71 protein-coding genes and 2 pseudogenes are annotated in these 86706 nt (G+C 73.1%); 28 read left to right on the top strand and 45 right to left on the bottom strand.

All coding sequences use genetic code 11. The features are described from left to right. Positions 1 to 1387: 1387 nt before the first annotated feature. Genes ABZ659_RS17420 through ABZ659_RS17405 form a run of 4 tightly spaced genes read right to left on the bottom strand, consistent with a single transcriptional unit; the run spans position 1388 to position 7964 of the window. Positions 1388 to 2146, bottom strand: coding sequence for a hypothetical protein (locus tag ABZ659_RS17420; protein ID WP_360220013.1), 759 nt, complete (start codon positions 2144 to 2146; stop codon positions 1388 to 1390). A gap of 7 nt (positions 2147 to 2153) precedes the next feature. Next, positions 2154 to 6920, bottom strand: coding sequence for a putative T7SS-secreted protein (locus tag ABZ659_RS17415; protein ID WP_360220010.1), 4767 nt, complete (start codon positions 6918 to 6920; stop codon positions 2154 to 2156). Between the two features lie 2 nt (positions 6921 to 6922). Next, positions 6923 to 7561, bottom strand: a complete 639-nt coding sequence (locus ABZ659_RS17410) for a hypothetical protein (protein ID WP_360220007.1) — start codon at positions 7559 to 7561, stop codon at positions 6923 to 6925. Beyond that, positions 7554 to 7964 (bottom strand): SseB family protein, encoded by a 411-nt coding sequence (locus ABZ659_RS17405; RefSeq protein ID WP_360220045.1) that lies wholly within the window; start codon positions 7962 to 7964, stop codon positions 7554 to 7556. Before ABZ659_RS17405 ends, ABZ659_RS17410 begins: the two co-directional genes overlap by 8 nt. A gap of 723 nt (positions 7965 to 8687) precedes the next feature. Between ABZ659_RS17405 and ABZ659_RS17400 the strand changes: the two genes are divergently transcribed. Further along, positions 8688 to 9314: a hypothetical protein gene (locus tag ABZ659_RS17400; protein ID WP_360220004.1), complete on the top strand. Its 627-nt coding sequence runs from the start codon at positions 8688 to 8690 to the stop codon at positions 9312 to 9314. Between the two features lie 162 nt (positions 9315 to 9476). Here ABZ659_RS17400 and ABZ659_RS17395 read toward each other — a convergent pair whose 3' ends face one another. The 6 genes and pseudogenes from ABZ659_RS17395 to xylB form a co-directional block, all read right to left on the bottom strand. Further along, positions 9477 to 11000, bottom strand: coding sequence for an aldehyde dehydrogenase family protein (locus tag ABZ659_RS17395; protein WP_360220001.1), 1524 nt, complete (start codon positions 10998 to 11000; stop codon positions 9477 to 9479). Between the two features lie 147 nt (positions 11001 to 11147). Continuing rightward, entirely contained in the window at positions 11148 to 12476 is a 1329-nt protein-coding gene (locus ABZ659_RS17390) for a GAF domain-containing protein (protein WP_360220043.1), read from the bottom strand. 216 nt (positions 12477 to 12692) lie between these two features. Then, positions 12693 to 13381: pseudogene (locus tag ABZ659_RS17385) on the bottom strand (transposase); the annotation flags it as partial. A gap of 58 nt (positions 13382 to 13439) precedes the next feature. Continuing rightward, positions 13440 to 14108 (bottom strand): N-acetylmuramoyl-L-alanine amidase, encoded by a 669-nt coding sequence (locus ABZ659_RS17380; RefSeq protein ID WP_360219998.1) that lies wholly within the window; start codon positions 14106 to 14108, stop codon positions 13440 to 13442. A gap of 207 nt (positions 14109 to 14315) precedes the next feature. After that, entirely contained in the window at positions 14316 to 15524 is a 1209-nt protein-coding gene (locus tag ABZ659_RS17375) for an ROK family transcriptional regulator (protein WP_360219995.1), read from the bottom strand. A 175-nt stretch (positions 15525 to 15699) separates the two neighbouring features. Further along, a complete protein-coding gene (gene xylB, locus ABZ659_RS17370) occupies positions 15700 to 17145 on the bottom strand; it encodes a xylulokinase (RefSeq protein ID WP_360219992.1) in 1446 nt (481 codons plus the stop codon). A 163-nt stretch (positions 17146 to 17308) separates the two neighbouring features. Here xylB and xylA point away from each other — a divergent pair, with 163 nt between their 5' ends. Further along, positions 17309 to 18475, top strand: coding sequence for a xylose isomerase (xylA, locus tag ABZ659_RS17365; RefSeq protein ID WP_360219989.1), 1167 nt, complete (start codon positions 17309 to 17311; stop codon positions 18473 to 18475). 146 nt (positions 18476 to 18621) lie between these two features. Beyond that, positions 18622 to 19020, top strand: a complete 399-nt coding sequence (locus ABZ659_RS17360; RefSeq protein ID WP_360219986.1) for a hypothetical protein — start codon at positions 18622 to 18624, stop codon at positions 19018 to 19020. 53 nt (positions 19021 to 19073) lie between these two features. On the opposite strand, the gene ABZ659_RS17355 is transcribed toward ABZ659_RS17360, so the two are convergent. Together ABZ659_RS17355 and ABZ659_RS17350 are read right to left on the bottom strand one after the other, a co-directional pair. Beyond that, positions 19074 to 20342: an SWF or SNF family helicase gene (locus ABZ659_RS17355; protein WP_360219983.1), complete on the bottom strand. Its 1269-nt coding sequence runs from the start codon at positions 20340 to 20342 to the stop codon at positions 19074 to 19076. Beyond that, positions 20339 to 23275 (bottom strand): DEAD/DEAH box helicase, encoded by a 2937-nt coding sequence (locus ABZ659_RS17350; protein WP_360219980.1) that lies wholly within the window; start codon positions 23273 to 23275, stop codon positions 20339 to 20341. The genes ABZ659_RS17355 and ABZ659_RS17350 overlap by 4 nt, the downstream gene beginning before the upstream one ends. Positions 23276 to 23510: 235 nt before the next feature. On the opposite strand from ABZ659_RS17350, the gene ABZ659_RS17345 reads away from it, so the two are divergent. After that, positions 23511 to 23693 carry a hypothetical protein gene (locus ABZ659_RS17345; RefSeq protein ID WP_086731275.1) on the top strand — a complete coding sequence of 61 codons (183 nt, stop codon included), beginning with the start codon at positions 23511 to 23513 and terminating at the stop codon, positions 23691 to 23693. 3 nt (positions 23694 to 23696) lie between these two features. On the opposite strand, the gene ABZ659_RS17340 is transcribed toward ABZ659_RS17345, so the two are convergent. Continuing rightward, the gene (locus ABZ659_RS17340) at positions 23697 to 25088 is read right to left on the bottom strand and encodes a tannase/feruloyl esterase family alpha/beta hydrolase (protein ID WP_360219976.1); all 1392 of its coding nucleotides are present in this window, start codon (positions 25086 to 25088) and stop codon (positions 23697 to 23699) included. A 411-nt stretch (positions 25089 to 25499) separates the two neighbouring features. On the opposite strand from ABZ659_RS17340, the gene ABZ659_RS17335 reads away from it, so the two are divergent. Next, positions 25500 to 28823 carry a hypothetical protein gene (locus tag ABZ659_RS17335; protein ID WP_360219973.1) on the top strand — a complete coding sequence of 1108 codons (3324 nt, stop codon included), beginning with the start codon at positions 25500 to 25502 and terminating at the stop codon, positions 28821 to 28823. Positions 28824 to 28846: 23 nt separating this feature from the next. Here ABZ659_RS17335 and ABZ659_RS17330 read toward each other — a convergent pair whose 3' ends face one another. The 3 genes from ABZ659_RS17330 to ABZ659_RS17320 all read right to left on the bottom strand — a co-directional run bounded on the left by ABZ659_RS17330 (position 28847) and on the right by ABZ659_RS17320 (position 30987). Next, positions 28847 to 29827, bottom strand: a complete 981-nt coding sequence (locus tag ABZ659_RS17330; RefSeq protein WP_360219970.1) for a hypothetical protein — start codon at positions 29825 to 29827, stop codon at positions 28847 to 28849. A gap of 136 nt (positions 29828 to 29963) precedes the next feature. Next, complete coding sequence (locus ABZ659_RS17325; RefSeq protein WP_360219967.1) at positions 29964 to 30260, bottom strand: hypothetical protein; 297 nt, start codon at positions 30258 to 30260, stop codon at positions 29964 to 29966. Between the two features lie 127 nt (positions 30261 to 30387). Further along, entirely contained in the window at positions 30388 to 30987 is a 600-nt protein-coding gene (locus ABZ659_RS17320) for a class I SAM-dependent methyltransferase (RefSeq protein WP_360219964.1), read from the bottom strand. 6 nt (positions 30988 to 30993) lie between these two features. Here ABZ659_RS17320 and ABZ659_RS17315 point away from each other — a divergent pair, with 6 nt between their 5' ends. After that, on the top strand, positions 30994 to 31671 hold the full coding sequence (locus ABZ659_RS17315; RefSeq protein WP_360219961.1) for an MHYT domain-containing protein: 678 nt from the start codon (positions 30994 to 30996) through the stop codon (positions 31669 to 31671). 452 nt (positions 31672 to 32123) lie between these two features. Continuing rightward, positions 32124 to 32684 carry an ATP/GTP-binding protein gene (locus ABZ659_RS17310; protein WP_360220040.1) on the top strand — a complete coding sequence of 187 codons (561 nt, stop codon included), beginning with the start codon at positions 32124 to 32126 and terminating at the stop codon, positions 32682 to 32684. Positions 32685 to 32712: 28 nt separating this feature from the next. Here ABZ659_RS17310 and ABZ659_RS17305 read toward each other — a convergent pair whose 3' ends face one another. Beyond that, complete coding sequence (locus tag ABZ659_RS17305; RefSeq protein ID WP_360219958.1) at positions 32713 to 33141, bottom strand: PPOX class F420-dependent oxidoreductase; 429 nt, start codon at positions 33139 to 33141, stop codon at positions 32713 to 32715. 106 nt (positions 33142 to 33247) lie between these two features. Between ABZ659_RS17305 and ABZ659_RS17300 the strand changes: the two genes are divergently transcribed. Continuing rightward, positions 33248 to 33661 carry a roadblock/LC7 domain-containing protein gene (locus tag ABZ659_RS17300; RefSeq protein WP_360219955.1) on the top strand — a complete coding sequence of 138 codons (414 nt, stop codon included), beginning with the start codon at positions 33248 to 33250 and terminating at the stop codon, positions 33659 to 33661. Between the two features lie 135 nt (positions 33662 to 33796). Further along, positions 33797 to 34762 carry a DUF6397 family protein gene (locus ABZ659_RS17295; RefSeq protein WP_360219952.1) on the top strand — a complete coding sequence of 322 codons (966 nt, stop codon included), beginning with the start codon at positions 33797 to 33799 and terminating at the stop codon, positions 34760 to 34762. A gap of 60 nt (positions 34763 to 34822) precedes the next feature. Here the strand turns inward: ABZ659_RS17295 and ABZ659_RS17290 are convergent, their stop codons facing one another. Both ABZ659_RS17290 and ABZ659_RS17285 read right to left on the bottom strand, forming a co-directional pair. Beyond that, entirely contained in the window at positions 34823 to 35689 is an 867-nt protein-coding gene (locus ABZ659_RS17290; protein ID WP_360219949.1) for an acyl-CoA thioesterase II, read from the bottom strand. A gap of 19 nt (positions 35690 to 35708) precedes the next feature. Continuing rightward, positions 35709 to 38222 carry a DUF3516 domain-containing protein gene (locus ABZ659_RS17285; RefSeq protein ID WP_360219946.1) on the bottom strand — a complete coding sequence of 838 codons (2514 nt, stop codon included), beginning with the start codon at positions 38220 to 38222 and terminating at the stop codon, positions 35709 to 35711. Between the two features lie 166 nt (positions 38223 to 38388). Here ABZ659_RS17285 and ABZ659_RS17280 point away from each other — a divergent pair, with 166 nt between their 5' ends. After that, on the top strand, positions 38389 to 39183 hold the full coding sequence (locus ABZ659_RS17280) for a metal-dependent hydrolase (RefSeq protein ID WP_360219943.1): 795 nt from the start codon (positions 38389 to 38391) through the stop codon (positions 39181 to 39183). 35 nt (positions 39184 to 39218) lie between these two features. Here the strand turns inward: ABZ659_RS17280 and ABZ659_RS17275 are convergent, their stop codons facing one another. The 5 genes from ABZ659_RS17275 to ABZ659_RS17255 all read right to left on the bottom strand — a co-directional run bounded on the left by ABZ659_RS17275 (position 39219) and on the right by ABZ659_RS17255 (position 44819). Then, a complete protein-coding gene (locus ABZ659_RS17275) occupies positions 39219 to 39491 on the bottom strand; it encodes a type B 50S ribosomal protein L31 (protein ID WP_360219940.1) in 273 nt (90 codons plus the stop codon). An 84-nt stretch (positions 39492 to 39575) separates the two neighbouring features. Continuing rightward, on the bottom strand, positions 39576 to 40046 hold the full coding sequence (locus tag ABZ659_RS17270; RefSeq protein ID WP_360219938.1) for a DUF5709 domain-containing protein: 471 nt from the start codon (positions 40044 to 40046) through the stop codon (positions 39576 to 39578). Between the two features lie 378 nt (positions 40047 to 40424). After that, the gene (locus tag ABZ659_RS17265) at positions 40425 to 42206 is read right to left on the bottom strand and encodes an ABC transporter ATP-binding protein (RefSeq protein WP_360219936.1); all 1782 of its coding nucleotides are present in this window, start codon (positions 42204 to 42206) and stop codon (positions 40425 to 40427) included. After that, positions 42203 to 44092, bottom strand: coding sequence for an ABC transporter ATP-binding protein (locus ABZ659_RS17260; RefSeq protein WP_360219933.1), 1890 nt, complete (start codon positions 44090 to 44092; stop codon positions 42203 to 42205). Before ABZ659_RS17260 ends, ABZ659_RS17265 begins: the two co-directional genes overlap by 4 nt. Positions 44093 to 44297: 205 nt before the next feature. Continuing rightward, positions 44298 to 44819, bottom strand: a complete 522-nt coding sequence (locus ABZ659_RS17255; protein ID WP_360219930.1) for a MarR family transcriptional regulator — start codon at positions 44817 to 44819, stop codon at positions 44298 to 44300. A gap of 101 nt (positions 44820 to 44920) precedes the next feature. Here ABZ659_RS17255 and ABZ659_RS17250 point away from each other — a divergent pair, with 101 nt between their 5' ends. Beyond that, on the top strand, positions 44921 to 46723 hold the full coding sequence (locus ABZ659_RS17250; RefSeq protein ID WP_360219927.1) for an ABC transporter ATP-binding protein: 1803 nt from the start codon (positions 44921 to 44923) through the stop codon (positions 46721 to 46723). Between the two features lie 100 nt (positions 46724 to 46823). After that, entirely contained in the window at positions 46824 to 47657 is an 834-nt protein-coding gene (gene mltG / locus ABZ659_RS17245; RefSeq protein ID WP_360219924.1) for an endolytic transglycosylase MltG, read from the top strand. Between the two features lie 12 nt (positions 47658 to 47669). On the opposite strand, the gene ABZ659_RS17240 is transcribed toward mltG, so the two are convergent. Beyond that, positions 47670 to 48797 carry an NAD(P)-binding domain-containing protein gene (locus ABZ659_RS17240; protein ID WP_360219921.1) on the bottom strand — a complete coding sequence of 376 codons (1128 nt, stop codon included), beginning with the start codon at positions 48795 to 48797 and terminating at the stop codon, positions 47670 to 47672. A 75-nt stretch (positions 48798 to 48872) separates the two neighbouring features. On the opposite strand from ABZ659_RS17240, the gene ABZ659_RS17235 reads away from it, so the two are divergent. After that, a complete protein-coding gene (locus ABZ659_RS17235; RefSeq protein WP_360219918.1) occupies positions 48873 to 49295 on the top strand; it encodes a secondary thiamine-phosphate synthase enzyme YjbQ in 423 nt (140 codons plus the stop codon). Positions 49296 to 49841: 546 nt separating this feature from the next. Continuing rightward, positions 49842 to 51203, top strand: a complete 1362-nt coding sequence (locus ABZ659_RS17230) for a DUF1254 domain-containing protein (protein ID WP_360220037.1) — start codon at positions 49842 to 49844, stop codon at positions 51201 to 51203. Between the two features lie 508 nt (positions 51204 to 51711). Here ABZ659_RS17230 and ABZ659_RS17225 read toward each other — a convergent pair. Continuing rightward, entirely contained in the window at positions 51712 to 52107 is a 396-nt protein-coding gene (locus ABZ659_RS17225) for a DUF5997 family protein (RefSeq protein WP_360219915.1), read from the bottom strand. Positions 52108 to 52198: 91 nt separating this feature from the next. On the opposite strand from ABZ659_RS17225, the gene ABZ659_RS17220 reads away from it, so the two are divergent. After that, the gene (locus ABZ659_RS17220) at positions 52199 to 52921 is read left to right on the top strand and encodes a LysR family substrate-binding domain-containing protein (protein WP_360219912.1); all 723 of its coding nucleotides are present in this window, start codon (positions 52199 to 52201) and stop codon (positions 52919 to 52921) included. A gap of 6 nt (positions 52922 to 52927) precedes the next feature. Here ABZ659_RS17220 and ABZ659_RS17215 read toward each other — a convergent pair. From ABZ659_RS17215 to ABZ659_RS17205, 3 genes and pseudogenes are all read right to left on the bottom strand, one after another. Continuing rightward, a pseudogene (locus ABZ659_RS17215) lies at positions 52928 to 53129 on the bottom strand (hypothetical protein); the annotation flags it as partial. A gap of 160 nt (positions 53130 to 53289) precedes the next feature. Further along, positions 53290 to 53985: an HAD family phosphatase gene (locus ABZ659_RS17210; RefSeq protein ID WP_360219910.1), complete on the bottom strand. Its 696-nt coding sequence runs from the start codon at positions 53983 to 53985 to the stop codon at positions 53290 to 53292. Between the two features lie 19 nt (positions 53986 to 54004). After that, the gene (locus ABZ659_RS17205) at positions 54005 to 54484 is read right to left on the bottom strand and encodes an Lrp/AsnC family transcriptional regulator (RefSeq protein WP_360219907.1); all 480 of its coding nucleotides are present in this window, start codon (positions 54482 to 54484) and stop codon (positions 54005 to 54007) included. A gap of 270 nt (positions 54485 to 54754) precedes the next feature. Here ABZ659_RS17205 and ABZ659_RS17200 point away from each other — a divergent pair, with 270 nt between their 5' ends. Both ABZ659_RS17200 and ABZ659_RS17195 read left to right on the top strand, forming a co-directional pair. Beyond that, positions 54755 to 56269 (top strand): FUSC family protein, encoded by a 1515-nt coding sequence (locus ABZ659_RS17200; protein ID WP_360219904.1) that lies wholly within the window; start codon positions 54755 to 54757, stop codon positions 56267 to 56269. A 107-nt stretch (positions 56270 to 56376) separates the two neighbouring features. After that, on the top strand, positions 56377 to 57441 hold the full coding sequence (locus tag ABZ659_RS17195) for a lactonase family protein (RefSeq protein ID WP_360219901.1): 1065 nt from the start codon (positions 56377 to 56379) through the stop codon (positions 57439 to 57441). A gap of 206 nt (positions 57442 to 57647) precedes the next feature. Here ABZ659_RS17195 and ABZ659_RS17190 read toward each other — a convergent pair whose 3' ends face one another. From ABZ659_RS17190 to ABZ659_RS17175, 4 genes are all read right to left on the bottom strand, one after another. Continuing rightward, positions 57648 to 58574, bottom strand: coding sequence for a hypothetical protein (locus tag ABZ659_RS17190; protein ID WP_360219898.1), 927 nt, complete (start codon positions 58572 to 58574; stop codon positions 57648 to 57650). A 171-nt stretch (positions 58575 to 58745) separates the two neighbouring features. Next, on the bottom strand, positions 58746 to 59735 hold the full coding sequence (locus ABZ659_RS17185; RefSeq protein ID WP_360219895.1) for a BadF/BadG/BcrA/BcrD ATPase family protein: 990 nt from the start codon (positions 59733 to 59735) through the stop codon (positions 58746 to 58748). Then, the gene (locus ABZ659_RS17180; protein ID WP_360219892.1) at positions 59732 to 60409 is read right to left on the bottom strand and encodes a uracil-DNA glycosylase; all 678 of its coding nucleotides are present in this window, start codon (positions 60407 to 60409) and stop codon (positions 59732 to 59734) included. The genes ABZ659_RS17185 and ABZ659_RS17180 overlap by 4 nt, the downstream gene beginning before the upstream one ends. Before the next feature lie 70 nt (positions 60410 to 60479). Beyond that, positions 60480 to 61574 (bottom strand): exo-alpha-sialidase, encoded by a 1095-nt coding sequence (locus tag ABZ659_RS17175; RefSeq protein WP_360219889.1) that lies wholly within the window; start codon positions 61572 to 61574, stop codon positions 60480 to 60482. A 273-nt stretch (positions 61575 to 61847) separates the two neighbouring features. On the opposite strand from ABZ659_RS17175, the gene ABZ659_RS17170 reads away from it, so the two are divergent. Further along, positions 61848 to 62450 carry a hypothetical protein gene (locus ABZ659_RS17170; RefSeq protein WP_360219886.1) on the top strand — a complete coding sequence of 201 codons (603 nt, stop codon included), beginning with the start codon at positions 61848 to 61850 and terminating at the stop codon, positions 62448 to 62450. A 127-nt stretch (positions 62451 to 62577) separates the two neighbouring features. Here the strand turns inward: ABZ659_RS17170 and ABZ659_RS17165 are convergent, their stop codons facing one another. Continuing rightward, the gene (locus tag ABZ659_RS17165) at positions 62578 to 64209 is read right to left on the bottom strand and encodes an acyl-CoA dehydrogenase family protein (protein WP_360219883.1); all 1632 of its coding nucleotides are present in this window, start codon (positions 64207 to 64209) and stop codon (positions 62578 to 62580) included. A 72-nt stretch (positions 64210 to 64281) separates the two neighbouring features. Here ABZ659_RS17165 and ABZ659_RS17160 point away from each other — a divergent pair, with 72 nt between their 5' ends. Continuing rightward, complete coding sequence (locus ABZ659_RS17160) at positions 64282 to 65076, top strand: PaaX family transcriptional regulator C-terminal domain-containing protein (protein ID WP_360219880.1); 795 nt, start codon at positions 64282 to 64284, stop codon at positions 65074 to 65076. Positions 65077 to 65136: 60 nt separating this feature from the next. Here the strand turns inward: ABZ659_RS17160 and ABZ659_RS17155 are convergent, their stop codons facing one another. After that, complete coding sequence (locus tag ABZ659_RS17155) at positions 65137 to 65922, bottom strand: pectate lyase (RefSeq protein ID WP_360219877.1); 786 nt, start codon at positions 65920 to 65922, stop codon at positions 65137 to 65139. Between the two features lie 348 nt (positions 65923 to 66270). Here ABZ659_RS17155 and ABZ659_RS17150 point away from each other — a divergent pair, with 348 nt between their 5' ends. The 3 genes from ABZ659_RS17150 to ABZ659_RS17140 all read left to right on the top strand — a co-directional run bounded on the left by ABZ659_RS17150 (position 66271) and on the right by ABZ659_RS17140 (position 72536). Then, positions 66271 to 67578, top strand: a complete 1308-nt coding sequence (locus ABZ659_RS17150; protein ID WP_360219874.1) for a PHB depolymerase family esterase — start codon at positions 66271 to 66273, stop codon at positions 67576 to 67578. A 173-nt stretch (positions 67579 to 67751) separates the two neighbouring features. Further along, the gene (locus ABZ659_RS17145; RefSeq protein WP_360219871.1) at positions 67752 to 68222 is read left to right on the top strand and encodes a hypothetical protein; all 471 of its coding nucleotides are present in this window, start codon (positions 67752 to 67754) and stop codon (positions 68220 to 68222) included. A gap of 9 nt (positions 68223 to 68231) precedes the next feature. Then, on the top strand, positions 68232 to 72536 hold the full coding sequence (locus ABZ659_RS17140; protein WP_360219868.1) for a cation-translocating P-type ATPase: 4305 nt from the start codon (positions 68232 to 68234) through the stop codon (positions 72534 to 72536). A 270-nt stretch (positions 72537 to 72806) separates the two neighbouring features. On the opposite strand, the gene ABZ659_RS17135 is transcribed toward ABZ659_RS17140, so the two are convergent. Beyond that, on the bottom strand, positions 72807 to 74144 hold the full coding sequence (locus ABZ659_RS17135; protein ID WP_360219865.1) for an FAD-dependent oxidoreductase: 1338 nt from the start codon (positions 74142 to 74144) through the stop codon (positions 72807 to 72809). A gap of 136 nt (positions 74145 to 74280) precedes the next feature. Between ABZ659_RS17135 and ABZ659_RS17130 the strand changes: the two genes are divergently transcribed. After that, a complete protein-coding gene (locus ABZ659_RS17130; protein WP_360219862.1) occupies positions 74281 to 74826 on the top strand; it encodes a DUF6214 family protein in 546 nt (181 codons plus the stop codon). Between the two features lie 27 nt (positions 74827 to 74853). Here the strand turns inward: ABZ659_RS17130 and ABZ659_RS17125 are convergent, their stop codons facing one another. Further along, positions 74854 to 75537, bottom strand: a complete 684-nt coding sequence (locus ABZ659_RS17125; protein WP_360220034.1) for a DUF305 domain-containing protein — start codon at positions 75535 to 75537, stop codon at positions 74854 to 74856. A gap of 411 nt (positions 75538 to 75948) precedes the next feature. On the opposite strand from ABZ659_RS17125, the gene ABZ659_RS17120 reads away from it, so the two are divergent. Beyond that, positions 75949 to 77451, top strand: a complete 1503-nt coding sequence (locus ABZ659_RS17120) for a hypothetical protein (protein ID WP_360219859.1) — start codon at positions 75949 to 75951, stop codon at positions 77449 to 77451. On the opposite strand, the gene ABZ659_RS17115 is transcribed toward ABZ659_RS17120, so the two are convergent. The 5 genes from ABZ659_RS17115 to ABZ659_RS17095 form a co-directional block, all read right to left on the bottom strand. Then, positions 77439 to 78152: a helix-turn-helix domain-containing protein gene (locus ABZ659_RS17115; RefSeq protein ID WP_360219856.1), complete on the bottom strand. Its 714-nt coding sequence runs from the start codon at positions 78150 to 78152 to the stop codon at positions 77439 to 77441. The two genes, ABZ659_RS17120 and ABZ659_RS17115, sit on opposite strands and share 13 nt — an antisense overlap. Positions 78153 to 78281: 129 nt before the next feature. Then, on the bottom strand, positions 78282 to 78995 hold the full coding sequence (locus ABZ659_RS17110) for an HAD-IA family hydrolase (RefSeq protein ID WP_360219854.1): 714 nt from the start codon (positions 78993 to 78995) through the stop codon (positions 78282 to 78284). A gap of 33 nt (positions 78996 to 79028) precedes the next feature. Further along, on the bottom strand, positions 79029 to 79727 hold the full coding sequence (locus tag ABZ659_RS17105; RefSeq protein WP_360219851.1) for a phosphatase PAP2 family protein: 699 nt from the start codon (positions 79725 to 79727) through the stop codon (positions 79029 to 79031). Between the two features lie 76 nt (positions 79728 to 79803). Further along, a complete protein-coding gene (locus ABZ659_RS17100; protein ID WP_360219848.1) occupies positions 79804 to 80739 on the bottom strand; it encodes a M56 family metallopeptidase in 936 nt (311 codons plus the stop codon). 90 nt (positions 80740 to 80829) lie between these two features. Then, positions 80830 to 81384, bottom strand: coding sequence for a DUF5134 domain-containing protein (locus tag ABZ659_RS17095; RefSeq protein ID WP_360219845.1), 555 nt, complete (start codon positions 81382 to 81384; stop codon positions 80830 to 80832). A 238-nt stretch (positions 81385 to 81622) separates the two neighbouring features. On the opposite strand from ABZ659_RS17095, the gene ABZ659_RS17090 reads away from it, so the two are divergent. Then, on the top strand, positions 81623 to 82183 hold the full coding sequence (locus ABZ659_RS17090) for a MarR family transcriptional regulator (RefSeq protein ID WP_360219842.1): 561 nt from the start codon (positions 81623 to 81625) through the stop codon (positions 82181 to 82183). A gap of 27 nt (positions 82184 to 82210) precedes the next feature. Here the strand turns inward: ABZ659_RS17090 and ABZ659_RS17085 are convergent, their stop codons facing one another. Beyond that, positions 82211 to 82975 carry a VOC family protein gene (locus ABZ659_RS17085; protein WP_360219839.1) on the bottom strand — a complete coding sequence of 255 codons (765 nt, stop codon included), beginning with the start codon at positions 82973 to 82975 and terminating at the stop codon, positions 82211 to 82213. Positions 82976 to 83107: 132 nt separating this feature from the next. Here ABZ659_RS17085 and ABZ659_RS17080 point away from each other — a divergent pair, with 132 nt between their 5' ends. Then, a complete protein-coding gene (locus ABZ659_RS17080) occupies positions 83108 to 83401 on the top strand; it encodes a GNAT family N-acetyltransferase (protein WP_360219836.1) in 294 nt (97 codons plus the stop codon). Here the strand turns inward: ABZ659_RS17080 and ABZ659_RS17075 are convergent. After that, positions 83383 to 83775, bottom strand: a complete 393-nt coding sequence (locus tag ABZ659_RS17075; RefSeq protein WP_360219833.1) for a VOC family protein — start codon at positions 83773 to 83775, stop codon at positions 83383 to 83385. The two genes, ABZ659_RS17080 and ABZ659_RS17075, sit on opposite strands and share 19 nt — an antisense overlap. Before the next feature lie 77 nt (positions 83776 to 83852). Between ABZ659_RS17075 and ABZ659_RS17070 the strand changes: the two genes are divergently transcribed. Continuing rightward, entirely contained in the window at positions 83853 to 84407 is a 555-nt protein-coding gene (locus tag ABZ659_RS17070) for a GNAT family N-acetyltransferase (protein WP_360219830.1), read from the top strand. On the opposite strand, the gene ABZ659_RS17065 is transcribed toward ABZ659_RS17070, so the two are convergent. Further along, positions 84391 to 85074, bottom strand: coding sequence for a glycerophosphodiester phosphodiesterase family protein (locus ABZ659_RS17065; protein WP_360219827.1), 684 nt, complete (start codon positions 85072 to 85074; stop codon positions 84391 to 84393). The two genes, ABZ659_RS17070 and ABZ659_RS17065, sit on opposite strands and share 17 nt — an antisense overlap. Before the next feature lie 198 nt (positions 85075 to 85272). Here ABZ659_RS17065 and ABZ659_RS17060 point away from each other — a divergent pair, with 198 nt between their 5' ends. Beyond that, entirely contained in the window at positions 85273 to 86670 is a 1398-nt protein-coding gene (locus tag ABZ659_RS17060; protein WP_360219824.1) for a DUF6421 family protein, read from the top strand. Positions 86671 to 86706: the final 36 nt, after the last annotated feature.

Raw genomic sequence — 86706 nt, 5'->3', positions numbered from 1 at the left:
CCTGAACGCCTTCCAGATCGCCTTCGAAGGCCGGCTCACCCCGGCCGCCAACTGACCACTACAGAAACTGGATCAGCCGTCTACTGGACACTCCCTGGCCCGGAAATGCCCCGGAACAGCTGTTCAGAGATGGGAGACGGGTGGGATAAATCAGGAGTTAAGTCAACATTCGCTCCACGACTCAAGGTGAGTGTGACAACGGCGCCTGACGAGGTAAGTCGCCTGGTCAGGCGCCCTTTCCTGGGTCTCTGGAAGAAGCCCAGCTTCTTCGGCGAGTACGACACCAGGAGGTTCTTCGTCTGCTGGCGGTACGCCCTACACGACGGTCTGACCAGGCAAAACGGGAGTGGGGCTGGCGGCCTGAGGAGTACTGGCCCGCGTATGGTCCGGATCTTGAAACGGAGTCGGCGGGGCAGCCTGGGGAGGTGATGCCATGGCGGCTGCTTGGTCCCGCTATCCGCCAGTCGGTTGGCCGTTTGCGGGTCGGAGCGAGCGTGTCCGAGGCAGTTTGGGAACCTGGGCATGGCTACGGTGTGGACAGGGCCGCCCGCCTCGCACGCAAGTCGGCCTTCCGATCCGGTACGTCCGAGATGCGGTCGCACCGCCTGAGCCGGGCGGCTAGGTTCTCGTCGGGATCACCTAGCACGGACGAAGGCGCCGATACACGGGGGAAGCACGTTCGTGGCGAAGCAAGAGTCGAGACGGTCGCGCTCGGCACAGCCGGCAACAGGCAGATCGCCAGCCGAACACGAGCGACATCGCCCGTCGGCGAGCGCGCCTCCGAGATCGAGGAGGCGATCGTCCAGGTATCTTCCAGCGCCCTGCACGGCCTTCGCGCCCTGGCCCTGAGTGAAAGCGTCGGCATCGAACTGGCCGACGGGAGCGGGCGCTGATGCACGTTTCCAGCGGCTCGTGGAGGACGTCGAGGTCGCGTCGGCAGGTGAACGCGGTGTCTCCGGGGGCGCGGCAGAGTTCTGTGGTCGCCTCCAGGCGGAAGTCCCGGGCCTCGTCCGCCCGAGGCCCGCCCGGGCGTACCGTCGGCGTGACGGGAACGCGGGCACGGCCGTCGGCGGAAGCGGACTCATAGGGCAACCGGAACCCGGCGCCGACCAGCTCCCGGCTGTCCGGGCGAACCGGAGCTCGTCGGGATCGTCCCACAGCCATTCCTGGCTGCCGAAAGTCTCCACGAGGAACCGCTGCCATTCATCTACGTCCGCGAACTCCGCGATGCGCACACACTGGCCCGGGAAGTCGAAGCGCGGGGTGCTGCGCAGTGGATCGTCCGTCACTGTCGCGGTCCAGTCGCCGGCGAGGGTGATCTTCGTGCCGAGCCGCATCATTTGATCTCCTCCGCCGGAGCCATGTCGCCGTGGCTGACCCTTGTCAGTCACCAGTCCCCGTAGTCCTCCACGTAGGTGGCGATGAGTGAGAGCAGGGCGTCGGCCCGGTGCCGGTCCTCGTGCTGGGTGCGCAGGGCCTCGTCAGCGGTCCGGAGCCGGGCCAGGGCGGCCGGGTCGCCATCCACCACGTCGTCGACCAACGGCGTGGTGATCAGGTCCAGGCATTCGGTGAGCAGGCGGCGGGTGGCGGGGGAGGGCGGGTTGGTGTCGGGGGCGGCGAAGCCGGTGGTCAGGTAGCGGGCGGGGTCGGTGAGGCTCCAGCCGACGACGGTGCCGTGCTGGACGAGGAGCGCCACGTCGGGGGCGATGCCGATGCGGGCCTCCAGCGGCTTGTCCAAGACGTCGAGGTCGCGCAGGCAGGTGAGCGCGGTGTCTCCGGGGGCGCGGCACAGCACCGTGCACATCTCATGCCGGAAGTCCTTGGCTTCGTCCGCGCGGAGCCCGCTCGGGTGTACTTCGGGTGTGACGGGAAGGCGGGCCGAGTCCTCGGCTGAGGCGGACTCTTCCGGAATTCGAAATTCAGCCCCGACCAGCCGTCGGCCGCTCGGGGTGAAGCGGAAAACGTCAGGGAGATCCCACAGGTAGTCCTGGCTGCCGAACGTGTCCGTGAGGAACTGCTCCCGTTCCACTCTGTCCGCATAGGGGGAAACGATCAGGAAGGTACCGAGGAGACGGGGCACGACGTCGAGCGGTTCGCCCGTCACCGTCGCGGACCAGCCGCCGTCGAACTTCAGTTTCGTCGTCATCACTGCCTCATCTGATCTGTACCGCCGGAGGCTGGAAGCGGCCGTCCTTGGCGGGAATCCTGCCGTTCACGATGTCCTCGTGCGTCACCGGGGCGCCGGGGTCCGTAGGTTTCCCGCCGAGCGCCGTGGCCCCGGACTCGCCCTTGATGCCCGACGGTCCGTATGCCGTGATGGCCTGGCCTTGGGTTTGGCCGGGGCCGTCGATCACCACGATGTCGTCACCCTGTCTGAAGGTGAACGTCCCGGCCGTGCCGGTCGAGTGGTACACGGCGTCCGGGTTCTTGAGGATTTCGACGACCCGTTCGTCGCTGAAGGCGTGCCGGGTGTCCCCGTGGTAGTCGTGGCGCTTCCTGAACCCGCCGCCCTGTGCCCTTTCGACGATGTCGTCCACGACCTTGTTGATCCGTTTCTGGGCCCGCTCCTCCTTCGTGTACTTGGGCATGAGGCCCAGCGGGTCGTACCCGCTGGACGGGTTGTCCACGTAGGCGACGGGGTTCGGGGCGGGGGCGAGGCCGAGGGGGTCGGGGGAGGTGTAGCGGCCGGTCTCGGGGTCGTAGTGGCGGAAGTAGTTGTAGTGGAGGCCGGTCTCGGGGTCGTAGTACTGGCCGGGGAAGCGGAGTGGGGTGTAGGCGCTGCTGTCGCGGGCCCAGGCGGTGGTGCCCCACAGGGTGGTGCGGGTGCGCCAGGCGATGTCGCCCGTCTCGTCGATGAGTTCGGTGGGGGTGCCGATGAGGTCGGTGGCGATGGCGAAGAACCGGCGGTCGATCTCCTTCTGCCGGTCGTCGGCGGTGAGGATGCGTTCGGTCTGGGCCAGGGGGGCGTCGGCACGGTGGTCCCAGGTGAGGGCGACCGTGTGCGGGTCGTGCGGCTGGTGGCTGGTCTGTTCGCACAGGGTGAGGCCGTCCCAGGTGAAGCGGACCTCCTCCACCACGCTCTCCCCATCCGCCGCCAGGCGCTGTTTCGCGGTGCGGCGGCCCAGGGGGTCGTAGCGGTACCGCCAGAGGGTTCCGTCGGGGGTGGTGACGGAGGTGAGGCGGTTGTCCGTGTCCCACTCGTAGCGCCAGGTGTCGGGTTTGCGGGAGAGGCGGGTCTCTTGGCGCATGGTGACCCGGCCGAGGGCGTCGTGCTCGAAGCGCACGGCTCCCGCGCGGGTGATCGCCGTGCCGGAGTAGGTCCGCGGTCCGGTGGCCTCGCTGCCGGGGTGGCGGGGTGGCCAGGACGCGGAGGTCTGGTTGCCTGCGTCGTCGTAGGCGTACCGCTCCGTCCAGCCCTGGGCGTGGACGGCGGTGACCCGGCCCGCCGAGTCGAGGTCGAAGGTGCGGGTGCCCGACAGCCGGTCCGTTACGGAGATCAGGTGGCCGTCGGCGCGGTAGGTGTAGGCGCGGTTGTTGACGGCACGTGCTCCGGTGGTGATGCGCTGCTCGGACAGTCGTCCGGTCTCGTCCCAGGCGGAGGTCATGGTGATCGTGTTGCCGAAGACGCGGGCGAGTTCGCGACCGGCGGCGTCGTGTGTGAAGTCGATCCGGTGACCGCCGGTGGTCAGGCGCTGGGGCTGTCCGTCGGCCCCGTAGGCGTAGGAGGTGACGTGACCGGTGGGTGTGGTGCGGCGCGTACGGCGGCCGAGGGCGTCGTAGGAGTAGGAGACGGGGCGGCCGTCCACCAGCTCGGTCTTGACCTTCCCGCGACGGTCGTACTGGTAGCGGAGTTCGCTGTCCGGTCCGGCTGCCTCCAGTAGGCGCCCGGCCCTGTCGTAGGCGTAGGTCGTCACGTTGCCGTCGACGTCCTTGCGGACCACCTGGCCGAGCTGGTCACGCTCGAACGAGATGGTTCCGCCGAGCGCGTTGACGCGGGCGGCGAGTCGGCCTGCGGCGTCCACCCGGTAGGTGAGGGTACGGCCGTCGAAGTCGGTCTCGGAGATGATGTTGCCCGCGGCGTCGTACTCGTAGGTCCAGGTCAGCTCTTGCGGGTTGATGACGCGGGTGAGGCGCAGCTCGGCGTCGTGCTCGAACTCGTAACGGGCGCCGTCGGGTCGGGTGCGGGCGACCGGCAGGTCGAAGTGGGTGTACTCGAAGCGGGAGACGCCGCCGGACGCGTCGGTGTGGGTGAGGCAGTTGCCCTCGCCGTCGTAGGTCCATGACTCGGTCGCCCCGTCGGGCCCGGTGCGCTGGGCGAGTTGCCCGTCGGCGTGCCACTGGAGGCGGGTGACGCCGCCCACCGGATCGGTGACGCGGACTAGCCTTCCGAGGCCGTTTCGCTCCGTGCGGGTGACGGCGCCGCCGGGATCGGTCACCTCGACGGGCAGTCCTGCCGCGTCGCACACCACGCGTGTCGTCGCCCCGAGGGCGTCGGTGACCGAGGTGAGTCGTCCAGCGGGGTCGTAGGTGTAGCGGGTGGTGGAGCCCGCCTGGTCGGTGACCGCCGTGCGGTTGCCGCGTTCGTCGTACTCGTGGACCATGCGGGTGCCGTCCGGCCCGATGACCTCCACCGGCAGACCGAACGGGCCGCGCACGGTGCGCAGTTCGCTCCTGTCGGGGCGGATGGCGCGGACGACCCGGCCGTCCTCGTCGTAGGAGAACGCGGTGGTGAGACCCAGCGGGTCGGTGCGGGTCAGGAGGTTGCCGCGCGCGTCGTAGGTGAACCGGGTGGTGTGGCCGAGCGGGTCGGTGACGGCCAGGAGACGGCAGCCGGGGCCGAACAGATGACGGGTCGCGTGCCCGTCCGCGGTGGTGAGGGTGGTGGTGCGGTGGCCGGTGTCGGGGGTGGGGTCGGTGTAGGTGAGGGTGATCTGGATGTGGCCCGCCTCGCCGCCTTCGGCGATGACGCGGTCCTGGTCGTCGTAGACGTAGTCGTAGCGGCTGTTGTTGGAGTCGGTCCAGGAGGTGACGCGGCGGCGGTCGTCGTAGGTGAAGTGAGTCGTGGCGCCGGAGGGTTTGGTGACGGTGGTGAGGTTGCCGTCCTCGTAGCCGTACGACATCAGGGGCAGGTCGGTGCCCGCCTCGCCCGCGTCGGCCAGGGCCAGGGCGGTGATCCGGCCGTCAGTGACGGACAGCTTCACCCGGTAGCCCGCCGAGTGGGCCAGGGTCAGCGGCAGACCATCCTCACCGCGGTCGACGGTGATCGTGTGGCCGTTGCGTTCGGTGATGCCCGACAGCCAGGCTGTACCGTCGCCTCCCGGCTCGCTGCCGGACGGGCCGGTGAAGTGGAAGACGAAGCCGCTGTCGGGGTCGGTGACCGTGTAGTCGCCGTCGGTGTCTCGGGCCAGCAGGGTGCGGGCCCTGCCCGATTCCGGCGTTGTGGACGCGCCGGGGACCGGGTGCGGATACGAGACCAGGAGCCCTTCGGCGGTGACGTGGATGACACCGATGGCGTCGATCTGGAGACGCTCGTCGACGGTGGAGGTCCAGGCGGGCCCGAGGAAGCGGCCGAACGTACAACCGGACTCGGTGCGGCGGGTGAAGACCAGCTGCAGGATGCCGGGGAGTTGGACGTCCGTCTGGGGCAGGTACATCCGGCCCGTGGCGAGGTCGACCGGGTCACCACCCTGCTTGCGGTCGCCGTCCGGGGTGTTGTGGGTGCCGTCGGGGGCGTCGTCGACCAGGCGGCGTAGGCGGGCCGCGTCGGCCGCCTCCTCCGCGATGCGGACGCCCTTGACCGCGGCGCCGCCTCCGCCCGTGGCCACCGTCAGTGCCACGTCGGGTAGCAGGCGGCCGAAGCCTTCCGAGGGGTCCTTCATGAAGTCGGTGACCATTTGTTTGCCGGTGCCGATGGGATCGTTGGCGGCGACGACCAGACCGGCGGCCAGGCTGTTCAGGGACGTGGCGTACTCGGCGGGGTGGGTGAGGTTGTAGGGGTCCATCGGGTTGACGCTGCGCACGAAGTTCAGCAGGCCCGCGGTGCCCTTGATGACGCCGCCGCCGACGTGGTCGCTCATGATCTGGGCCTCGCCCAGGCCGTCGCGGAGCTGGTCGGCGTACGACGGTTTCGCCGGGGCCTTGTCGCGGGCCGCGCGCACCGCCGACCGGGCCGTCTCCGCGGCGGTGTTCCGCTGTTTGCGGGCCTCGGCGAGGATGTCCTGCGCGTCCTGCATCAGCCTCTTGCCCGGATCGGAGAACGTCGCGGCCGGTTTCGGCGGCAGGGTGGCGGGGTCGCGTTTGTCGGCGGGTAGCGCGTTGTAGCGGTCGACGGCGCTGTTGTAGTCGTCGACCTTCTTGCGGTGGGCGTCGGCGGCGTCCTCGCTGGCTTTGACGCCTTCCTTCCACTTGCCGATCGCCAGCTGGGCCTGCCCCTGCGCCCAGGTGACGGTGTCCGCGAACGCCTCCAACGCACCCGCCGCCGCCTCGCAGGCATCCGCACCCGTGAACCACTTCGGGGGCTGCGTGCGTACGGCGGTGCGCAGGGCGTCGGCGGTCTCACCCTTCAGGCGGGAGGAGTCCATACCCTTCAGGCCCTCGCCCGCGCCGTCGAACGCCGTCTGGAAGGCGCGCAGACGGCTGGCGGTGGAACGGATCTTGGACGGGCTGCCGTAGATGAGCTTGGTCTTGTCCTCCGTCTGGTCGAGGTCCATCTCCTCGACCTCGGCGCCCATCCGGTTGGCGACCGAACGGGACTGCTCACGCACCCAGTCCGCGCCGGACTCCCAGCCGACGTCTTCGAGACGGTCGGCGGTCCAGTTCCCGGCGTCCTCGACGCGGTTGCCGACCCACTCCACCCCGTCCTCGACCGCGTCCTCCACCACATCGGGGGTGAGGTCGCTGACCAGATCACCGAAGCCCACGGTCAGTCACCTTCCTGCTGCCGGGCGCGTTCCTCCGGGGACGGGCCGAAGGTGTCGTCCAGGGCCTGGTTCCACTCGTCGTCACAGACACCGAGCGCGTTGTTGAGAAGGTCCGCCTGCCTGCCGCCCTGGCCCTCCGTCATGACCGTGCGGCCGGTGTCCTTCCACGTCTGCTCGATGTCCCGGCCCGCCTGCTCGAACGACTCCCGGCTGTAGTCGGGGCTGAGGTAGTCGGGCGTGAAGACGTCGCCCCAGTCCTGCTGGGCGATCTCCTCCTCCGAGGCGTGCGGGTTGCCGCCCATCACCGAGTTCACCCCGACCTTCAACGCGCCCGCCACGTACTGGTCGTGCTCCCACTGCATACCCGCCGCAAGCCCGAGGCGGTTGGAGAGCGCACTCGCGTCCGCGACCAACGCCCGAACCCCCCACTCCCAGCGCTCGCAGAAGTCCTCGAAGTCCACCGACAGGCCGTGGTGCCCGGCCTCCATCCCGGTCATGGACAGCTCCGAGAAGCCCTTGCCCATCACCGAACCCGTCGCGCCGCCCAGGTCCCCGAGCTGGTCGATGACCGCGCCCACACCCTGCGTGAACTTCGCCACCGCCTCCCGGCCGAGCTTCAGGTCCACCCCGTCCTCACCCACGACCCGTCACCTCCCCCGCGTCCACCGCCACCGCATCCGGCACGATCCCGGTCACCGGCGGGAAGAACATCGACCCGTCCTCCGTCGCGATGTCCACCGCCAGACCCGCCGGTTCACCCAGCGACGGCACGATCTCGTCCACGATCCGCGCCCCCCGCAACGCCGCGTACTCCATCGGCCGGTCACCGGGTCCGTGCCGCACCGCGAACCGGGCCAGCGCCGCCTCGTCCGTGAAGGCGCAGACCCAGCGCACCCCACCCTCGTGCGCCGACCACAACCCGCCCCCTACGACCGGCACCAGCAACACCGCCCGCCGCATCTCACCCACCAGAGCCCGAGGATCGCCCACCCCCGCCCTGCGCTCCGCGATCCGCTCGGCCAGAACCGTCCCCGCCCGCTCCACGGCCCCTCCCTCACCCTCGGTCACTGCTGGCACCGTAAGACAGACGCCCAGCGGCTCGTAGATGGTTCTCCTCGGATTCGCTGAAGCCCGTCGTGCCGCCACACGACCGCGAACAGACCGACCTGAAAGCTGCCCAGCAGACTCAGGCAGTGAGCACCGCCGTGAAGCTCGTCGCGCACGCACGGGGGACGGTATACCCCAAAAGCGTCTCCGAACTGGGCTCTTCCGAGACTCGCCCAGACCGACATTACGCCGATGACCCACCACGTGGAGTGTGTCGCCATCCTTGAACCGGCCGCAAAGGGCTCCTGACCTGCGGATTTGTGCGTGCACAATATGTGCGATGTGGGCGTTACGGGCGATATCTTGACGCTGAAATGACGCTCATTTGATGCTCGTTCTGATGGAATGTCAGGCGCCTTGTCGGCAGGTCAGACCCTGTCGAGACGGCGAGCATCGATGGGGCGCCGAGGGCAGGCGACGCTGAGCGCAGACCTACTGAGTCGTGCTGATCAGATGTCCCGGAAGAGACGAGCCAGCGCGGTGACCTGCCACGATGAGGAGGATTTTGTCGCTGACCTGCGCGAATCGTCTTTCAGTTGTTTCATGCTCGTGCCGGTTGATGAAGCCGGAAGTCCCAGAAAAGTCCCAGAGGACTCCCAAGGCTGACGTACGCCCTTTCGGTTCTGCTCGACGTGGGCAGCGCGCCGGGGCCGGGGCTGTGTGCTGGAGGTCGGCCATGTTCCTCCGCGGCCCGCCAGCAGCGTGTTCTCCGCTCGCGCGGGAAGCGCGCTGCTGGCCTACCTGGGTGTGCCGGTTCAGCTTCGCCGTGCCGCGTCCGCTTTCCGCACCATCTTCGCCGCATGGTCAGCCGAGTGGACTGACGACGGTGAGGTGCACGAGGTGCACTCGCTTAAGCGTCGTGCGGCAAGCGCGACGCGTCCGGTTCCCATCCCGCCGCAATTCGTACGCATGTTGCACGCCCATGTGAAACGGTTTGACGTGGCACCTGACGGGCGGCTCTTCCGGAATCAGGTCGGCAACTACGTGGATGCTGCCGCCTATGGCATCACGTGGGCGCGGGCCCGGGAGTACGCCCTGACTCGTTCTGAGCGCGCATCTCGCCTGGCCAAGCGACCTTACGATCTCCGGCACGCCGGGATCTCGTTCTGGCTGTACTCCGGAGTGGACCCGGCCGAGTGCGCCCGCCGCGCCGGCCAGAGCATCGAGGTCCTCTTTCGCCACTACGCCAAGTTCCTTGACGGCCTTCGAGAGCAGGCGAACCGCCTCATTGAGGAGTCCATGAACGAGTGGCAGCGCGTCAGCCAAGGTGAAGCACCTGAGGGCTGAACCGAGAATTTGGTCCGTGACTGGCCCGGAAGTACTGGCCAGGAGGGGTGTAGCGGTGGGAGGAACTGGGAGTTAGCGCGCATTTCGGTCTTGGTCGAGAGTGGGCCAGATGTCAGGCGCCTGACGGGTGAAAGCCCAGGTCAGGCGCCTGTTTTTATGCGTCTAGAAGAAGCCCAGCTTCTTCGGGGAGTACGACACCAGCAGATTCTTCGTCTGCTGGTAGTGCTCCAGCATCATCTTGTGCGTCTCGCGGCCGATGCCGGACTGCTTGTAGCCGCCGAACGCCGCGTGCGCCGGGTAGGCGTGGTAGCAGTTCGTCCAGACACGGCCCGCTTGGATGGCGCGTCCGGCGCGGTACGCCGTGTTGATGTCACGGGTCCAGACACCGGCCCCGAGCCCGTACGGCGTGTCGTTGGCGATCTTGATCGCGTCGGAGAAGTCACCGAAGGAGGTGACAGAGACGACCGGTCCGAAGATCTCCTCCTGGAAGACCCGCATACGGTTGTCGCCCTCGAAGATCGTCGGCTGGACGTAGTAGCCGCCCTTCAACTCGCCTTCGTGTTCGATCCGTTCCCCGCCGGTGAGAACCTTCGCGCCCTCCTGGCGGCCGATGTCCAGGTAGGAGAGGATCTTCGCCAGCTGCTCGCTGGACGCCTGCGCGCCGATCATGGTGTCGGTGTCCAGGGGATGGCCTGACGTGATCATCTCGGTGCGGGCGACGGCGGCGTCCAGGAAGTCGCCGTAGCGGCCGCGCTCGACCAGGGCCCGGGACGGGCAGGTGCACACCTCGCCCTGGTTCAGCGCGAACATGGTGAAGCCCTCAAGGGCCTTGTCACGCAGGTCGTCGTCGACCGCCCAGATGTCGTCGAAGAAGATGTTCGGTGACTTGCCGCCGAGTTCGAGGGTGACCGGCTTCAGGTTCTCGGCGGCGTACTGGAGGATCAGCCGCCCCGTCGACGTCTCACCGGTGAAGGCGACCTTCGCCACCCGCGGGCTGGATGCCAGCGGCTTGCCCGCCTCGGGACCGAAGCCGTTGACGATGTTCACCACGCCCGGCGGCAGCAGATCCTCGACCAGGCTCATCCAGTAGTGGATCGAGGCGGGGGTCTGCTCCGCCGGTTTGAGGACCACGGCGTTGCCCGCCGCGAGCGCGGGCGCCAGCTTCCATGCCGCCATGAGGATGGGGAAGTTCCACGGGATGATCTGCGCGACGACACCCAGTGGCTCGTGGAAGTGGTACGCCACCGTGTCGTCGTCGACCTGGCCAAGTGAGCCCTCCTGCGCCCGGATCGCGCCCGCGAAGTAGCGGAAGTGGTCGATGGCCAGCGGGATGTCCGCGGCCAGCGTCTCGCGCACGGGCTTGCCGTTCTCCCAGCTCTCGGCCACCGCCAGCCGCTCCAGGTTCGCCTCCATACGGTCGGCGATCTTCAGCAGGATGTCGGAGCGCTCGGTCGTGGACCTGCGGCCCCATGCCGGGGCGACCGCGTGCGCCGCGTCCAGCGCGCGCTCGACGTCCTCCGCCGTGCCGCGCGCCATCTCCGTGAACGGCTGTCCGTTCACCGGGCTCGGGTTCTCGAAGTACTGTCCGCGCGCGGGCGGCACGTACTCGCCGCCGATGTAGTGGTCGTAGCGCGACTGGTAGGAGACGATCGCGCCCTCGGTGCCGGGTGCCGCGTATCGGGTCATGGCGGTGTGCCTCCTTCAGCTGTGCTGCCCGCCGTTGGGCAACTCTCGGCGCGAGGCTAGGGACGGGGACGTTGCAACGACGTTGCGTGGCGACGGGCAGCGGAGGAGTCGGGGTGTGGGTGGCAGCGGGACAAGGGGCGTAGGCGTCTACCGCCCGCGTGGGGCCGTGGTGGGACGGTGGTGAACCGGGGCCGGACGGCTATGGTCCCGGCGCACGGTCACGGCAGTCGGTGCCGTCAGTTCCGACTCCAGCGCGGTGAGGCGGGCCCGCACCGCGGCGGTCGGCCGGGTGGCCGCCAGCGCCCGCCACACGTCGAGGTCGTCCTCGCCCCAGGGCGCGTGCGCCCAGTCCGCCAGCAGGTCGGGATCGCGGCGGGCGATCAGTGCCGTGCGCAACCCGTCGGCGACCTGCCGCCGGAGCCGCACCACCGCCGGGGCCTGCGAGGCGGGCAGCAGCGGCCCGGCGTACGCCGTCGCCGCGGCTGTCACCGCACCGGCCACCAGGCGCCGCTCGACGACCGCCACGTCCGACTCCACCGGCACCGTCAGCCGGTAGGGGCGCGAGGCCAGCAGTCCCGGGCCGAGCAGGCCCCGGAGCCGCGCGAGTTCGGCGCGCAGGGTCACCGGCGTCACCGACTCGTCCTCGTACAACGCGCACAGCAGCTCGTCACCGGTCAGGCCCTCCGGGTGGCGGGCCAGCAGCACCAGGATCTCGCTGTGCCGCCGGCTGAGCCGGATCCGGCGGCCCCCGGTGCGCAACTGCGCCTCGTCCCGGCCGAGCGCGGTCAGTTCCGCCGTGCCCTCGGCGGGCCGGTCCGGGGTGAGCAGCGACAGATGCGACTCGGCGGCCCGTGCGACCGCCTGGACGAAGCCCAGACTGTGCGGATGCGCCACCCCGTCACCCCCGGTGACGTCCACCGCACCGAGGACCCGCCCGGTGCGGGGGTCGTGCACCGGAGCCGCCGCGCACGTCCACGGCTGCACCCGCCGGGCGAAGTGCTCGGCCTGGAAGACCTGCACCGCCCGGTCCACGGCGACGGCGGTCCCCGGAGCGTTCGTCCCGACCGCCGACTCCGCCCAGCGGGCGCCCGGCACGAAGTTCATCCGCCCGGCGCGCCGCCGGGTCGCCGGATGCCCCTCGACCCACAGCAGCCTGCCGTGTGCGTCGCATACCGCGATCAGGTGTTCGCCGTCCAGGGCGAACGCGCTCATGAGTTCCCGGAACAGCGGCATGACCCGGGCCAGCGGGTGCTCGGCGCGGTAGGCGCCGAGATCACCGTCCGTCAACTCCACGCACGCGGTTCCGTCCGGTCCGACACCGGCGCGTGCCGAGCGCCGCCACGAGTCCGCGACCACGGGGCGGACCGGCCGCGGCACCGTACCCGCCTCGGTGAAGGTCGCGTGCGCGCGGCGCAGCGTCCGGGCACGTGCCACGGGGTCGGCCCCCGGCTCCAGGGCCACCCAGGAATCGGTCAACTCGGCCTCCCGGAGGGCGATACGGCTTGAGGGGACATCGTTACTCCGAGTACCTGCGCCGACAACCGTTTCGACGTCGGTTACTCGAACGAGACTCCTCCCGTGGGTCACCACCGGACCGGAGGGGGCGGTTGAGCCGCCGCTAAGATCATCTATCCCAAGGGGCCAGTGACCGTAAGCGGTCAGTGAGCGGTGGATGGGTTGTCCGGTCTGGTCGTTGTGCCAGATGGCGGTGGTGAGGGCGAGGATGCGTGCAGGATGCGGACCGTCACGCCTTCGGGAGTGCGGCCGTAGTAGTTCTTGTCGGCGAGCAGGCTCTGGCCCGGCCGGGAGCGCAGCAGCTTCGGTTCGGTGGCGAAGGTGTCGAGCAGGACCTCGCGCTCGACGGCTTTGGCTTCGGTCAGGGCGAGGGCGACCGGCAGGCCGTGCGGAGTGCAGATCAGGTGCAGACGCAGGCCCCGGAAGAACCGGCTGTGGCTGGCGCAGTAGCCGTACTCGGCCCATCCAGCCAGGTCGGAGCGTTTGGCCGTTTCCTTTTGAGCGGCCGCCACCGGGGTGGAGTCGACGATCCATACGGTGTCGCTCCCCAGCGTGGTGTCGCTGGCCAGGTGGACGATCCGGCGAATCAGCGAGGCCGCCGCTCCCAGGCGCCTGTTGTAGCCGGGCTGCTGGGGCAGGCAGGGGAACAGGTGGCGCAGGTGAGCATGGGCGTGGCGGAGCCAACGGGCCTTGCCGGTGAAGCCAGGCAGGGCCTGCATCACCGCCAGGGTGACCAGTTCCGCGTCGCTGGGTTTGGGCGCTGTGCCCACCGCCGGTCGCCGCGGGCCCAGGTGCGGAGCCGCTTTCAGCAGGTCGTCGGTTTCCACGTAGAGTGCGGTCGCGAGGGTGTCCAGGTTGTTCGTCACACAACGACCTTGGAGACCCTCGTTCACGTCTCTACGAGCACCCCTTGGAATAGATCATCTAGGCGGCGCCGACGAGCCGTATGTAACGCGTCCAGTCCCAGTGCGGGCCGGGATCGGTGTGGTCCGTGCCCGGAACCTCGTGGTGGCCGATGATGTGCGCCCGGTCCCTGGGGATGCCGTAGCGGGCGCAGATGCCCGCGGTCACTCGCGCCGACGCCTCGTACAGGGCGTCGGTGAGGTAGTGCGGCTCGTCCACCCAGCCCTCGTGCTCGATGCCGATGCTGCGGGTGTTGTAGCCCCAGTTCCCCGCATGCCAGGCGGTGTCCGACTCGCGTACGCACTGCGCCACGTACCCGTCGCCGGACCGCACCACGTAGTGAGCGGACACGTTCTTCCTCGGGTTCTGGAAGATCCCCAGGGTGCTGGAGTACGTCGCCTGGGTGACGTGGATGATCACCAGGGCGGGGCGGCGGCGTGCGGTACCGCGCTTCGCGGGCGTGTAGTTGGACCGGTGCGCGGGCTGCCACTCGGCGAGTGGATAGTCCGGCGCCTGCGCCACCGCACCGGCCTGTGGACCCGGCAGCAGCGCGTACGGCACGGCGGCGAGGGCGGCGCCCTTCAACAGCCGTCGCCTGCTCGTCGCAGCCGTCCCCGCTTCTTCCTCCCTCGGCAGCTCAGGGGTCGCTTCCTGCCCCGGTCCCTGTGCCGTCTCCCCGTTCACCGACATCGGTTTCCCCCTCGCTCACCAGCCCTTGCGTGAATCACGGTACGCGGGCCGCCGGTTGGTGGGCGGCACGACGCGCATTGCGTGGACGGTCGAGGAGTTGTGGACAAATGACCCACCCGTGTGGGTGACAAGGGGTGCTGATCAGGTGGTGGAGGGCAGCACCGATCAGGCGTTTGATGCACACCTCCCCGCGCCTCGGCCCGGGCTTCACCCCCGCGCCGCGACCGCCGCCGGGTCGTCGAGCACGGCCCGGACGACCGAATGCGCGGCACCCAGCAGCGGGCCCTCGGGGCCCAGCCGGGACACGGACACCGGGCAGGCGGGGCCCGCCGTGCGCCGGGCCAGTTCGGCGCGGAGCGACGGCAGCAGCCAGGGTGCGAGCCCGGCCAGCGCGCCGCCGAGCACCACTCCCTCGGGGTCCAGCAGGTTGACCGCCCCGGTCAGTGCGATGCCCAGCGCCTCTCCCGCGTCCCGCAGCGCCCTCCGTACGTCCGGGTCGCCCTCCGCGGCGCGCCCCGCGAGCAGTCCGACGCGGTCGCCGCCCGGGACCAGCCCCGCAGCGCGCAGCACCGCCTCCTCACCGGCGTACTGCTCCAGACAGCCCCGGCCGCCGCAGCCGCACTCCGGACCGTCCGGCCACACCGGCACATGTCCCAGTTCCCCGGCGAACCCACGCGTTCCGCGCAGCAGCCGCCCGTCCACGACGACCGCCCCACCGATGCCGATCTCGGCGGACACGTGCAGGAAGTCCCGCTGCGTGCCGTCCCCGAGCCACAGCTCCGCGAGCCCGCCGAAGTTGGCCTCGTTGTCCACCAGCAGCGGATACTCCTCCGGCAGCAGGGCGCTGAGGTCGACGTCCTGCCAGCCGAGGTTCGGGGCGCGTACGACCGTACGGGCGTCCCCCGCCACCAGACCGGGCACGGCCACCGCGAGGCCCGCGGGCGTGAGGCCCTCCCGTTCCGCGTCGGCGACGACCTGGCGGATCAGTTGGGTGAGGTCCTCGACGACCGGTCCGGGGGAGCGTCCCCGGTTGGTGCCGTGCCGTTCGGCCCGTGCCCGCACCTCCCCGCGCAGGTCGACCGCGCAGACCGCGAGGTGGTCGACGCCGACCTCCGCGCCGAGCCCGGCCGGGCCGCGTCCGCTGACGGCGAGGGCGGAACCGGGACGTCCGACCCGGCCCGGGCGTTCCGGGCCGAGTTCCTCCAGCAGACCCGAGCGGATCAGCTCGTCGACCAGCGTCGAGACCGCCGCCCGGGTCAGCCCGATCCGGGAGGCGACCGCCGCCCGTGACAGCGGCCCCTCGGCGCTGACCGTGTGCATGACCCGGGCGAGGTTGCGGCGGCGCATACCTTGCTGGGTGTCGGGCAGCGCCCGTCCGGGACCGGCCGGGTGGGCCTCGTGCAGCGGTGCGGTCATGCCTCCGTCAATCCTTGGTCGGACCCGTCACGGCTGCGGGCCGTCACGGGCCGTGCGGTTGTCACCGGTCGCGCGTCCGGCGCGGGTCGTGCCTCCCTCACCGGTCGCGCGTTCGTCACGGGCTGGTGGAACGGGCACCTCTCGTCGCCTGGATGCTGATTGCCGATCGCGGCGTTCAGTGGCCCGCCGTTCCCCGCTCCAGCAGCGGCGCCGCGTCGGAGAGTACCGCGCTGATCCTGGCCAGCGTCTCGTCGTCCCGTTCTACGGCCTCCAGGACCGGGCCCCGCGCGGTGTCCCAGCGCCGGGCGACGGCCGCCGGGTCCTCGCCGGTGAGCAGCCCGGCGGCCTGCGCGGCGGCGCCCAGCGCCACGAGTTCCCTCGCCTCGGGCACCTGGACGGGCCGCCCCGAGAGCCGTCGCACCGTCTGCTGCCAGGCCGTGCCCCGGGCGCCGCCACCGATGAGCAGCAGCGGCGTCGAGCGGTCGGCGTCCTCGTCGAGGACCAGGTCGAGCGCGCCGAGCAGCGAGTGGACGGCACCGTCGTACGCCGCCTGGAGCAGTTGCCCGCCGGTGGTGTCGTGGCGCAGGCCGTGCAGCAGGCCGGAGGCGTTCGGCAGGGCCGGGGTGCGCTCGCCGTCCAGGTACGGCAGCAGGGTGACGCCGGTGCCGGGTTCGACGGCCTCGCGGTCCAGGCCCAGCAGGGCCGCGACGCGGTCGACGGCGAGCGTGCAGTTCAGCGTGCAGGCGAGCGGCAGCCAGTCGCCGCGGGCGTCGGCGAAGCCCGCGACGGTGCCGGTCGGGTCGGCGGGGCGGTGCCGGGAGACGGCGTAGACGGTGCCCGAGGTGCCCAGGCTCAGCACCGGTGTGCCGGGCAGGATCCCGAGGCCGAGCGCCGCGGCGGCGTTGTCGCCGGTGCCGGGGGCGACCAGGGTGCCCTTGGAGAAGGGCAGGTCGTGACTGTCGCGGACCGTCCCGGCCACCTCGCCCGGGCGCACCACGCGCGGCAGCAGCGCCGGGTCGAGGCCCACGTGGGCGAGGGTCTCGGCGTGGTACGACTCGCTTCCGGACGCCCACCATCCGGTACCGGAGGCGTCACCCCGGTCGGTCGTGCCCTGCCCGGTGAGCCGCTCGGTCAGGTAGTCGTGGGGGAGGCGGACGGCCTTGGTCGTGGCTACGGCGTCGGGCTCGTGTTCGGCGAGCCAGGCCCACTTCGTGACCGTGAAGGAGGCGGCGGGCACGCTGCCGGTGCGCTCCGCCCATGCCTTGGCGCCGCCCAGTTCCTCGATCAGCCGACGCGCCTGGGGAGCGGACCGCACGTCGTTCCACAGCAGGGCGGGGCGTACGGGCTCGCCCCTCCCGTCCAGCGTGACCAGCCCGTGCTGCTGCCCGCCGATCGACACGGCGGCGGCCTCGCGCGCGGCGTCGCCGCACTGGCGCAGCGCCTCGCGCAGCGCGTCCCACCACTGGCGCGGGTCGCTCTCCCGCCCGGCCCCGGAGGAGACCGTGTGCGGCGCCTGTCCGCTCGCGACCACCCGTCCGGTGGCCGCGTCGACGACCAGCGCCTTGGTGGACTGGGTGGACGTGTCCACCCCGACGACAAGCGGACCCTCGGCTGCTGACATCGCGCTCTCCCTCTTCTGGCGGCTCATGTCTCCGGCCTGAGACACATCCGAGTCTGTTCCCGGGGATGTGTCTCTTCCCAGAGATGCGTTCGCATACTAATTTGTTAAGCGCCATGACGAAATAGTCGTGAGCAACAGTCGCACACGAGCAAGGAGCCGCGGCATGAGCTACCAGCCCACCCCCGAGGACAGGTTCACCTTCGGACTGTGGACCGTCGGCTGGCAGGGAAGGGACCCGTTCGGCGACGCCACGCGACGGGCCCTCGACCCGGTCGAGACGGTGCAGCGCCTGGCCGAGCTGGGCGCCCACGGGGTGACCTTCCACGACGACGACCTGATCCCCTTCGGGTCCTCCGACACCGAGCGCGAGTCGCACGTCAAGCGCTTCCGCCAGGCTCTCGACGCGACCGGCATGACTGTGCCGATGGCCACCACGAACCTCTTCACGCACCCCGTCTTCAAGGACGGCGGCTTCACCGCCAACGACCGCGACGTACGCCGCTACGCGCTGCGCAAGACGATCCGCAACATCGACCTGGCGGTGGAGCTGGGCGCCAAGACGTACGTCGCCTGGGGCGGCCGTGAGGGCGCCGAGTCCGGCGGCGCCAAGGACGTCCGCGCTGCCCTCGACCGCATGAAGGAGGCGTTCGACCTCCTCGGCGAGTACGTCACCTCCCAGGGCTACGACATCCGCTTCGCCATCGAGCCCAAGCCGAACGAGCCGCGCGGCGACATCCTGCTGCCCACCGTCGGCCACGCCCTGGCGTTCATCGAGCGCCTGGAGCGGCCCGAGCTGTACGGCGTCAACCCCGAGGTCGGCCACGAGCAGATGGCCGGGCTGAACTTCCCGCACGGCATCGCGCAGGCCCTGTGGGCGGGCAAGCTCTTCCACATCGACCTCAACGGCCAGAACGGCATCAAGTACGACCAGGACCTGCGCTTCGGCGCCGGTGACCTGCGCGCCGCCTTCTGGCTGGTCGACCTGCTGGAGAGCGCCGGTTACGAGGGTCCGCGGCACTTCGACTTCAAGCCGCCGCGGACCGAGGACTTCGACGGTGTGTGGGCGTCCGCCGCGGGCTGTATGCGCAACTACCTCATCCTCAAGGAGCGTGCCGCCGCGTTCCGCGCGGACCCCGAGGTCCAGGAGGCCCTGAGCGCTTCACGCCTGGACCAGCTGGCCCAGCCCACCGCGGCCGACGGCCTCCAGGCGCTGCTCGCCGACCGCGCGGCATTCGAGGACTTCGACGTGGAATCGGCCGCCTCGCGCGGGATGGCCTTCGAGCGCCTCGATCAGCTGGCCATGGACCACCTGCTGGGCGCGCGGGGCTGAGCACCCGTACCGCAGTGTGATGCCCCGCGCGGGGCATCACAGCTTTCACGGGCGGCCCGACGCCGTACGCGCTCCATGGCGTGAACCGGCGGCGGCCTCCGAGTGGGAGGTCGCCTCAGCTCCGTTACGAGGCGATTCTGGGCGGTATGACCATGCCGCCCGTACCGCCCCGGCCGCCGGGTGAGCCACCGCCCCCGGGCGGCGGCTTCGGACCGCCTCCCCCTGAGGGCCCCGGCCCCGCGGGGGAGTCCGGCCCGCCGCCCCGGCCGCCCCGGCCGTGGAACCCCCTCCTGCTCGTCCTGGTCGCCCTGCTGGCCGTCGCCACCGTCGCCGCCATCGTGCTGATGGCGACCGACGGCGACGACGACTCGCCGGACCGGAGACCGTCTCCGCGGGGCACCCTGCCGACGAGCCCGTCCGCCGAACCCTCCTTCGGCATTCCGACGGAACTGCCCAGTGAGTTCCGCAGCGGGCTCCCCACCGAGCTGCCGAGCGGCCTGGAATCGCTCATTCCGTCGCGGGGAGAGGCGGGAGCGCCCTCGTAGGGCATCCTCCCCCTGCTTCTCGGGCCCGCCGCCGAACCCGGCCTCTGGGGTCCTCAGAGATCGTCTTCCTGGTCGGCTGTCGAGGCCAGTGCGGTGGCCGGGTCCCGTGCCGGGCCGCCCGCGGGCAGCCAGCGGGCCCGCTCCCTGCGGTACGGCCACCAGCGGCCGTCGCGTCCCAGACGCAGTTGGCGCGGCGCGCCGACGACCGTCCACCGGTGGCCCCCCGTCGCCCGCAGCGTCGGCCGCTCGTCCGCCTCCCAGGCCGTTTCCAGAGCGGCACGCGCGCGTGCGAGGGCCTCGCCCTCGACCGTCCACTCCTCCTCCAGCACGGACAGCCCTGCCGCCCCGCCGTACCGCCAGGCCCGGACGGCCTCCGCCAGTTCCTCCGGGCCGCGCCCCGACCCCTCGGCCAGCCGGTCGGCGATGTCCCGCGCGGGAGCGGCCACGGCCAGCCGTACGGCGTCCTCCGCCACTGTCAACCCGACGCCGGGCGCGTCCTGGCCGGGTGCGGCCCGCAGCGCCGCCGCCAGCAGTCGGTGCGCCTCCACGGCCGTCGCGGCGGCCAGGAACTCCAGCGCCGCCGGATCGACGCCGGGCGCGGGCGCCACCTCCGTGTCCAGGGACGGCGGCGGGCCGGGCTCGCCGGGGAAGGCGGGCGGCACGGGCAGCGGCGGCAGGATGTCACCGGCCGCGTAGGCTTCGGCGGCGTCCACGCCTTCCACAGAGGCGGGTTCCTCGCCGGCGGGCGCGGTGGCTCGGGACTGGAGGTCGTCCAGCAGGGCGCGCTCGCCGCGGCCCCGCATCAGCAGCAGGACGAAGGGATCCCGGTCCAGCAGCCGCGCCACCTGGTAGCAGAGGGCGGCCGTGTGCCCGCAGTGGTCCCAGGCGTCGCACTCGCAGGACGGTTCCAGGTCGCCCGGCCCCGGCAGCAGTTCGACACCGGCGGTCTCGGCGTCCTCGACCAGATGGGGCGGCATCTCACGGTCCAGCAGCGCCGCCACATGGCCCGCCCGCTCGACCGTCAGGTCAAGGAAGCGGTCCCACTGGTCCTCCGTCAGCTCCTCCAGCACGACGTCTGCCCGGTGCCCGACGCCGTCCCGGTCCTGCACGACGGCGGTGATCCGCCCCGGCCGTACCGACACGGCGCCCACCGCTCCGGCGCGCGCGAGCCGACGGCCCTGCTTCACCTGCTGACCGTCCAGCGCCGCGTCCTCCAGCGCCCTCAGCCACGCCCGCCCCCACCAGGTCGTGGCGAAGGCGCGCCCCGGCGCGGGTGGCAGCGCGGCGAACGTACGCTCGGCGTCCCTGTCGTGGCGGTTCATCGGAGGCTCCCTCGCAGCTCGACCAGTTCGGCCAGTTCGGCGTCCGTCAGCTCCGTGAGCGCGGACTCTCCGAAGCCGAGCACCGCGTCCGCCAGGTCCCGCTTGCGGTCCAGCAGGGCGGCGATACGGTCCTCGACCGTGCCCTCGGCGATCAGGCGGTGCACCTGCACGGGCCGGGTCTGGCCGATGCGGTACGCGCGGTCGGTGGCCTGCGCCTCCACCGCAGGGTTCCACCAGCGGTCGTAGTGGACGACGTGCTCCGCGCGCGTGAGGTTCAGTCCCGTGCCCGCCGCCTTCAACGACAGCAGGAAGACGGGCACTTCGCCCTCCTGGAAGCGCCGCACCATCGCCTCGCGCGCGGGGACGGGCGTTCCGCCGTGCAGGAACTGCGTGACCATGCCGCGGTCGGCAAGGTGCCGCTCGACGAGGCGGGCCATCTCGACGTACTGCGTGAAGACGAGCACACTCGCCCCTTCGGAGAGGATGGTGTCGAGCAACTCGTCGAGCAACTCCAGTTTCCCGGAGCGTCCGGCGATCCTCGGCCGGTCCTCCTTGAGGTACTGCGCGGGGTGGTTGCAGATCTGCTTGAGACCGGTCAGCAGTTTCATGATCAGTCCCCGCCGCCGCATGGTGTCGGCGGCGGCGATCTCCGCGAGGGTCTCCCGCACGATGGCCTCGTAGAGCCCGGTCTGCTCGGGGGTGAGCGACACCGCGCGGTCGGTCTCGGTCTTCGCGGGGAGTTCCGGCGCGATCCCCGGATCCGACTTGCGGCGCCGCAGCAGGAACGGCCGTACGAGCCGTGCCAGCCGCTCCGCCGCGGCCGGGTCCTGGCCGCTCTCGACGGCCTGGGCGTACTGGCTGCGGAAGGTGCCGAGGCGGTGGCCGAGCAGGCCCGGCGTCGTCCAGTCCAGGATCGCCCACAGCTCCGACAGGTTGTTCTCCACGGGGGTGCCGGTCAGCGCCACACGCGCGCGTGCGCCGATGGAGCGCAGTTCCCGCGCGGTCGAGGAGTACGGGTTCTTCACGTGCTGTGCCTCGTCGGCCACGACCAGCCCCCAGCTGACCCCGGCGAGCCTGCGCGCGTCGAGGCGCATCGTGCCGTATGTCGTGAGGACGAACTCGCCGTCGGCCAGGGCGTCCAGATCACGCCGGGCTCCGTGGTAGCGGCGTACGGGCGTACCGGGGGCGAACCTTTCGATCTCGCGTTGCCAGTTGCCCATCAGGGACGTCGGGCAGACCACCAGAGTGGGGCCGGCGGACGCGGGGTCGGTCTGCCGGTGGAGGTGGAGGGCGACCAGCGTGATGGTCTTGCCCAGCCCCATGTCGTCGGCGAGACAGCAGCCCAGGCCCGTGGCCGTGGTCCGGGCCAGCCAACTGAGCCCGCGCCGCTGGTAGTCCCGCAGGTCCGCGGCGAGCGCCGCGGGCTGGGCCACGGACTGCTGCCCCTCGGGGTCGGTGAGCCGCTCCCGCAGCCCGGCCAGCCAGCCCGTCGGCGTCACTTCGACCCGGTGGCCGTCGACCTCGGCGGAGCCCGTCAGGGCGGCGCTGAGCGCGTCGACGGGAGTGACCTTGCGGTCCCGCTCGGCGCGGGCACGGCGTACCTCCTCCGGGTTGATCAGGACCCACTGGTCGCGCAGGCGCACGACGGGCCGGTTGGCCTCGGCGAGCTGGTCGAGTTCGGCTCGCGTGAGCCGCTGGTCGCCTAGCGCGAACCGCCAGTCGAAGGTGAGCAGGGCGTCCGGGGACAGGAGCGACGGTGTGTCCGAGACGAGTCTGTCCGGTGCCGTCCCGTCGTGGGGCGGCCCGACCACCGCGCGGGCGGTCAGGGTCCGGGCCAGCTCCCTCGGCCAGTGCACCTCCACCCCGACGGCCGCGAGGGCGTCGCCGCCGGCGCCGAGCAGTTCGGTGATCTCCTCGTCGGCGAGTTCCACCGCTTCCGGTACGGCGGCGGACAGCAGCGGGGTGAGCGGGGGCCAGGCGCGGGCCGCGCGGCGCAGTGCCAGCAGGGCGTCCATCCGCGCGCGCGGGCCGAAGGCGCGGCTCCCGTCGTCGGTACCCGCCCAGACGTCGGCGGCGTCCGCGACCAGCGCGGGGTCGCTCACGCTGTGCACCTGGGGAACGGCGCGGAAGGTGGGTTCCCCGCCGTCCTCCCGTGCGTCGGCTGCGGTGTCGGAGCCCTCCTGCGGTGCCGCTCCGTCCGGCCCGGTGGCGAGGAGTCCTGTGGGGGATCCCAGCCCCGAGACCTCGATCCGCAGCGAGACCCTGACGCCCGCGTCATGGCCCGCGGCGACATCCGCGGCCCACGCGCGCTGTGCGGGCAGGCGCTGGGGCCGCTGACCGGCGTAGGCCGGGCCGCCCGTCACGAGTGACGCGGCCGGGGAGCGGGGGAGGGCGTCAGCCGTGGCGTCCAGGAAGGCCCGCAGCAGCGCTTCCTGGTCGGGCAGCCGCGGCGGCTCGGTACCGGTCAGCGGCACGGCGCGCGCCTCGGGCGGCATCGACGCCGAGAGCCGTCGGACGCGCTCGATGTCGGCCGTGCTCAGGGGGCCGGTCCGCCAGGCGTCGTGGTCAGTCGCGGACAGGCCCGGTAGCAGCAGCCCGCGTGCCAGGAACTGGAGGGCCTGTACGGCAGCCGTACCCCAGAACACCGTGGAGCGGTGCGCGTCGGCGGCGACCCGCGCGCGCGTGAGGACGGGCAGCGCCTCGCGCACCGGCAGCAGGATGGCGGGTACGCGCACCGACTCGACGCCGTCGCCGACGGGCGCCACGACGGTCAGCTCGATGCGGGTCCCGATAGCGACGTCCGGCGGAGCGTCGCCGTCCGGCTGCCAGAAGGCGACGCCACCGGTGCGGGCCGGATCGCCGGGCACGAACACGGCGCGGCGGCGAGCCAGTTCGGAGATCTCGGGGAGTGTTGCCGCGGGGAACCTCTGCACAGCGATCTCGGTATTCCTCAAACTTGACTACTGGATGGGGCGGCCGACAGTACAGCACTTCCGGGGCCGACCTGGCATCCTCGACTTGTGACCTGAGACACGGGGTCGACGCGGTGGGGCGGGGTCCGTAGGGGACGTACCTCAGGGATGTCTCAGGGTCGTGGTCCGGAACCGCCGGAGACGCGGGCCCGTTCTCAGGACAGAGAGCGGCAGTGGCCGCGAAGGAGGCACACAGATGTCGAAGAACGCGAAGATCGCCGCAGGAGGTGTGGCGGCCGGGCTCATCCTGCTGATATGGCTGCCCTGGTGGGCAGCGCTGTTGATCGTCCTGGGCGTCCCGGCCGCCGCCTACCTCACGCTGGACCCCTCGCAGCGGCGCAGGCTGCGCCGTGTCACCCGCAAGGAGCTGGGCCGCTGAGGGCTACCGCCCCGCCGAGGCCTGGCCGTCCAGCGCACAGGAGTCGACCACATCACCGCCCGTGGACCGACCGATGGTCCGGTCCGCGGGCGGACGTACACCCCGCTCCACCCAGGCGGTCAGCGCGTCCAAGGCCGACCGGTAGCAGGGCAGGATCGGCCGCAGCCGGTCCGGGTAGGTGTCGTACAGCCCGTCGACGTGCGTGCCGCCCTGGACGGTGTAGTAGCGGTGCAGGGCGCCCCGGCCGCTGGCGTCGACCATCCGGGCGTACACATCGGAGTCCGCGGCCTTGGGCAGCAGCGTGTCCAGGTCGCCGTGGAGCGTGATCATCGGTCGGCCGATGCGTCCGGTCAGCGCCACCCGGGCCACGGCCCGGTGGACGGATGCGGGCCGGGTGGCGTAGTCGTAGGCGGCGTCGGCCGCGCAGGGGGCGAGGATCTCCTCCAGTGTGGACCCGGCCGAGGGGCCGGGGCAGCCGGGGTCGTAGGACGGGTCGAACTCCGCCCGATAGGTCTTCTGGGTGACACCCCAGTAAGCCTTCTCGTGATAGGGCCACAGGAACTCGGAACCCCGCGCGAACCCCACCGCGTACAGGTCCTCGTCCCGTGCCGCGCCGAAGGTCCGTGCCACCGCCGTGGGCAGGGAGGTGAGCAGACTGGGGCCGTGGGCGGTCCACAACGCACCCTCCCAGTCGACGCCGCCGTCGTACAGCTCCGGGTGGTTCTCCAACTGCCAGCGTGTGAGGTAGCCCCCGTTGGAGATGCCGGTCACGTAGGTGCGGGCAGGACCGTGGCCATAGCGCTGGGCCAGCACCCGCTTGGCCGCGCGGGTGAGCTGCGTGGTCCGCGCGTTCCACTCGGCGAGGGCATCCCCGGGGCGGGTGCCGTCACGGTAGAAGTCGGTGCCGTTGTTGCCCTTGTCGGTCGCGGCGTAGGCGAAGCCCCGCGCGAGCACCTGGTCCGAGATCGCCTTGTCCGTCGCGTACTGCCTGCGGGTACCGGGCGCGCCGGTGACGACGAGCCCGCCGTTCCACCGGTCCGGCAGCCGGATCACGAACTGCGCGTCATGCCGCCAGCCATGGGTGGCGTTGAAGGTCGAGGAGTCCGGGAAGTAGCCATCGACCTGCACCCCGGGCACCCCGGACGGCGAGCTGGTGCCCCGCGCCGTCAGACCGGCCTGGTCGGCCATGTCGGTGAACGGTGTACCGGCCAGCCCGGTCGTCGTCAGATCGTCGAGGCAGGCCGTGCGCTGGAACTCGGCGCCCGGCACGCGGACCCGTTCCAGGCCGGAACAGTGGGCACTGTCAACCTGCCGGGCAGCGGCGGGAGCGGGAGCGCTGAACGCCGCCGCAAGCAGTGCGACGGCGACGAACGGAACACCTCGGGACGGGCGCATGACGGCCTCCAGAGCAACCGGAAACGAGACACAGGGCAGTTGGGCAAGCCAGGAGCTGCCTCATGGTGTGGGCAGGCCACCACGCCAGCCATGGGTTGACGCCCTATGGAATGGCACCTGCATATGGGGTCGCATCACAGCTTCCAGGACTCAACCCTCATGCCCAGACCCCGCCCTGGCCCGCGCCGGTCGTCGACTCAGGCGCGGAATATCCGGTTGCGGCACAACCCTGGAGACACCCACCATGACGCGCATGACTTCTGAGAAGGAGGCCCAGCGACTCCACGCTGAGCGCTGATGGCGGAACACGAGGTGTCCCGGACGCCCTCCCGACAGCCCCAGACCCCGCCGGCGCCGCTGACACCCGCCTGGCTGAGGGCCCATTTCGACCCCCTGCCCTTCCCGGGCCGCATGAGCGCCCTGGCGCGTTACGCCCGCACCCTCACCCCGTACGCGTACGAGACCCTGCGCGGCGCCTTGGACGCCGGTGACCCCGGCGAGCGCCACACCGCCCTGTTCCTGGCGGTCGTACGCCGCGACCTGCGACGCGTGACGGCCGCCCTCGACGATCCACTGCTCGGCCGCCGCGCACGCTCCGCCGCCATCCGGCTGCCCGTACCCGATCCCGCGCTGGAACGCCTCGCCCTGCACGAAACGGCAGCCGTCCGCCACGACACCTACCGACTGCTCCGCATCAGCCGCCGCCCCACGCTCGCCGCCCGGCTTCTGCCCACGGTGTACGAACGGCACGGCGCCCAGGAAGCGGCGGCACTGCTCGCAGCCTGCCCCGCGCAGACGGCGGAGGACTGGCTGCCCCGCCTCGGAACGACGGGCGACACCCTCAACTCCCTGGCCCGCACGGCACCCCGCGTCGTAGCCGCCCACATCGCGGCGCTCAACGAACGGCACGCGCGACAGGCGTCGTACCGTTTCCTGCGCCGCCACCGCGCGGTCGCCTCCACCGCGGCCCGACGGGACCCGGACGCGGCCCTGATCCTCTTGGCACGGGCACCCGACCTGCTCACGGCGCACGGCGTGCTCGCGGCGCTCAGGCGCCCCGCCGAAGCACTGGCCGCTCTGCGCGCTGCACCGCCCGCACCGGACGGCGGCCGCCGGGAACACCCGATCCCCGCCGGGCCACTGCCACCCTCCCTCGGCCGGGCCCTGCGCGCCCTGCCCGTCGACGACCTCGTGGAACTGGCCGGGCACTGCCCCTCCACTGGCAACCGGCACAGCTTGCCGGAACGCCTTGAAACCGCCCCGGACGGCCTGCTGCGCCTGCTGCCGCCCGCCGAACGCCGACACGTCGTCGAGGGTCTCGTCGCCGGACGGACGGGGCTGAGCCGTATCCCGCTGTCCACGCTGGCTGCCCTCGGACCGGCCGACCGCCGCGCCGTGGTCCAGCCCCGGCTCCGGGGGTTCAGCCGCCGCCCGGGGCACATGGCCGTCCTGGCAGCCACCCTGCCGTTGTCCGACGGCGAGCCGGTGCTGCGCAGGCTCACGGCCGACCACCGTACGCACTACCGGGCCACGGCCTGGCCCGCTCTGCTGGCCTGCGCGGAGCTGCATGCGGACCCGGGTGAGTTCGCGCGGATCGCCGCGCTCTGCGAGCGGGCCTGGCACGACCAGAACGAGGTGCGGTACGCGGCACTGCGGCAACTCGCCGGAGTAGCCCCCCGCCTGCTCGACGCCCTGCCCGAACAGGTCTGCCGCGACGCCGTGCTGACCACGGTCCAGTCCCGGGACTCCACGACCCCGACGCTGCGTGCCGCCGAACGGCTGCTGTACCGCGTGGCCGAACGCGCCTCGGCGACGGGTCGCACCGAGCGGGCCGCCCGCGCGGTCGCCCTCCTCGGCGAGGTGCTTGCCGCCCCGGGGCACACCTCCGAGTCCTCCGAGCCGAGGCCGCTGCGGGTGGACGAGGCAGGCGCACGCGCGTTGCGGACAGCGGTCGAGGAGGCCTCGCAGGCCGCCGCCCGGCCCCTGCCGGCGACCCTCGTCCTCGCCGAACTCCTCGCCCCGCGTCTGGCCGCCCTCCCGGTGCTGGACGCGGAGACCCGCCGTATCGCCGTCGAGTGCGACGATCCGTCTCTCGCCGCCCGCGCGGCAGCCGCCTGGGTGCGCCCGGTGAAGGTGCGGGACAGGCGGTGCGGGGAACTGCTGGGCCTAGACCCGGCGTTCGCCGTCGTGCCGCTCGTCGCGCGCACCCTTGTCACCCGGCGTACCGATCTGCTCGACGCCGTGTGCGCCGCCGCGCGCCACGGGTTCACGCGACGGCTGTGGCCGGGCGCCTACCCCTGGGTGGCGCGGCTGCGCCCGGCCGTCGCCGGACGCTGGCTGCCACACCAGCGGGACGCGTGGGGCGAGTACCACGCGCGCGTGGCCCTGGACGAGGCGGCGCCGCTCCGGGTCCGCGGCAACGCGGTCGCCCTCCTGACGGACCCGGCACGGCTCATGGCACTGGCCGACGAAGCACCGCAGCCGGTCGCCGCCGCGGCACTGTGGGCGCTGAGCACGCCGGGAGCGGGTCTGGAAGACAGCCCGGACGGGACCGATCACCGGGCCGGTCTGCTCGACCTGCTCCTGCGGCACGCGGCGACCGGCGGGGTGCGCGGCCGTGCCGCCGTCGCCTCCCTCCGCCGCCTGCTGGCCCGTCTCCCCGACACCGAGGCCGTCGCCCTGCTCGCCCCCGTGGCCCGCGCCACCGACGCCCCGGTGGGCGCCCGCAAGGAGGCTGTCCGCGCCCTGGGCGCCCTGCGTGGGACCGGCGCCCTGGCGGCGCTCCTTGCGGCCTGGGACGCCCCACGACAGCACCCGGACGTGCGGGCGGTCCTGGCCAGTGCGCTGCTCCCCGCGATCGACCGGACGGACATCGCCGACCGTTTCGCGCGGGCCGCGCCCGAGCCCGCCGTCCGCGACGCCGTCGTCCACGCGCGCGTGGGCAAGGTCCCCGAGGCACGGAGTGAGCCGTACCGGGCGTTCCTGGCGAGCCTGGTCCAAGCGGGCGACGACGACGTGGCGGTGGCCGCCTGCGCGGCACTCACCAGCTGGCTGGAGCCCGACACGGGCGACGCGATGCGGATCCTCGCCGACATCCTGACCGCACCGGACCGCGCGGAGCGGGTCTGGACGGCTGTGGCGGGCCGCCTGCGCGAGTTCCCGTCCGGGCCCGTCGCCGAGTCCGTCCTCCGCGGTGCCGTCGACACCTTGGGCGACCGGGCCCGCGCCACGGACCTGCGCGTACGCACCGACGCGCTGCGGCGTCTGCACCACTGCGCGAACGCCGCGCACCCGCGCGAGGACAGCACCGGCGCGACGACCGTCCTGGAGTTGCTGGCCGGCACTCTGGAGGCAGTCGGGCTGTACCAGGACGCCGTTCAGCTCCATTGGCGGCTCGCCCTGGCCGCCGTGGGCCAGGGCAGGTACGACGCGCACCGGTGGGACGGCCTGGTCCGGCTGTGCGAGGCCGGCCCGTGGCGACTGCCGGACGCCGCGTACCTGCCCCTGCCTTTCCGGCGGGCACGCGTGCGTGACGCCACCCTGACCACCGCACGCGCACTGCGCGGCCGTGGCACCGCCGTGTCCGGACTGCTCGCCCTGACCTTCGTCCATAACGGCGGTCGGGCCGCGGGCTGGGAAGCGCCCTGGCGCGCCGAACTGGACGCACTGCGCGCCCACGCCGACCCCGACACCGCGATGAGCGCGCTCCTGGTCGAGCCAGGCCCCGACAGCTGACCCGGTGCCCGGGGCGCGCGGGCTCAGCTGGGGCGTACGGCCATCTTGTCGAGCGCCTCCAGCAGACCCGGCAGCTCCGGGCCCCGGCCCACCGGCAGCACCTCACCGGGCATGTCGTCGAGCAGGACGAAAGCGATGTCGTCGGTCCGGGCCACCAGCGACCAGCCGGGGCCGTCGGCGCGCAGTGTCCTCGCCTCACCCGGCGCGAACGACGACCGGACCCGGCCGAGGGGCGGCGGCGTGTCGACGTACCCGCGCGCCTCCGCGAGGACCCGACGCACACCGGTGGGGCTGCCGTCTTGGGAACCGTCGGTGCCGGTCGCGCTGGAGCCGCTCACGCTTCTGCCGTCCGTGCCGCCCTCGGGCCTGTCTGGGGCGCTGCCGGACGCCGCCGCGCCACCGCCCGTCCCGCTCGCGCTTCCCGCAGCCCCGTCCCCGCCGCCAGCGTCGTCGGAGCCGCCCGCTGCTCCGTCCGCCGACGTGCCGCCGGTCGCGGACGCGAACTCGGTGTCGTCGATCTGCTCCCGCCAGCTCGCCCACTGGAGCGCTATCTCGTCGGCCCCGAGGCGGCGCTGGGCGGGCCCCCAGATGCCGGTGTCCGGCGGCGACAGCGCCGGCCCCCCGCCGATCTCGGGGTCGGGGTCGTGCGGCGCGGGCACGCCCGGAGCCGCGACGGCCACCGCGAGGGGCCAGCCGGGCAGCGCGGCGACCACGCTGCGCTCGTCCGGCGACAGGTCGTACTCCATGCCGCAGTCCCAGGAGGAGATCGCGACCGCAACCAGCGACACGTCGTCGGTGACGACCGTCCACCGCGCGCCGTCGCCGTCCTGGCCGAGCACCAGACCGTATCCGTCGGCGAGCGGCACCAGGCCGAGCGCGGCGCACGCCTCCGGATAGTCGTCGCCGAGCACGCTCGGGAACTGCGCGGGCGTCAGCAGTACCGCCGTCAGCACATAGAGCGCGTCGTCCTCGGCGGTGCCGGCGTTCTCGTCCGTCCCGGCCATCCCAGCCTCCCCAGGAGTTGTCCAACGGCGCGCACCCTAGTGCGCCGGGGAGCCGGTTGTCACGAGTGCGAAGACCATCCGGAGCTGCGGCTTCCCGGCCGGACACGGTGGAACGACCACCCGGCCGCCGCCTCCGTCAGGCCGCCGGAAGGCCGAGAAGCGCCCGTGCCACTGCCCGAGGGGACTCGTCGCGCTCCCGCGCGAGCGCGATGACGGCCCGGCACGCCAGCTCGTTCACCCCGAACGACAGCGCCTCCGGCGACACCCATCCCGCGGCCTCGTCAACGCGGTCCTGGTCGTCGTCCGCGCACGCCGAGACGTAGGCCGCGGCCGCCTCGAACAGATTGCGGCTACGGCTGTCCCGGCCGCTGGCCTCCTCCACGCGCAGGGCGTCTCGGAAACCCGTCCACGACTTGCGGAACCTGTCCCACATGCCGACCACCTTCCCCCAGCTCGGCACTCCTCGCGGAGCGTTCCTCCTCGGCCTCTCATCGCAGGGTCGCAGCTCTGGTGGCGGAAAGGGGAGCGCACGGTGAGGCGCCGTCCGTCCTGCGGAGGGCTCAGTCCTCCCGGACGGCAAGCGCCAGGAAGCGGTGGTCCTCGTCCGTGTAGGACGTCATGCGCCACCCCGCCCCGGCCAGCAGCGGCCGGAGACGGGGCTCCGCGCGCAGGTCCTCAGGGCTGATCCGGCGGCCCTGTCGCGCCGCGAGCGCAGCCCGGCCGATCGGGTGGAACAGGGCCAGCGTGCCCCCGGGGCGCACCACGCGCGCCAGCTCCCGCAAGTTCTCCCCGGGCCGGGACAGATGGGCGATGAGCCCGGCCGCGAACACGGCGTCGAGCGACTGTGAGCGCAGCGGCAGCGAGGCGACGTCGGCACGCAGCAACCACCCGTCGCGGTCCCGCCCGGCGCGTACGGCGGCCTCCAGCATGGCGGCCGTCAGATCCATCCCGAGGACGACTCCCGAGGAGCCCACGGCGGCGCGCAGTGACGGCAGCGCGCGTCCGGTGCCGCAGCCCGCGTCGAGGACGCGACCACCCTCACGCAGCCCGAGTCCGGCGACGGCGGCTGCGTAGGCGGGGCCGTCGTCGGGGAACTTGCGGTCCCAGTCCGCGGCGCGGGCGGTGAAGAACTCCTGGACGTCTGTGCGATCGTCGGTCATGTCCGCATGATTCCTCAGGCGACCGGCGCCTCGCGCCGCAACTGGCTCGTCACGGCGGCCTCCGCCATCGGCACCGGCATCTGGACCATGCACTTCGTGGCCATGCTCGGGTTCGGCGTCAACGGCACCGAGATCCGCTACGACGTGCCGCTGACCGTCCTCAGCCTGGTCGTCGCCATGACCGTCGTGTGCGCCGGGGTCTTCGCCGTCGGCTACGACCGTGACCGTGGCCGCGCGCTCCCGCTCGGCGGCCTCACCACCGGGATCGGCGTCGCGAGTATGCACTACCTGGGCATGGCCGCGGTACGGCTGCACGGACGCGTGACCTACGACCCGGCCCTGGTCGCGCTCTCCGTGGTGATCGCGGCCGTCGCGGCGACGGCGGCCCTGCGGGCGGCGCTCAACGTCACCTCCCCGCTCGCGGTCACCGTCGCGTCCCTCGTCATGGGGGCGGCGGTGAGCAGTATGCACTACACCGGAATGCTCGCCGTCCGCGTGCGCGTGACCCCCGCCGGTGACGTCCTGCCCGGCGCCACGGCGACCCAGTTCCTCTTCCCCCGCGCCGTCGGCCTCGGGTCCTACCTCTTCCTGACCTCGGCCTTCGTCACGCTGCCGCCGACCGCGGGGGAGCGCGCCGCGTCCGCCGCGGCCCAGCGGCCGGGCGAGCGGGCCGCAGCCCGCTGACGGCGGTCCCAGGGCGCGGCACCCCACGGACCGCAGCCCCCGAACCACACCGAGCGAGGAGGCCATGCGTACACCCCGCAGAAGCGCCGCGACGCCGCCCGACACCCCGGTGCGCGGCCGTCGCGCACACGCCGGACCACCGGCCGACGAAGGACCCGGCGACACCACGGACGGGGCGCCCGAGACGGGGCCCCCGCGCGGTGCGCCGCCACCTCCGTCCCCGCACCGTCCGCGCCAAGATCGTCTGCCTGCTGATGGTGCCGGTGGTGTCCCTGCTGGCCCTGTGGGGCTACGCCACGGTGAGTACCGCTCAGGACGTCTCCCGGCTGCGCCGGGTCCAGCGGGTGGACGCCGAGGTGCGCGCGCCCGTCGCCACCGCTGTGGTGGCCCTCCAGGCCGAGCGCGCCGCGGTCTCCGAGCACTCCGCCCAGACGGACGACGAGCCGACCGCCCTGGCGTTGAAGATCCTGGTCGCTGGCGGCTTCGGCGTGGGCAAGACGACCCCGGTGGGCGCCGTCAGTGAGATCAAGCCACTGCGCACCGAGGAACTGCTGAGCCGGGCAGGCCAGTCGGTCGACGACACCGACGGCGTGGGCCAGAAGGTCACGACCACCGTCGCGATGGACTTCGGACGCATCACCATCCGCCCCGGGCTCTCCCTCTACCTGTTCGGCACGCCGGGACAGGACCGCTTCTGGTTCCTCTGGGACGAACTGGCTCAGGGCGCCCTCGGCGCCGTGGTGCTCGCCGACACCCGGCGCCTGGAGGACTGCTTCCCGGCGGTCGACTACTTCGAGCACCGGCGCATCCCGTTCGTGGTAGCCGTCAACTGCTTCGAGGGCGCCCGCGGCTACGGCAGCCACGACGTCTGCCGCGCGCTCGACCTCGACCCGGGCACGCCGGTCGTGCTCTGCGACGCCCGCGACCGCGACTCCGGCAAGGAGGTGCTGATCCGGCTCGTGGAGTACGCCGGGCGGATGCACACCGCCCGGCTGCTGGACTCCGTCAGTTGACCAGCCGTCCCGGACTCCGCGGCGGGGGTCAGCTCGCCACGCCGCGCTCCGCCAGGACCTGGTCGATCGTGACGCGGACGAGGAGTTCACCAGGCGTGCCGTTGCGCGCGCCGAACTCCTCGGCGCGCTCCTCGCCCATGTACCGCGACCCGATCCGTGCCGCCCAGTGCCGGAGTTCACCGGGGTCCTCCGAGATCCGGGCGCGGCCCCGCAGCACCACGTAGTCGAACGGCGGCCGGTCGTCGTCCACACACAACGCGACCCGGCCGTCCCGGGCCAGGTTGCGTCCCTTCACACTGCGCGCGGCGGTGTTGAACACCACCTCGTCCCCGTCGAGCAGGAACCAGATCGGCGTCACGTGCGGGCTCCCGTCGGCCCGCACCGTCGACAGTTTGCCGGTGCGGGTGCCATATGAGACGAACGCCCGCCATTCCTCGTCGGTCATCTTCTGTGCCATGCCTCCCATCCTCCTTGCCCGAGGGCCGGTCCTGGGGAAGGCTGACGGAGAGATCCCCCTGCCAGGGGGAGAGATCACACGGGGCATCACACGGGGAGACCAGACCATGGCGCAGAACCAGGGACTCGGCTGGCTGCTGGACAACCTGACCGAACGCGTCGAGCACGTACGGCACGCGCTGGTGCTGTCCAGCGACGGGCTCGTGACGGGGGCGAGTACCGGCTTACGCCGGGAGGACGCCGAACACCTCGCCGCGGTCGCGTCCGGACTGCACAGCCTGGCCAAGGGGTCGGGACGGTACTTCGGGGCGGGCGGCGTACGCCAGACCATGATCGAGTTCGACGAGGCGGTGCTGTTCGTCACCGCCGCGGGCAACGGCAGCTGTCTGTGCGTCCTCAGCGGCGCGGAGGCCGACGTCGGCCAGATCGGCTACGAGATGACCCTGCTCGTCAACCGGGTCGGCGAGCACCTCGGCGTGGACGCCCGCCAGCCCGAGCGCGCGCCGAACGTTGACCCCTAAGGCTCTGACCTGCGGTTTTTGTGATCCCTCCGGAGTTATCCACAGGCTTGCCACGAGATTCGAGAAACCGGCTACGGTTTTTCCAACGGCGAGCGCAGACGGCGCCGACCGCCGACTCCACGGGGGAGACCGACCATGTCAGGCCACACTGTCACTCAACCAGCCCAGCCCACGTGCGCCCCGAGCCGGGCTGCCCGCGAACTGGGGCTGAAGCGCGGTGAGTTCGACCTCGCCGTCCACCTTGGACGCGTCCGCACGGTGCCCGACGATACCGGCGCGGGCAAGCGCGTCACCCAGGCCGAACTGGACCGGCTGCGAGGGGAGAAGGGCTTCCCGGCATCACTGCGGGAGAGCGTTCAGGTGGTGGGTACCACGGCGGGCGCTGCCCTGATGGAGATCTCGTCCGCACGGTTCACCCGCCTTGCCCGGCTGGGCCTGCTGATCCCCGTCAAGTTCTATCTGAACCGCTACCGAGCCGTCGTCTGGCTCTATCTCGCCGATGACCTGCGGCAGTTCGCCGCCGGGACGGAGAACTCCGCGATCCTGCGCCAGCGGATGCCCGAGCGACTGCGGAACGATCTGGGCATGGGCCTGGACCGGCGGCCTCGCAACTGGCGCCAGCGTCACCTGGGCTTCCTGCTGCGGCAGGCCACGGACCCGTGGCAGCGCGCCGGGGCGCTGGCGGCCTTCCTCGGCCCCGTCCAGATCGCGGAGATCGTCAAGGACCCCTACGAGCGCGCCCATGTGCACCGGTTCCGGCCGCCCCCGCCGTCCCACGGCGCACCCGGCTCCCCGGGCGCACAGCTCGCCGAACGGCTCATGACCGCGGACGGCCCGGACGAGATCGCCTGGCTGCGTTCCGACCTGACCCAGACCCTGCGGGAGGCCCGCGCCCACCGCGCCGCCCCGCGTCCCGTGCCTCGTGAGGCACCCGAGATCCCGGCACCCACGGTCCCGGCGACGGCCGCGGCCACGACTACGGCCACCAAGACCCCTGCGCAACCTGAGGGCCACGCCCACGAGGAACCCCTGCGCGAGGAGCCAGACCGCCCCCGTGGCCTGCTCAGCCGACTGCTGCGCAGAGGTCCCCGGCCCTCTTGACGCCTCGTTCGCGCCTCGGCGCGGCAGCGGCCCCGGCAGGTGGCTCTCCCGAACGGCGCCCTACAACGCCCGGAACAGACCCTCCTGCACGACCGACACCAGCAGGCGCCCCTCAACGTCGTAGATCCGGCCCCGGGCAAGCCCTCGGCCACCGGTCGCGATCGGGGACTCCTGGTCGTACAGGAACCACTCGTCCGCGCGGAAGGGCCGGTGGAACCACATGGCGTGGTCCAGCGACGCCATGTCAAACCCCCGCGGACCCCAGAGGGGCTCGACAGGGATGCGCACGGCGTCCAGCAGGGTCATGTCACTGGCGTAGGTCAGCGCGCAGGTGTGCACCAGCGGATCGTCGCCGAGCGGGCTGACCGCGCGCATCCACACGGCGCTGCGCGGGTCCGCGCCCTTGATCTCCTGCGGTGTCCAGCGCAGCCGGTCGACGTAGCGGATGTCGAAGGGCTGGCGGCGCGCCATCCGCTCCAGTTGCTCGGGCAGCGCACCGAGGTGTTCCCGGATCTCCTCCACCACCGTGGGGAGTGACTCCGGGTCCGGGACCTCGCGGGCGGGCGGCAGCTGGTGCTCGAAGCTCCCCTGCTCAGGCTTGTGGAAGGAGGCGGTGAGATTGAAGATCGTGCGGCCCTGCTGCACGGCGGTGACCCGGCGGGTGGTGAAGGAGCGCCCGTCCCGGACCCGCTCGACCTGGTACACGATGGGCACGCCCGGCATCCCCGGGCGCAGGAAGTACGCGTGCAGCGAGTGCACCGGCCGGCCCCCCTCGGTGGTGCGCCCGGCGGCGACCAGCGCCTGGCCCGCCACCTGGCCGCCGAAGACCCGCTGTAGCGACTCCTGGGGGCTGCGGCCCCGGAAGATGTTGACCTCGATCTGCTCCAGGTCGAGCAGGTCGACGAGTCTCTCGGCCGGGTTCGTCATGAATGTCCTTCTCCTGTGTTCACAGCTGGCCGACATCGGTGACGCGGACCACGGCGCGCCCCTCGGTGTCGGAGGCGGCGAGGTCGATCTCGGCGCTGATGCCCCAGTCGTGGTCGTCGTTCGGGTCGTCGAAGATCTGCCGGACGCGCCACAGCTCGTTCTCCGGCTCCTCCTCGATCAGCAGCAGCTTCGGGCCACGGGCGTCGGGTCCGGTGCCGAGATCGTCGTACTCGTCCCAGTACTTGTCCATCGCCTCGCCCCACGCGTCGGCGTCCCAGCCGGACTCGGCGTCCAGTTCGCCCAGCTCGTCGACCTGGTCGAGGGCGGCGAGTTCCACCCGGCGGAACATGGCGTTGCGGACCAGCACACGGAAGGCGCGCGAGTTGGCGGTGACCGGCTTGACCTGGTCGGCCTTCTCCTGGGCCTCCTCGGCGGTCATCTCCTCCGGGTTGGCCAGCTGCTCCCACTCGTCAAGGAGGGAGGAGTCGACCTGACGCACCGTCTCCCCGAGCCAGGCGATGAGGTCCTCGAGGTCCTCGGACTTCAGATCGTCCGGGATGTTGTGGTCGAGGGCCTTGTAGGCGCTGGCGAGGTAGCGCAGCACGATGCCCTCGGTGCGGGCCAGCTCGTAGAGCGACACCAGCTCCGTGAAGGACAGGGCCCGCTCGTACATGTCCCGGACGACCGACTTCGGCGACAGCGGGTGGTCACCGACCCAGGGGTGGCTCTTGCGGTAGGTGTTGTACGCGTGGAAGAGCAGCTCCTCCTGGGGTTTGGGGTAGGTGACGTCCTGGAGCCGCTCCATGCGCTCCTCGTACTCGACGCCGTCCGCCTTCATGGCGGCCACGGCCTCCCCGCGCGCCTTGTTCTGCTGGGCGACCAGGATCTGCCGGGGGTCGTCCAGCGTGGACTCCACGACGGACACCATGTCCAGGGCGTACGAGGGCGACTCGGGGTCGAGAAGTTCGAAGGCGGCCAGCGCGAAGGTGGACAGCGGCTGGTTCAGCGCGAAGTCCTGCTGGAGGTCGACGGTGAGGCGGACGATGCGGCCCTCGGCGTCGGGCTCGTCCAGCTTCTCCACGATGCCGCCGTCCAGCAGCGAGCGGTAGATGGCGATCGCTCGCCGAATGTGCCGCAGTTGCTGCTTGCGCGGTTCGTGGTTGTCCTCCAGCAGGTGCCGCATCGCCTCGAAGGCGTTGCCGGGGCGGGCGATCACCGACAGCAGCATCGTGTGCGTCACCCGGAAGCGGGACGTCAGCGGCTCCGGTTCGGAGGTGATGAGCTTCTCGAAGGTGTCCTCCGACCAGGCGACGAAGCCCTCGGGCGCCTTCTTGCGGACCACCTTGCGGCGCTTCTTCGGGTCGTCGCCCGCCTTGGCGAGCGCCTTGTCGTTCTCGATGACGTGCTCGGGCGCCTGGGCGACGACGAAGCCCGCCGTGTCGAAGCCCGCCCGGCCCGCCCGGCCCGCGATCTGGTGGAACTCCCGGGCGCGCAGGGTGCGCACCCGGCTGCCGTCGTACTTGGTGAGCGCGGTGAACAGCACGGTCCGGATGGGAACGTTGACGCCCACGCCGAGCGTGTCGGTGCCGCAGATCACCTTCAGCAGGCCGGCCTGCGCGAGCTTCTCCACCAGCCGCCGGTACTTGGGCAGCATCCCGGCGTGGTGCACACCGATGCCGTGCCGGACGTAACGGGACAGGTTCCGGCCGAACTTGGTGGTGAAGCGGAAGTTGCCGATCAGCTCGGCGATCTGCTCCTTCTCCTCACGCGAGCACATGTTGATGCTCATCAGCGCCTGCGCCCGCTCCACGGCCTGCGCCTGGGTGAAGTGCACGATGTAGACGGGCGCCTGCTGGTTCTGGAGCAGCTCCGTCAGGGTCTCCGTCAGAGGCGTGCGCTGGTACTCGTACGACAGCGGCACGGGGCGGGTCGCCGAGCGGACCACCGACGTCGGGCGGCCGGTCCGCCGGGTGAGGTCCTTCTCGAACATGGAGACGTCGCCGAGCGTGGCCGACATCAGCACGAACTGCGCCTGCGGCAGTTCGAGCAGCGGGATCTGCCAGGCCCAGCCGCGGTCCGGCTCGGCGTAGAAGTGGAACTCGTCCATGACGACCTGGCCGACGTCCGCCCGCCTGCCGTCGCGCAGCGCGATGGAGGCGAGCACCTCGGCGGTGCAGCAGATGACCGGGGCGTCGGCGTTGACGGAGGCGTCACCGGTCAGCATCCCCACGTTCTCGGTGCCGAAGAGCTTGCACAGCTCGAAGAACTTCTCCGAGACGAGCGCCTTGATGGGAGCCGTGTAGAAGGTGACCTCGTCCCGGGCGAGCGCGGCGAAGTGGGCGCCCGCCGCGATCATGCTCTTGCCGGAGCCGGTCGGCGTCGACACGATCACGTTCGCACCGGAGACCACCTCGATCAGCGCCTCCTCCTGATGGGGGTAGAGCGTGAGACCCCGCTCCTGGGCCCACGACTCGAAGGCGTCGTACAGGGCGTCGGGGTCGGCGGTCGGCGGCAGCTGATCGATGAGGGTCACGCCCCCATCTTGCCTGCCGACCGACCCGGAAGGGGAATCGGATGCGGGTACGAAGATCGCGAACGCTACGCTGTGTCGCCGACGCGGGGTCACCGCACGGGGTCGGCTGACCGGCCGGACAGGTCAACTGCACAGCGGAACACGAGGAATGGGGCGGGCAGCGGCGATGATGGGACCAGCACACTCACTTTCGGGCGCGGCGGCCTGGCTGGGCGTCGGTGCCGCCGCTGCCGCGGCCGGGCACGCGATGCCCTGGCCTGTCCTCCTCGTCGGCGCCCTGATCTGCGCCGGAGCGGCTCTCGCCCCCGACCTGGACCACAAGGCGGCCACCATCTCGCGCGCCTTCGGGCCGCTGTCGCGCTGGCTGTGCGAGATCGTCGACAAGCTGTCCTACGCGGTCTACAAGGCCACCAGGAAGCAGGGCGACCCGCGCCGTTCCGGCGGCCACCGCACGCTCACGCACACCTGGCTGTGGGCGGTGCTGATAGGCGGGGGCACCTCGGTGCTGGCGATCACCGGTGGGCGCTGGGCGGTGCTGGCGATCCTCTTCGTCCACCTGGTGCTGGCCATCGAGGGCCTGCTGTGGCGGGCGACCCGCGGCGCCAGCAGCGACGTCCTCGTCTGGCTGCTGGCCGCGGCGAGCGCGTGGATCCTCGCCGGGGTGCTGGACCAGCCGGGCAAGGGCTCCGACTGGCTGTTCACGGACCCGGGCCAGGAGTACCTGTGGCTGGGACTCCCGGTCGTCCTGGGCGCGCTGGTGCACGACATCGGGGACGCGCTGACCGTGTCGGGGTGCCCGATCCTGTGGCCGATACCGGTGGGCCGCAAGCGCTGGTACCCGCTGGGGCCGCCGAAGGCGATCCGCTTCCGGGCTGGCAGCTGGGTGGAGCTGAGGGTGCTGATGCCCGCGTTCATGGTGCTCGGGGGAGTGGGCGGCGCCGCCGCGCTCAACTTCATCTGAGGCACCGCGGGACGGACGACGGGCGCCTGCCGCCCTCAGTCGGAGCCCGGCGGCACCTGCGAGGCGCCCTCGCCGTACCGCCGCTCGAACCGGGCGACGCGACCCTCGGTGTCCACCGTGCGGGCCTTGCCGGTGTAGAACGGGTGGCTCTCCGAGGAGATCTCCACGTCCACCACGGGGTACGTCTCGCCGTCGTCCCACTCGATGGTCTGGTCACTGGCCGCGGTGGACCGGGTCAGGAAGGCGTATCCAGCGGCCCGGTCGCGGAAGACGACGGGGTGGTAGTCGGGGTGCTTGTCCTGCTGCATGGCTGCTCCTGGTATGGCGGTGGCGGGGAACGGGCGGGAATCCGGCAAGGCGGGTGGGTCGAGAAGGCGGGTGCGGGCGCCGCGTCAGCCGGACAGGCTGTCCTCGTCGACGATGTGCATCGCGGCCTCCTCCGCGGAGGCGGCGGCCCCGTCGATGCCGACGTCCGTGGCGACCAGCGCGCTCTCCTGGTCCTCGTGCGCCCCCTCGTCGGGGGCGACCAGGCGGCCGGAGCGGATCGCGCCGACCTCGTTGTCGAGGAGTTCCCCGTCGGTGCCCTCGCAGTCACCGAGGCCGTCGCCGTCCGGGGCGGTGGGATCGGGGAGTTCCCCCGCCAGCCGCTGGTCGAGCGTCTCGCCCCGCAGCCGCTCGGCCGCGGTGACGCCGACGTGCTCCACGGCCCACGGCTTCTCCGGAGGGGACCAGCCCCGGTCGAGGGGATCGTCGACACCGTCGTTCTCCAGGGTGTCCTCCGCGTCGAGCAGCCCCGTGTCCTCCCGCTGGTCAGCCTGATCGGGCTGGTAGACGTCGTCGCCCCATCCTTCGGCGCTGTTCACGGGTACCTCCAGGTGGTGCGGACGGACCTGTCCCGCCGTGCTCGGCGGCGGGTGGCCGACGGGTCCGGGCACAGGGTCCGACACTCGCGGGACCACACGGTTCTCGGGCGCTCCCCGAGGTGGCGCCGCCTTCCAGCCTTCCACCCCTCATCGCACCCGCGCAACGCCACGACCGTCGCCCGGCCCGCCTGCCACCCCGCCCCGCCCTCCGTCCCCAGGCCCGCGGAGGCCCCGGCCGACCACCGCACCGGCAGGCCGTCGCCGACCGGGGCGACCTCGCGGCCACCCCGGTCGGCCGCGCGGCCCGCGCCACGGAGGCGGACCGCCCCGGCTCCCCCTTCGCGAGGCAGGCTCCTCTCGGACGGCTACGACTGCTCGTCACCCATGCCACGACCGCCACAGTGCCGCGTACGCCCCGTCCGCGGCGACCAGGTCGTCATGGCTGCCCAGTTCGCTGATGCGGCCGTCCTCGACGACGGCGATGACGTCGGCGTCATGGGCGGTGTGCAGACGGTGGGCGATGGCTATGACGGTGCGGCCGTCGAGGACGCGGGCGAGGGACCGTTCCAGATGACGGGCCGCCCGCGGGTCGAGCAGGGAGGTCGCCTCGTCGAGGACCAGCGTGTGCGGGTCGGCGAGCACCAGGCGGGCCAGGGCGATCTGCTGGGCCTGCGCCGGGGTCAGCGCGAAGCCGCCGGAGCCGACCTCGGTGTCCAGCCCGTCGTCCAGGACGCGCGCCCAGCCGTCCGCGTCGACGGCGCCCAGCGCCGCCCACAGTTCGGCGTCACCGGCGTCGGCGCGCGCCAGCCGGAGGTTGTCGCGCAGGGAGCCGACGAAGACATGGTGCTCCTGGTTGACCAGGGCCACGTGGGAGCGGACCCGCTCGGCGGGCATCCGGGACAGCTCGGCGCCGCCGAGGAGGATCCGGCCGTCGCGGGGCGCGTAGATCCCGGCGAGCAGCCTGCCCAGGGTGGACTTGCCCGCCCCGGAGGGACCCACCAGGGCCAGTCGGGTGCCGGGGGCGACGTCAAGGGAGACCTTGCGCAGCACGTCGACGCCCTCGCGGTACCCGAAGTGCACTCCCTCGGCGTGCACGTCACGCCCCTCCGGGGCAACCGAGGCGTCCCCTTCGGCGGGCTCGATGTCCCTCACGCCGACCAGCCGCGCCAGCGACACCTGCGCCACCTGGAGCTCGTCGTACCAGCGCAGGATCAGCCCCACGGGGTCGACGAGCATCTGTGCGATCAGGGCGCCGGTCGTCAGCTGGCCCACGCCGATCCAGCCCTGGAGGACGAAGACACCGCCGATCATCAGGACGGAGGCCAGCACGGTCACATGGGTGACGTTGATGACGGGGAAGAGCACCGAGCGCAGCCACAGCGTGTACCGCTCCCATGCCGTCCACTCCCGGATCCGCTGGTCCGACAGCTGGACCCGGCGGTCACCGAGGCGGTGCGCCTCGACGGTGCGCCCGGCGTCCACGGTCTCGGCGAGCGCCGCGGCGACGGCCGCGTACCCGGCGGCCTCCGAGCGGTAGGCGGACGGCGCCCGCCGGAAGTACCAGCGGCAGCCGACCACCAGCAACGGCACGGCGAGCAGGACGGCGGCCCCCAGCGGCGGCGCGGTGACGACGAGTCCGCCCAGCAGCAGCGCCGCCCACACCACGCCGATCGCCAGCTGGGGCACGGCCTCGCGCATGGCGTTGGCGAGCCGGTCGATGTCGGTGGTGATCCGGGACAGCAGGTCGCCGGTCCCGGCCCGCTCCAGCACGCCCGGCGGCAGTCCCACCGAGCGGATGAGGAAGTCCTCACGCAGATCGGCGAGCATCCGTTCCCCGAGCATCGCCCCGCGCAGCCGCACCTGCCGCACGAAGAACGCCTGCACCAGCAGCGCCAGCACGAACAGCCCGGAGGTGAGTTCCAGCCGCAGTTCCTCGGCTTCGTCGGAGACCCGCTCGACGAGGCCGCCCAGCAGCCAGGGTCCGGCCATCGAGGCGACGACGGCGACCGTGTTGACCGCGACGAGCAGCAGGAAGGCCCGCCGGTGACGGCGGAAGAGTTCGGTCACGTAGGCCCGTACGGTCGTGGGGGCGCCGACGGGCAGCGTGTGTGCCGTCGTCGGGGCCGCCGGGTCGTACGCCGGTGGCGCCACGCCGATCATGCGGTCTCCTCGATCTCTTCCAGCTCTTCCAGTCCGAGTTCGTCCAGTTCGCGCCGGGCGCCCGCCCGGCCGTCGGTGGCCCGTGCACGCAGGTCACCGAGCGCGGCCTCACCGGCTGCGACGTCGCCCAGGGCGGTGCCACCGAGCGCGGTCTCCTCGTCGGTCTCGCGCGTCACCACCGCCCGGTACCGGGAGTCGGTGTGCACCAGGTCCCGGTGCGGGCCGACCGCGGCGACGGTGCCCTCGTGCACGAGGACGACCCGGTCCGCCCGGTCCAGCAGCAGCGGCGAGGAGGTGAACACCACCGTCGTACGGCCCGCCCGCAGTTCCCGAACGCCCTCCGCGATCCGTGCCTCGGTGTGCGAGTCGACGGCGGAGGTCGGCTCGTCCAGCACCAGCACCTCGGGGTCGGTGATCAGCGAACGGGCCAGGGCGAGCCGCTGGCGCTGGCCGCCCGACAGGGACCGTCCGCGTTCGGTGATCCGGGCGTCCAGCGGGTCCTCGGCGTCCAGCGACCCCTCGACCAGCGCGGCCAGGACGTCCCCGCACTGCGCCGCCGCGAGCGCCTCCCCGGCGCCGACGGCGCCGGAGGCGGGCACGTCGAGCAGTTCCCGCAGCGTTCCGGAGAGCAGCACCGGGTCCTTGTCCTGGACGAGGACGGCGGTGCGCGCGGAGTCGAGCGGCAACTCGTCGAGCGGGGTGCCGTCCAGCAGAACCGCGGGCCCGGGCTCCGAGGGGTGGCCGCCCAGCCGCTCCGCGAGCCGCCCCGCCGCGTCCGGGTCCCCGCAGACCACCGCGGTGAGGAGCCCGGACGGAGCGCGCAGCCCGGTGGCCGGGTCGTACAGGTCACCGGCGGGCAGCTCGGCGGCGCGGGACCCGCCCGCGTCCGTGGCCCGCTCCAGGGAGAGCACCCGGGCGGCCCGCTTGGCGGAGGGCCGGGAGAAGGAGTACGCCATGGCGATCTCCTCGAAGTGCCTGAGCGGGTAGGTCATGATCATGACGGAGCTGTAGACGGTCACGAGTTCGCCGACGGTGATCCGGCCCTCGCGGGCCAGATGGACGCCGTACCAGACCACGGCGATCAGCAGCAGTCCCGGCAGCAGTACCTGAATCGCGGAGATCAGGGACCACATGCGGGCGCTGCGCACGGCGGCGTGGCGCACGTCCTGGGAGGCGCGGCGGTAGCGGTCGAGGAAGAGTTCCTCGCCGCCGATGCCGCGCAGGACGCGCAGGCCGGCGACGGTGTCCGAGGCCAGTTCGGTGGCGCGGCCCGCCTTCTCCCGCTGGACGTCGGCGCGCCGGGTGGCGCGCGGCAGCAGCGGCAGCACGGCGAGCGCGAGCACCGGCAGGCCGACGGCGACGACGATGCCGAGGGCGGGCTGGTACACGAGGAGCGCGACGCAGACCACCACGATCGTCACCGCGGCGGCGGTGAACCGGGAGATCGCCTCCACGAACCAGCCGATCTTCTCGACGTCGCCGGTGGAGACGGCCACGACCTCACCGGCCGCCACACGCCGGGTCAGCGCCGAGCCCAGATAGGCGGTCTTGCGGGCCAGCAGTTGCTGGACGCGGGCGGCGGCGGTGATCCAGTTGGTGATGGCGGCGCGGTGCAGGAAGGTGTCGCCGATCGCGTTGCCCGCGCAGGCCAGCGCCAGCAGTCCGCCCGCCAGGGCGAGCCGTTCACCGGAGCGGTCCACGACCGCCTGGACGGCCACACCGACACAGAAGGGCAGTGATGAGACGGACAGGAAGTGCAGCAGCCCCCAGGCCAGGGATCTCAGCTGACCACGCAGCTGGTTGCGGCCGAGCCACCACAGGAATCGAGGCCCCGAACGTGCGTCCGGCACGCCAGGGTCGGGATAGGGAAGGTCTTGGATCTGCATGACGTCCCAGTGGCTCGTGACAGGGAATGGGCGGGTATGCGGGCGGCGCTCGCCCGACCGCGCGGGGCGGTCGCAAACCGTGCAAGGTTCACTCCGTGGAGTGCTCAATGGCAAACGGTTTTCCACGCCATCACACAGAACCGGCTCGCCCCGCCCCTTCTCGCCCCTTCCCGCCCCCACTCGCTCCCCGGCGCCGGGGAGCGGCTCAGCACCCTGGCGCGGTCGCCCCGTCGACCAGCATGTCCAGCAGCCCGCCCAGTACCTCGCGCTGTTCCGCCGTGAGGGGCGCGAGGATCTCCTCCGCGGCCGACCGACGGGCGGCGTGCAGTTCCCGCAGGGCGCGATGACCCTCGTCCGTCAGTTCGATCCGGATCACCCGGCGATTGGCCGGATCCGGCACCCGGCGCACCCTGCCGCCCGCCTCCAGCGCGTCGACCAGCGTCGTCACGGCGCGCGGCACGACCTCAAGGCGCGCGGCGAGGTCGGCCATCCGCGGCGGCGACCCGAAGTGCGCGAGCGTGCGCAGCAGCCGCGACTGGGCGGGGGTGATCCCCAGGTCGTGCCGCTCCAGATGGCGCTTCTGGATGCGGTGCACGCGTCGGGTCAGCCGCAGCAACTGCTCGGCGAGCACGCCCTCGGATCCCTCGGATCCCTCGGATCCCTCGGATCCCTCGAAGCCCTCGGGGCCCGCGGAATCGTCGGAGCCTTCGAACACGGGTTGGGTCATGCGGGAACAGTATCAGGACCTTGTTCATTGTGAGCATAGGTAACAATGAGCTAGGATCCGTCAGGCGCCACCCGGCGTCGTCTCACCCACCGTAGGAGCCCATGCACCCCGACCACGCACCCCACTGGACCCCACCCGCCGAGGCCGAGGACCAGCCCCGCCAGTGGCGCCGCATCCTGGGCCTCTTCCGCCCCTACCGTGCCCGGCTCGCCGTCGTCGGTCTGCTGGTCGGCGCCTCGTCGCTGGTCTCGGTCGCCACGCCGTTCCTGCTCAAGGAGATCCTCGACGTCGCGATCCCCGAGGGCCGCACCGGACTGCTGACCCTGCTCGCCCTCGGCATGATCGCCGGTGCGGTCCTCACCAGCGTCTTCGGCGTACTCCAGACGCTGATCTCCACCACCGTCGGCCAGCGCGTGATGCACGACCTGCGCACCGCCGTCTACGGCCGCCTCCAGCGCATGTCGCTGGCCTTCTTCACCCGCACCCGCACCGGCGAGGTGCAGTCCCGCATCGCCAACGACATCGGCGGGATGCAGGCCACCGTCACCTCCACCGCCACCTCGCTGGTCGCCAACTTCACCAGCGTGGTCGCCACGATCCTCGCCATGCTCGCCCTCGACTGGCGGTTGACGGTGGTCTCGCTGCTCCTGCTCCCGGTGTTCGTCTGGATCAGCCGCCGGGTCGGCAACGAACGCAAGCGGATCACCACCCAGCGCCAGAAGCAGATGGCCGCGATGGCCGCCACGGTCACCGAGTCCCTCTCGGTCAGCGGCATCCTGCTCGGCCGCACGATGGGGCGCTCCGACTCCCTGACCAGCGCCTTCTCCGACGAGTCCGAGCGCCTGGTCGACCTGGAGGTGCGGTCGAACATGGCGGGCCGCTGGCGGATGGCGGTGATCACGGTCGTGATGGCGGCGATGCCCGCCGTCATCTACTGGACCGCGGGCCTCGCCCTGCACTTCGGCGGCCCGGCGGTCTCCATCGGCACGATCGTGGCCTTCGTCTCCCTCCAGCAAGGCCTGTTCCGCCCGGCGGTCAGCCTGCTCGGCACCGGCGTCCAGATCCAGGCGTCCCTCGCCCTCTTCCAGCGGATCTTCGAGTACCTCGACCTGCCGATGGACATCACCGAGCGCGACCAGCCCGTCCGCCTGGACCGTGTCAAGGGCGAGGTCCGCTTCGAGGACGTCGAGTTCCGCTACGACGCCGAGGGTGCCCCCGTCCTCGACGGCATCGACGTCACCGTCCCCGCGGGCGGCAGCCTCGCCATCGTCGGCCCGACCGGTGCGGGCAAGTCCACGCTGGGCTACCTGGTGCCGCGGCTGTACGACGTCACGGGCGGCCGGGTCACCCTCGACGGCGTCGACGTGCGCGACCTCGACTTCGACACCCTCGCCCGCGCGGTCGGCGTCGTCTCGCAGGAGACGTACCTCTTCCACGCCACCGTCGCCGAGAACCTGCGCTTCGCCAGACCCGACGCCACCGACGAGGAACTGCGCGCGGCGGCGAAGGCGGCGCAGATCCACGACCACATCGCCTCCCTCCCGGACGGCTACGACACGGTCGTCGGCGAACGCGGCCACCGGTTCTCCGGAGGTGAGAAGCAGCGCCTGGCCATCGCCCGCACCATCCTGCGCGACCCCCCGGTACTCCTGCTCGACGAGGCGACCAGTGCCCTGGACACCCGCACCGAGCACGCCGTGCAGGAGGCCATCGACGCTCTGTCGGCCAACCGCACCACCCTCACCATCGCGCACCGGCTGTCCACCGTTCGGAGCGCCGACCAGATCGTGGTGCTCGACGGCGGACGCGCGGTGGAACGCGGCACCCACGAGGAGCTGTTGGAACTGGGCGGGCGGTACGCGTCCCTGGTGCGCCGCGACGCGCGACTGGAGCCGACAACCTGACGATATGCCGGGTTCAGGGCGTTATGCGGGTTAACGTGCCCCCATGCAGACGAACACTCCGCCGCCACGGAGCGCGAGAAGCACGAGGAACACGGGGGCCATGAGGAACGCGGGGCGCACGATCCGGCTGACGCGCCGGGGCCGTATCGCCCTCATCGCGTCCGGGGCCGTCGTGGCGGGCACCGCCGTCGCGGTGCCGCTGCTGACCCTGAACGGAGGCGAGGACGGCCGGCCCACCACCCTGGTGATCCCGGAGGGCTGGCGCGCGACGCGGGTGTACGCCGCCGTCGACAAGGCCCTCGCCCTGCCCGCGGGCACCACCGGGAAGTCCCTGGGCAAGGCCCGGCTGAAACTCCCCAACGACGCCGAGGGCAACCCGGAGGGCTACCTGTACCCGGCGACGTATCCGCTCCAGGAGGACTCGACGCCGGAGCAGTTGCTGTCGCTGATGGTCGACACCGCCAACAAGAAGTTCAACGGCGCCCCGATCGCCGCCGGTGCGCAGCGCAACGCCATGAACGTCTACCAGGCCGTCACCATCGCCAGCATCATCCAGGCGGAGGCCGCCACCAAGCAGGACATGGGCAAGGTGGCCCGGGTCGTCTTCAACCGCCTTGAGCGCGGTATGCCGCTCCAGATGGACTCCACCCTCAACTACGCGCTGAACCGCGCCTCGCTGGACACCACCGTGAGCGACACCCGTATGGACAGCCCCTACAACTCGTACCAGCGCATGGGCCTGCCGCCCACGCCTATCGACAACCCGGGCGAGGAGGCGGTGCGTGCCGCGATCAACCCGACGCCGGGGGACTGGCTGTACTTCGTCACCGTCAAGCCCGGCGACACCCGCTTCACCGCCGACTACGCCGAACACCAGCGCAACGTCGCCGAGTTCAACGCCCGGCAGAAGAGCGGGCGGTCCGCGCCGCGGTGACCAGGCGCAACGTCACGCGGCGGCGGGTCTCCCGGCCGCCCCGGCTCCCCCTGCTCCCCCGAGGCCCCCGGCCTTCCCGGCCAGCAGCCGCTTGATGTCCCGTACGGCCGCCCGGCCCGCCCGGTTGGCGCCGATGGTGCTCGCCGAAGGGCCGTAGCCGACCAGATGGACCCGCGGATCGGCGACCGCGCGGGTCCCCTCGACGCGTAGGCCGCCGCCCGCCTCCCGCAGCCGCAGCGGCGCGAGGTGGTCCACGACGGGACGGAACCCGGTCGCCCAGAGGATCACATCGGCGGTCCCGTGCCGTCCGTCGCTCCACTCCACCCCGTCGGGGACGATCCGGTCGAACATCGGCTGCCGGTCCAGGACGCCGTTCGCCAGCCCTTCCCGGATCGCGTCGTTGAGCGGCAGCCCGGTCACCGACACCACGCTCCTCGGCGGCAGCCCCCGCTTCACCCGTTCCTCCACGAGCGCGACGGCCGCCCGCCCCGCGTTCTCGTCCAGGGGGCCCTCGACGTAGACCGGGGGACGCCGGGTCACCCAGGTGGTGGCCGCCGCGTACGGGGCGATCTCCAGCAGGTGCTGGGTCCCGGAGGCACCGCCGCCCACCACGATCACCCGCTGCCCGGCGAACGCCTCCGGCCCCGGATACCGCGCGGTGTGCAACTGCCGTCCGCGGAAGGTCTCCTGCCCCGGGTAGCGCGGCCAGAACGGTCGGTCCCAGGTGCCGGTCGCGTTGACCAGCGCCCGCGCCGCCCAGTTCCCGGCCGAGGTCTCGACGAGCAGCCGCCCGCCGTCGCCCTCCCGCACGGCCCGTACGTCCACCGGCCGCCGCACCCGCAGATCGAACGTGCGCTCGTACGTCGCGAAGTACGCGGAGATGACCTCCGCCGAGGGCCGCGCCGGATCCGCCCCCGTCAGCTCCATCCCCGGGAGCGCGTGCATCCCGTGCACCTTGCCGTACGTCAGTGACGGCCACCGGAACTGCCAGGCGCCGCCGGGGGCGGGGGAGTGGTCGAGGGTCACGAAGTCACGGTCCGGAGTGAAGCCGGAGCGCCGCAGGTGGTAGGCGGCGGACAGCCCCGCCTGCCCCGCGCCGATCACGACGACCTCGACCGCGTCCGCACCCGTATCGTTCACGTTTCTCCTAACCCGCCGTCCGGCACGGATCTTCCCGACCCCCACCAGGCCCCCGGATGAGCCAGGATGGAAGCCATGTCAGACGCGTTCACGACCCGAGTCCTGCACATCACCTCCGGCTCCTCCGAGACCGTGGTCGACCTCACCCGGGACTGCGAGTCCTTCCTGCGCGAGGCGGCCGAGGGGCGGGACGGCCTCCTCAACGTGTTCGTCCCGCACGCCACGGCCGGAATCGCGATCATCGAGACCGGCGCGGGCAGCGACGACGACCTCCTCACCGCCCTGCACACCCTCCTGCCCGCCGACGACCGCTGGCAACACCGCCACGGCACCCCCGGCCACGGCCGCGACCACGTCCTCCCGGCCCTGGTCCCACCGCACGCGACCCTCCCCGTCCTGGACGGCCGCCTGGAACTCGGGACGTGGCAGTCGGTGTGCCTGGTCGACACCAACAAGGACAATGCCGACCGTCAGGTGCGATTGTCGTTCCTTGCGTGACGAGGGTGCCGGCCGTAGGCCTGCAGTCCGGCCGAACCAGATGAGTACGACACCCTCTGCACGCGACCCTCCGCCCGGATCACCTCCACGCCACGTGACCGACCCGTGAACACGCTGAGCGACAGATCGGGGCCGTCGTGACCCACGAGCCCCATTTGCCGGGGTATGGACGTGGTGATCTACTCGAAGAGTAGGTGCTTGTCCGAGCACCGGCCCGGCAACCCCACGAAGCAGGGCGCAGAATGCCGCGGCGTGGCGCACCGGGAGGAGGCGGGACGCGTCGTCGACGGTCTTCGGTTTCCCCGGTGCGCGTGGTGAGTTCGCGTGGTGGCGGCAGTCTGTGCCCTCCAGCCTCAGGAGAGGAACGCAGTGATGGCATCCTCAGCCGACAGCAACCATCCCGGGCGAGGGCTGCGCCACGATCTCGCCGCGGCGGCAGCCGGCATCGGCCAAGCGACGGCTGCCACCGGAAAGGCCACCGTGGCGGCCGTACGTCACCCGGGGGACACCATCGACCGCGTTCGGAAGGTGACGCGGGCCTTGCCCGTGGCATGGCACTCGGTGAAGCCGACGCTGACCGGCCGGGTGGACGACTGGCGCCGCGAGTACGCGTACACGTTGGGGGAGCAGGCCTTCATCTATGGCTTCCCGTACATCTACAACACAGAGCTCCGCCACCGTTGGGTGACCCAGAGGCCCGAGACGGAGACGACGCCCTACATGGCCGTCAACCACTTCTGGCATGCGAGCAGACTCTGGGACGTCTCGGACAGGGAGGGCGTGTCACCCAACATCGACACGCTGTATTCCTGGGCCTGGGTGGACCTGCGGGAAGAGCCCCTCATTCTCTCGCATCCGGACATGGGCGCTCGTTACTTCACCTTCGAGCTGGTCGCCTTCACCTCCGACAACTACGACTACGTCGGCATGCGGGCGACCGGATCGCAGGCCGGTGACTTCGCCCTCATCGGCCCGGGCTGGAGCGGGGACCTCCCGGAGGGCGTGCGCCGCACGGCGACCGCCCCCACCCCGTGGGTCCTGATCGTCGGGCGAACCCTCGTCGAGGGCGAGGAGGACCTCCCTGCCGTCCACGCGCTGCAGCAGCAGTACCGGCTGACGCCGCTCCACCTGTTCGGCAAGGAGGGCGCCACGCTCCCGGAACGCCGCGACGTACCGGTACCGGTCGACCCCGCCGAGGATCCGCTCGGTCCGTGGAAGACACTCAACGCGGCACTGGCCGAGAACCCCCTGCCGAAGCACCACGATGTCCTGCTCCGGCAGTTCGCGGAGATCGGCATCGGCCCGGGGCTGGACGTCGAGGCACAGCCGGAGCCGGTGAAGGATGGCCTGATCCGGGCCGCCGCCACCGCCGTGCCCATGCTCGAACAGCAGCTGCTCAGCGGCCAGTGGGCGGAGCTGGTCAACGGCTGGCGCTACCCTCAGGGGGAGGTCGGGCACTACGGGGACGACTTTCTCAGGCGGGCCGCGGAGCAGTCCCTGGTGGGCATCGCCGTCAACGATCCCGAGGAAGCGGTCTACCTGACGGCCTTCACCGACGACGCTGACGAGACGCTGACCACCGGCCGCTACGAGCTGCGCTTCGAGGCGGGGACGCTGCCCCCGGTCGACGCCTTCTGGTCGCTGACCGCCTACGACGAGGACCGGAACCTGATCCCGAACCCGATCAACCGGTACTCCGTCGGAGACCGCACCCGAGGGTTGGTCACAGACGACGACGGGGGTGTGACCCTCTATCTGCAGCCGGACTCGCCGGGGCCGGAGCGGGAGTCCAACTGGCTGCCCACGCCGCGGCAGGGCATCTGGTATGCCGCGCTGCGCATGTACCTACCGCGCCCCGAGGTCGTCGACGCGCGATGGCAGTGCCCGCCCATCAACCGCGTCGGTTGACGGAAGGCGGCCCATGGCCCGTTGCTGGTCACCGGGTGCCGGAGGCTCTTGGTACCGGACGACTCCTCCCCTACCTCCTGTGCGGTTTGGCAGGCCGCGTCACCCCACTGCCGGTACGGTTCCCGCGCGGCCGCGTCCAGGAACACATGCCCGGAGAGGTTGAGCCGCCCGGTGGGCATCCAGCCCGGTGGGCGGGCGTACGCTGGGGTTGTCCTGACGGAGGTTGGCGGACACCAACCGCGGCAACCCTGACCGGAAGGTGCGGCTCAGTTTTCTTGGTTGATCGGGACTGAGCGCGCGTGATCAGCCGTGGTCCTCTGCGGCATCGTCCGGCGGGAGCGGGCGGGTTGCCTGCACCCGGCCTCAGCAGGCAGCGACTGGTCCGCGACGGCACGGTGGTGCCCGAGGCGATCCTGCTGGCCCACCGCGAGGAGGTGACCCGGCTCGGTCAGGAGTGACCGGTTCTCCCGCAGGACGCGCGCCCTGCTCTACCGCACGGTCACGGGGCTCAGTCGTCGCCCTTCGCCGCGCGCTCGGCGTCGCGCTGCTTGAGGCGGGCCGCCTCCTTGCGGACCTCGGCCTGGGTGGCGCGCTCCTTCTCCAGCCACTCGGGGCGCTCCTCCTTCATCGCCTCGATCTGCTCGGTGGTGAGCGCCTCGGTCACCCCGCCGCGGGCCAGACCGGCGATGGAGACACCGAGCTTCGCCGCGACCACGGGGCGCGGGTGCGGGCCGGTGCGTCGCAGCTCCCGCAGCCACGCGGGCGGCTCGGTCTGGAGCTGGTTCAGCTCGGCGCGCGTGACGGTCCCCTCCTGGAACTCGGCGGGGGTGGCGGGGAGGTACACACCCAGCTTCTTCGCCGCGGTCGCGGGCTTCATCGTCTGGGTGCTCTGGTGCGACTTCATGGTGTCCAGACTATCCGCCGTACGACGGCCTCCCGCACCCGTCGCCGACGGCGCCCGGGGCGACCCCGGTGGCGCCGGGTAGCCTGGCGGGGTGACAGGCTCCGACACCCCCTCCTCCTTCCGCCTCGCGTACGTCCCCGGGGCGACCCCCGGCAAGTGGGTGCGGGTCTGGCACGAGCGCCTGCCCGAGGTCCCCCTGGACCTCGTCCAGGTCACGGCCGCCGAGGCGCCGGACGTGCTGCGCGACGGCGCGGCGGACGCGGGGATCGTCCGGCTGCCGGTGGACCGTACGGTGTTCAGCGCGATCCCCCTCTACACCGAGGAGACGGTCGTCCTCGTCCCCAAGGACCACCTGCTGACCGCCGCCGACGAGGTGACCGTCGCGGACGTGGCCGACGAGGTCGTCCTGCACCCCCTCGACGACGTCCTCGACTGGGAGCAGGGCCCGCCCGGGGAACCCGCCTTCGAACGCCCCGTCACCACGGCCGACGCCGTCGAACTCGTCGCCGCGGGCATCGGCGTCCTCTTCGTGCCGCAGTCCCTGGCCCGGCTGCACCACCGCCGCGACCTGACCTACCGGCCGGTGGTGGACGCCCCGCAGTCGAGCGTCGCCCTGTCCTGGCCGGAGGCGGCGACCACCGACCTCGTCGAGGACTTCATCGGCATCGTCCGCGGCCGGACCGTCAACAGCACCCGGGGCCGCCAGCGGCAGGAGACCTCCGCCCCGCAGCGGAAGACGGCGGCACGTAAGACCCCACGGCCCGCCGCCGCCCCGAAGGGCGCCCGCCGGGGCAAGCCGCGCCGCCGTTCCTGACGGGACCTACCGCACGTACGACGCCCGCTCCGCCGTCCGTACCGCCGTCCCCCCGCGTGAGCAGTCCGTCGGCCACCCACGCGTCCACCACCGACCGCACCCGCGCCACCAGCGCGCCCTTCCCGGTGAACGGCGCAGCCGCCCACACCTCGGCGAGCAGCGTGGTGCCGTCGGTCCGCGCGGGGCTGGCGGTACCGGAGTCGTAGCCGCACGCGCGGGGTGCCGTTCACCGCGCGGCCGTTGACGGTCGCCCGGAACCCGGCCGGTGCCCTCGCAGCAGGTCGTGCCCTGCTTGGGCGTGTAGTCGCGGACGTGCCCGGGGGGAGCCCGACGAAGTACGTCACCGCTCTGACGGGCGTGGACGTCCCTCAGGCGGACGCCGTCGTGCGCAGCAGCCAGTCGTACGCGTCACGCGCGTCGAACTCCGCCTGCCCGCCGCGCAGCAGCAGCCCCGCGGTGCCGAACTCGGGAGCGTCGGCCTGCGCCGCCACGTACGGCACCGCGACGCAGCGCATTCCGGCCGCGTGCGCGGCGGCGGCGCCCGCGGCCGCGTCCTCCACGACGACACAGCGGGCCGGGTCCGCGCCCAGGCGGCGGGCCGCCTCCAGGAAGACGTCCGGGGCGGGCTTGCCGTGCGGCACCGCGTCCGCGGACACCGCCGTCCGCAGCCACGCGTCCAGCCCCGTACCGGCCAGCACCGCGGCGATCGCCTCCGGCGACGAGCCCGAGGCCACGGCCATCGGCACCCCCTCCGCGGCCAGCAGCTCCACGAACGCGCGCATCCGCGGGTACGCGCGCAGCCCGTCGCGGGCCAGCGCGAGGTAGCGGCGGTTCTTGGCCGCCAGCAGCTCCGCCACGGGGGTGGTGAGGCCGTACCGCCGCTTCCAGTCGGCGACCGTCTCCTGGGTGCTGATGCCGACGTACCGCTCGTGGTCGGCCCAGGAGAAGTCCGTTACGCCGTGCTCGGCGAGGGTCAGCCGTCCGGCCTCGTAGTAGAGGGGCTCGCTGTCCACGAGTGTCCCGTCGAGATCGAAGATGACCGCGAGGCCGTCGAGGTGGCTCATGCGCTCATGATGCCGGGGCTCAGCCGTCCGCCGCCGCCCGGCCGATCGACGCCACCAGCGGCAGCAGCCGGTACGGCACGCGCTCGCGCAGGGCGACCTCGCTGCGGGTGCGGACGACGCCGGGGAGGCTGATCAGCTTCTGGATCACGTCCTCCAGGTGGGCGTTGTCGCGGGCCACGACCCGGGTCAGCAGGTCGCCGCCGCCGGTGATGGAGAACGCCTCGACGATCTCCGGCACGGTGGCCAGCGCGTCCCCGACGTCGTCGAGGTGTCCCTGGGTGACCTCGATGTGCACGAACGCCAGCACCGGGTGGCCGAGGGCGGCGGGGGAGAGGCTGGGGCCGGTGCCGGTGATCACGCCGTCCCGCTCCAGCCGGTCGAGGCGGGCCTGGAGCGTGCCGCGGGCGACCCCGAGGATCCGGGCGTACTCCCGCACGCTGGTGCGCGGCTGCTCCAGCAGCAGCCTCAGGATGCGGGTGTCGAGTTCGTCCACGGCCATGACGCCCGGCCTCCAGCTCGGTCGTTGATCACCGGCGACTGTACCAATGGCCCAGCGGGCCGCACGCGCGCTGAGCCGCGTGCGGTGGTCCGTTGGCCCTTCGGGGGTCGCAGTGAACCACTCAGAGCTGTGCCAATGGCATAGCGGCGCGGCACTCACTTGAGCCAGTGGTGGACTTGATGCTGTCATGGGGGAGTCGATGGCGCTGCGGATTCCCGCGGCGCCTTTTTCATGCCGGTGTGACCGATCCGGGCGAGAGGTGGGGATGCAGTGCTGAAGAGGGTGTTCGTGGCTCCGGACCCGGGACGCGTGCGGCTGCGGTTCGCCGCGCGGGCCGTCCTCGGCATCGGGCTGGCCGTCGTGGCGTGCGCTCTCCTCGGGCACTCCCTCGTCGGCGCGGTCACCGGCGGTCTCGCCGCGCTCCTCGCCCTCTTCACGGTCGCCGACGCCACCGTGCGCGGGCAGGCGGTCACCACCGCGCTGCTGCCCGTCGTCGGCGTGCCGGTGCTCACCGCCGCGGCCCTGCTGCACGACCACCCCGTGCCCCGCGACCTCACCTTCCTCGCCGTGGTCGGCGCGGGCGTCTACGCCCGCCGCTGGGGGCCGCGCGGCCACAGCCTCGGCGTGTTCGCGTTCATGACCTACTTCATCGCCCAGTTCCTGCGTGCGACCCCCGGGCGGCTGCCCGAGCTGTACGCCGCCGTCGCGCTGTCCGTGCTCGCCGCGGCGGCGGTGCGGTTCGGGCTGTGGTGCTACGAGCGCCGACTGCCGCCGCCCGCCGTTGTCGCCCCGCCGGTGGGCGCCGGGCTGGCCCGTGTCACCACCCGGCAGGCCGTCCAGGCGACCGCGGGCGCCGGGTTCGCGCTGGTCGTCGGGCAGCTGCTGTCCGGGCAGCGCTGGTACTGGGCCGTCGGCGCCACCTGGTGGGTCTTCGTCAACACCACCTCACGCGGCGAGACCCTGGTCCGGGGCTTCCGACGGGTCCTCGGCACGGTCCTCGGCATCGGCGTCGCCCTGCTGGTCGCCGTACCGCTGCACGGAGCGGCCGTCCCGACGGCCGTGCTGCTCGCCGTCTGCGTCTTCGGCATCTTCTACACCGCCGCCGTGTCCTACACCTGGATGATGCTCAGCGTCACCCTGCTCGCGGGCCTGCTCTACGGGGCGCTGGACATCCTCACGCCCGGCCTGCTGGCGCTGCGGCTCGCCGAGACCGGCGTCGGGGCCCTCGGTGCCGTCCTCGCCGTGCTGTTCGTGCTGCCGGTCACCACCCACGCCGTCACCGACGCCTGGATCCAGCGAGCCCTGCGCTGTGTGCACGCCTGCACGGCCGCGACCGCCGCGCGGCTCGCGGGCGCCGCGGACGCCGACCCGGCGCCGCACGTGGCCGAGCTGGAACAGCTCCTCGCCCGGGTGCGGCTCGCCGTCGCGCCGCTCGTCCACCCGCTCAACCCGATGCTCGGCCGCAAGCGGCGCGCCCGCCGGGTGCTCGCCCTGCTCGACGACTGCGCCCGCGAGATCCGCGGCCTCGTCGCCGTCGCCGCCGACCCCGAGGCGTCCCACGACGCCCGGCTGGCCGCCGCCTGCTGGCGGGTGCAGTCGGCGGTGGAGGCCCTGGTGGTGGCGGACGGCGACCGCGCCGCGGGTCCGGCCCCCGCGGTCGCCGCGCACCCCGTGGCCGACACCTCCCCTCCCGCCCTCACCCACCTGCACGGCCTGGAACGGGCCTTGACGGAACTGGCCACACCGCTGCGGACACCGTCCGGATCGCCGTTGGTCGGGGCATGACCGGTCGCTCCGCGCGGGGCACACCGGGGGCGATGCTTGGTCTAGACCTAGCGTGATCGACTGCTACCGTCGGCTCCGGGACGGCACACGACGGAGAGGGGACAGCGGTGGCAGACGGCGGCAGGCGGCAGCGGCGGGCGTACATCGGGTCGTTCACGGCGGCCGGGGGCCCCGGCGTGGTGACCGCCGCGGTGGAGCCGCGCAGCGGCGCGCTGACGGTCCTGAACAGGGTGAACGGCGTGCCCGACCCGTCCTACCTGGCCCTGTCGCCGGGCGGCGGGATGCTCTACGCGGTCAGCGAGACCACCGACGGCGCGGTGGCCGCGTACCGCGTCACCTCCGACGTCCCCGAACCCGCCGGGCCCCCCGTCCCGGTCGATGGGAGCGGGCCCACCCACCTCAGCGTGTACGCCGGGCACGTCCTCACCGCCAACTACGGCTCCGGCAGCGTCACCGCCGTGCCGCTGCACCCCGACGGCAGCCTCGCGGACGCCCCCTCCGGGGTGCTCCAGCACCACGGCTCGGGGCCGCACAGCCCGCGCCAGCAGCAGCCGCACGCCCACCAGGTGCAGCCCGACCCGAGCGGACGGTGGGCGGTCAGCGTGGACCTCGGCACGGACTCCGTGCGCGTCTGCACCCTCACGGACGGCACCCTCGTTCCGCACCGCGAGATCGCCCTGCGGCCCGGCTTCGGCCCCCGGCACCTGGTCTTCCACCCGGCGGGCCGGTACGCCTACGTCGCGGGCGAACTCACACCGGCCGTCACCGTCTGCCGGTGGGACGCAGCCGACGGCACCCTCAAGCCGCTGGCCGAGATGCCGGTGCTGGCCGTCGCGCCGAGCGGGGACGCCTACCCGTCCGGCGTCGTCGCCTCGCCCGACGGCCGCTTCGTGTGGACCGCGACCCGCGGCGAGGACGTGCTGTCCGTGTTCGCCGTCGAGGGCGAGTCGCTGCGCCTCACCGCGACCGTGCCCTGCGGCGGCCACTGGCCCCGGGCGCTCACCGAGTCGGACGGCGTCCTGTACGTCGCCAACGAACGCTCCGGGGACGTGACCTGGTTCCGCGTCGACCCTGACACCGGCCTGCCGATGCGCGCCGGGTCCGTCGCGGTGCCCGCGGCGTCCTGCGTGGTCGTACGGACGGGCGGGGTGACGGACGGGGTGACGCCGTAGCCGCCTGCGGCGCCGCGGGCGCCGCCGAGTCGACGCCGTGGAGCCGATGCCGCTGGGCCGGCTACGGCGCCCGGCGGGCGCCGTCGAGCTGTCGCCGCCGGATCGTCGACCGCGCCGGGTCGGAGGTGCGCCGTAGACGACGCCGGGCCCGCTTCCCGGGGAGGGGAGCGGGCCCGTGACCTGCGCGGGGCAGGGCGGCGGTCAGGTCAGCGCACCGGGGCGCCCTGCGGCTGCTGCGGGGCGATGCCGAGCGCCGTCGTGTACTTGGCGAGCGCGAGCTTGCCGATCGCCGGGTACGGGCCGAGCGCCTCCGAGGCGGAGCAGCCCGCCTCCCGCGCGGCCTCCTCGACCAGCGCCGCGTCGATCTCCGGCCCGATCAGGTACGGCGCCAGCGCCAGCTGCTGCGAACCCGCGGCACGCAGCTGCTCGGCCACCGACGTGATCGAGCCCTCCTGGTCGAGCGCGGCGGCCATCACCGGCACCGCGAGCCGCGCGGCCAGCAGCATCCCGGTGATCCCGGCCGCCTGCACGGCCTCCTCGCCGCCCACGGAGGCCAGCACGATGCCGTCGGCGGCGGTCGCCACCGTGAACAGCCGGGCCCGGTCGGCGCGGGCCAGACCCGCCTCCGACAGGCGCACGTGCAGCGCCTCGGCGAGCAGCGGGTGCGGGCCGAGCACGTCGGTCAGCTCGGCCGCCACACGGCTCTCCATCACGGCCTGCCGCACCTGCCGCAGCAGCGCGCTGTCCGGACCGGCCAGCAGCGGCACCACCACGGCGACCGGACCGTCCGGCTCCCTGACGTCCTCCACACCGGCCGCCAGCGCCTGCTCATAGCGGGCGGCGCGCTCGTCGGCGGCGTACGACAGGACGGCCTGGAGCGTGGGGAACTCCTCGTCGTCACCGTCGACGTAACCGATCCGCGCGTCGAGGCCGGGCAGCTCGGAGCGGGCGATGCTCACGATCTCCTCGGCCAGGCCGCGGGTGGCGGCGCTGGGCGTGCCGGGCACCGCGAGGACGAGCGCGGGCGCGCCCTCGGGAGCCGCCAGGGGCTCGGGTCGGCGGTGCCGCCCGGGCTGGCGGGGGCGCGGCATTCGTACTGGCAGGCCGGACGCGGGCCCAGTGGGGGAGCTCATGGCGCCGCATGTTACTTGTTTCCGGTGCTCCCCTGTTCGGGGAGGGGGCAGGTGAGCGGTATCCGTCCGGTTTTGTCTGATGAGTTACTTACGAATCAGAACCGATCGGCCTATTCATCCGTTGATGTGATGCCGTTGCTGGTACGCGTGTCCCTTCCCGATTCGCTCCCGTCACTCCCGATCGGTCACGACGTACAGCAGTTTCGCGTCACGGGGCAGAGTGAGCGTCCCGGTGGCCAGATCGGTGGCGATACGGACGGAACCGAGCAGGGGGTCGCCGTCCGCCGCCACCCGCCGCGCGTGCGGCAGACGCCGGGACAACTCCTCCTCCAGGGGCTTGAGCAGTGCGGCGCCCAGCTTGGACAGGCCGCCTGTCAGCGCCACTCGCGGTGCGCCCCGCGGCGGGCACACGGCGGACACGGAGTCCGCCATGTGCCGGGCCGCCGCGCGCAGGATCGCCGCGGCCACCGGGTCGCCGTCCGCGCAGGCGGCCACCCGGGGCGCGAAGGAGGCGAGGAGGGCGGGGCGGTCCGGGCGCGGATACAGCTGGCCCGGCAACCCCGTCACCGGCCCGAACTGCTCCTCGGCGCAGGCCAGCAGAGCGGCCGAGCCGTCCTCCCGGCCGTCGTGCGCGCGCAGCGCGGCCTCCAGACCGGCCCGCCCGATCCACGCCCCGCTGCCGCAGTCGCCCAGCAGATGACCCCAGCCGTCCGCCCGCCGCCAGGCGCGCAGATCGGTGCCGACCGCGACGAGACCCGTCCCGGCGGCCACCACGGCGCCCGGGCGCACGCCGAGGGCACCGGCGTAGGCGGTGACCGCGTCGGCGGCGAGGGCGACCTCGCGCACCCCGAACTCCCGGCCCAGCAGGGCGGGAAGCTCGGCACGCAGGGCGTCCCCGAGGCTGCCGAGACCGGCGGCCCCGATCACCGCCGTGCCCAGCGCCCCGACGCCGGTCTCCGCGCTCAACGCGCGCGCCATGGGCACCAGCTGCGCCATCAGGTGCTCGGGGTCGATCCCGCGCGCGCCGGTCCGCACGGGCTCCGTGGACTGCCGCTGCCCGAGCACCCCGCGGTCCACCGTCGCGACCACCACCCGGAGGCCGGAGCCCCCCGAGTCCACGGCGAGGACGGCCCGGGTGCCCTCCCCGCCGGGTGTGGTCACGGCAGGCGCCAGTCCACCGGCTGGCCGCCCTGCCGGATCAGCAGGTCGTTGGCGCGACTGAACGGACGCGAGCCGAAGAAGCCGCGGTCGGCCGACATGGGCGAGGGGTGGGCGGACTCCACGGACGGCAGGTCGCCGAGCAGCGGACGGCAGTTGCGGGCGTCCCGGCCCCACAGGATGGACACCAGCGGCTTGCCGCGCCCGGCCAGCGCCCGTATCGCCTGCTCGGTGACCTCCTCCCAGCCCTTGCCGCGGTGCGCGCCCGGCTTGCGCGGGGCCGTGGTGAGCGCCCGGTTGAGCAGCAGGACGCCCTGCCGCGTCCACGGCGTCAGATCGCCGTTGGACGGCTGGGGCAGCCCCAGGTCGGTGTGCAGTTCGCGGTGGATGTTGAGGAGGCTGCCGGGCAGCGGGCGCACCTCGGGCGCGACCGAGAACGACAGCCCCACCGCGTGCCCCGGCGTCGGATACGGGTCCTGACCGACGATCAGGACCCTCACCTCGTCGAAGGGCTGCTGGAAGGCCCGTAGGACGTTCGCCCCCGCCGGGAGGTAGGTGCGTCCCGCGGCGACTTCCGCGCGCAGGAAGTCGCCCATCCCGGCGATCCGTCCGGCCACGGGTTCGAGGGCCTTCGCCCAGCCCGGTTCGACGATCTCATGCAACGGTCGTGGTGCCACGGGCGTCACCCTACTGCCGTACGGGCGGCGGACTTCAACCGGTGCCCGACGCCCGGTGGTTGGCCGTGGCTCATCCGACGACCGCCGCCCGGACACAGAGCACGTCCGGCAGGTGCGCGGCCAGCTGCCGCCAGCTGTCGCCGTCGTCGGCCGAGGCGAACACCTCGCCGTTGCGGTTGCCGAAGTAGACGCCCGCCGGGTCCGCGCCGTCCGTGCACATCGCGTCGCGCAGCACCGTGCCGTAGTGGTCCTCCCGGGGCAGGCCCGCCGTGAGGGGCTCCCAGGTCCTGCCCGCGTCCGCCGTGCGGAACACCCGGCAGCGCCGCCCCGCGGGCACCCGGTCGGAGTCGGCGTTGATCGGGAAGACGTAGGCGGTGTCGCCGCGGTGCGGGTGGGCCGCCACGGTGAAACCGAAGGTGGACGGCAGCCCTTCGCCGATGTCCGTCCAGTGCGCGCCCGCGTCGTCGCTGCGGTACACACCCCAGTGGTTCTGGAGGTACAGCCGGTCCGGCGTCGCCGCGTCCTGCGCGATCTTGTGCACGCACTGCCCGAACTCGGGGTCGGGGTCGGGCAGGAACACCGCCGACACACCGGAGTTGGACGGGCTCCAGCTCGCGCCGCCGTCCGTGGTGCGGAAGACCCCGGCCGTCGACACGGCCACCGTCACCGCGCGCGGGTCCCGCTGGTCGGTGAGGACCGTGTGCAGGCCCTCACCGCCGCCGCCCGGCACCCACTTGGAGCGGGTCGGGTGCTCCCACAGCGGGCGGACCAGCTCGAAGCTCTCGCCGCGGTCCTCGGAGCGGTACAGCGCGGCGGGCTCGGTGCCCGCGTACACCACGCCCGGTTCCGCGGCGGCCGGGTGCAGCTGCCACACCCGCTCCAGCGAGGCCCCCGTGTCCTTGGGGAACTTGACCGCGGGCCGGGCCGGTTCGGTCCAGGTGCGGCCCAGGTCGTCGGAGTGGAACACCGACGGCCCCCAGTGCGCGCTGTCACCCCCGGCCAGCAGCCGTGGGGTGTCACCGCGGGTGTCGATGGCGACCGAGTACACCGCCTGCGCGTTGAAATACGGACTCTCGTCGAACTCCCAGGACCCCCCTGTGCCACCGCTGCGGCGCCCGATGAACAGGCCCTTGCGCGTGCCCACGGCCAGCAGTACCTCGGTCATGCCGATCACCTCCGCGACGTCTCTGTCTCAGACACCGGCCAGTCTGCACCCCACCACTGACAGTCACCCCTCCAACCGGCCGCCCCGCAGGTCAGCGCGGTCTTACGGAAACGCGGAGCGGTCGGGACCGGTCAGTTCCGGTCACCTCCTGCGCGGTGCCGGGGCACGTGGCACCGTCAGGGCGGGGAACCGCGTCCTGAGCACCGGGGGCCCCGGCGCCGTATGGAGGGGGCGGTCGGGGATGTGCACGCGTTCACGAGGAGGAAGCCGCCGGTGGCGTTCCGTGGTCGGGGTGTGGCGAGGGTGTGGCTGTGGCGCTGGCGGCGCGGTCCGCTGCGGCGGCGTGCCGATGCCGTGGAGTGCCGGGTGCTGCTCGGTGCCTGGCTGCTCACCGTCCTCGTCGGTGTGGGCGCCGGTCTGACCGCGGCACACTCCGTCGAACGGCAACTGGCGCGGGAGCGCGCCGAGTGGCACCCCACCACCGCGCGCCTCGCCGGGCACGCACCCGGCCAGCCTGCCGCGGGTGCCGCGGGTGCCGCGGGTGCCGCGGGTGAGCGCGTGTGGTCCACGGTGCGCTGGTCCGGGCCGGACGGCGCCGCGCACTCCGGTCAGGCCCGGGTCCGGCCCGGCAGCCCGGCGGGCACGCCGGTCACCGTGTGGACGGACCGGCGGGGACACCTGGTGACCGAGCCCGCCACCGCGTCCGAGGCCCGCCTGAACGCCTCCGTCGTCGGTGGCCTCGCGGGGTTGAGCGCGGCGGCGGTCCCCTTCCTGGCGGGCCGCGCCGCCCGGTGCCGTCTGGAACAGCGGCGCCTCGACCAGTGGGACGCCGACTGGGCCCGGTTCGACGCGTTGCGGGGGTGGCGGACGGGGTGAGGGGACGAGAAGGCGAAGGGGAGCGGGGCGCGGCAGCGAGGGAGCGCGCGGTGGGGTGACGAGAGGCGCGGGGCGAGGGGGCGCCGAGAGCCAGGGGCGTTGGAGCGCCCCCGCGGGCGCGGTCGCGTCAGTCCCGTACGCCCAGCGCCCGCCCCAGCACCGCCCCCACGTCCGCCGTCGCGGGCAGCGTGCCGAACGCGTGCCCCCAGTCGCCGCCGAGGCGGGAGGCGCAGAAGGCGTCGGCCACCGCGGGCGGGGCGTGGCGGACCAGGAGGGACGCCTGGAGGGTGAGCGCCATCAGCTCGACCAGGCGGCGGGCACCGGCCTCGGACGCCTCGGTGAGCGCGTCCTTGAGGCGGGTCACGGCCGCGTCCAGCCGCGCGTCAGCGCCCCGCGCGAGGGCCAGCTCCCCGAACAGGGCCTCCGCGGTGGCCGGTTCGCGGCCCAGCGCCCGCAGCACGTCCAGGGCGTTGACGTTGCCCGACCCCTCCCAGATCGACAGCAGCGGCGCCTCCCGGTAGTGCCGGGGCATCCCGGACTCCTCCACGTAGCCGTTGCCGCCCAGGCACTCCAGGGCCTCCGCGGTGAACGCCGGGCCGCGCTTGGTGACCCAGTACTTGCCCACGGCGGTGGCGATACGGCGGAACGCCCGCTCGGCGTCGTCCCCGCGCCCGGCCCGGTCGGCGGCGCCCGCCAGCCGCAGGGCCAGGGTGGTGGCGGCCTCCGACTCCAGGGCGAGGTCGGCGAGGACGTTCCGCATCAGCGGCTGGTCGGCGAGGGCGGCTCCGAACGCGGTCCGGTGCCGCGCGTGGTGGCCCGCCTCCACGAGGGTCTTGCGCATCAGCGTCGCCGACGCCATCACGCAGTCCAGGCGGGTGCAGTTGACCATCTCGATGATGGTCTTCACGCCCTGCCCCTCCGGGCCGACCCGCCAGGCCACCGTCCCGTCGAACTCGGGCTCGGAGGAGGCGTTTGACCGGTTGCCGAGCTTGTCCTTCAGCCGCTGGACGCGGAAGGCGTTGCGGGTGCCGTCGGGCAGCACGCGCGGCACCAGGAAGCAGGACAGCCCGCCCGGGGCCTGCGCGAGCACCAGGAACACGTCGCACATCGGCGCCGACGTGAACCACTTGTGCCCACGCAGCGTGAAGACGCCCTCTTCGGCCGTCGGGGTGGCCGTCGTCGTGTTGGTCCGTACGTCGGAGCCGCCCTGCTTCTCCGTCATCCCCATGCCCGCCAGCAGTCCGCGCTTCCGGGCCGGGACGCGCAGCCCGGGGTCGTACTCCCGGCTCGTCAGCAACGGCTCGTAGAGCTTCGCCAGCTCCGGCTCGCGGCGCAGCACCGGTACCGCCGCGTACGTCATCGACGTGGGGCAGCCGTGCCCGGCCTCCGTGTGGCCCCAGACCAGCCCGCCCGCCGTACGGGCCACATGGGCGCCGGGACGGTCCTCCGCCCAGGGCGCGCCCGCGAGGCCTTCCGCGACCGCGACCCGCATCAGGTGGTGCCAGCTCGGGTGGAAGTCCACCTCGTCGACGCGGTGGCCGTAGCGGTCGTGGGTGCGCAGCACCGGCTCGTGCCGGTTGGCCAGCTCGCCCCACTCCTGCGCCTCGGCGCTCCCGGCCCGCCGGCCGAGGCGCCGGATGCCCTCCTCGGCCCATCCGGCGCCCTCCCGCCGCAGCCCCTCCAGGAGGGCGGCGTCGTCGGAGGCGTCGTACGGGGCCAGGGGAGGGGGCTGGTTGGTGACGTCATGGGTGGCGGTCATGGCGCCATGTTGCATCCTGGCTGCGGCTGTATCAATAGCGCAACAGGGACGCTTTGCGTACAGTACCGGGCCATGTCCCTGAACGCGTCCGAGCCGCGGGTCGGCGGCCTCGCGCTGCGTCCGCTGTCCGCGCGGTCGGTCGTGCTGAGCCTGCTGCTCGGCGCGCATCCGCCCGAGCTGCCGGTGCGGGACCTCGTGCGCGCGGTGGAGCCGTTCGGGGTCGGCGCGTCCACCCTGCGGGCCGCGCTCAGCCGGATGGTGGCCGCCGGTGACCTGCGGCGCGCCGACGCCGTGTACCGCCTCAGCGACCGGCTGCTGGAGCGCCAGCACCGCCAGGACGACGCCGTACGGCCCCGCACGCGCGCGTGGGACGGCGACTGGGAGACGGTCGTCATCACGGCGACGGGGCGCGGGCCCGCCGAACGGGCCGAGTTGCGGGCCCGGCTCACCGCCCTGCGGCTGGCCGAGCTGCGGGAGGGCGTGTGGCTGCGGCCCGCCAACCTCGACCGTCCGCTGCCGCGGGAGCTGGAGCGCGTCGCCGAGCTGTGCGCGGCGCGTCCCGCGCGGGACCCGCGCGAGCTGGCCGCGCGGCTGTGGCCGCTGACGGACTGGGCCGCCACCGCCCGCGCGCTGCTCGCCGAGGTCGGCGGCGGCGCTGAGGCCGAGGGGAGTCCTGGAGGGGCCTCGGGTGCGCGGCGGGACCCGGCCGCCCGGCTCACCGTCTTCGCGGCCGTCGTACGCCATCTGCTCGCCGACCCCGTGCTGCCCGCCGGGCTCCTCCCGGCCGACTGGCCAGGCGCGGCGCTACGGGGCGTCTACGGGGCCTACCAGCGGGAGCTGACGCGGGTGGTGGCGGGCCGGGCGTGATGCGGCGGCCGTACGCGGCAGGTGCGGGAACGCCGGTACGGCCGCCCTCACCGTGGGGGGTCAGCGGTAGGTGATGTCCGAGTTGCTGTAGAGGCAGTTGGTGCTGTCGGGGCCCGTCCCCACGGCCGTGTTGTTGTTGTACTTCTGGCAGGGGACGACCTTGCGGCTGGCGTCGTTCAGGATGGTGATGCCGCGCAGGGTCGCGACGTCGTCGCGGTTGACGTTGATGCCGACGATCCGCGCGGTGGACCCGGTCCCGGTCACCTCGATGGTGTTGAGGTTGACCCGGCGGGTGTACTGCGTGGAGCAGTCGCCGCAGGAGCGGTACAGCGTCTTGAACTCCCGCACGGCGAAGTCGGAGATGTTCGCGGTGCCGCCGCCGTTGTGCTGGAAGACCTTGTCGGCGGCCTTCTTGGCGCCGCCGCCGCGCACGGTGTAGACGGCGTTGGTGCCGCCCCGGAAGGTCGCGGCGTCCTCGCCGACGTCCTCCCACCAGACGTTCTCCAGCGTGCAGCTGCCCGTGCAGTGGATGCCGTCGGCGCCGGGGTAGCCGATGACCACGTTCCGCAGGGTGGCGCCGTCCGCGAGCCGGAAGATCGGGTCCTGGCCCTCCTCCTGGCCGCCGGAGGCCAGGTCGCCGGTGCCGTAGTAGCGGATCATGCCGCCGTCCCGGACGCCGGAGACGGAGATGGTGGCGCTCACGCCCTGGCTGCCGCTCGGAGTCGGCCAGGTGGCGGCACTCGCGGGAGCGGTTCCAGTGGTCATGATCATGCCAACCGAGAGGCCGAGGGTCGCCAGCCCGCCGGTCAGCGCGCGCCCTTTGGCGCGCCTTCGTGTCGCGGTCATGTCCCGAGTCCTTCTCTCTTCGTGGGGGGCGCGGTCGTGGGGTACGCGCGAGATCAGCCCGGGTCCGTGAATGTCGTCCATGTACTTGACCCGAGGATCCATGGATCCGCCCTGGCTCTGTGCGGGCGGGTCGTGTCGCTGAACGGAAAGTAGAGGGCAAGCGCTTTCTGGTCAACGGCTCGCGCAGAACGTGTCCGGGGGGAGCGTGCTGTGCCCGAAAGGGCCGTGGGAGCGCTTCCATGACGGCCGTGCCCATGCCACCATTCCTGGTGCTCCCCTCAGCGATGCCCCCCGTCGACGCCCCGTCGACGGCTCCCCGAGCCGCCATCACGAAGGGACGACCCCGTCGTGCCCCACCGCACTCCCACCCCTGCCCGCCGCCCCCGGCGTCCGGCGCTCGTCGCGCTCCTCGCGGCGCTGCTGCCGCTCCTCGCGACCCTGTTGGCCACCGCGCCCCCGGCCGCCGCCCGCGCGCAGGCCCCCACCGCGCAGCTCACCGAGGTCACCGGCTTCGGCAGCAACCCGAGCAACCTCCAGATGTACCTGTACGTCCCCGACAGCGTCACCGCGCACCCGGCGGTCGTCGTCGCTGTCCACTACTGCACCGGGTCGGGACCGGCCATGTACTCCGGCACCGAGTACGCCTCGCTGGCCGACGAGTACGGCTTCATCGTCGTCTACCCGTCGGTCACCCGCGCGAGCAAGTGCTTCGACGTCTCCTCGCCGCAGGCGCTGCGCCGGGGCGGCGGCAGCGACCCGGTCGGCATCAAGTCGATGGTCGACTGGGTGACCCGGACCTACGACGCCGACCCCGACCGGATCTTCGCCACCGGCATCTCCTCCGGCGCGATGATGACGAACGTGCTGCTCGGGGTGTACCCGGACGTGTTCGCGGCGGGCGCCGCCTTCGCGGGCGTACCGTTCGGCTGCTTCGCCACCACCGACGGCTCCGAGTGGAACAGCGCCTGCGCCAACGGCACCGTGACCCACACCCCGCAGCAGTGGGGCGACCTCGTGCGCGCCGCCTACCCCGGGTACGCCGGTCCCCGGCCGCGGATGCAGCTGTGGCACGGCACCGCGGACGACGTGCTGCGCTACCCCAACTTCGGCGAGGAGGTCAAACAGTGGACGAACGTGCTGGGCGTCTCCCAGACCCCGGCCGCCACGGACACCCCCGCCTCGGGCTGGACCCGCACCCGCTACGGCGGCACCGGTGACCAGGCCCCCGTCGAGGCGGTCAGCCTCCAGGGGGTCGGCCACAACGTGTACGCGTGGGGCATGGCCGCCCGCGTCCTGACCTTCTTCGGCCTGGACGGCGACGGACCGGCGCCGGAGCCGGAGCCCGGCGGCTGCCGGGTGACCGCCACCGTCAACGCCTGGAACACGGGTCTGACGGCCTCCCTGACCATCACCAACACCGGGACCACCGCCGTACGGGGCTGGCAGCTCGGCTTCACCCTGCCCGGCGGCCAGACGATCACCGGCGGCTGGGGCGCCACGTACACGCCCGCCACCGGGACGGTGACCGCCACCAACGCCTCGTACAACGGCACGATCGAGCCAGGCGCGAGCGTCAGCATCGGCTACCAGGCGAACCACGGCGGCAACAGCGGCGCGCCGGGCGCCTTCACCCTCAACGGGGCCGCCTGCGGCTGACCGCGTCCCTGAGGCGGTCGCCAGTACGTTCCCCCCGTGGTGACCGCCGTCCGACCCGGGCGGCGGTCACCAGCGGCTTTCCGGCTCGACTTGTCACTTCCGGTACGGATGACGACCCGTTTCGCGGGCACTCGGGGTCCACCAGAGTGATCTGCCGGGAGGTGTGGGGAGCCATGACAGCGGAGAAGTCGTCCTCGTCCGGCCTTCCGTGGCCGCTGCGCGGCGCGGTGTCGGTGCTGGGCCGGGTGCCCGGCGCGGGGGTCGTGGGCAAGGTGGCCGAGGGCACGCTGAACACGGTCGGGGCGGTGTCGCCGCGCGGCCGGAGGATCGCCGTCTACACCGGCGCCGGGGTACTGGGCGTCGCCGGGATCGTGGAGTGGCCCGTCGCCGTGACGGGGGCGGCCGTCGCCTGGCTCACCCAGCCGAAGCCGCGCCCCGCCGCCACCGACACCGACGCCACCGACTCCGACACCGACGCCACTGAAGGGAAGGCGGCCGTCCAGCCGTCCGGGCACCGGGACGTGCCCAAGCCCTCCGAGGTCGCCGCGTCCTTCCACGCGCCCACCGTCCCGGACACGCCGTCCGGGAAGCTGGAGTCCGCCAAGCACGCGCCCGCGCGGCCCGGCGCCAGCGCCAGGAGCTGAGGGAGCACCATGGCACTGGCTCTGCTGACAGGACCGTCGTCGGGCGTCTCCGGGGCGCTGCTCGCGGCGCCCCGGCTGCTCGCGCGCGGAGCCGCACCCGCGGTGGGCGCGGCGGCGGGCGCGGTGGCCGGGACCGCGCGGGCGGGCGCACGCGGCGCCGACGCCGTGGTCAGGGTGGCCCGGGTCGGCCGCAACGCGCTGCCCGGCGGTGGCCCCGCGTGGCGCTCCGGGCGGCGGGCGCACCTCGCGCTGCGGCCCGCGCACGGGGAGCGGCTGCGCCGGGCGGGCGGACTGGAGAGCGCCGCGCGCCGGGTCGCCGCCACCCTGGCCGAGCATCCGGACGTCGCCTACGCCTACTGGGACGGCGGGCTGGCCCGCCTCGTGGTGGTCGCCACCGAGGACGCGCTGACCGACCGGGTGCTGGACAGGGCCACCGACCTGGCCGAGCGGCACGGCCTCGGCCCCGAGGACGAGGCCGTCGAGGAGTTCGCGCACCCGGGCGACCCGGCCGAGGTGCGCACGGTCGCCGCGGCCCTCGCCGCCGACGCGGCCGGGGCCGCCGCCGCGGTCACCGCGTCCGTCCTGCGGCTGCCGCCCCTGCCCCGCCATGTGACGGCCCTGGTGACGCTGTTGCGGGAGAACCCCCGGTTCCGCGGCTGGCTGCGCGCCCGGCTCGGCCGCTCCCGCATGGACCTGGTCCTCGCCGCCGCGAACGCCGCGACCCACGGCGCCGGTCAGACCCCCGTGGCGCTGCTGCTGGACGGGACCCTGCGCGGCTTCCAGCTCGCGGACACGGTCGCGCGGGCGGCGGCCTTCGACGCCGTACACGACGAGCTGTGCGCGCCCGGACGCGCCGACGTGGCCGCCGACCGCTGTCCGCGTCCGCCGCTGCGCACCTCACCGGCGCAGGAGTACGCCGCCCACGCCTCCACCGGGAGCGTGCTCGGCGCCGCCGCGACGCTGCTGGCCAAGCAGGACGCGGCGGAGGCGGCGGAGGCGGTGCTCGCCGGGTCGCCCAAGGCCGCCCGCTACGGGCCCGCCGCCTTCCACGCGGCGCTCGGCACCGCGGTCGCCCGCACCGGCATCCTGGTGCGGGACACCGACCGCCTGTGGCAGCTGGAGACCGCCCAGACGCTGGTGCTGCACCCCAGCGCCCTGCACACCCCCGAGGAGGGCGTCGACCCGTGGGCGGAGGCCGTGCTGGACGCCGCCCGGCGGGCCCGGCTGCGGGTCGTCGTGGTGGAGGACCCCGCGCTCGGCGACTTCACCGCCCTCGCCGACCACGTCGTGAGCGGCGACCGGCCGCTGGAGGAGGTGGTGCGCCGGATGCGGGACCGCGGCGGCGTGATCACCGTCGCCCGGCCGCGCTCCGCCGACGACGGCGAGGTGCTCACCGGGCTGCTCGGCGGGGACGTGGCCGTCGCGCTCGCCGACCAGGACGCCGCCGTCGTCTGGGGCGCCGACGTGGTCGCCCCGCACGGCCTGCCCGACCTGTGGCGGCTGCTCACCGCCGTACCCGCCGCCCGCGCGGTCGGCCGCCGCGCCCAGACCCTCGCCCGGTCAGGCGCGGCCCTCTCCGGGCTGCTCGTGGCCGTGGGGGAGTCCCGCGGGAAACGCCGCCCCCTGGTCCCCGGACTACGGCACCTGCCCGTCGACGTGAGCGCCGCCGTGGCCCTCCTCGGCGGGGCCCGCTCCGCGCTCGGCGTGTCGCTGGCCCGCGCCCCGCACCCGCGGCCCCGCGTCGCCTGGCACGCCCTGCCGCCGGACGAGGTGCGGAACCGCCTGGAGCGGACGCGGGAGGCGGCACCCGCCCCGCTGGAACAGGCCGCCTCGCGGGTCCGCAAGGCCGTGGACACCGCGGCCAAGGTCCCCCCGCTCGCCCCGCTGCGCTGGACCGCGCAGCTCGCGCACGCCGTACGCGGCGAACTCGACGACCCGCTCACCCCCGTCCTCGCGGTCGGCTCGGCCGCCTCCGCGATCCTCGGCTCCATCGTGGACGCCCTGCTCGTCGTCGGCGCCCTCGACCTGAACGCCCTGGTCGGCGGCGTCCAGCGGCTGCGCGCCGAACGGGCGCTGTCCGGTCTGGTCGCCGAGCAGAAGCAGAAGGCGCGGGTCGCGGACGGCGAGACCGAGGGCCCGGCGCACACCGTCGACGCCGTGAAACTGCACCCCGGCGACGTGATCGAGCTGAAGGGCGACGACGTCGTCCCCGCCGACGCGCGACTGCTGTGGGAGGACGGTCTGGAGGTCGACGAGTCCGCGCTGACCGGCGAGTCCCTGCCGGTGGACAAGCAGACCGACCCGACCCCGCGCGCCCCCGTCGCCGACCGCCGCTGCATGGTCTTCGAGGGAACGACCGTGGTCGCCGGGCACGCCCGCGCCGTGGTCGTGGAGACCGGCGAACGCACCGAGGCCGCCCGCGCCGTGCACCTGGCCGCCCGTACCCCGCCCGCCGCCGGAGTGCAGGCGCGGCTCCAGGAACTCACCCGCAAGGCGCTGCCGTTGACGTTCGCGGGCGGCGCCGCGGTGACCGGCCTGGCGCTGCTGCGCGGTACGCCCATCAGGCAGGCCGTCAGCGGGGGCGTCGCCGTCGCGGTGGCCGCCGTCCCCGAGGGCCTGCCGCTGGTGGCGACGGTGGCGCAGCTCGCCGCCGCGCGTCGGCTCAGCAGCAGGGGGGTGCTGGTGCGCGCCCCGCGCACGCTGGAGGCGCTCGGCCGGATGGACACGCTCTGCTTCGACAAGACCGGCACCCTCACCGAGAACCGGCTGCGCCTGGTCCGGGTCACCGACGCCGACGGCACCGCCCGCAAGCCGGACGAGGCCCGCGAAGACGTCACCCTGCGCACCGCCGTCCGCGCCTGCCCGCAGCTCAACGGCGGTTCCGGCAAGCCCGTCCACGCCACCGACGAGGCCGTCCTCGACGCGGCCGGACGCGACGACCCGGGCTGGACCCAGACCGAGGGCCGCCCGTTCGAGGCTGGCCGTGGCTACGCCGCCGCCGTGGGCCGTACCGAGGACGGCCAGCGGGTGCTGGTGGTCAAGGGCGCGCCGGAGGTCATCCTGCCCGCCTGCGCCGACCTGCCCGGCCACGCTTCCGAGGGCGCGCACGACCTCGCCGCCGACGGACTGCGCGTCCTCGGCGTGGCGCGCCGGGTGCTGACCGACGCCGAGCAGGACTCCGCCGTACTCGAAGAGCCCCTGCGCGACCTGGAGTTCACCGGGCTGCTCGCCCTGGCCGACGTGGCGCGCGACACCTCCACCGCGCTGGTCAGCGGGCTGCGCGAGGCGGGCGTACGGCCGGTGATGCTGACCGGCGACCACCCGCAGACCGCGCGGGCGATCGCCGTCGAGCTGGGCTGGCCCGAGGACACCGCCGTGATAACCGGCGACGAACTCGCCGCCGCCGACCGCTCGGAGCGCTCCCGGCTGCTGCACGGCGTCGACGTCGTCGCCCGGGTGGCGCCGGAGCAGAAGCTCCAGGTCGTGGAGGCGCTGATGGACGCGGGCCGGGTGGTCGGCATGGTCGGCGACGGCGCCAACGACGCCGCCGCCATCCGCGCCGCCGACATCGGCGTGGGCATCAGCGCCCGGGGCTCGGCCGCCGCGCGCAACGCCGCCGACCTGGTGCTCACCAGCGACGACCTCACCGTCCTGGTCGAGGCGGTCGCCGAGGGCCGTGCCCTGTGGCACAGCGTCGCGGACGCCGTCGCGATCCTGATCGGCGGCAACGCGGGCGAGATCGGCTTCGGCGTCGTCGGCACCCTGCTCGCCGGGTCCGCGCCGCTGTCCACCCGTCAGATGCTGCTGGTGAACCTGTTCACGGACCTGTTCCCGGCGATGGCGGTGGCCGTCACCCCGCAGAGGGAGCCGGAGGAGGACGCGTCCGCCCTGGAGGTGGCGGGCAGCGCGCCGCTCGGCAACGAACTCCTCGGCGAGCCGTTGCTGAAGCAGATCCGCGACCGTGCGCTGACGACGTGTCTGGGCGCCGTGACCGCCTGGCTGATCGGCCGCTTCACCCCGGGCACCGCCCGCCGCTCCACGACCATGGCCCTGTGCGGCGTGGTCGGTACGCAGCTGGCCCAGACCCTCGCCGACCGCCGCGACAGCCCCCTGGTCCGCGCCACCTCCCTGGGCTCCGCCGCCGCCCTGGTCGCCCTGATCCAGACGCCGGGCCTCAGCCAGGCGCTCGGCTGCACGCCGCTGGGTCCGGTCGCCTGGGCCGGGGTGGCCGCGGCCATCGCCGTGGCGGTGACCGGCCAGCGGGCCCTGCCGCGCCTGGAGCAGGCGGTCGCCACCCTGCGCCGTACCGCTTAGGGCGGGTGGCGGAAGTCCCGCCTGCCGCCCGACGCCCGGCCCGTCCTCTCGCCGCACCGGGCGAAAGCCCACGTACCACCACAGGACGAGGGGTGCATCGCGGTGGGGCACGAGGGCCTTTCTGTTCGGTGTGGACGTCGCAGTCCACACCGAACCGGAAGGCCCCCACCCGTTCAAGATCCCTCAGCCGAGACCCGGCTCACCCGTCCACAACCTGCTCGGAAGCGCGGACGGACGCCACGGGTGCCCCGCGCGGACGCGCGCACGAGGCTACGAAGCCCGTCGCGCCGCCGTCCGCAGCGAGTCCCAGTCCGGCAACTTCACCACACGCCGCCCCAGCGAGGCCCCCAGCTCCGCCTCGGCCCGCTCGATGGCCCGCCACCCCGTCCACCCCACCGGCTCGATCCCGAGCGCCCGCAGCGCCGTGAGGGAATCCTCCGGGACCTCCGCGCGTACGAGGGTGGCGGCGTCCGCGAGCAGCGAGGCCACCGTCTCCTTGGCGCAGGGCCGGTTGGTGCCGATGACCCCGGTCGGGCCCCGCTTGATCCAGCCCGCCACGTACTCGCCCGGCGCCGCCGCGCCCCCGCGCAGCACCCGCCCGGCCGACTGCGGCACCGTCCCGTGCTCGGCGTCGAACGGCAGCCCCGCCAGCGGCACCCCGCGGTAGCCCACCGACCGCAGCACGAGCTGCGCCGGCACCTCCTCGTAGCGCCCCGTGCCCACCACCCCGCCCCGCCCGTCCGGCACCGTGTGCTCGAAGCGCACCGCGCCCACCCGCCCGCCGTCGGCGAGCAGTTCCACCGGCCGCAGGAAGAACCGCAGCCGGACCCGCCGCGCGGCACCCCGCGGCGTCCGCTCCGCCCAGTCCCGCAGCACCTCGACGTTCCGGCGCCGCGCGGCGGGCAGCGCGGACGGGTCGGCGTACGCCGGGTCCAGGGCCAGCTCCGCCGGGTCCACCAGGACGTCGGCGCCGGGCAGGGCGCCCAGTTCGCGCAGCTCCTTGGTGGTGAACCGGGCCTGCCCGGGACCGCGCCGCCCCACCATGTGGACGTCGGTGATCCGGCTCGCGGTGAGCGCGGTCAGCGCCGACTGCGGCATGTCGGTCGGGCTCAGCTCCGCCGCGCCGCGCGCGAGGATCCGGGTGACGTCGACGGCCACGTTGCCCACGCCGATCACCACGGCCGAGCGGGCGCCGAGGACGAAGGAGTCGGCGGCGTCCGGATGGGCGCTGTACCAGGACACGAACTCCGTCGCCGAGAAGCTCCCCGGCAGGTCCTCGCCGGGGATCCCGAGCCGCCGGTCGGCCGCCGCGCCCACGCAGTACACCACCGCGTGGTACAGCTCCCGCAGCCGCTCCACGGGCACCCCGCCGGGCCCGACCTGCACCCCGCCGAGGAACCGCACCCGCTCGTGCTCAAGCACCGTACGCAGGGTGCCCTGGAGCGACTTGATCTTCTCGTGGTCCGGGGCCACGCCGTACCTGACCAGCCCGTACGGGCACGGCAGCCGGTCCAGGACGTCCACGAGCACCCCGGGGTCCTGCTGGACCAGCCCCTGGGCGGTGTAGACCCCGCTGGGTCCGGAGCCGACGACGGCGACACGAAGCACTGCGGAACTCCTCGTCCGAGGGATTCATCAGGCGATCGATGACGCCTCCAGCATGGCACCGGGGCGGTTGCGCTGACAGAGGGCGGGAGCGCGTGTCCGTTCGTATGGAATGTGATCATGCGGTTACGTTGCGCGTATGCTCGAAGCATCCTTTCTTCATCTTTCTGATCGCCATCCGGCGGACGGCGATGTCTCCGTGGGCCCGGCGTGGGAAGTGCGGGAGGACGCCGGTGCGACGACCTGGTTGCCGGTGCGGCTGACGTTCGCCGACGGCGCCGAGGTCGCCGCCGTCGCGGTGGTGTCCGGCGGGTGTGTCCGCCTTGAGGAGGTACGCGCCCGGCCCGCGCTCTCCCTCGACGACCTGACGGTGCTCGCCGACTGGCTGGAGGGGCCGCTGGCGGACGCGTGCGGGGCCGGGGGCCCACCGTCGGGTGACGGTGACGGTGACGGTGACGGTGACGGTGACGGTGACGGCGGGGCGCGGCGCGCCCGGCCCGGCTGGCCGCGGGGGACCGAGGGACGGTGGCTGGTCGCGCGGGAGTACCGGACGGCCCAGGAACAGGGCGTGGACCCCGTTCTCGCGGTGATGCGCGCGACCGGACACAGCCGCCGCGGGGCGCTCCGGCTGATCGCGGGGGCGCGTGCCGTGGGCTTCCTGAACCCGCGTCACGCGCGCCCCTGACGCCCCGGCCCACCGGCCGGCGGGACGTCAGAGCAGCTTGCGCATCCGGGTGATCTCGCTGGTCTGCTGGGCGATCACGTCGTCCGCCATCTCCTCCACGCGGACGTTGTTGCCCTGCGCCTTCACGTCCGTGGCCATCGTGATCGCCCCCTCGTGATGGGTGATCATCAGGGTGAGGAAGAGCTGGTCGAAGGCGGCACCGCGCGCGGCCCGCAGCTTCTCCAACTGCGCCTCGGTCGCCATCCCGGGCATCGACCCGTGGTCATGCCCGCCCTCGTCCCCGTCGCCCTCCTTCTCCTTGCCGTACTGGGTGAGCCAGCCCTCCATGGCGCCGATCTCCGGCCCCTGCGCGGCCGATATCCGCTCCGCCAGCGCCGTGACCTTGGACGACTCGGCGCGGTCCGGGACGAGTTCGGTCATCACCAGGGCCTGCGCGTGGTGCTCGATCATCATCCGTACGTAGGACACGTCGGCGGAGTTGGGGGTGTCGTCGTCGGAGCGGTGCTCGGCCGCCTCCTCGGCGGACATCGTGCGGTTCTCCTCCCCGGGCCTGCCGGGCACCAGCACGGAGGGACCGCTCGCCGCGTCCGGCGCGGGTTCCGAGCCGGAGTCGCAGGCGCCGAGGGCGAGGGCGGCGAGGGCGGCGAGGGCGGCGGGGACGTAACGGACACGGCGGGCATGGCGGTTGGGCACGACGACCTCCTGTAGCAGGCGCACGGGCTGACACCTCGTGAGTGTCGACGACCGTCCTAGGGCGTGCTGTGAGAGCCCCGCCTGCCGCCCGGCGTCCGGCACTCCCCCACGCTCTTCGAGCAGGGGCCCCACTCGCCGCACCGGGGGGAGCCCACGTAACCACCCACAGTACGAGGGCTTCCGCCCGGCACGCCGGGAGCACGCTCCCCCAGGCTCTCGGCTCCGCTTGAGCAGGGGCCCCATGGCGCCGCTCGGCCCGCCCTGCGGGCGGACGACGGGACTTTCGCAACACGTCCTAGCACTGTTCCGCGCCTCATTGATCGAAACCCCAACCGCGGCTCCAAATACCTCTTTTGAACCGGACATGTCCAGGCTCATACTTCGTTGATCCGTGCACCGTTCTTCGTGAACGGAACGAGGGAGGAAGCAGTGACCCTGTCGAACGATCCCCGAACGCGGCACAGACGCCTCGGCGTCGCCACGGCGGCCGTCGGCCTCCTGGCGGCCCTGCTCACCGCCCACCCCGCGGTGGCCACCCCCGACCCCGGCGACGCGCCGCCCGCCCGGGAGGGCGTCTCCCGCACCACGCAGGAGCAGGTCAGGGAAGCGATCTCCGAGGGCGACATACCCGGCCAGGACGAGATCGTCCACTCCGCCAACGTCGAGCACCTCACCAACATCCCGAAGGACCTGCTGCCCGGCTTCAACTCGGACCTCGCCTTCCAGGGCAGGTACGCCTTCGCGGGCAACTACGACGGCTTCCGCATCTTCGACATCAGCGACCCGGCGGCGCCCGAGACGGTCGCCCAGGTGCTGTGCCCCGGCTCCCAGAACGACATCTCCGTCTCCGGGAACCTGCTGTTCCTGTCCACCGACTCCTCGCGCAGCGACGACAGCTGCAACAGCACCACGCAGCCGGTGACCGAGAAGTCCTCCTGGGAGGGCGTGAAGGTCTTCGACATCAGCGACAAGCGCAACCCGAAGTACGTCGCCGCCGTCGAGACCGCCTGCGGCTCGCACACCCACTCGCTGGTGCCCGAGCGCCGCAACGTCTACGTCTACGTCTCCTCGTACTCGCCGAACGCCGCCTACCCCGACTGCCAGCCGCCGCACGACGGCATCTCGGTCATCAAGGTGCCGCGGCACGCGCCCGAGAAGGCGGCCGTGGTGAGCTTCCCGGTGCTGTTCCCGGGTGAGGGCCCCGACGGCGGCGGCAACCCGGGCGCGCCCACCAACCCGGGCGTCTCCAAGACCACCGGCTGCCACGACATCACGGTCCTGCCCTCCAGGGACCTCGCGGCGGGCGCCTGCATGGGCGACGGCATCCTGATGTCCGTCAGGGACCCGGAGCACCCCAAGGTCATCGACCGGGTGCAGGACAACGTCAACTTCGCGTTCTGGCACTCGGCGACCTTCAACCAGAACGCGAGGAAGGTCGTCTTCACCGACGAGCTGGGCGGTGGCGGCGGCGCCACCTGCGACGAGGAGACCGGCCCGAACCGCGGCGCCGACGGCATCTACGACATCGTCGGCAAGGGTGAGAAGAGCAAGCTGGTCTTCCGCAGCTACTACAAGATCCCGCGCCACCAGGCCGACACCGAGAACTGCGTCGCCCACAACGGCTCGCTGATCCCGGTCAAGGGCAAGGACCTCATGGTCCAGGCGTGGTACCAGGGCGGTGTCTCCGTCTGGGAGTTCACCGACTCGGCCCACCCCAGGGAGATCGCCTACTTCGAACGCGGCCCGCTCAGCACCACCAGCCTGGTCGTGGGCGGCTCCTGGTCGGCGTACTACTACAACGGCCACATCTACTCCAACGACATCGCCAAGGGCTTCGACGTCCTGAAGCTCAGCGACCGGCGGACCGACCCGGCCAAGCGGGTGCGGCTCGGGGAGCTGAACGTGCAGACCCAGCCGGACTACTTCGACTGATCCCCGGCCGTGTCACCCGTCGCACCCGTCGCACCCGTCTGATCCGTCGCGCCTGTCGCGAAGAACCGCGACAGGTCGTCGCGGCACGCCCCGCCGGACGCCGCCGCGGCCTCCGGCGGGGCTCCGTGCCGCCAGTCGAGCTGGTAGCGCTTGAACAGCTCGGCCCGCAGGGGCCGCACCGGCATCCCCACGTTCGGCAGCACCATCGCGTACACCGCGCCCATCAACAGGGCGCGCAGCATCGGGTAGTCGGTGTCGACCTCGCACGAACCGTGCCGGACCACGGTGTCCCGCAGCAGCTCCGCGAGCCGCTGCTGCTCCGGGCACTGCACGAACCCCTCGGAGTCGAGCAGCCCCGCCATGTGCTGACGCATCAGCACCGGCCGGTCCCTGGCCAGGCCCAGGATCGCGTCGATGGCCCGTGCCATCCGCTCCCGCCCGTCGTCGGTGTGCGGCTCGCCCTCCAGCGCCTCCTCCAGCGTGCGGTGCATCAGCCGGTGCACGGCCGACTGCACCAGCTGGCGCTTGCCGGGGAAGTAGTACGACACCAGTCCGCGGGCCGACCCCGCCCGGTCGGCGATGTCCGCCAGCGTCGTGGCCTCGTACCCGCGCTCGGCCACGACCTCAACGGCCGCCTGGAGCAGCCGTTCCCGGGAACGTCGCCGCAACTCTTCATTGACCGCGGGGCTACGAGGGGACATGCTGGACTCCGACGTTGGCTGGCTGCCAGCCAACTATACTCAGAGCGTCCGGTGCGGCCGTCGGCCGGGCCGGTACGGCCGTTCCGCTCTGGGCGACGCGGGGGATCGTCCAGAGCGGAACGGCGTTTTTCACGCCCGTCCGGCGGGCCCTTCGGGCGCTACCAGGCCGAGCACCGGACGCAGCCCGTCGGGCCGTTCGGCGACCGGCAGGTGGTCCACGAAGCGCACCCGGCAGCCCAGCGCCGCCGCGCCGCCGTCCGCCCGGCGGTCGTCGCCCACCATCAGCGTCCGCTCCGGCTCCACGCCGAGCGCCGCGCAGGCCGTGGCGAACAGCCGCGGGTCCGGCTTGCGGACCCCGTGCTCGTACGACAGCACGTACGCGTCCACCAACGCGTCGAGGCCGTGCTCCCGGAACACCGGCCGCAGGTCCCAGCCGATGTTGCTGACCACCCCGATCCTGACGCCGCGCTCCCGCAACGCGCCCAGCACCTCGGCGGCGTCCGGGTAGGGCGCCCAGGCGGCCGGGGTCATGTGGCGGTCGTACAGGGCGTCGTGGAGCGCCGGATCGGGCAGCGGCACCTGGCGGGACAGGCCGGTGTACGCGGCCCGGTGCAGCGCGGAACTCTGGTCCCGCACCTCCCACACCCCGGCGAGCGCCGCGGGCAGTTGTTCGGGGAACGCCCCGCCCGGCAGCGCGCCCGCCGCCTCCAGGGCCCGCGCGGTGGCGGCCAACTCGGTCTCCGGCAGGGCGGTTCCGCGCTCCGCGAGCACACTCCGCAGCCATGACTCGGCGGACTCGATCCGGAACAGGGTGCCGGAGAAGTCGAACAGGACAGCGGTCATACGGCGATCCTAGGGCGCACGCCCCCGCGGTCCTCAGGCCCTGTGCGCCGGCTCCGACTCCGCCGGTGCCCGCCGTTCGAAGACGGCCACCGCCACCGCCACGACCGTCGCGCCGAACAGCCAGCCGCCGACCACGTCCGTGACCCAGTGCACGCCCAGCCACACCCGGGTCAGGCCCACGCCGAGCACGGACACCAGCGCCACCCCGAAGGCGGTACGCCACAGGACGCCGGTCACGCCGTGGCGGCGCAGCAGCCACAGCAGCAGACCGCACACCACCGTCGCCGTCATGGCGTGCCCGGAGGGGAAGGCGGCGTAGTGGGCGGAGTCCACGGGGTCCGGCCAGACCGGGCGGGCCCGGCCGACCGCCGCCTTCAGGAACTGCTGGAGCCCCGTGGCCAGGGCGACGGTCACCAGCAGCCAGCCCGCCGTCCACCACGCCGAGCGCCGCCACACCAGCCACACCAGCACGGCCGCGACGAGGAGGCGCATCGTGTCGGGGTCCCAGACCCAGTCGGTGAGGATGCGGGACGTTCTGGTCAGGCCCGGGTCCTGGTGGGCCCAGCGGTGCGTGGTGCGGGCGATGCCCTCGTCCAGCGCGATCAGCGGCCCCCACTCCAGGGCGACCAGGGTGAGCAGCAGCACCGAGCACCCGGCGAGGGCGAGCGCGGTACGGACGGAGGCACGTGGGGCCGGCGGGCGGGGAGGCGAGTCGGCGAGCGCGTGGTGCATGATGCGATCCTCGCCGACCGAGGGGTGCGACACCATCTCCGGGACGGAACGGGGTCGGACGGCGCCCCCCGGCGCCCTACCCCAGCGCGTGCAGACCGGGTCCGAACGCGACCAGCACCGGCACCACCGGCACCAGCGCCGCCGTCGCCGTCAGCCCCAGGCGGCGGGCCACGGGGAGCCGGTCCGGGGGTGTCAGCAGACGGTTCACCCGCTGCGGCACCTGGGCCTGCGGGGTCGGGCAGGGGCCGAACGCGCCACGGTCCTGGTTGAGGCCGACCAGGGCCAGCGCGGTGGTGAGACGGCCGAAGCGGCGGGAGGCCATGTCGTCGGCGGCGAGTTCCACCAGCCGGTGCATCTCGTCGCGGAACGCCGCGAACACCGGCACCTGCGGGAAACCCTCCGCGAGCGCGGACGAACAGTGCCGCAGCCAGTCGTGCCGGGCCTGCGCGTGCCCCTGCTCGTGGGCGAGCAGGGCGTCCAGCTGGCGGCCCCTCAGACGGCGCAGCGCGGCGGTGGTGACGACCAGCCGGGGTGCCGTCCCCGGCAGCCACCAGGCGTCGGGCCGCTCGCCCTCCAGTACCACCAGGCGGCCCGCGCCGGCCTGCTCGCCGGGCAACAGCGGCGCCCGCACCAGCAGTTCGGTCCGGCGGTGCCGCCGCCGCGCGCGGGCCCGCAGCACCTCCCGGACCAGCATCGCCGCGCTCCAGAGCCCGCCACAGGCCAGCGCCACCGCGGTCGCCGCCGCCCAGGGCCCGGCCGCGCCGAGCGCGTACGCCTCCACCACCGCGCTGGGCGCCGGGGCGAACACCGGGCCGCGCACCGCCTGCCAGGCCGCGGCCGCGCTGAGCGTCATCGACAGCGCGCAGCACAGCAGTACGGCCGCCACCACGCACTGCCACGCCCACAGGGCGACCACCGGTTCGCGGTCCGGCCAGTCGGCCCGGGCGAGCAGTCGGGGAGCGACGAGCGCGGTCAGCGCGCCGAGCAGGAGCAGTGCCGCGGGGACCATCATGGGACTCACCCTAGGAGGGCGGGCTACCCGGAGGCACGGCCTGCGGGCCGAAGTGACACAGACCACGGGTCGGTCCCACCGCGTCGGCGCTCACATGGCCAGCAGCATCGCGACCATGGCGATCCCCATCGACAGCCTGCACACCCGCGCCAGCTCCGGCCGGTCCGCCCACCCGGTGACCGGCGGGCCGCCCGGCACGGCCGGTACGGGGACCAGCCGGGCGCCGGACAGCAGGACGTAGCCGGTGAAGTAGAGCAGCAGCGCGCCGGTCAGCGCCGGGACGCCGGAGCCGCCGTGGCCGTGCGCGGAGGCGTGGGCGGGGGCGCCCGCCATCACCACCGCCATGTAGACCATGGCCGCGGCCCCCACCAGATGGTGCAGATGGCACGCGTCGGACCGCGCCGCCCACAGGGCGCGCAGCGCCGCCGCCCCGAACACCGCGCCGTACAGCGGCCACGCCCACCCCGGCGGCGTGAACACGGCCGCGGGCACCGCCATCGCGGCCATCCCGAAGCCCATCAGCGCCTCGCCGCCCGCGGCCCGGCGCTGTTCCTCCACACCGCTCCTCATCCGCAGCAGACAGTAGGCACCGGTAGCCGCGCACAGCGCCACCAGCAGCCAGCCGGGCGAAGCCGATCCGTGCACGCGCACCTCCCGCTCGGACGGTCAGCAGCAGTCGACACCTGCCCGGCCCCCACGGCGCGCACGCGAGCGCAAGGGTGTACGGCGGGGGGCGTGCGGTGGTGCACGGGGAGCGGGTCGTCCTCGCCGAGCAGGCCGGACACCGTACGCTCGCCGATACGGGGCGACGCCAGGGACTGCTCCCGGCCGGGGCCGCGTACGCGGCCGGAACGACGGACGAGAATACGGAGGACCTACGGCCATGACGGGGACGAACGGACGGCCGACGGGCGGCGGCGCGGGCAGCCGTACGGCGACGGGGGACACGGTCGCCGCGGTCGTCCGGCAATGGCAAGCCGTCCACCCCGGACTCGACACCGGCCCCATGGAGATCATCGGCCGGGTCAACCGCTGCGCCGCCCTCCTCCAGCAGGCCGAGGACGCCCCGCTGCGCCGGGCCGGGCTCAGTCGCCCCGAGTTCGACCTGCTCGGCGCGTTGCGCCGCACCGGCCACGAACTCACCCCCGGCGAGCTGGCCCGTGAGACGTACTCCTCGGGGGCCGCCGTCACCAAGCGGCTGAAGCAGCTCACCGAGCGCGGACTGGTCGAGCGGCGCGGCGACACCCGGGACCGCCGGGTGGCCCATGTGCGCCTCACGGACGCCGGGCGGGACGTCGTCGACGGCATCCTCCCCGAGCAGCTCGCCTACGAGGCCGCCGTACTGTCCGGGCTCGGCCTGCCCGAGCAGGGAGAACTGGCCGCGCTGCTGGGGGAGTTGCTGGCCCGGCTGGAGGGCCGTCTGGCGGCACCGCCGCGCGGCTGAAGCCGTTGCCCGGGTGAGCGTGCCGGGTCAGAACCCGGACCCGGCCCGGTACACCCCGAACACCGCCCCCTGCGGGTCCCGCAGCACCGCGATGCGCGGGCCGTCGGGCAGCGACGTCGGGTCCATCAGGGCCGCGCCGCCCGCCTGGACGGTGGCGGCGTTGGCGGCGTCCACGTCCGCGACCGCGAAGTACGGCAGCCAGTGCGGCGGCACCTCCGGCGGGAACTTCTCGTCCATCGCCACCATGCCGCCGAAGTCCCGTCCGTCCACGCCCCACTGGCGGTAGTTCCGGGAGGCGCGCACCGTCCAGCCGAACACCGCCGGGTAGAAGTCGGTGGCCCGCGCCGGTTCCCTGGTCAGCAGCTCCACCCAGCCCAACGAGCCGGGCGTGTTGAACACCCCCGCGCCGGGGAAGGCCCGCGCCTGCCACAGCTGGAAGACCGCGCCGCCCGGGTCGACGACCACCGCGAACCGGCCCGCGTCGAGCACGTCCAGCGGGCCGAGCAGCACCGCGCCCCCGGCCCTGGTCACCCGGCGCGCGGCGGCGTCCGCGTCGGGCACCGCGAAGGACACGTTCCAGGCGACGGGCTGCGTCTCCTGGTACAGCGGCGTCAGCGCGGCGACCGCGGCGTCGCCGAGCCGCGCGGTGGTGTAGCCACCGGCCTCCGGACGGGGGTCGGTCTCGGTCCGCCACCCGAACAGCGCCTCGTAGAAGCGCCGCGCACCGGCCACGTCGCTCGTCCCCAGCTCCGCCCAGCAGGGCCCGCCGGTCACCGGCCTGTCGAGCTCCATCCCATTCCTCTCGCAGCGGGGCACCCCCACGAGCACGCTAGGCCCCGCCCAGGGCCCCGGCCAGCCGACGCCGGGGCGCGCCCTGTCGCCCGCCCCGGGTCCCGGCGTATCCTCGCCCGCGTACCGCACCGCATGGTCGACACGGCGCTCGCCCGCCCGGAACGGCACGCGCGCGCCGCGGGCCTCGCCGACGTCGGCAACCTGCACACCGACCCCGCCGAGCGCGGGCGCGGCTTCGAACGCCAGCTGCTCGCGCGTGCCGCCGACTGGCTGCGGCTGTGCGGGGTCGACCGGCTCGTGGCCTACGAGGCGGCCACCGACCGGGCGGCGGTCGACCGGCTGACGCGCGCGGGCTTCACCGAACTCACCCGCACGGACCGGTGCTGGGAGCACCGCCCCGGTACGGCTCAGACGCCGGGCCGGTAGCGCAGGGGGTGGTCGGCCGGTACCTCCACCAGCACGATCGGCACGCCGTCCGGGTCCGCCACCCACATCTCGACCAGGCCCCACGGCTCCCTGACCGGCGGCCGGGTCACGTCGACGCCGGCCGCCCGCAGCTCGTCGTGGGCCGCGGCGACGTCGGGGACCTGGAGCCAGAGCCGGACGGCGGGTGACGGTGGCTCGGCCGAGCGCCCGGAGAGTTCCAGGAAGCCGCCGCCCAGGAAGTACACGGTGCCGCGGTCCGGGCCGGTGCCGAACTCGCGGTAGACGGGCAGGCCCAGCCGGTCGCCGTAGAAGACGCGGGAGCGGTCGGGGTCGGTGGGGCGGAGCAGGACACGGCTGCTCAGTACGTGCACCATCCCGGGAGCCTAACCAGCGGGCGCCGGGGTTAGGCTCGTCGCGGTCCGAGCCGCGCCGAGATCGGAGACGTACCCCCATGGACACCGCCGCCACCGCCACCGCCCTGAGCTTCCGTGCCGCCACCCTCGACGACGTGGACACCCTGGTCGCGCTGATCGAGTCGGCGTACCGGGGCGACGCCAGCCGGGCCGGGTGGACCACCGAGGCGGACATCCTCCAGGGGCAGCGCACCGACCCGCGGGGCGTGCGCGAGGTCGTCGAGTCGCCCGGCAGCCGGTTGCTGACGGTGGAACGGGACGGCGCCGTCGTCGCCTGCTGCCAGCTGGAGCACCGCGGCGCGCACGCCTACTTCGGGATGTTCGCGGTCAGCCCCACGCTCCAGGGCGGCGGCGTCGGCAAGGCCGTGATGGCGGAGGCGGAGCGGCTGGCGCGCGAGGAGTGGGGCGCCACGGAGATGCACATGACCGTGATCTCCGTACGCGAGGACCTCATCGCCTGGTACGAGCGCCGCGGCTACCGCCGTACGGGCCGGATGACCCCCTTCCCCTACGGCGACGAGCGGTTCGGCATCCCGCAGCGCGACGACCTGCGGTTCGAGCTGCTGGTGAAGCGGCTCAGCCCCCCTGCCTGAGGGCGCGCGCCGTCTCCGGCAGGTCGGTCGTCGCGCCGTCCAGGCCGAACGCCCGCGCCAGCCGCACGTGCTGCGGCGTGTTGACCACCCAGCCGATGATCCGCAGGCCCGCCTCGCGCGCGTGCTCCACGGTCTCCAGGGTGAGCCGCCGGATGTTGAGGCAGACGGTGGCCGCGCCCGCGGCCACCGCGCGCTCGGCTATCCCGGTGTCGTACCGGCTGGCGATGAGCGCGGTGCGGACGCCGGGCACCAGCCGGGCGACCTCCGCCACCGCCTCGTCGTGGAACGAGGAGACCTCCACCCGCCCCGCCAGGTCCCGCGCGTTCAGCACCGCCGCCAGCGCCCGTGCCGCGCGGACGTCCTTGATCTCGGCCTGCAACGGCGTGTCCACCGCGTCCAGCACCTCCTCGAAGACCGGCACCCGCTCACCCCGCCCGGCGTCCAGCGCGCGCAGCTCGGCGAGGGTCTGCCCGGCGACCGGACCGGTGCCGTCGGTGGTGCGGTCCACGTCCGCGTCGTGCATCACGACCAGGGCGTCGTCCTTGCTGAGGTGCAGGTCCAGCTCGATGACGTCGAGCCCGGCCGCCCGGGCGGCGACGAAGGACCGCAGGGTGTTCTCCGGCTCGGTGCCCATGATCCCGCGGTGCCCGAGGGTGACGAAGTTCAAGATTCGCTCGCTTCCGTCGACGGCGGTGCATGGGCAGCCTAGTTGTGGGTAGAAGTCGCCGCGTTGGCCGTAGCTGACAGGAAAAAATGCGGTGAACCCCCGGGGTATGCAGAAGAATTTCCTCCCGCTCGTCTTGCTGGGGTGAACCTCCTGTGTATACGGTTTTCCTACGCAAGGTTCTCCAGCTGAGGATGGGACATGACGGAAATTCTTGTGCAGGCGGCGACGGAGGGACGGGTTCCTCCCGCGACCAGGGTGGTGGAACACCCGGCGTGGCCCGTGCTCAAGGATGCGGTGGAGCGGATCCGGCCGTGGCAGTCCGAGGACGGGTCGATCGACTTCGACGCCGACGGGGCCCCCGCGCGCGCGGAGGCCGAGACCGCCGTACGCCGGATCACCGAGTCCGTCGAGGCGCTGACCGGACTGCTGCCGCACGACGCCGCCTACCACCGGGCCCTCGTCGCGGACCTGCGCGGGTGGGCCGAGGGCGGCTTCGGGGTGCCCGACTTCCTGGACTCGCTGCTCGCCTTCCACCCCGCGGCGGACCGCCGGGACGGCCTCCAGCACCTGGTCGTCTTCCCGATGTACACCCAGAACGGCAACCCCGACCGCAACCTGGAGGCGGTCGTGCTGCGCATGGTCTGGCCCGACTGGCTGGCCGAGCTGGAGCGCACCCGCTACGACAACCCGCTGTTCTGCGGCATCTCCTTCGAGGACTTCACCTCCGGCTACGACACCAACTCGGCCGTCCTCTTCCCGGAGACGATCGCCGTCCGTGAGGCCCCCGAGCGCTTCACCTGGGGCGGCATCTTCTGCGACCGCGAGGCCGCCCGCTTCCGCCGGGTCACCGCCGCCGCCGTCGACCTCCTCGGCCTGGAACTGCCCGAGGACATCGCCGCGATGGTCCACGACCAGAAGCGCAGCGAGGAGGCGTTCGTCCTGTGGGACATGGTCCACGACCGCACCCACAGCCACGGCGACCTGCCCTTCGACCCGTTCATGATCAAGCAGCGGCAGCCGTTCTGGATGTACGGCCTGGAGGAGCTGCGCTGCGACCTCACCGCCTTCAAGGAGGCCGTGAAGCTGGCCGACGAGGGCGTCCCGCAGGCCCGTGACGTGCAGTACGCCGTGCTGTTCGACCGGATGTTCCGCTTCCCGGTCACCGGCGCGCGCACCCGCAACTACGACGGCCTCGGCGGGCAGCTCCTCTTCGCCTACCTGCACAAGCACGACGTCGTCCGCTGGACCGACAACAAGCTGACCATCGACTGGCAGCGCGCCCCGCAGATCACCAACCAGCTCTGCGCCGAGATCGAGAAGCTCTACCGTGACGGCATCGACCGGCCCAAGCTGGTCCACTGGTTCGCCGGGTACGAGCTGGTCGCCACCTACCTGGCCCCGCACCCCGGCTCCAGGTGGGCCAAGGGCCCGGACGCCCTGGACCTGACCCTCCCGCCGCGCAAGCTCGTCGACGACGTGCTTCCGGACGAGTTTCCGCTGAGCATGTTCTACGAGGCGCTGTCCAAGAAGCTCAAGAACGTGATTGCCTCGACCAAGGGCATCACGGCGGAGAGCGCCGAGCGGGTCGCCGCGTGAGCGACGGCGCGCGCAGCACGGCCCGGACGGCTCAGG

It is taken from the genome of Streptomyces sp. NPDC006997 (assembly GCF_040635175.1).
Classification (GTDB): domain Bacteria; phylum Actinomycetota; class Actinomycetes; order Streptomycetales; family Streptomycetaceae; genus Streptomyces.
This window is presented reverse-complemented; position numbering and strand designations above follow the sequence as displayed.

What these genes read in the sequence shown, in the direction of transcription:
- ABZ659_RS17420 (WP_360220013.1), bottom strand. Translation starts at nt 2,146, where the DNA reads ATGACGACGAAACTGAAGTTCGACGGCGGCTGGTCCGCGACGGTGACG.
- ABZ659_RS17395 (WP_360220001.1), bottom strand. Translation starts at nt 11,000, where the DNA reads ATGACCCGATACGCGGCACCCGGCACCGAGGGCGCGATCGTCTCCTAC.
- ABZ659_RS17380 (WP_360219998.1), bottom strand. Translation starts at nt 14,108, where the DNA reads ATGTCGGTGAACGGGGAGACGGCACAGGGACCGGGGCAGGAAGCGACC.
- ABZ659_RS17375 (WP_360219995.1), bottom strand. Translation starts at nt 15,524, where the DNA reads ATGACCGCACCGCTGCACGAGGCCCACCCGGCCGGTCCCGGACGGGCG.
- xylB (WP_360219992.1), bottom strand. Translation starts at nt 17,145, where the DNA reads ATGTCAGCAGCCGAGGGTCCGCTTGTCGTCGGGGTGGACACGTCCACC.
- xylA (WP_360219989.1), top strand. Translation starts at nt 17,309, where the DNA reads ATGAGCTACCAGCCCACCCCCGAGGACAGGTTCACCTTCGGACTGTGG.
- ABZ659_RS17360 (WP_360219986.1), top strand. Translation starts at nt 18,622, where the DNA reads ATGACCATGCCGCCCGTACCGCCCCGGCCGCCGGGTGAGCCACCGCCC.
- ABZ659_RS17355 (WP_360219983.1), bottom strand. Translation starts at nt 20,342, where the DNA reads ATGAACCGCCACGACAGGGACGCCGAGCGTACGTTCGCCGCGCTGCCA.
- ABZ659_RS17345 (WP_086731275.1), top strand. Translation starts at nt 23,511, where the DNA reads ATGTCGAAGAACGCGAAGATCGCCGCAGGAGGTGTGGCGGCCGGGCTC.
- ABZ659_RS17340 (WP_360219976.1), bottom strand. Translation starts at nt 25,088, where the DNA reads ATGCGCCCGTCCCGAGGTGTTCCGTTCGTCGCCGTCGCACTGCTTGCG.
- ABZ659_RS17335 (WP_360219973.1), top strand. Translation starts at nt 25,500, where the DNA reads ATGAGCGCCCTGGCGCGTTACGCCCGCACCCTCACCCCGTACGCGTAC.
- ABZ659_RS17330 (WP_360219970.1), bottom strand. Translation starts at nt 29,827, where the DNA reads ATGGCCGGGACGGACGAGAACGCCGGCACCGCCGAGGACGACGCGCTC.
- ABZ659_RS17325 (WP_360219967.1), bottom strand. Translation starts at nt 30,260, where the DNA reads ATGTGGGACAGGTTCCGCAAGTCGTGGACGGGTTTCCGAGACGCCCTG.
- ABZ659_RS17320 (WP_360219964.1), bottom strand. Translation starts at nt 30,987, where the DNA reads ATGACCGACGATCGCACAGACGTCCAGGAGTTCTTCACCGCCCGCGCC.
- ABZ659_RS17315 (WP_360219961.1), top strand. Translation starts at nt 30,994, where the DNA reads ATGATTCCTCAGGCGACCGGCGCCTCGCGCCGCAACTGGCTCGTCACG.
- ABZ659_RS17305 (WP_360219958.1), bottom strand. Translation starts at nt 33,141, where the DNA reads ATGGCACAGAAGATGACCGACGAGGAATGGCGGGCGTTCGTCTCATAT.
- ABZ659_RS17300 (WP_360219955.1), top strand. Translation starts at nt 33,248, where the DNA reads ATGGCGCAGAACCAGGGACTCGGCTGGCTGCTGGACAACCTGACCGAA.
- ABZ659_RS17295 (WP_360219952.1), top strand. Translation starts at nt 33,797, where the DNA reads ATGTCAGGCCACACTGTCACTCAACCAGCCCAGCCCACGTGCGCCCCG.
- ABZ659_RS17290 (WP_360219949.1), bottom strand. Translation starts at nt 35,689, where the DNA reads ATGACGAACCCGGCCGAGAGACTCGTCGACCTGCTCGACCTGGAGCAG.
- ABZ659_RS17280 (WP_360219943.1), top strand. Translation starts at nt 38,389, where the DNA reads ATGATGGGACCAGCACACTCACTTTCGGGCGCGGCGGCCTGGCTGGGC.
- ABZ659_RS17275 (WP_360219940.1), bottom strand. Translation starts at nt 39,491, where the DNA reads ATGCAGCAGGACAAGCACCCCGACTACCACCCCGTCGTCTTCCGCGAC.
- ABZ659_RS17265 (WP_360219936.1), bottom strand. Translation starts at nt 42,206, where the DNA reads ATGATCGGCGTGGCGCCACCGGCGTACGACCCGGCGGCCCCGACGACG.
- ABZ659_RS17260 (WP_360219933.1), bottom strand. Translation starts at nt 44,092, where the DNA reads ATGCAGATCCAAGACCTTCCCTATCCCGACCCTGGCGTGCCGGACGCA.
- ABZ659_RS17255 (WP_360219930.1), bottom strand. Translation starts at nt 44,819, where the DNA reads ATGACCCAACCCGTGTTCGAAGGCTCCGACGATTCCGCGGGCCCCGAG.
- ABZ659_RS17250 (WP_360219927.1), top strand. Translation starts at nt 44,921, where the DNA reads ATGCACCCCGACCACGCACCCCACTGGACCCCACCCGCCGAGGCCGAG.
- mltG (WP_360219924.1), top strand. Translation starts at nt 46,824, where the DNA reads ATGAGGAACGCGGGGCGCACGATCCGGCTGACGCGCCGGGGCCGTATC.
- ABZ659_RS17235 (WP_360219918.1), top strand. Translation starts at nt 48,873, where the DNA reads ATGTCAGACGCGTTCACGACCCGAGTCCTGCACATCACCTCCGGCTCC.
- ABZ659_RS17225 (WP_360219915.1), bottom strand. Translation starts at nt 52,107, where the DNA reads ATGAAGTCGCACCAGAGCACCCAGACGATGAAGCCCGCGACCGCGGCG.
- ABZ659_RS17210 (WP_360219910.1), bottom strand. Translation starts at nt 53,985, where the DNA reads ATGAGCCACCTCGACGGCCTCGCGGTCATCTTCGATCTCGACGGGACA.
- ABZ659_RS17205 (WP_360219907.1), bottom strand. Translation starts at nt 54,484, where the DNA reads ATGGCCGTGGACGAACTCGACACCCGCATCCTGAGGCTGCTGCTGGAG.
- ABZ659_RS17190 (WP_360219898.1), bottom strand. Translation starts at nt 58,574, where the DNA reads ATGAGCTCCCCCACTGGGCCCGCGTCCGGCCTGCCAGTACGAATGCCG.
- ABZ659_RS17175 (WP_360219889.1), bottom strand. Translation starts at nt 61,574, where the DNA reads ATGACCGAGGTACTGCTGGCCGTGGGCACGCGCAAGGGCCTGTTCATC.
- ABZ659_RS17165 (WP_360219883.1), bottom strand. Translation starts at nt 64,209, where the DNA reads ATGACCGCCACCCATGACGTCACCAACCAGCCCCCTCCCCTGGCCCCG.
- ABZ659_RS17160 (WP_360219880.1), top strand. Translation starts at nt 64,282, where the DNA reads ATGTCCCTGAACGCGTCCGAGCCGCGGGTCGGCGGCCTCGCGCTGCGT.
- ABZ659_RS17155 (WP_360219877.1), bottom strand. Translation starts at nt 65,922, where the DNA reads ATGACCGCGACACGAAGGCGCGCCAAAGGGCGCGCGCTGACCGGCGGG.
- ABZ659_RS17145 (WP_360219871.1), top strand. Translation starts at nt 67,752, where the DNA reads ATGACAGCGGAGAAGTCGTCCTCGTCCGGCCTTCCGTGGCCGCTGCGC.
- ABZ659_RS17140 (WP_360219868.1), top strand. Translation starts at nt 68,232, where the DNA reads ATGGCACTGGCTCTGCTGACAGGACCGTCGTCGGGCGTCTCCGGGGCG.
- ABZ659_RS17130 (WP_360219862.1), top strand. Translation starts at nt 74,281, where the DNA reads ATGCTCGAAGCATCCTTTCTTCATCTTTCTGATCGCCATCCGGCGGAC.
- ABZ659_RS17115 (WP_360219856.1), bottom strand. Translation starts at nt 78,152, where the DNA reads ATGTCCCCTCGTAGCCCCGCGGTCAATGAAGAGTTGCGGCGACGTTCC.
- ABZ659_RS17110 (WP_360219854.1), bottom strand. Translation starts at nt 78,995, where the DNA reads ATGACCGCTGTCCTGTTCGACTTCTCCGGCACCCTGTTCCGGATCGAG.
- ABZ659_RS17105 (WP_360219851.1), bottom strand. Translation starts at nt 79,727, where the DNA reads ATGCACCACGCGCTCGCCGACTCGCCTCCCCGCCCGCCGGCCCCACGT.
- ABZ659_RS17100 (WP_360219848.1), bottom strand. Translation starts at nt 80,739, where the DNA reads ATGATGGTCCCCGCGGCACTGCTCCTGCTCGGCGCGCTGACCGCGCTC.
- ABZ659_RS17090 (WP_360219842.1), top strand. Translation starts at nt 81,623, where the DNA reads ATGACGGGGACGAACGGACGGCCGACGGGCGGCGGCGCGGGCAGCCGT.
- ABZ659_RS17085 (WP_360219839.1), bottom strand. Translation starts at nt 82,975, where the DNA reads ATGGAGCTCGACAGGCCGGTGACCGGCGGGCCCTGCTGGGCGGAGCTG.
- ABZ659_RS17080 (WP_360219836.1), top strand. Translation starts at nt 83,108, where the DNA reads ATGGTCGACACGGCGCTCGCCCGCCCGGAACGGCACGCGCGCGCCGCG.
- ABZ659_RS17075 (WP_360219833.1), bottom strand. Translation starts at nt 83,775, where the DNA reads ATGGTGCACGTACTGAGCAGCCGTGTCCTGCTCCGCCCCACCGACCCC.
- ABZ659_RS17070 (WP_360219830.1), top strand. Translation starts at nt 83,853, where the DNA reads ATGGACACCGCCGCCACCGCCACCGCCCTGAGCTTCCGTGCCGCCACC.
- ABZ659_RS17060 (WP_360219824.1), top strand. Translation starts at nt 85,273, where the DNA reads ATGACGGAAATTCTTGTGCAGGCGGCGACGGAGGGACGGGTTCCTCCC.